A 114,942-nucleotide genomic window follows, 5' to 3' on the forward strand; every position below is an offset into this window, starting at 1 on the left:
AGTATCTCCCGGCGCATTGCCGACGAACTCGGCGTACGCGAGCAACAGGTTAATGCCACCGTTGCCTTGCTGGATGAAGGGGCCACCGTTCCGTTTATTGCCCGTTACCGGAAAGAGGTAACCGGCTCGCTGGATGACAACCAGCTGCGAACCCTGGAAGAGCGTCTTCGTTACCTGCGCGAGCTGGAAGACCGCCGCGGCACCATCCTCAACAGCATTGATGAGCAGGGCAAGCTTACCGATGAGCTGCGCGCAGCCATCCAGGAGGCAGACACCAAGAACCGCCTGGAAGATCTGTATCTGCCCTACAAGCCCAAGCGCCGCACCAAGGCCCAGATTGCCCGTGAAGCCGGGCTGGAGCCCTTGGCTGACGCCCTGTTTGGCGACCCTACGCTGGACCCGGAAGCCACCGCCGCCGGTTACCTGAACCCGGAAGCTGGCGTGGAAGACACCAAAGCCGCGCTGGAAGGCGCCCGCCACATTCTTATGGAGCGGTTTGCCGAAGACGCCGAGTTGCTGGGTTCGCTGCGTGACTTCATCTGGCAGGAAGGTCAGTTGAAAGTCACCGTAGTGGACGGCAAGGAGAACGAAGGCGCCAAGTTCCGGGATTATTTCGATCACGTGGAACCCCTGAAAAAGGTACCGTCACACCGGGCTCTGGCCATTCTGCGCGGACGTAACGAAGGCATACTGACTTACTCGCTGGTGGTGGGGGATGTCGAAGATGATCGCCGCCAGCCCCATCCTGCCGAGCAGAGGATAGCCGCGCGCTGGGGTATTCGGGATAACGGCCGGGCCGCCGACAAATGGCTGTCGGAAGTGGTGCGCTGGACCTGGCGGGTGAAGCTCTCTACCCAGATTGAAACCGACCTGATGTCTCAGGTAAGAGAAGCTGCTGAGGCCGAAGCCATCAACGTGTTTGCCGCCAACCTCAAAGACCTGTTGTTGCTGGCCCCGGCCGGCCCCCGGCCAACCCTGGGCCTGGACCCCGGCTTGCGTACCGGCGTGAAAGTCGCGGTGATCGATGGCACCGGCCAGGTGGTGGACCACGGGGCCATCTTCCCCCATGCGCCCCAGAACAAATGGGAGCCCTCCATTGCTCAACTGGCGGCCTGGTGCCAGAAATACCAGATTGAGCTGGTCGCCATCGGCAACGGCACCGCGTCCCGGGAAACCGAGAAGCTGGTGGGCGACCTGTGCAAACGCTATCCGGAGCTGAAGCTGGCCCGTATTGTGGTGAACGAATCCGGTGCGTCCATCTACTCCGCCTCGGAATTTGCCTCAAAGGAGCTGCCGGACCTGGACGTTACCATCCGTGGTGCGGTGTCCATCGCCCGCCGCCTGCAGGACCCGCTGGCGGAACTGGTAAAGATCGAACCCAAGTCCATTGGGGTTGGCCAGTACCAGCATGACGTTTCCCAGGTGCAGCTGTCCCGTAGCCTGGATGCGGTGGTTGAAGACTGTGTAAACGGCGTTGGTGTCGACCTGAATACGGCTTCCGTGCCTCTGCTTACCCGGGTATCCGGCCTGAACCCGAGCATTGCCCAGAATATCGTCGATTTCCGCAACCAGAACGGCAAGTTTGTCAGTCGCAAGCAGCTGTTGAAGGTCTCCCGCCTGGGTGAGCGCACCTTTGAGCAGGCGGCTGGCTTCCTGCGTATTGCTGGCGGCGACAACCCACTGGACCGTTCCTCGGTGCACCCGGAAGCCTACGGTGTGGTTGAGGCCATCGCGAAGGGTAATGGTCGCAAGGTGGAAGACATCATTGGCGACTCGGCGTTTCTGCGCAGCCTGAACCCTCAGGACTATGTTACTGAACAGTTTGGCCTGCCAACCATCAAAGACATCATCTCCGAACTGGAAAAGCCGGGCCGCGACCCGCGCCCCGAGTTCCGCTTTGCCAACTTCGAGGAAGGGGTGGAAACCCTGAATGACCTGAAACCAGGCATGGTGCTGGAAGGTTCGGTAACCAACGTCACCAATTTCGGCGCTTTTGTTGACATCGGCGTGCATCAGGACGGCCTGGTACACATCTCCGCCCTGTCTCATACTTTCGTAAAAGACCCGCGCGAAGTGGTCAAGGCCGGTGATATTGTTAAGGTCAAAGTAATGGAAGTGGACATTCCCCGTAAACGCATCGGGCTGTCCATGCGTATGGATGACCAGCCCGGTGCCGAGACCCAGGCCAAGCCAGCCCGGGGCGCCGACCGCAACGCAGGTCGCTCCGGTGGTCGCAAACCCCAGGGTGGTCAGGGCCAGGCGCAGGGCGCCATGGCGGGTGCGTTGGCGCAGGCGCTGGCCTCTGCCCGCAAGAACGGTCGTTAAATCACCTTATCGATTCAACGCGATTGCTCCTCACGAGGGGGCAATCGCGCCAACAGGAGCTCACCATGGCTGAATCCCGCCACTCCCTGTTTCACCAGTTTGCGGCCAGCGATTGGGACGGTTTTCTCAAAGGGGTCGAAAAAGAAGGCCTTCGCGTGGATGCCAATGGTTTCATTGCCCAGACACCGCACCCGGAGGCGCTGGGCTCGGCCCTGACCCATCCACGGATCACCACCGATTATTCCGAAGCCTTGCTGGAGCTGATCACCCCGGTTTTCAGCTCCACTGAGGCCATGCTGGCATCGCTGCGAGACACCCACCGGTTTGTTCAGCAGAATCTCGGTGACGAAGTGTTCTGGGCGGCCAGCATGCCCTGTGAGATTGATGGCGATCAGAGCATTCCCATCGCTGAATATGGCCGCTCCAACATTGGTCAGCTCAAGCATGTCTATCGGCAGGGGTTGGCTGTGCGTTACGGTCGCATCATGCAGAGTATTGCCGGGGCCCACTACAACCTGTCGTTACCCGACAGTTTCTGGAATAAATGGCAGCAACTGACCGGTAATCAGGATGCCCTGAAGGATTTCAAATCCGACCAGTATTTCTGGTTGATCCGCAATTTCCGCCGCCGAAGCTGGCTGTTAATGCTGTTGTTCGGTGCATCCCCAGCCCTGGACGCCAGTTTCGTTGCCGGCGTGAAGCATGACCTAAGCCGGTTTGACGAGAGAACCTGGTATGGCAAACACGCTACGTCGCTGAGGATGGGTGATCTGGGTTACCACAACAATGCCCAGGCCTCTCTCAACATCTGTTTCAACGAGCTGGACACTTACACCCGTACCCTGGATCAGGCTATCCATACCAATTGGCCGGCCTATGAAGCCATTGGCACCCGTCGTAACGACGAGTTTATTCAGATCAACACCAGCGTGTTGCAGATTGAGAACGAGTATTACAGCGCCGTTCGTCCCAAACGCACCACCGAGCGTGCTGAGAAGCCTATCCAGGCGCTGGATGCCCGTGGAGTGGAATACATCGAGGTACGTTGCCTGGATCTGGACCCATTCTCGCCGGTAGGGGTCAACCGGGCGCAGATCGATTTTCTGGATCTGTTCCTGCTTGACTGCCTGCTGACCGATTCTCCCCGAATCGGAGATGACGAATGTCAGCGGCTGGATGACAACTACAAAGATGTGGTGGCATCAGGCCGCTGGCAGGAGCTGGGGGTGTGCCAGGGTGGCCAGCGGGTGCCGGTGGGTAATGCTGCCCGTGAGTTGCTGAATCGCTTGCAGCCGCTGGCGGAGTTGCTGGACAGCTGGGGTCAGGACGAGACCTACCGTTCAGCCCTGGCTGCCCAGCGTGAAAAGTTGCAGGGGCAGGAATGGTCTGTGCCATCGGCCCGCGTACTGGCGTCGATGGAAGCCTCCGGGCTGGGTCACCGGGACTGGGTGCTGGCGTTGTCCCGGCAGCACCAGGAAACCCTCAGAAACGAAGCACTGGCTCCGGACGTGCTGGCGGATTACCAGCGCATGTCACGGGAATCCCTGGCCGAACAGGAAGCCCAGGAACAGTCGGATAACCTTCCGTTTGCCACCTTCCTGGAACAGTATCTGCGCTCGTGAGCCGTGGTTGAGTCACAACCCGAAAGGGACGTGACGCACAGAAACCACAGAAGGGTTTGCCGGCTTCGTTACCTGCTGTTACTTTTGTTTACAACAGGTAAGGAGACGGCGCCATGGCAAGAGATATCAAGCTCGGATGGGATGTGGAAGCCCTCAACAAGGCGTATCGCCAGGGGTACATGGCGGGCTCCATGGGCATGGACAAAAACCGCTGCCCGTATCGGGGTGAGGTGATCATCGCCGCCTGGGAAGCGGGTTGGGATGATGCCGGCCAGGTGGCTGCGGAGCAGCCCTCCAGCGACGACCTGTTCTCCCGAATCGCCTGACCTACCGTTGCACCACGAATTCCGTAAACAACACGCCGGTGATGCGCTCACCGGTTTTCTGTTCTTCCAGGGCGGTATTGATCCGCTGTGCGGCTTCCCCTCTTAACGCTTGCTGGCCCTGCTGAGTAGTGAGCTGGTCAACGTCCGTCTGCTCACCGAACAGCATCACCAGTTCGTGCCGCAATCGCGGCATATGGGCCTGTACGGCGGCTCTTGTTGTCTCCTGCGAGGCACGAAGGGTTACCGATGCCTTCAGGTAAATGACCTTGTTGCCGGGTTCGCCCACATGGGTCACAAATGCCGGCTCCATGGCGATGTAGTCGGTTACCCCCCGTTCCTCTGTCTCCTCCTCGGCCATGGCCGGCCAGGCGATCAGGGAAGCGATAGCGAGTAACAGCGTTAGGACGTATTTTCGGTGAAAGGTCATAGGCGCAATGTTCTTCATGGGTTAGGATTGGCAGCATCAGCTTACATGATGATTCCGGGGTGTTGATTTGACAAGCAGATGGGTGTTCGGCGTCGTTTTTCTTCTGTGCGCAGCTCTGTTGGCCGTGGCCTTTTACATGGAGCACGTCATGGGCCTGGAGCCTTGCCCGTTGTGCTGGTTGCAGCGTTTTGGCTTTATGGGCGCAGGGCTGGTAGCCCTGTTTGCGTTTCTCCATGGTCCTGCCGGTTTTGGTAACCGGGTGTATGGCTTTTTTCTGGTGCTGACCGCCGGCACCGGGCTGGGCATTGCTGGTCGGCAGCTGTGGCTGCAAAGCCTGCCGGAAGATCAGGTACCCGCCTGTGGGCCGTCGGTGGACTACATGCTTGAGGTGTTGCCCTGGTTTGAGGTGCTGCAGACGGCCCTGAAAGGCACCGGTGATTGCGCCGAAGTGGTCTGGCGCTTTCTCGGGTTGAGCATTCCTGGCTGGACAGCTGTGTTCTTCAGCTTGTTGGTGCTGGTTGGCCTGGTGATGATGTTCCGCCGGTATCGGCCGAAAAACTGGTTGCAGGGCTGAAACGGTTGCGGGCCACCATGGCCTTGGGGTAACTTGATTCAGTCATGACGACAATCAAGTGAACGGCCATTTATCAGGCAGACTGACTGAGGGGAGACAGACGTCATGTTGGAGAACTGCAGAAACGCCAGGGAGCGTTGGGGCGGAGTCAGCGAGCTGATCGACCGTTGGCTGAAAGAGCGCCAGGAGCTGTTGGTGCGCTACTGCGATCTGTCGACCGAGACCGATTTCTCCCAGACCGAGATGCTGCGAGACAAGTTTGTCCGCCTCTGTGAGGTGCTGGTCGACTATGTGTCTGCCGGGCACTTCGAAGTCTACGAACAGTTGATCCAGGAAGCCCGTGAGTTTAACGATGGCGGCCTGGAGTTGGCGGCAAAGGTCTATCCCCGGATTGAGCAGACGACCGGTGTGGCTCTCAATTTCAACGATCGCGTTGATGGTCGACTGCTGACCGAAGACGACGTCAGGGAGCTGTTCTCAGAGTTGTCAAAGCTGGGTGAAGTGCTGGAAAGCCGGTTCGAGATGGAAGATTTCCTGATCGAGCATTTGCATAATGCCCATGCCGGAAAAATGGCCTCTGCCTGACGCCGGCCAGACAAAAGCGCTTTTCAAAAAAAAAACGGCCTGAACTCTCAGGCCGTTTTTTATTACCCGGAGTTATTCGTTTTCCGGGTTGACTGCCAGCAGTTCCACATCAAAAATCAGGGTTTCGTTGGGCCCGATCGCCTGATTGCCACCGGGGCCATAGGCCAGATCGGCAGGAATGTAGAGCTTGTAGCGGGCACCCTCGCTCATCAGTTGCAGGCCTTCGGTCCAGCCTGGAATCACCTGGTTTAGACCAAAGGTAACCGGTTGGCCACGATCACGGGAGCTGTCGAACACATCGCCGTTGATCAGCTCACCGGTGTAGTGTACCTGTACACGGTCTGAAGCTGTCGGGTTGTTGCCGTCGCCTTCCTCGATGACCTCATATTGCAGGCCGGACTCGGTGGTTTCCACGCCTTCCCGTTCAGCGTTCTGGGCCAGGAAGGCTTCCCCGGCTTCCAGGTTCTGGCTGGCCAGTTCGTTGTATTGCTGTTCCTGTTGGCTTTGAAGCTCCTCCTGGTAGGCCATCAGTGCTTCCTGAATTTGCTCCCGGGTCAGGCGCTTGGTCTCCTCGTCACCGGCGTGGCCGTGCTGGATGCCCTGCAGGAACTGATCCATTTGCAGGTCAGGCAGGTCGTTGCTCATGCGCTCACCAAGCACCAGGCCCATGCCGTAGCTGACTTTCTCCGGCGTCGTGTCCAGAGCGGGGTCCTTTGCGGAATCCTGGGCGGTAGAGCAGCCGGCAACCAGGCCGGTCATGGCGATAGCTAACAGGGTTTTCTTCATACTGGTATCCTTTGCGCGTGTAACAGGGCCTGACGGCCCACTTGGATTTGGCAAACAGGAAAGGTAACGGGTTCAGCGGCAGGATGCCACTGAAACTGTGGTAACAGTGTGATGCTGTTGGCGTCAGGTCCCGTTATCCCCGGGGGATGGGGCAAGGGAGAAGGGTGCCCGATAAGGCGAACGCCAGTCGTTGTCATTGTCGGCCCGGCGCTCGTTGCGCAGGTTCTTGCCTGGCCGCTCGATGGCCAGCGCATTCCAGGGGCCCTGGGCCGGTGGTTGGTCGGCATAATGCCAGTTACCTTCGGTATCCTGCCATTTGAAGACAATTTCCGGGCCCTCGGTGGGGATAGGGGCCGGCAGCAAACCTTCAAACGAGGGGATGGCTTCGGGCTTTTCCTCAGCCGCAGGCTCGGAGACCTTGCCCGGGTCCCCCAGGCCAAAGAAAATCAATAACAACAGCAGGCCAAGGGCCGGAAACGATAGCCGAATAAGCCATTTCATCATCATGGCTGTGGTTCTCCTGCCGCAGCAGCCAGGAGGCCTGCCAGCGTGTCCAGTGATATGGGTGCCCGGGTGTCTGCTTCCCGACGCGGTGCTGCAGCCAATAGGTTTTGCTGGATGGCGGCTTTGCGATTGTGCATGTTGCCAGTCTCCGGGTACCTGGGTGTCAGTGTGTGCCAGGCCAGGGCAAGTTCGGTTTGCTCGGCCTGTAGTTCGGCCCGGGCCAGCGCTTCCCGGAGATCACGACAACCAATATGATGCCGGGGAATGGATTTTCTGGCCGAACGAATGCTGCCGGTTACACGGGATCGCCACTCTGTTACCTTAGCGTCCTCAACGCCAGTGAACAGGTGCCCGTTCACCCCCAGCCAGCCGGCACAGAGAATTCGGGTAACGCTCCAGTCACAGGCCTGCAACGTCAGGCAGGCCTCGGCCAGCTCCGGGTTTTGCCAGCAGGCCAGTGCATAACGCCACAGGGGATTATCCGGTTCCATTGTTGCGGGCAGATTCAATGATTCTGTCTGCGGAACGGTCATGGCAGGGCGCTTCCCTGGCTGAAATCCATGGATAAAGACAGTCTATGTTAACGATAACCGATCTCAGTTTACAACGAGGCGGCGTCTGGTTGCTAGAAAACGTCAGCCTGACGGTGCAGCCCGGCCAGAGGGTAGCGATTGTTGGCGCTAATGGTGCCGGAAAATCCAGCCTGTTCCAGCTCTTACTGGGCCATCTGGCGCCGGAGCAGGGCAGTGTGTCGTTGCCAGGGGGCTGCCGTATTGCCCACATGGCGCAGGAGGTTGAGGCCAGCCAGCGATCTGCCCGGGACTTTGTCCTGGATGGCGACTTTGAATTGCGCCGTATGGAGCGTGAGCTGGCCGATGCGGAAGCCCGGGATGATCATCACGCCATTGCCCGCCTGCACGGCGAGCTGGATGTGCACGAAGCCTGGTCTGCGCCGAGAAGAGCCGACTCGTTGCTGCGCGGGTTGGGGTTTGCCGACAGCGATGTCGGCCGGCCAGTATCGGCGTTTTCAGGGGGCTGGCGTATTCGTCTGAATCTGGCCCAGGCCCTGATGAGGCCATCGGACCTCCTGTTGCTGGATGAGCCCACCAACCACCTGGACCTGGACGCCTGTCTGTGGCTTGAGAACTGGCTTCGTCGATATCCTGGCACCCTGCTATTTATCTCCCATGATCGGGATTTCATGGATCGGGTGGCCACACACATGGTGCACTTTGATAACAAAAAGCTGGAACTCTACACCGGCAACTACTCGGCGTTTGAAGTGCAGCGCAGCGAGCGCCTGGCCCAGCAACAATCCAATTACGAGCGCCAGCAGGCCCGTATTGCCGAGATTCAGCGATTCATTGACCGCTTCAAGGCCAAGGCTACCAAGGCCCGCCAGGCCCAGAGCCGGGTCAAGGCCCTGGAGCGCATGGAACGAATCGCGCCAGCCCATGTGGATTCGCCCTTCAGCTTTGAATTTCCGATGGCGGACAAGGTGTCCAACCCGTTGTTGTCCATTCGCAACGGTGTGGCCGGCCATGGCCAGACGGCTATCCTGAATAATATCAACGTCACCTTATTGCCCGGCTCGCGCATTGGTTTGCTCGGCCCCAACGGTGCGGGCAAATCAACCTTTATGGATGCCCTGCGGGGCACCGGTACCCTTCTGTCGGGTGAGCGTACCTGTGGCGAGCACCTGGCCATCGGGTATTTTGCCCAGCACCAGCTGGAAGCCCTGGATCTGGATGCCAGCCCGTTCCTGCATTTGCAGCGGTTGTCGCCCCGTGCGTCCGAGCAATCGGTGCGGAACTTTCTGGGCGGCTTTGATTTCCATGGCGATGAGGCCCTGAGCCCAATTCGCTCGTTCTCCGGGGGTGAGAAAGCCCGGGTCGCCCTGGCGGTGATCGCCTGGCAGAAACCCAACCTGCTGTTGCTGGATGAGCCCACCAACCACCTGGACCTGGAGATGCGCCAGGCCCTGACCATGGCACTGCAGAATTTTGATGGTGCCATTGTGGTGGTGTCCCATGATCGGCACCTGTTACGCAATACCGTAGACGAGTTCTGGCTGGTGTCGGATGGCACAGTCCAGGAATACGACGGCGACCTGGAAGACTATGAACGCTGGCTGGCAGACCGCAGGAAGGATGAGGACGAGCCCCCCAAACGCCAGGTAGCTGAAGATTCAGAGGCTGAAAAGAAGGCGGGCAGTGCCCAGGCGTTGACGGCCGAAGAGCGCAAGGCCAGAAAACGCCAGGAGGCGGAACTTCGCCAGAAGCTGAGCCCGTGGCGGAAAAAACAGGTATCTCTGGAAGCTCGGATGGATCAGCTGCAGCAGCAATTGGCAGGCGTGGAAGCTTCTCTGGGCGACCCTGCGGTGTACGAAGACAGCGGGAAAGTACGCCTGAAGGCGCTGCTGGCGGAGCAGACCGAACTCAAACGGGCCCTGGAGGAGACCGAGGCCGAGTGGCTGGAGGTCAGTGAAACGGTGGAAAACTTGGAAGCCGAACTGGCCGGCTAGTGCCCCGTCTGGTTTACCGGGTGCCGATTTCCAGGGTGAAATCCTGTTTGGACAGGTAATCCCGCTCGTTCTCCAGGTCTGCCAGGGTCAGTGGCCGGTTATCCAGCCAGCCTTCCGGAAACTCCACCACCAGCTTGTTTTCATGGCCATGGAGGACGAATTCGGGAGGCTGCTCCAGATTCCTGGGGTGTTGAATCAATACGGCCAGCCGCAGCAAAACGCACAGGTACCGCAGGCGCGGTTTGTCTTCCGGCTCTATGCCCTCGAACACCGTGGCGGAGAATTTCCGTCGATGGCCACGCACCAGGGTGGCCAGATCTTTCTGGAACTGCTGGGTAAAACCGGGCAAGTCGGAATAACGCAGCAGATATGCGCCGTGTTTGTGGTACTGGCTGTGGGAGATGGTCAGGCCAATCTCGTGCAGCCGGCAGGCCCAGCGCAGTACATCCTCGTCTGCTGACGTATGCAGGCCCCATTGGTCGGCCACTTGCTGCCAGGCAGCGATAGCCGTTTGCTCAACGGCAGCGCCGTGAGCCTGGTCGACGTGGTAGCGCTCCTGCAGCGCGGCAATGGTGCGTTCCCGCACATCCTCGTGCTGGATACGGCCAACGATATCGTACAGCAGCCCCTCCCGGAGAGCCCCATCTGCGAAGGTCATCGCCTGAATATCCAGTGATCGGAATGCCGCCAGCAGGATGGCAAATCCGGCCGGGAAAATGCTTTGCCGATCCTGACGAACGCCCAGGTCTGCCAGTTTTTCAACCTTGCCCATGTCGACAAGCCGTTTACGCAGCTCTTCCATTGCGTCACGGGTGAGGGTGCCATCGGTGATCTTCAGATTGGCCAGCACACTGCAGATCGCCTTGATGGATCCTGAGGAACCGACGGCACTTTGCCAGCCAACCGAGCGGTAGTGCTGGCGGATGTTCAGGAGCTCCTGTTCGGCGTGAGTGATCGCTTTGTCCATCTGCCGCCGGGTAATTTTTCCGTCCGGGAAATAGCGATTGCGAAACGACACACAGCCCATATGCAGGCTTTCCAGCTCCTGGGGCTCAAATCGCTGGCCGATGATGAACTCGGTGCTGCCGCCGCCAATATCGATGACCAGTCGCCTGCCTTCGTCATCGGCCAGAGTGTGGGAAACGCCAAGGTAGATCAGACGGGCTTCTTCCCGTCCCGCGATGATCTCAACCGGGTAACCGAGGACCTCTTCTGCCCGGGCAATGAACTCGGGGGCGTTGCGGGCCACTCTCAAAGCGTTGGTACCGACAATCTGAACGCCCTCGGCAGGCATGCCCTGCAGGCGCTGGGCAAACCGGCTGAGACATTCCAGGGCCCTTTGCTGGGCTTCTTCCGTCAGCCGGTTATAGGGGTCAAGCCCCGCGCCCAGCTGGACCTTTTCGCCCATCTTTTCGACGGTACGAATTTCACCATGGACCAGGCGGGCCACGACCATATGAAAACTGTTGGAGCCCATATCAATGGCTGCCAGCATATCCGGGGAGGGTGCGGTGTTCTCGGCGGGGGATGCGGCCGTCACGTGGGTTGGCGTCCTGTATGGTGTGAACTTGTCGATACAATGGCCGTACTATAAAAGAAAGCGCGGTGCGCTGTCAGTAACGGTCTGCGGTGAATACGGATGCGGATCGTCGCCGACGGAAACAGATCTCGCTTCACATTGAGGTCGGCAATCGCGTAAAGTATTCGTCTAACGAAATCCGGGCAGGCGACATTCCGATGACGGTTTGTACAGCCTGCTACAGTCAACAGCGACTCCGACGCGGCTGCGTTACAGGCCCCGGAGCGCCTGAATCAGGAAAAGGTAATGAGCGGAAATATCGTTAATGTCACCGACGCTTCTTTCGAACAGGACGTACTGAAGTCCGACGTCCCGGTACTGGTCGACTACTGGGCTGAGTGGTGCGGCCCGTGCAAGATGATTGCCCCGGTTCTGGAAGAAATCGCCGACGAATACGACGGCAAGCTCAAGGTCTGCAAGCTCAACATCGACGAAAACGAACAGACCCCGCCCAAGTTCAACATCCGTGGTATCCCGACCCTCATGCTGTTCAAGAACGGCAACGTGGACGCCACCAAAGTTGGCGCTTTGTCCAAGTCACAGCTCGCCGCCTTCCTCGACAGCAACCTCTGATCCGCTGTTGAAGAAAAACCGCCCCTGAACATGGTTCACGGGCGGTTTTTTTGTGCCTCAATCACCCTCGCTGGCCGCCAGTCGAAAAGTGAGCTTTATTCCCAGGCCTTGGAACGGTCCAGGTCCGAGTCTTTTTGCTCTACCCAGTGTTCGGTGTCTCCGGTGATTTCCTTTTTCCAGAACGGGGCTGACGTTTTCAGGGCGTCCATGATGAATTCGCAGGCTGCAAATGCATCCCCCCGGTGAGCACTGCAAACGCCGACAAACACGATCTGATCCGACAGCGCCAGCCGCCCGACCCGATGAATCACCCTCGCCTTGCGGACATCCCAGCGCTGGGAGGCGGAGTCAATCAATCCCTGAATCACCTGTTCCGTCATGCCGGGATAATGCTCCAGGAATAACCCGGTCACCCCGGACAGGTCCCCGGAGTCCCGCACCAGCCCGGAAAAGGTCGCCACCGCACCAGTGCCGGAACCGGAGGCGCGCAGCGCCTCGTATTCTGCGCCGACATCGAAATCTTCCGTCTGGATAGAAATCATTTCAACCTCCGGTCACCGGTGGAAAGAAGGCCACTTCATCGCCCGGCGTGACCGGCGTTGACGGCTTGGCCATGGCCTGGTTGACCGCCACCATGACCGGCTGGTCACCCTGCAGTTGAGCCCAGGGGCCGCCCCGGGCGGCCAGTTGTGACAACAAACCCTCAACGGTTTGGCCCGGAGTTGCCGGCAACTCAAGGCTCTCGGTATCAAGCTCCTCCCGAAGCCGTGCGAAAAAGCGAACAGTCAGGTTCTGGTCAGTCATGATCAGCTCATCAGTTCAGGGTAAGAGTAATACATCACCGGGTCACCGATATTGATGGTGCTGTTTTCCGGCACCACCGCCAGGCCGGAGCTCCAGCAAGCGGCACTCAGCACGCCGGAGCTCTGGTTCGGGGCAGCCGACACGGAAGCGGTGGCCCCGTTGCCTGTCTTGCGGGCGCGCACAAACTCCCGTCGGATGGACGGTGAATGGGTGGTGAAGTCTGCGGGCAGGCACTCCCCGATCGGCAGCGCGTCGGGTCGCCCCTGGCGTTTGCGAACGTAGGGCATCACGATGACCATAAAGGAAATCAGCACAGAGGCCGGGTTGCCGGGCAGCCCAAGCACCGGCGTGTCGTCAATGCTGCCGAACGCCAATGGTTTGCCAGGCTTGATGGCCATCCGCCACAAAGACAGCCGGCCGGACTCCTCGAGCACCGCGCGCACGTGGTCTTCTTCACCCACCGACACGCCGCCACTGGTGATGATCAGGTCGGCTTTTCTCGCCGCCTCTTGCAGTGCCTGGCGGGTGCCGTCGCGAGTGTCCCGAACGGTCTCGCAGAGAATAGCCTCACAGCCTGCCTGCGCCAGCATCCCGAGCAGGGTATAGCGATTGCTGTTGTAAATCTGGCCGGGGGCAAGTGGCTCGCCGGGTTGCACCAGTTCGTCACCGGTACTCAGGATGGCCACCCGCAACCGGTCCAGTACTGGCACCTGTGCGATGCCCATCGAGGCCAGTAAGCCCATTTCCTGGGGGCGAATAAGGGTGCCCCGGGGCAATGCCAGCTCCCCTTGGGTCAGATCCTGGCCGCGACGACGGATGTTCTGCCCGGCGTTGACTTCGGACACGATGAGGATGTTGTCATCGGTACGTTCCACCCGCTCCTGCATCACCACCGCATTCGCGCCCTCCGGAATCTCCGAACCGGTGAAGATTCGCACCGCGGTACCGGGCGCCAGTGGTTTGGGGGCCGTGCCCGCTGGCACCCGGTCAGAGACCGCCAGTGCCCGCCCGGGGGCGACGTCTGAGTGGTGCACCGCATAGCCATCCACGGCGCTGTTGTCAGCTGGGGGAACGTCCGCTGGCACATACTGGTTTTCGGCCAGGACCCGCCCCAAACACTCGCTGAGCGGCACCGCCTGGGATTGCGTCACAGCGGTGGCGCGACTCAATATGTAGTTGAGAGCGTCGTCAACAGAGATCAGGTCAGAACCTGCCATGGTACCTCCCGGTTATTTTTCTGCGCGGTTGCCAATGACTTCCTGAAGCCGGCTGAAAGCACGCTCTGGCTTGCGCATGACCAGTCCGGAATAGTTGCAGGGGCCGTGCCGGCTGTCCAGCTGGTCTTTCAGAATGCCTTCCCAGCCAGTCCTGCAGGCACCGGTTGAACCCGGCAGGCAGAAAATGACGGTATTGTTGGCCATGCCACCGAATGACCGGGACTGAATCGTGGAAGAACGGATTTCCAGCGCCGATAACCGGCGAAATTCCTCGCCGAAACCCTCAATGACCTTGTCCAGCAGGGGTTTGACCGCTTCCGGTGTGCTGTCTCGTTCGTGAAAGCCGGTGCCGCCGGTGATGATGACCGCCTGAACGTCCTGGTCCGCAACCCATTGTGAAATAATGGCGCGTATCAGGTAAATGTCGTCCGGAAGAATCCGGCGAGACACCAGTCGGTGGCCGGCCTCAATCACGCTGTCCTCGAGGAACTGCCCGGAAGTGTCCTGCTCGAAACCCCGTGTGTCAGATACCGTCAAAATAGCAATATTCAGAGGTTTGAGTTCATTGGTAAGCTCAGTGCTCATGGCTTGGCTCCGCTCAACTGCATTCGAGATGCGTTCATCAGTAATAGTAGTATCAGTATCCGTATACGGGCCGCAGATGGGAAGGGAGTAACCCATCAGAGGGAGGTGTGCCGGTGGCGGAAGATCATGAAACTGACTTAATTTTGGGCAGAGGTCTTGACAGACGCCTTCAAGGTGGTCGATTATGCGGCTTGCCCGGCGAACGGTTGTTCCCACTCTCTGGCTTCAGCAAACAAATCCGGCTTCCATCTGCACCGGTTGCTCCATCTAGCCAGCACCATGTTTCAGCTTTTTTGATCAATGCGTTCAGGGGCACCCCTGTCATTCCAACAGTCGTTTACTTCCATTCCTGACAATCCTACAAATTATGAATCTTACTGAACTCAAGCAGAAATCTGTGCCCGAATTGCTCGATATCGCGCAAGAAATGGGCCTGGACAACCTGGCTCGCTCGCGCAAACAGGATGTTATCTTCACCATCCTGAAGAAACACGCCAAGAGCGGCGAAGACATCTACGGCGACGGCGTACTGGAAATTCTGCAGGACGGTTTCGGCTTCCTCCGCTCCGGCGACGCCTCCTACCTGGCTGGCCCGGACGATATCTATGTTTCACCCAGCCAGATTCGCCGTTTCAACCTGCGTACCGGCGATACCGTCTCTGGTAAAATCCGTCCTCCCAAGGATGGTGAGCGTTACTTCGCGCTGCTGAAAGTTAACGAGATTAACTTCGACAAGCCGGACAACGCCCGCAACAAGATTCTGTTTGAAAACCTGACCCCGTTGTTCCCCCAGGAGCGATTGACCCTGGAAGTGGGCAACGGCAGTACCGAAGACCTCTCGTCTCGGGTACTCGACCTGGTAGCCCCGATCGGTAAAGGCCAGCGTGGCCTGATCGTGTCCCCGCCCAAGGCCGGTAAAACGCTGCTGATGCAGGGCATCGCCCAGTCCATCGCCCGCAACAACCCGGAATGTCACCTGATGGTGCTGCTGATTGACGAGCGCCCGGAAGAAGTGACTGAAATGCAGCGCACCGTGCGCGGCGAGGTTGTAGCCTCCACCTTCGATGAGCCGCCGGCCCGTCACGTGCAGGTAGCGGAAATGGTGATCGAAAAGGCCAAGCGCCTGGTCGAGCACAAGAAGGATGTCATCATCCTGCTGGACTCCATCACCCGCCTGGCCCGTGCCTACAACACGGTGATTCCGTCTTCCGGCAAGGTGCTCACCGGTGGTGTTGACGCCCATGCCCTGGAAAAGCCCAAACGCTTCTTCGGTGCGGCCCGGAATGTGGAAGAGGGCGGCAGCCTGACCATCCTGGCGACCGCGCTGGTGGATACCGGTTCCAAGATGGACGAGGTTATCTACGAGGAGTTCAAGGGCACCGGTAACATGGAAGTGCACCTGGACCGCAAGATTGCCGAGAAGCGTGTCTACCCGGCCATCAACATCCGTCGTTCTGGCACCCGCCGTGAAGACCTGCTGATGAGCGAAGCAGACATCCAGCGGGTGTGGATTCTGCGCAAGCTGCTGCACTCCATGGACGACGATACCGGTGCACTGGAGTTCCTGCTGGACAAGCTGCGTGACACCAAGACCAACGACGAGTTCTTCCAGTCCATGAAGCGTCGTTGATGCCGGTTCCCCTGCTCGTTTGAACATGGGGGAGCGTTACACTCCCGAAGTTCGAAGAACGAGGCCGGGAGGAGGTGCCAAAACAATCAGGGAAACCACGTTTTCCGTTTTGGCACCTCCTCCCGGCCTCGTTCCAACTCCAGAACTACGCGTGCTCAAGGACATACCACCAAAGAGCAGTCCGGATCGGCCCCAACTCCGTAGTACCGTAGATCAGAAACGGAGCACACCATGAAATACAACGACCTCAGAGACTTCATCAGTCAGCTGGAAAAGCTGGGTGAGCTGAAACGCATCAGCGTAGAAGTCGACCCCCACCTGGAAATGACCGAAATCTGCGACCGCACACTGCGGGCCGGTGGGCCGGCGTTGTTGTTTGAAAACCCGAAAGGCTACGACATGCCCGTGCTGGCCAACCTGTTCGGCACCCCCAAGCGGGTGGCCCTGGGCATGGGCCAGGAAGACGTGGCGGCGTTGCGGGAGGTTGGCAAACTGCTGGCGTTCCTGAAAGAGCCGGATCCCCCCAAGGGCTTCAAGGATGCCATCGAAAAATTACCGATCTTCAAGCAAGTGATGCGCATGAGCCCGAAAGTGCTCCGCTCGGCACCCTGCCAGGATGTGGTGATCGAAAAGGATCAGGTCGACCTGTACCAGATTCCGGTGCAGCACTGCTGGCCCGGTGACGCCGGCCCGCTGGTAACCTGGCCGCTGGTGATCACCCGAGGGCCCAATAAAGAGCGCCAGAATCTGGGTATCTATCGGCAACAGGTGATTGGTCGCAACCGGTTAATCATGCGCTGGCTTAGCCATCGGGGCGGGGCGTTGGACTACCAGGAATTCCGCCGGGCCAACCCGGACAAACCATACCCGGTCGCGGTGGCCCTGGGCGCGGACCCGGCAACCATTCTCGGCGCCGTTACCCCGGTGCCGGATTCGTTGTCCGAGTATGCCTTCGCCGGGTTGTTACGGGGTGCCCGTACCGAGCTGGTAAAGGCTGGCCTGAGTGACCTGCAGGTGCCGGCCAGTGCCGAAATTGTGCTGGAAGGGTTTATCTACCCGGATGACATGGCTCCCGAGGGACCGTTCGGGGACCATACCGGATACTATAACGAAGTAGACCATTTTCCGGTGTTTACCGTGGAGCGAATCACGCACCGCCGAGACCCGATTTATCACAGCACCTACACCGGCCGGCCGCCCGATGAGCCGGCGGTGCTCGGGGTGGCGTTGAACGAAGTGTTTATTCCGATCCTGCAGAAGCAGTTCCCGGAGATCGTGGATTTCTACCTGCCGCCGGAAGGCTGCTCCTATCGGCTGGCCATCGTTACCATGAAAAAACAGTACCCGGGCCATGCCAAACGGGTGATGATGGGCGTATGGTCGTTCCTGCGACAGTTCATGTACACCAAGTTCGTGATTGTCACCGATGACGACGTGAACGCCCGCAGCTGGGAAGATGTGATCTGGGCCATGACCACGCGGATGGACCCGGTTCGGGACACCACGATGGTGGAGAATACACCGATCGACTATCTCGACTTCGCCTCGCCGGTGTCTGGCCTGGGTTCGAAAATGGGCCTGGATGCCACCAACAAATGGCCCGGTGAGACCGATCGGGAGTGGGGCACCGCGATCACCATGACCGATGAGGTCAAGCAGCGGGTGGATGACCTGTGGGACAGCCTCGGTATTGAAATTCCCGCTGCCCGCCCCGATTGACAGGATCAGCTGGATGCATCGGATTCGGCTTCAGCCATCCGGCCTGAGTTTTCAGGTGGCAGACGATACGGACTTGCTGCTGGCCGCTGCTGAATCCGGTATTCAGGTGCCGGCCGCCTGCAGAAATGGTGTTTGTGAAATCTGTGAGGCCCGGCTGGTGTCCGGTCAGGCCCTGAATACCCGTAATCAGAAACTAATCACGGTTGGTGAGCGTTTGATGATGTGTCGAACCTTGGCGCTGACTGACCTGAAACTGGAGATACCCGCCGTTATGGCATCAGGAAATCATCAACCCCGGCAATACCTGGCGAAAGTGGTGGACGTGCGCTCCATCAGTCACGATGTGTATCGGGTTGAATTGCAGTTGCCGAAGCGCCGCGAGGTGGCTTTTCACGCCGGCCAGTACCTGTCGGTGAATCTTCCAGGTGCCGAGCCCTGCTATTTTTCGATTGCCAGCAGTCCGTCGGCCGCCAATATCGAATTGCACATCCAGGCCTCGCCAGACTGGGTGTCTGCCCAGAAGGTGATTGATGCCCTGACCTCCGGGCGGGATGTCACCGTGGAGTTGCCCCATGGCAAGGCGTGCCTGGCCGCCGCTCCGGACAAGCCGGTGCTGATGGTGGCGGCAGGCACCGGTTTTGCACAGATGAAAAGCCTGTGTGAATTCCTGCAGGAAACCCGTTTCCAGCACCCGGTCAAATTGTACTGGGGGGTGCGCAAGCACGAGGATATGTACCTGCGGTCGCTGGCCCAGCAATGGCATGACGACTGGCCACCGTTCAGCTTCTTCCCGGTGGTCGGTGACGACGAGGACAACGACTGGGGTGGCCATCACGATCAGTTGGTGGGTGCCGTGCTGGCATCCGGGGCAGACTGGCAAAATGTGGAAGTGCATGCCAGTGGCTCGCCAGCAATGGTCTACACCTTGATGGATGCGCTGATGGCTGAAGGGTTACCAAAGCAGGCGTTCTTTTCGGATGTGTTGGAATACGCTCCTCGGGATTGAACGCCGCCGTGGTGAAACGAAAAGGCCGGATGGTAACCATCCGGCCTTTTTGGTTCCGGTGTCAGGCCCTTGGCATCGGCAGGTCTGGCAGGCTGTTATCGCTTTCCAGGCCCTGCATCAGCAGCTTGATACTGGCTTCTTCTTCACCCATGTGAGCATTCAGCCGGCTTAACTCGGCCAGGGTTTCCCGGCTACGGCGCAGGTGCAGGCTGGTCTGGAAATACTCTTTTGCCTTGCCCCAGAGCTCGTTACGGAGGCTGAGGCGGCCCAGGGCCAGCAACAGCTCCGCATTATTGGGACGGTCTTTCAGCCACTGTTCGGCAATCAGCAGTTGCTCTTCGGGCTGGTTGCCCTTTACCCGCCCATACAGGTTGATGAGCTCATCGCTCCAGTGGTTTCTCAGTACCTTGCGCAACAGGGTTTCTGCCTGGGCTTCGTCACCCAGTCTGGCCAGCAGGCTGGCGTAATCCCGGATGGTGTATTCGTCCCGGCGCACAAAGCCGGGCAGTTCGTCCCATAGCCGGGTCAGCGGTTCCAGAGACGCCTCCGGGTTGTCTTTGCGCAGCTTCTGGGTGTCTTCTGCGGCCCTCTCCAGCAGGTTGTGCCATACCTGCCGTTCAAGCTCGTCCAGCTCTTTGCCTGGCAATACATCCCGCTTGCGAAGCTCCGGTATCAACCGGGACAGCTCACGCCAGTCTTCCAGGCGCAGGTAGGTGTTCTTCAGGAGCTTCAGCACAAACGGATGATGGGGCGACTCCTTGCGAAGGCGCAGCAGGGTGGCCAGGGCCTGCTCCAACCGATTGCCCGCCAGTTGCAGCTGGGCTTGGGTCAGCCCTACCGCCATGCTGGAGCCAGGGGTGCTGTCATAGGCTTTGCGCAGCAGCTCATCCACCGCTTCGTGGTCGCCGGTTTCAAAGGCCGCCTGGGCGGCCGCAAGGTAGTTGATCAGCGGTGTGTCGGCTTTGTCTGCCGAGGTGGCCAGCAGCTTGCGGGCCCGCGGCCAGTTGCCCTCGGCCAGTGCCAGTAGACCCTGGGTGGTGCGGCGCCGGGCCCGGCGTTCGTTGCCCCGGGATACCCAGCCGGCCACCATCCCGGTGCCCTGGCGCAGGTGCCTGAAGGTATTGATCAGAGAAACCGCCAGGACCACCAGCAGAATGAACAGCCCGAGGCCCACCCAGAAATTGGTTTCAATCAGGTAATGGCCCAGGCTGATGCGAATATAGCCCAGATCATAGGTCAGCCCCAGGGATAATGCGGTGCCAACCAGCAGCGCGACCAGCAGGAGCAGCAGAAGCCGGATCATGAGTCATTGCCCCCGCGTTCGGTTTCGGGAGCGTCATCATTACTGGTCGCCAGCCGGCCGGCCAGCCGCTCTTTCAGCAAGCCGAGAGACTGGCTGATATCCGGCAGGGTTGGGTCCACATTGCGGTCCGCCAGTTCCGTCAGCGTATCGGCCAGTCCCTGGATGGCTGGGTTGGTGGCATCGTACCAGTCATTGACGGTGGTGATGGCCTTGTTCAGGGCCCGTTCATACAAAGGCTGGTTGCCCCGAAGGACGGCCATTTCCGCCTCTTCCAGCATCAACTGAAGGTTAAGGCGAGCCCAGGCGCTCTGGTCCGGCGACAACAGGGGTTTGACCGGTTCGTCCAGGCGACGGACCACGACCACCTGTTTGAGGGTATCAAGGAAACGATTCCAGCCCCGCACAAACATGTTGCGGCCATCGGCCGGGGCATTCGGGTCTTCGGTCATCTGGAAGCCGGGGGCCTGATCGTGAATCAGGGCCTGGTCGGTCAGGTCGTGAATGCTGGCAATGGCCGCTTCCAGTTTCAGGTACAGCCCGGTGCGGTCGACGCCCTGGATGCCACGCAGTGACAGAATTTCTCGGGCCAGTTGCTGGCGAACCGGGTAAACCCCGATGTCATCGGATTCCCGCAGAACCTCATCCGCAGATTCCAGGGCAGACAGGGCACCCCGGATATCTTTCTCAATCAACAGGCGCTGGTTGGCGATGCGTAGCAGGTATTCTGCCTCGGCCAGCAGCCAGTCGGTCCGGGTACGATTCCCGGCCTCAAGCAGTTCCCGGGCGTTGTGGTCAATCTGTCGCTGCTGGGTGGCGATCAGCTCGCGCTGGGCCGAAAGCTTATTCTCCAGTGACTGAAGGCGCTGGCTTTGCTCGCTGCCACGGCTGCCATAACGGTCTTCCAGTTGTGCCGTATCCTGGCGCAATTCCTGGATGACCAGCATGGTGGTTTTGTGGGTTTGCCATTGTTGCCAGTTCCAGAACGCCAGAGCCAGGGCAATAATCAGCGCCACAATGGCAATCAGCCATACTGGCCACAGGCGCACGGGGGCGGGATTGGCCGGATTAACCGGAGCGGGCAGTTGCTTTGTTGTTTCAGTCACGGGCATCCTTACTTGGTTTACCGTTGTCACCGGCCTCCTGCATCAACCAGGAAGCCACACTGGTCACCAGATCCTGATCAGCCAGGCCGTCCGGAACCAGTACGTTCCTGAAGCCGGCCTTGCGGGCCTGCTCCGAGACTCGTTCCGCTGGAACCACCAACAGCGCATTGTTCAGAGTCGCCAGGAACGCGCTGCTGGCCTCTACCAGATTGTTCAGGGTTTCACCGGAAAGCGCAATAATCACCTCCGGCCGGAACCCAGCGAAATTGTCTTCTAAGTCGTTGGCAGCATAGTACGGCCGGAAGCGTCGGTACAGCGGCAGAACCGTTACACGGGCACCACGTTGCTCCAGGGTCTGCCGGATCAGCTCGCGGCCGTCTTCTCCCCGTGCCAGTAGCACCTTTTCATGGTTTAGATTCTGCAAACCCGGCAGGGCCAGCAGGGCTTCACTGGTCCAGCCATTGTCTGGCTTGTTCGGGCTCAGACCGTGGTGGGCGAAAACCGCGGCGGTGCCGGCCCCCACGCCATACCACTGGATTCCCATGGGCACCTGAGGCCACCAGTGATCGATCTCACCAAGTAGCAAGCTGGCGGCGTAGGGGCTGACGGCAATGATGTGAGCGAAGTGGTCCAGATCCTGAAGAGTCGACCGGCGCTCTGGTGTTTCAGGTAGCGGCTCCCGGGCCATCAAGGGCATCCGGCGAACCTCGGCGCCGGCGGCCTGAAAAGCCTGTGCCAGGCGGCTTGCCTCGGGTTCTGGCCGGCAAATCAGTATGCGCCGGCCCTGCAAGGGCCGGGCCTGGCTATTCCGATCAGCTTGGGGTGTGGCCATAGATCTCAGCCAGTACCTTGTCAGCACCCATAGCCAGCAGTTGCTCAGCCAGTTCACGGCCCAGGCGTTCGCCTTCGGCGCGGGGCGCGCGGCCTTCAACCCGAAAAATCTCGGTGCCGTCGACAGCACCGACCAGTCCACGCAGCCACAATGTGTTGTCGTCTTCCAGCAGGGCATAGGCGGCAATGGGAACCTGGCAACCCCCTTCGAGGCGCCGGTTCAGGGCCCTTTCTGCTTTCACCCGGTCAGAGGTATCGTCGTGATTCAGTGGTGCCAGCAATGCCCGCAGCTCGCTGTCATCGAGGCGGCATTCAATACCCAGCGCGCCCTGGCCAACGGCCGGAAGCGAGACCGTATCCGGCATGCAGTAGCGTATCCGGTCGTGGAAGCCCAGGCGCTTGAGGCCGGAGCTGGCCAGGACAATGGCGTCGTACTCGCCGGCATCCAGCTTGGCCAGTCGGGTGTTGACGTTGCCTCGCAGCATCTTGATTTCCAGGTCAGGGCGGTTGGCCCTGAGCTGCGTTTCGCGGCGCAGACTTGAGGTGCCAACCACGGCACCCTGGGGCAGTTGGTCCAGATTCCCGTACTGATTGCTGATAAACGCATCGGTCGGGTCTTCGCGCTCACAGATAGCCACCAGGCCAAGGCCCTCCGGGAATTCCATGGGCACGTCTTTCATGGAATGCACCGCAAGGTCGGCCCGGCCGTCCAGCATGGCTTCTTCCAGCTCCTTCACAAACAGGCCCTTGCCACCAATCTTGGCCAGGGGCACGTCCAGAATCTTGTCGCCCTGGGTTTTGATCTTCACCAGCTCCACGGTGATGTGATCGTGCAGCCTTTCCAGTTCGGATTTGATGAATTCCGCCTGCCACAACGCCAGGGCGCTGCTGCGGGTTGCAATGCGAAGGGTTCGTGTTGACATGGCACTCACAGTCATAGGAAAAAATGTGCCCCAAGGTTACCTTGTGGCAGTGAAAAAGTCCCGCCGTAGACGACCGTGTACCCCGTCAGGGGGAGGGTTGGTGCTCCTGCAACCACTGCCTGACATGGCTGGCATGGCGGCGGCTGACCGGTAGCAGGGTGTCTGAGTCGTTCAGTGCCAGCATGCTCTGACCATCGCTGTTGCGCCGCAGGGCCTGGATGAAACGCACGCCGACCAGGGTATGCCGATGAATGCGTAACAGTTTTTCCGGGTACGCCTGCTCCAGTTCTTTCAGGGTGTAATCACAGACCGTTTCACCCCGGCTGTGGTGCAGGGTGACGTATTTCTGGTCCGCTTCGCAGTAGCGGATGTCTGTAAGATCAATCAGTTCTGTTCCCCGGTGGGTGCGCACGGCAACCTGTTCGGTGGTCAGGTCGCTGTTGTGGGTCAGGGCCTGGAGCTGAACCCGGTTTACCTTTCCTGCCCTTGCCAGAGCGTCTGCCAGAGCCTCCCGTCGCACCGGTTTGAGCAGGTAGGCGATGGCGCGAACCTCGAACGCCTGAATGGCATAGTGGTCGTAGGCTGTACAGAAAATAACCGCCGGCGGGTTGCTGAGCTGGCTCAGCTGGTGCGCCGCTTCCATGCCGTCCATGCCCGGCATGCGAATGTCCATCAGCAGGATATCCGGTTCCAGCTCGGCCACCTTGCGCAGGGCGTCATTGCCATCGCTCGCTTCACCGCACACCCGGTATTCCGGCAGTTCTTCCACCAGGCGCTGAATGCGCTGCCGGGCCAGGGGTTCGTCGTCTGCGATCAGAATGCGCTGCGGTTGTTGGTTCATGGTGCTCCTGCGGTCGCCTGGTCTGTTTTGTCAGCTTGCTGTCCTTGCGGGCAGCCTGAGGGTAACAGTGTAGATGTTGTGTTGATGGCTGTGTTTGAGAACCGCTGGCTCGCCGAACAAAGCCTGGAGCCTGGCCTGAATGTTAACAAGGGCCACCTGGTTGCCCTGGTGCTGGCGGTTGCTGGACTCCGGTTTCGGGTTCTGGACCATCAAGTATACAAAATGGCCTTTGCCGTACACCTCGATCCGCACTGTGCCGCCCTCGGGCCTGGGCTGAATGCCGTGGTAGATGGCGTTCTCTACCAGCGGTTGCAAGGTCAGCGGAGGAATGGCCTGATGCTCCAGGCCCGGCTGTATGTCCCAGTCCAGCGTTAACCGGTCTCCCAGGCGCAGGGCTTCAATGGCCAGATAGCGTTGGCACAGTTCCAGCTCACGGCTGAGTGGCACCAGTTGATCATCGGTGCGCAGGCTGGCCCGGAACAGTTCGGACAGATCCAGCACCGCCTCCTCTGCCTGGTCCGGATTGCTGGCAATCAGGCTGGCAATGGTGTTCATGCTGTTAAACAGGAAATGGGGCTGGATCCTGGCCTGCAGCGACGTCAGCCGGGCCTGCATTTCGGCCTCTCGCTGTTGTTGCCACTGGTGCTGCAGGTAAAAGTAGCGCAACACCATCAGCACGATCAGCAGCGCCACCAACAGTTTCTTGGCAATGCCCTGCCACAGCGCAACCCCCGGCTGCGGGTGCAACACGTTGTCGGCAAACAGGCTGAAGGCCAGCACATCCAGCAGCACAATGACCACAATGGCGAGGGTGGCGCGGGCGACGCTCATCTGCGCCAGCCATGGCCGCAGCAGGCAGATCAGTGCGGCACTGGTGAGGGTGGTCCACTGCACGAACAGTGACAGCAAGCCGAAGTAGTTCCAGTCTATCCAGCCGCGCTCGGCCTGCACGATGGACAACACCAGGACAAAAAGCTCACTGGTGACCAGCAGCAGGAACACCGCCCGCACCCGGCAAAGATCGGGCACGTAGAAGTCGGTGGAGTCCTTCTTGTTGATGCCTTTGTCGGTTGCCAGGGGAGTCTCCTTAACCGTGGTCAGAATGCTATACTGCGGCAAATTTTCACTTATCCATTGCCGGCGTGATGATGCCGGGCTGTCAGCAGGAAAGATAGACCATGACGGATCAGAAAAAGTCTGACCAGACCACATCCTCCGAAAAACCCTGGGGTGGCCGCTTCAGCGAGCCCACAGACGCCTTTGTTGAACGCTTCACGGCGTCGGTCGGTTTTGACCAGCGCCTGTATCACCATGATATTACCGGCTCCATCGCCCACGCCACCATGCTGGCGAAAGTGGGTGTGCTCACCGACGCTGAGCGAGACCAGATTATTGATGGTCTGAAAGGCGTTAAAGAAGACATCGAGGCCGGGCGCTTCGAGTGGTCTGTGAGCCTGGAAGACGTGCACATGAACATCGAAGCCCGGCTGACCGACCGCATCGGCATTACCGGTAAAAAGCTGCACACCGGCCGCAGCCGTAACGACCAGGTAGCCACTGATATCCGCCTGTACCTGCGGGACGAAATCGACGTGATTGCCGAGGAACTGGCCCGCCTGCAGGCTGGCCTGTTGGACCTGGCCGAGCGCGAAGCGGACACCATCATGCCCGGCTTCACCCACCTGCAGACCGCCCAGCCGGTCACCTTCGGCCACCACCTGCTGGCCTGGTACGAGATGCTGGTGCGCGATGCCGATCGCCTGCAGGATTGTCGCAAGCGGGTGAATGTGATGCCCCTGGGCGCTGCCGCCCTGGCCGGTACCACCTATCCGATCGACCGTAACCTGACCGCGGAACTGCTGGGCTTTGACCGGCCCACTGAAAACAGCCTGGATTCGGTGTCTGACCGGGACTTCGCCATCGAATTCTGCAGCTTTGCCGCCCTGCTGATGACCCACCTGTCCCGGTTCAGTGAAGAACTGGTGCTGTGGACTTCGGCCCAGTTTGATTTCATCGACCTGCCGGACCGCTTCTGCACCGGTTCCTCCATCATGCCCCAGAAGAAAAACCCGGACGTGCCAGAGCTGGTGCGCGGCAAGACCGGCCGCGTCAATGGCCACCTGATCAGCCTGCTGACCCTGATGAAGAGCCAGCCGCTGGCCTACAACAAGGACAATCAGGAAGATAAAGAGCCGCTGTTCGACACCGTCGATACCATCAAGGGCTGCCTGAAGGCCTACGCCGACATGATTCCGGCGATCGAAGCCAAGGCCGATAACATGCGGGTAGCGGCCAAGCGGGGCTTCTCTACCGCCACCGATCTGGCCGATTACCTGGTCAAGAAAGGCGTGCCATTCCGGGATGCCCACGAGATTGTCGGCAAATCCGTGGCTTTTGGTGTGGCCGAAGGCCGTGACCTGTCCGATATGACCCTGGAAGAACTGCAGCAGTTCTCCGACGTGATTGGTGAGGATGTGTTTGACGTGCTGACCCTGGAAGGCTCCGTGCAGGCCCGTGATCACCTGGGCGGCACCGCACCGAGCCAGGTGCGCGCGGCGGTGGCCCGCGCCCGGAAGGGGCTAAGGCTGGTGTAGTCCATGGGTGTGTCATAGACTGATCAGCGTAGAAAATTTATGACAAAACCGTGAAGTGCGGTTTTGTCATAAATACGAAATATCGGCTAGGATTGCCGATACATTTTTACCCGTCTTCTACCGTCAACAAGGAATGCTGACGATGAGCTTCATGAAACTGGTCAGGCCCTCGGAGCTGAGAGCCTGTGATCTCCCCCTCGTTGAAACCCCCTTTTTCGCCGCCGATAAGGCCAGGCGCCTGGTTGAAGAGAACGACCATGTTCGTTCAAACATGCACTCGTTATTCAGGTACGACTACCGTGACCGAGGCAATATAGCCGAGACTGTCCAACGGACTGTGAAAAACGGTGAGCTGATGTTGGTCTGTGAAGGCTGGGATGGACCCTTCTCTCCCTTGGTGACCTGGCAGCCAGACGACAGCCTGCCTGCCGGCGGCCGGTGGCGGGTAAATGACAACTGGATATACACGCCTTCGGCGATTGAGAGCGCCGTGGCGCAACTGAACGAATGCGGCGTGACCCCCGATCAGTTGCGCGAATCCGACCCCTGGGGGGTTGGGGCGCTGGAAGTGAATATGTTCTCGATGCACTACCGGCAGTGTCAGCGCCGGGAACAGTCGGCGCAGGGCAATGTGGATAACCACCGGCTGACCCTGCCCCTGGGGGCGTCTGCATCGGTGGCTCCGCTGCCTGCGGTGGCAACACCAGCAGACGAAGACACCAGGGCGGACTCAGCCCAGGCACCTTCCCCCAGAATTCACCTGGAGGTGGGCCTGTTTACCGATGGCACTATGAACAATGCCACCAATACCCGGGCCTTCGTTGAGCAGTTGGAGCAGGAGTGCCTGATTCCCTACGAGAATAACACCATCAGCCGGGAAGAGTGTGAGTGGCGGATGGGCCTGATGGTGGGAGACAGTTACGCCAACGCGGCCAGCAATGTGGCCAAGTTGTGGGATTTGTACATCGAAGAAGAAAAAGAGGTGGATGGTACCAGCACCTACCGGTTCAGTATCTATGCTCCTGGGGCGGGCACCAAGACCGGTGATGATGATGACCTGTATAGCGCAGCCACCGGCATGGGGGAGGCTGGCATTATCCCGCAGGTGGCCTATGCCTTCTCTCAACTGGCCCAGCAGGCTAAAGACACCTTACAAGACAAGCCCATCGATCGGTTAACCCTCGACCTGTTCGGCTTCAGCCGGGGGGGCTGCTGCGGCCCGCCACGCTGCGCATGAGATTAATCAGGGGGAAAGCGGTCTGCTCGCCGAGATACTGGCTCAGAACCATATTCCTTGGCCGGAGACGGTAGAAGTTCGCTTCGTGGGACTATTCGATTCCGTGGCCGCCATCGTTAACCCGGCTGCTGGTGATTTATCGGCTCATAACAACCGCAATCATCCGGTGAAGCTGTACCTGGATCCGGACAGGGTGGGCCATGCGGTGCACCTCACAGCGGCCCATGAGCACCGTAGAAACTTTGCTTTGAACAGTCTGCAAAGCCGCGACGGCAGCATGCCGGCCAACTTCCGGGAAATCGCCCTGCCAGGTGTTCATTCCGATATTGGCGGTGGTTACGGCGACAGCCAGCGCGAGGACGTGCTGTTAAGCCCCAGGCTGCAGGTACCTCGCGACCGGCTGCGCTGGCCGGACAAAACCCTGCAGTGGGACAACCTGGAGGCCAAACGGAAACAGGCAGAGGCAGAAGGCTGGATAGGCCCCTACAACCTGCCGGTACGGCAATCCGAACAGTTGCAGGCATGGCCGAAAGACCAGGGCCCTGAAGGGCCAGCCCGGCTGGAAATTGTTACCCGGCGCCAGGAGCACCCGGCGCCGGATGGGCGGGTGGAGCTGGTGTTGCGGATGTTGCGCCAGGTGCAGGGGGAGTACTCGCAGGTGGCCTTGAGGTTGATGCATCGGCTGGCCACTGATAGCGGTGCACCGCTGCAAGATGTCGATACCAGGAAAGCCAACAATACCTTGCCAGAGGAACTGAAGCCCATCCTGCAACAAGTTCTGGAACAGGTTGTACAAGGGAGCGATGCCCCCTCAGTGACCACGGAACACGAGAACCTGTTACTCCAACGCTATATCCATTACTCGGCTCACTACAACAGCATAGATACCCTGGTGGCGGGAATGCCGGCGAAGTTAGGCGGAGTGCATCCCCACGCACCAGAGCCTTCCGGGGAGCGCCAAGTATATCCACAGACAGAGGGCGAATGATGATTCAGAGAATTCTGGCCATGGGCATCGTGGCCATGGCCCTGTTGGGCAGCGGGTGTTCGGCGTGGTCGAAAGCAGACGACACACTTTGGATGATCAGGATAGCGGCGCCACAGCACTACGAAGTGTGGGTGACCGACATGTTTCTGGAGAAGTCGGGTGAGCGGAGCTGGCGCCAGCCCATTGGCACCGTGGGGTGCTGCTGGAAGGGGCCCCATGGCCCCCGTGGTAAGGGAGCCGGAGTTGACCCCTTTCCGGAACTGATTCTCGTCAATTGGTTCTCTTTTGCGGAGCAGAAGTACTACACCAAAATAATTAAGGTGCCGCCAGACCTGCTGGACCGAATGCGGGAGCCGGCAACCTACAAGACGCCGATGGGTGTGTATTCCGGCCCCCGGCACTTCATGACCATTGGCCTAGCCCCCGGCGGTACCGTGGTGGTCTGGATTTCGAACCAGATTGGCAACGAAATCGAGGTAATGCGCATGCAGGCCACGGAGGTGCCGGGTGATCCGGATGATTTTGAGGTAGGAACCAGGAATTATCTCGAGAAGCACTGCGACTACCTCAGGGAACATGGCATCCCGATGGAGGGCTGGTAGGCGGCTCCGTCGCTTAGCCACAGACAGAGGGCGAATGATGATTCAGAAGATTATGGCTATGGGACTCGTGGCCATGGCCCTGTTGGGCAGCGGGTGTTCGACGTGGTCGAAAGCAGACGACACACTTTGGATGATCAGCATAGCGGCACCACAGCACTACGAAGTGTGGGTGACCGACATGTTTCTGGAGAAGACCGGTGAGCGGAGCTGGCGCCAGCCCATAGGTACCGTGGGGTGCTGCTGGAAGGGGCCCCATGGTCCAACCGGAGCGGGGGCCGGGGTGGACCCCTTCCCGGAACTGATTCTGGTCAATTGGTTCTCCTTTGCGGAGCAGAAGTACTACACCAAGATAATCAAGGTGCCGCCAGACCTGCTGGACCGAATGCGGGAGCCGGCCACCTATGTCACCCAGGTTGATGTGCGCTCAGGCCCCCGGGATACCATGACCATTGGCCTGGCGCCCGGCGGTACCGTGGTGGTCTGGATTTCGAATCAGATTGGCAATGAGATCGAGGTAATGCGCATGCAGGCCACGGAGGTGCCGGGTGATCCTTCCCGATTCACGGAACGCACAAAAGGCTATCTCGAACGTAACGGTGACTACCTCAGGGAACATGGCATCCCGATGGAGGGCTGGTAGGCTGCCCCGTCGCTTAGCCACAGACAGAGGGCGAATAATGATTCAGAAGATTCTGGCCATGGGCATCGTGGCCATGGCCCTGTTGGGCAGCGGGTGTTCGGCGTGGTCGAAAGCAGACGACACACTTTGGATGATCAGCATAGCGGCACCACAGCACTACGAAGTGTGGGTGACCGACATGTTTCTGGAAAAGACCGGTGAGCGGAGCTGGCGCCAGCCCATAGGTACCGTGGGGTGCTGCTGGAAGGGGCCCCATGGTCCAACCGGAGCGGGGGCCGGGGTGGACCCCTTCCCGGAACTGATTCTTGTGAATTGGTTTTCCTACGCGGAGCAGAAGTACTACACCAAGATAATCAAGGTGCCGCCAGACCTGCTGGACCGAATGCGGGAGCCGGCAACCTACAAGACTCCGATGGGTGTGTATTCCGGCCCCCGGAACTTTATGACCATTGGCCTGGCCCCCGGCGGTACCGTGGTGGTCTGGATTTTGAATCAGATCGGCAATGAGATCGAGGTGATGCGCATACAGGCCACGGAGGTGCCGGGTGATCCTTCCCGATTCACGGAACGCACAAAAGGCTATCTCGAACGTAACGGTGACTACCTCAGGGAACATGGCATCCCGATGGAGGGCTGGTAGGCGGCTCCCCGCAACCGCTTACCCGCCTATCCGGCCGGTGCTGAGTTCTACCTCCGCTGGCTTGAGCTCGTCCAGTGGCCGCGGCCGTGACAACCGGTAACCCTGGCCAAAGTGAATGCCCAGGGTTCGGACTTTCCTGAGGGTTTCATCGTTCTCGATAAAGGTGGCGACGGTTTCCTTGCCGGCGGTTTCGGCAATACGGTGCAGGGCGTCCACCATGATCTGCTGCACCGGATCACGTTCCAGGTCGTTCATGATGCGCCGGTCCAGTTTGATGATATCCACCGGCAGGTTGGCGGCCAGGCTGTAACTTTCCACGGATGCCCCCGCTCCTTCCAGGGCAACCCGGCACCCCGCCCGGTGCAGGGCGTCACATAATACGGCTACCTCATCCGGATACTGGGTGGCGTGGGATTCCCGGATCTCCAGGCAGAAACAACGGGCCTGGAACGGGGTCTGGCGCACCTGTTGTTCCATGAAATCAGCAAAGGTGTCATCCAGAATGGTGGCCAGCGACAGGTTGAAGCCGCAGTACTTCAGCCTTGGCTCCAACAGTCGATGCTGGCTCAGCCACTGGAGAGTCTGCCGGATAACCTGGCGGTCCAGGCGCTTGGCCAGGTCAAACCGCTCTGCCACCGGCAGGAATTGTTCTGGCAGCAGGGGCGAGTCGTCGCCTGTACCCGGAATGCGACACAGGATTTCAATGTGGTCACCCCAGGTGACGCTGGCCACCGGCTTGAGGGATTGAAACTCCAGAATCAGCTGGCCGTTATCCAGGGCCTGATGCAGCTGTTCAAGCTGGCGGTCGGTGCCCCGATTGGCCAACTCGCCGGGCAGGGCCTGGGTGGTGTGGATACGGTTGCGCCCGGAGGTCTTGGCGGTATGGCACAGGTCGGCGGCCTGGGTCAGTAGTTGTTCAGGCTGGAGCGGAGCGTCGGTTCCGAGAATCAGCAGGCCGCCGCTGGCGGTGGTCTGTAACTGTCTGCCCTGCCATTCAAACTGGAACTGGGCAATCTGCTCCCGGATCTCCTCGGCAATCTTGCGGGCTCTGGGTTCGGGGCAGTTTTCTATGAACAGGGCAAAGGTGTCACCGGACAGCCGGGCCAGGGCGTCCCGCTGGCGCACCCGCAGCCCGAGCATGCCGGCCAGTTCACGCAGGTACCGATCGCAGGTGCCACTGCCGGCCTGTTCGTTGAACTGTTCAAAACTGTCCAGGTCGAGCAGCAGTAAGCCGTCCATCGACTGGCGTTTGCGCTTATGCTTCATGGCCCGTTCCAGATGCTCGACAAAGGAGCGCCGGTTCATCAATCCGGTTACCGGGTCATGGCGCATCCGGTAGTCGCCGCTGCCGCTGTGCTGGACACGATTGCTGATATCTTTGGCAACATGGACGGCACCGACCACCTCGCCTTGCAGGCCCTGGATATTCTGGAAATGAAATTCGTAGACCGGCAGGCCTTCGCCCTGGCGGTTCAGGGGCATCTCGGCCACGAAGTGCTCCCGGTCAAAGGCCCGTTGCCACAGGCGCTCAATCATGCGCCGTTCGTTGGTAAAGTCGGCAAGCAGGGTTTTAAGGTTGTCGCCGGGCCTTGGTTCGGCGCCAAAGGCGTTTCGGAACTGTTCTGCCCAGGGAGCGTTGAAATGCAACAGGTTCAGGCTGGTGTCGACAGCGACCACGAGGTCTGGCGTGGCGTTGGCGGTTGCTTCCAGTATCCTCTGGGCCTGCTGCCGGGCGTGGTCGTGTAGCATGGCTTCACTGTGGTTGACCATCACGCCACCGAGCTTCTGGATCCGGCCGCCGCTTTTCAGGGCGCGGCCCGACAGGATGACTCGTTGCAGACGTTGCCGGCTGGTCAATACCGACAGCTCCATACTGAACGGGCGGCCCGTGCGCATGCAACGGCGGAACAGGGCACGCACGCGGTTCTGGCCGACCTGGCAGTAGAACAAGGCCTGTTCGGGTGACAACTCCGTCCCGGGGCGCAACTCCAGCAAGCGGTACATGCCCTCGGACCAGCTAATCTCATTGGAGGTCATATCCAGTTCCCAGAGCCCGAAACCCGCGCCTTGTTCTGCCAGTCGTAACAGGCGGCCGTCCATGTCGCCGCTGTCTTTCAGGGAAATGGTGGCGTTGGCGGCCTGGTCTGAATCACGCATTTCCATGCGCAAGCCCAGAATGGCGGTAAAAAAGAAGCCATCCTTGTGGCGGAAGGTCACCAGCACCGTCTGGCCGTTGTCCAGGTGGTGTCGGTGGGCCGGGGCAAAGGGATCGTCCTGCCGGGAGGCGAGAATGCGCTGCACCGGCTGTCTGATCAACGCCCCGGCGTCGTAGCCGAACATGGCCTCGGCATGGCGGTCGACGTGGGCGATTCGGCCATCGTCGTCTACCCGCAGCAGGGTTGGCTGAATGACAGGTCCGGACAGATCCGGCCGATAACGTTGAATAATGAATTCTTTCACAGCGCAGGTGCCTCTTCAGGAGGTGCCGGTTCCGATGTTTACCGAAAACGGGTCATCCTTTTATTTTTTTACCGGTTTTGCCACGATTCATTCATCATACTGACTATCTGACCGAAAATAACCACTTGCCGGAGCCCTCTTGACTGTTCTCGCACCGCCCATCGTTCTCGACTTTGAGGACGGCATTGACCGAAAAACCCTGCGGCGGCTGCGGGACCGGTTTCTGTTGGTCAATCGTCAGCGCTGGGAACGGGCATGTTCCGCCCTGACTTACCGGCAGCAGGTGGTGCTTGAACTGTTACCGCTGGCGTTTCACCTGAATCATCCCGCTTTACCGGGCTATCTTGATGGCAGCTGCCCCCAGGGCCTGGCCGGCTATACGCCGGGTAACGATGTGCTGAATTCCGCGCGCCGTTTTGCCCGAAGTTTCAGTGTTCGCGACCAAGGGCTTCGCAAGGCCGATCTCGATAGTCTGTTCCTGATGGGCAGCCCCGGCACCCTTGGGCACTCGGTTGCCAGTGATCTGGATGCCTGGCTTTGTCATCGGGATGATCTGCCTGAACAGGGCATCCGCAGCCTGGAGCGCAAGGCCGAAAAACTCTCGCAATGGGCGGCAACGCTGGGCGTTGAGCTTCACGTGTTTGTCTTCTCGGCCGCTGACTGGCGGGCCGGCCGGCAGCGGGCCGAGGTCACCGGAGAGAACTGTGGCAGTGCCCAGCACTTTCTGTTGCTGGATGAATTCTACCGGACCAGCATCCATCTGGCTGGGCGGTATCCGCTCTGGTGGCTGATTCCGTCGGAGGCCGAGGCGGACTATGGGGAGTGCCGCCGGCGTTTGCTGGAGTGCCGGTTCATCAAGGCCAGCGAGTACATTGATTTTGGCGCCGTGCCGTCGATTCCGGATGAGGAGTTCCCCGGCGCCGGTATCTGGCAGCTCTACAAAGGCATTGATGCTCCCTGGAAGGCCATTCTCAAGTTGTTTCTGATTGAGTGTTACGCCACCGATACCGCCCAGCCGTTATTGTCCGCCAGCTTCAAACAGGCGGTGTATCAGGGGCAAACCAGTGCCGATGTACTGGACCCCTACGTCATGCTGTATCAGCGCCTGGAGCAATGGCTGTTGACCAGTGGTGCTCCGGAACGCCTGGACCTGGTGCGCCGGAGCTTGTACCTGAAGGCGGGATTGCCCCTCACGCGGGCTGGCATGGCGGGTGACCAATGGCGAATCGATCTGCTACGACAGCTGGTGCAGCAGTGGGAATGGGGCGAAGACCGCCTCAGTGCCCTGGATGATCGCCAGCGCTGGCGGGCTGAAGAGGTGACCGGTCTCAGGCGGAACATCGTGGCGGAGCTTACCCACAGTTACCGCCTGTTGTCCCGCATGGCCCGGGAACAGCAGACCCGGGCGGCCATCAGCGCCAATGACATCAACCTGCTGGGTCGCAAACTCTACGCCGCCTTTCAGCGCAAGGCAGGCAAGATCGAACTGGTTAACCCGGGCCTGGTGCCGTCGCTGGCCGAGGAAAACCTGTCGTTTCACCACCAGTCCGAGCAGGGCGGCGAAGGTGACGGTTGGTTGCTGTACCGGGATCTTGAAGATCCCTCGGATGCTTTCTGGCAACCGGTGATCCGCCGTGCAGGCAATCTGGCGGAACTGCTGGTGTGGTGTTATTGCAATGGCCTGCTGCACCGATCAACCCGGCTGAACGTGCGCGCGGGCAAGAGTGTCGCCTCGGTGGCCGAGCTGAAAGACATTGTGGAGGTGTTGTCTGGCTTTCTGCCCATGCCCATGGCTCCGGCACCCCGGGAAGCGCTGTCCCGAGGCGTGCGCCCGCTGAAAAACCTGCTGCTGATTAACGTGGCTGTGGACCCGCAAGCCCACCTGACCGAACGTGGGCTGCACAAGCTCAGTGCCCGTTCCGATTCACTGGGGTTCAGCGGCGGTCGCGATAACCTGGTGCTGACCATTGATCAGATTACCCTGAACAGCTGGCATGAGATCAGTCTGCAGCACTACGCCGCCGGCGATACCCTGATCCAGTGCCTGAAAAACGTGTTGGCTCAGGTGGCGATCAACCCGGCCGATCTGCCGGAAATTCGCGTGGCGGCCCCCAGCAGAGGGCACGGCAGCGCCATCGCACGCCGGGTACGGGAGTTGTTCGCAGATGTATTGCGCCAGTTCTTTGCCGGCGGCACCGGGCCGCACCCCTTGCGTTACATCATCGAGATGGATCATCGCTATTTCTTGCTGCAGTTCAGCGGACGGGAACCGGGGTTTGTCGCCCTGGACAGTCGTGAAGCTCTGCTGGCAGCGCTGTTGCAGCCTCAGGATCGGTATCTGCCAATAGTGCCGGACCGCCATGCCTTGCGGGAAGAGCCGGTGTTAAAGGCGGTCTGCGCGGCGGCCGAAGCAGGGAACATTCAGGTGTTCTGGTTGCTTCAGGGTGACCGTGGCCAGCTCTGGGTTGTCGATGAGCATGGCAGTTTGTGGACCCGTTCGGTCCGGGCAGGGCACCGCAACCACCTGCTTGGTCCGTTAATGCGTTTCCTGGAGAACCTGGTGGAACGGCGCCTGTTGCGCCAGGCAGATAACCTGGACCCGGCGGGCGGTATCCGTTGTTATGAAATGGTGCGCCGCGACGGCCGCTGGATGGCTGAACTCCGACCCTATCAGGGCGCCATGGTGCCACTTTCGGGCCTGGAGGTTCAGGCCGTCGGTGTTCAGCAGGGCGACAGCACACTGCGGTTCGATATCTACTGCAACGATCAGGAATTCAGTGTGCAGGAATACGGGGACCGGCTGATTCCCGCCGTCGCCCACTACATCCGTTCACTGCGCCAAAGTGGTGAGTCTTATCCGGTGTATCTCACCGACCTGCACCTGCCCCATGATCTGGACCCGCAATTGTATCAACGGGATATCCAGACCGGTCAGTCACTGTATTACCGTACCAGGCTCGAAGACGCCCTCAACAGTTATCTGCCGTAAGCCATCGGGTCCCTCGCGATCAGGGGCGGGTGTCGGGTATACTTCGGCCATTATTCACTCAGGGGTATGGGTATGCAGGTTGGACCATCTCGCCGGCCGTGGGCGCTCTCGATGCTATTGTTGCTGCTGCTTTCCGGTTGCGGCCAGAAGGGGCCACTGTACCGGGACGTGCCGCAGGCAGATCCGGCCCGGTCCGGTCAGGTCGATGAGCGCGCCGACACCGATGAGTCGCCGGAACGCTGAGCGGCCAACCCTGGCAGTAACCCATCCAGATAGTCAGGATCAACATGGATCATTTCAATTACCGCAATGGCGAACTGTACGCCGAAGATGTTCCGGTGGCGTCAATCGCTGAGCGTTTTGGCACTCCGGCTTACGTATATTCCCGGGCCACCCTCGAGCGCCACTACCGGGCTTATGACAGCGCCCTGAATGGCCGCCCGCACCTGGTGTGCTATGCCGTGAAGGCCAACAGCAACCTGGCGGTGCTCAATGTGCTGGCGCGACTTGGCGCCGGTTTTGATATTGTCTCTGCCGGTGAGCTGGAGCGGGTGCTGCGCGCCGGTGGCGATGCCGCCAGGGTGGTGTTCTCCGGCGTTGGCAAGCAGGAATGGGAAATGAAGCGGGCGCTGGAAGTGGGCGTGCGCTGTTTCAACGTTGAATCTGACACCGAGCTGGACCGCCTGAACAAAGTGGCCGGAGAGTTGGGCGTGAGGGCACCGGTATCGCTTCGGGTGAACCCGGATGTCGATGCCGGCACCCATCCCTACATTTCCACCGGACTGAAGGAAAACAAGTTTGGTATCGATATCGCCGAGGCCCCTCAGGTTTACGCCCGTGCCGCAGCGTTACCGAATCTGGATGTCCATGGGGTGGACTGTCACATTGGTTCCCAGCTGACGTCAGTCTCGCCGTTTCTGGATGCCCTGGACCGGGTGTTGGTGCTGATCGATACCCTGGCGGACCAGGGCATTCATATCCGCCATCTGGACATGGGGGGCGGCCTGGGAGTGACCTACAATCAGGAACAGCCCCCGCAGCCAGCGGATTACGTCAAGGCACTGGCCGAGCGGCTGGGTGATCGGGAGCTGGAACTGATCATGGAGCCGGGCCGCTCCATTGCCGCCAACGCCGGCATATTGCTGACCCGCGTGGAGTTTCTGAAGTGCACCGAGCATCGTAACTTCGCCATTATCGATGCCGCCATGAACGACCTGATCCGCCCGGCACTGTATAGCGCCTGGCAGGCCATCATCCCGGTACAGCCTCATCAGGATGGCGAGGAAAAAGCCTGGGATCTGGTCGGGCCGGTGTGCGAAACCGGCGATTTTCTGGGCAAGGATCGTAAACTCCGGCTGAAGGCGGGCGATTTGCTTGCGGTTCGGTCAGCCGGTGCCTACGGTTTCGTTATGGCGTCCAATTACAACACGCGTAACCGCCCGCCCGAGTTGATGGTTGACGGCGATCAGGTGCATGTGGTGCGCCGCCGGGAGACTCTGGACGATCAGCTTGGCCCTGAAAGTTGCCTGCCGGAATGAACGGGGAGCAAGAAATGAATCCGCAAAGACGGGGCCAGGGGCCGTTGCTCCGGTTTACCAAGATGCACGGGCTGGGGAACGACTTTATGGTGGTGGATGCCATCAGCCAGCCTTTCCGTCTGCGCCCGGAGTTGATCCGGGAGCTGGCGGACCGGAACTTTGGTATTGGCTTCGACCAGTTGCTGGTGGTCGAACCGCCGGGTCTGCCTGATGTGGATTTTCGCTATCGTATTTTTAATGCCGATGGTTCGGAAGTGGAGCAGTGCGGTAACGGCGCCCGCTGCTTTGCCCGGTTTGTGCGTGACCAGCGCCTGACCAACAAGCGGGTGATCCGGGTACAGACTGCCAAGGGCGTGATCGAGCTGAAAATCGGCAAGGATGGCCTGGTGATGGTCAATATGGGCGTGCCGGAACTCAATCCGCCCGCCATTCCCTTCGCCGCGGACTGTCAGAAGACCGTGTACACCGTCGATGTCGATGGCCAGAGCGTGGAATTGTCGGCGGTTTCCATGGGCAATCCCCACGGTGTACTGGTGGTGGATGACGTCGACACGGCGCCGGTGGCCACCCTTGGGCCCATGCTGGAGAAGCATCCCCGGTTCCCCGCGCGGGCCAATATCGGATTCCTGCAGATCGTCGACCGGAGCCATGCCCGCTTGCGTGTATTTGAGCGTGGTTCGGGAGAAACCCTGGCCTGTGGCAGTGGAGCCTGTGCTGCGGTGGTGGCCGGCCAGCTGCGAGGCCTGCTGGATACCCGGGTGGAGGTGGAGCTGCGGGGTGGCCGGCTGGTGATCGAATGGCAGGGGAATGGGTCCCCTGTTATGATGGAAGGTCCCGCTAAAACGGTATTTGAAGGGCAGCTTCGTCTGCCGGGCGATCCCCAGCCCCGGCGTCGCAGAAGTTCCCGAACCACTAAAACAAGGTCCTGACGGCTCAGGAGAACACGATGACAGAACAAACGGCCCGCCAGAAGGCCGGCGAACTCACCCGGGAGCAGGTGGCCGATTATCTTCGCGCCAATCCTGATTTTTTTCTTGATCAGGATGAACTGCTGCGCAGCCTGACTCTGCCCCACGACAGTGGCCGGGCCATCTCGCTGGTGGAACGCCAGGTTCATCTGTTCCGTGAGCAGCGGGATACCCTTCGCCGTGAACTGGTGGAGCTGGTATCGATCGCCCGTCATAACGACCGGCTGTTCGAGAAAAGCAAACGGTTGCTGATGCAGGTGATCGAAGCCAGGTCACTCAACGATATAGCCGCCGCCGTCGATGACAGCATCCGCGGCGATTTTGGCCTGGATGCTGCCTCGGTGCTGCTGTTCAGTGATTCGGCGCAGCCGGAGAAAGGCGAGGGCGCCCTGCACATCGTCAACTCCGTCCAGGCCCGGGAGCGTCTGGGCTCGTTGCTGGAGGGTGACCGTGCGGTGTGCGGCCAGTTCCGGGAAAGCGAGCGGGAGTTCCTGTTCCCGGACCGGGATGAACCGATTGCCTCGGTGGCCCTGGTACCGCTGCGTCATGAGGGGCTGGTTGGCGTATTTGCTGTCGGCAGCTGCGAGCAGGGTTATTTTGATCAGAGCATGGGGTCGCTGTTTCTCAGCTATATCAGCGATACCCTGAGCCGGCTGCTGCCCCCCATGCTTGATCGTTATCGCACAGATGCCCCGGTGTCTGGTCTGGCTGTGGAGAGCGGCCAGGGGTGACCGGACTGGCGACGGACACCCGACCACCCGAGGCGATGGCCGCCCCGGTGGTTGCGTTTGTCCGGCATCTCGCCACCGAAAAGCGCCATTCCCCCCGCACCTGTGATCACTATCAACGAGACCTTGATCGCCTGGTCGCCTGGCTGATCGAAGTTGACATCCCGGCCTGGTCAGAGCTGACCATTCATGACATCCGCCGCTACGTCGCCCGGCTGAGCAGAGACGGTTTAAGCGGCCGGAGCATTGCCAGGCATCTGTCCGCCATTCGGCGTTTCTATCAGTTCCTGCTTCGGGAAGGGCTTGCCCGGGATAACCCCGCTCTGGATGTCCGGGCCCCCAAGAGCGGTCGCCGGCTACCGAAGGTGGCAGACGTTGACCAGATCAGCCAGCTGCTGGACATCAATCCCGACGACCCCCTGGAAATCCGCGATCTGGCCATGTTCGAGCTGATGTACTCTTCGGGCCTCCGTTTGGCAGAACTGGCCAGCCTGAGCCTGCCCGCCCTGGACCTGAAAGGCCGGGAGGTGCGTGTTCTGGGTAAAGGTAACAAGGAGCGCATTCTGCCGGTCGGCGGCAAAGCCGTCGCGGCTCTGAATCAATGGCTGGCGCACCGAGCAGCCATGGCTAACGAGGGCGAAACTGCGGTATTCGTCAGCCAGCGGGGCGGTCGCCTGAGCCAGCGCAGTATCCAGGCCCGCCTGGCTCGCTGGGGCATGGTGCAGGGTGCCGACCAGCGCTTGCATCCGCACCTGCTGCGGCACTCCTTTGCCAGCCATATGCTGGAGTCCAGCGGCGACCTGCGTGCGGTGCAGGAACTGCTTGGTCATGCGGACATCGCCACCACACAGGTCTATACTCATCTGGACTTTCAGCATCTTGCCCGGGTGTACGATCAGAGTCATCCCCGGGCGCGTCGACGTTCGACCAACCATATCAATCGCAACGACAATGATCATACCGGTTCTTGAGGGAGTGTTTCATGGCATCTGAGGAGTCCTGGAAGGATAAGTATCTTCGGGAACTGGACGAGGCAGAGCAGCGCGAAAAACAGTGGTTAGCCGAGCGCAATGTGCTTGAGCGCATGCTGGTGCGAACCAGCCTCGCCTCGGAAGGCCAGACTCCGGAACTGGATAACCTGCTCAATCGCCTGAGATCCGACCTGCGCAAGCAAAAGTTCGATATCGATGCCTGGAAAACCCTGCAGGATCAGATTGACAAAGCCATTACCCGTCTTGATGAAGCCGAGCCAAAGGGCCCAAAGGCCGACACACCGGCCGTCGCGCCGGCGGAGCCGAGGGGAAGTGAGCATGATATCGCTGAAGAGGGGCATCGGCTCAGAATCGCCCGCCGTGTAGGCCAGTTGTTGGGGCTGTTGTTGAACCAGGTCAGCCTGGAGCCAGAGGTGGAGTCGCAGGCCAGGACGCTTCAGCAAACCCTGTTATCGAGCAACGACTGGGAGGTCCTTCGGGAAGGCCTGAATCAGGTGGCGGAGCTGGTGATCGAGGCGGTTACCCGCAGCCAGCGGGAGTTCGAGACATTCCTCAAACGGCTGGACGAGCGCCTGGAAACCCTGCGCCAGCACTTTTCGGAACAGTCCGATGCCTACGCTTCCAGGCACGATGATACCGCAACGCTGGACCGGGAAATCCGGTCGGAGTTGAGCAAAGTATCCGAGGACATTCAACATAGTCAGGACTTGCAGAGCCTCAAGCAGTCTGTGAGCCAGCGACTGGAGTTCATCGGCGGTGCTCTGGAACGATTCTGCACGCGGGATGCCGAGCGGGAGGAAATGCTGGCGCAGCAACTCAATGCCATGCAGGAGAAGGTCGCTGCCATGGAGGCTCATTCCGAGCAGATGCAGGCGCAGGTTCGCCGGGAGCGGGAACGCGCGATGACTGACCTGCTTACCCAGCTGCCCAACCGGGAAGCCTGGCAGGAGCGGCTATCGTTCGAATACAACCGCTGGCAGCGTTACCGACACCCGCTCAGTGTGTCGGTGATTGATATTGACCTGTTCAAGAAAATCAACGATTCCTTTGGCCATAAAGCCGGTGACCGGGTACTGCAATTGGTGGCACGGGAGATGAAAAGCCGCCTGCGCAGCACGGATTTCATCGCCCGGTTCGGTGGTGAGGAGTTCGTGTTGCTGTTACCAGAGACCGGGCTGGAGGCTGCCCGGGACGTGGTAGAGCAGTTTCGTGAGCATGTCGGAAAACTGCCGTTCCATTTTGGCGGCAAGCCGGTTTCAATCACCTTTTCTGCCGGCGTGTCAGAGTTCCGGGATGGTGATGCCGAAGATACCGTGTTTGATCGTGCCGACCGGGCCCTGTATCAGGCCAAAGATGCCGGCCGCAATCAGGTCATGGTGGATTGACGGCGCCGATCAGTGCCGCAGCAGGGCGTCCAGTTCATCAATAATCTCGGCCCAGTCGCTGTCTTCCTCAAGGCCCTCCTCAAGAAATTGCGACTGGCTTTCGGACCAGAAAGGGGCGTCCTGGATGGCAATTTCCGAAGGCAGTGGAGAATACCGGGCGATAAAACTCTCCATGCTTTTCTGATCTGATGGCAAACCAAGCTGCTGAAAAAGGACGCTTAGAGTGTGTTTGCTGGTGTCCATAAGACAGGCTTCTCCTGTGTGCGGTGAGGCAGTATGAAATCTTCCTCATTTGCAGGTATTGTTCCCTGAAATGTAGTGGAACCACCGAGGATATCCAGTGAAGTCTCTTCCACAGTTATTGTATGGCCTCTTGTTTGTCCTGATTCAAGGGGTCGTGTGGGCGGAACCGCCCCAGGCGTCGCCGGCGCCGGTTCTGGGCGCTGCAGATCTGGAGTGGTTGGGCCAGCAGGAAGGCTTCCGGGTGGCTGTCAGGCAGAGCCAGGTGCCGCTGGTGTTCGATACCGGTGAGGGTGCGCTGGCGGGTATCTGGATTGATTATCTCGCTCGCGTGTCAGATAAGCTTGGCGTGCCGGTTGAGCCTTTCATGGCGGTCGACCAGGGCGACGATGCCGACCTGGTTCTGACCACCCGCATTCCGGGATCGCCGGTGATCCCGGGCCTTCGGCACACCTCACCGATGATGTCGCTGACCTATGGGATCTTTGTGAATGCCGGTGATGCCGCCTACCGGACGCTGTCGGATCTGGAATCTGCCAACGTCGCGATTATTGGTGGCGATCCCAACCAGTTCCCACTGCTGGACCCGATTGATAACTTTTCTCCGGTGCCCGTCGCCAGTCTGGGGGAGGCCATCAGCCTGGTCTTGTCCGGCAAAGCCGACGCCTTCCTCGGACCGGTACCGGTGGTCTCGGATTACCTTGAATCCGCAATGATCAATGGTATCGGTCTGGCCGTTCTGCTGGACAATCGCCCGGTGGATGTTGTGTTGCAGGTACCGACCAGCCGTGACCGCCTTTTCCGGGTGTTTGACCGGGCCGTTCAGGCATTGAGTCACAACGAGCACCGGGATATTCGCCAGTCCTGGTTGCAGGCGAATATGCCAGCCCTTGAGGGACGTGGCGTGGCCCTGACCGCTTCGGAGCTTGAGTGGTTGAAGCGTCATCCCGGGCTGAAAGTGGGTATGCGTGGCGATTGGCCACCGTTTGAATTCGAGCAGGACGGCCGCCCGGCGGGCCTTGCCTCTGACCTGGTCAAACGCCTGGAGGAGAACCTGGATGTTCGCTTCAACCGGGTGATTGCGAGCTCCCGACAGTCGGCCGAGGACATGTTGAAGGCAGGTGAAGTGGATATTCTGCCGGGCATGTCGCGCACCCCCCGAACCGAACAGGAATTCCTGTTCACCCGGGCCTATGTGTCGGTACCGATTGCCCTGGCCATCCGGGATACTGGCCGGTTCATTGGTGATCTTAGGGAGCTGCGGGATGAGCGGGTCGGTGTGGTCAATCGCCAGGCCAGCCATGACTATCTGTTAATCAATCATCCAAACCTGGACCTTTACCCGCAAAGAACCGTGGAAGACGGGCTTCTGGCGCTGTCCAACGGCGACCTGGATGTGATGGTCACGCATATTCCGGCGGTGAGTTACACGGTTGCCCGACTGGGCCTGTCGAACCTGCGGATTACCAGCATCACGCCCTATCAATATGACCTGCGGCTGGCGGTCAGCAAGGACAACCCGGTTTTACACCGCATCCTCAACAAGGCCCTGAGCAGCCTGCCGGCATCGGAAACCGAGGCGGTGTATAACCGCTGGATACACCTGGATATCGAACAGGAAACCGACTACACGGTGGTCAGGCGCATCATTTTGATTGCCATTGTGGTGGTACTGATTTTCCTCTACTGGAACCGCAAGCTGTCGCTGGAAGTGGATGAACGGATTCGGTCCGAGAATGCCTTGCGTCGCAGTGAAGATGAACTGCGAGCGGCCAAGCTTGAGGCCGAACGCCTGGCCCGGGAGGCGGAAACGGCGAGCAGGGCCAAGAGTGAGTTCCTGGCCAATATGTCCCATGAGATCCGAACCCCGATGAATGCGGTCATTGGTTACAGCGATCTGCTCTACAACTCGGTGACTGATCCCCAGCAGCGCAACTATTTGAACGCCATCCGCGCTGGCAGCCGCAGCCTGTTAATGCTGATCAACGACATTCTTGACCTGTCACGGATCGAGGCTGGCAAGATGCGCCTGGACTTCGGCCCGGTTTCGGTTCGCCGGCTGCTCAGCGATGTCCGGCATATCTTTGATCTGCGAGCGACCGAGCAGGGCATTACCCTGGAGGTGAGCGTAGGCTCTGGCATGCCCTCGGCAATGATGTTGGATGAAACCCGGTTGCGCCAGGTGTTGTTCAATCTGGTGGGCAATGCCATCAAGTTCACCCATGAGGGTGGAGTGACAGTGCGGGCCGTGGCCAAAGAACTGGAGGAATCGACCGGTAAGGACGCGGATATCCGCTACTACCGGTTGAAAGTGACCGTGGCCGACACCGGCATTGGCATTGCGCCGGATCAGCAGGACCGTATTTTCGATGCCTTTGAGCAGCAGGAAGGTCAGAGCTCCCGGCGATACGGGGGCACCGGCCTGGGTCTGGCCATCAGCCGGAAGCTGGTGGAAATGATGGGCGGTGAGCTGACGGTAAAGAGTGAACCGGATGTTGGGTCCACCTTTACTCTCGTGTTGCCCCGGGTTGAGGCTACCGTAGAGCAGGCGGAAGATGACGGGACGCCGGAGGAAGCCGAGCGGCTGCTGGCCCAGACCATGAGTATGCAGGAGCGAGGCTGGCTTCGGGAGAAGCTGGCGGAGGACTTTGGTGACCAGTGGCAGGATGTTCGTGAAAGCGGCGACCCGGAACAGATGAAAGACTTTGCGCTACGAATTGTTGAATGGGGGCAGCGTCATCGTTCGCCGTCGGTGACCAGCTACGGCGAAAAACTGCTGGCGGATGTAGAGGCGTTCAATCTGGATGCGGTTAATACGGCCCTTGAAGCCTTCCCCAAATTGCTGGGCCAGCGTTGAGCTGACCAGCGGCTTAGAGGCAGTCGAACTGGGATTTGCGGTCAAACGCCACTGACACCATGTCGTACCCGGAGTCTGACAGGGAGCGAACCAGCGCCCTGTCTTTCAGCAGGGTCATGCAGACTTTGTGGACGCTGGCCTGAAGCTGCTCACTTTCCGGATTCTGCTCAGCGAGTCGGAAGTCGACGATCAGATATTTACGGTCGACGGCGGCTTGTTCCGGGATGTCTTCCCGTTCCACGCTTTCAAAACCGATGTAGGTGGCTTCCTGGTTGGAAAAAACCTGGCTCATCAAAACGTCAAGATTTTCGGCGTGTGCCTGGCTGGCTGGCATCGATAACGCAACCGCGGATGCGAAGGCGTATAGTCTGGTGCGCATAACGAGCACTCCCGAAAACGGATGAGACAACTTCTATGTTACCAAGTGTAAAGTTTGGTTACGTTTGATTATTGCAGAGAGTGTTGAAAATTTCGTCATTGATTCCCGGTATTTTTCAATTGTTTGCATTTTGGACATAATTCCGCGCTGCGGGGTGTTTGCCTGCCTGCCGCAGAGCTGGTTTTCCGCTATCATGGAGCCAGAACCATTGGGAAAGTGAGAGGGATAGTCATGTTCCAGCTTGTATTCAAGGGTGAGTGCGCGCCAGGCACTGATGTTGAGACTGCCCGTAACAACGCCCGGGCCCTGTTCAAGGCCAGCGTGGAGCAACTGGACCGCATGTTCAGTGGCCAGCCCGTTGTTATTCGTAACAAGCTGGAACAGGTTCAGGCAGAGAAGTACCAGGCGGTACTGCGCAAGCATGGCATGATTGCCCATGTACAACCGATGGTCGGGGCTGCTCAGGCTGCGGCCCCGGCACCGAAACCTGCGCCGGTTTCCCAGGCTGATAAGCAAGCCGAGACTGAAGCACCATCGGCCCCGCCGAAACCGGCCTCTGAGGGCAACGTGCCGGCGACCGAACCCGGAGATCGCCTGCCGGTGGCCGGTGACAAAGTGGATGATATCCTCGCGGGCTCGGGCCTGACCCTGGACCCGGTGGGTGTCACCCTGGTGGAACATGAAGACCCGGAAGCGCCCATGTTCGAGCACCTGGATGACTGGAGCCTGGCGCCTCCTGGCTCCGATCTGGGCGTAAAACGAGATCTGCCACCGCCGATGGTTCCGGACGTTTCCCACCTTTCCCTGGCCGACGATGACAAACACCGCGACAAGAGCTGACCGGGATTTGCCTGACCGGCGGTATTATCTGTTTCTGCTGTTCATTCTGGCGCCCCTGTTGTGGGCGCCAGTACTGGCGTCGGAACCCTCCGAACGCCCGAAAGTTGGGCTGGTGCTCAGCGGTGGCGGTGCCAAAGGCATGGCCCATGTGGGTGTTCTGAGGGTGCTGGAAGAAATGCGGGTGCCTGTGGATGTGGTGGTGGGCACCAGTGCCGGCTCCGCCGTGGCGGCACTCTACGCTTCGGGCATGTCGGTATCCGAGATTGAGCAGCGGTTTCTGGAACTGGACTGGTTGTCCAGCTTCCGCGACGATCCCGGCCGGGCGTTCAAGCCGGTCCGGCGCAAACAGGACGACTGGCGTTTGCCACTGGTGCCGGGCTTGGGGGTCAGCACGCAGGGTGTGCACCTGGGCGGCGGCCTGGTGACCGGGCAGAATCTTGGTTTCATCCTCAATGAACTCACCCGCAATGCCGCCCTGGTTGAAAATTTCGACCAGTTACCCATTCCCTACCGAGCTGTGGCCACCGACCTTGAAACCGGGGAAGAGGTGGTCATCGGAGACGGTAATCTTGCCGAAGCGATTCGGGCCAGTATGAGCATTCCGGGCGTTTACGCGCCAGTTGAGCGCAATGGTCGGCTGTTGGTGGACGGAGGTGTTGCCAACAATCTTCCAGTCAGCGTGGCTCGGGAGATGGGCGCGGATGTGGTCATTGCCGTGGATATCACCGATCCGATGATGAGCGCCGATCAATTGCGAGAGGCTTTCTCGGTGGTGGGGCAACTGACTACCCTGATAACCCGCAGGAATACCGATGCCCAACTGGCACTGCTGACCGAGCAGGACGTGCTGGTGCACCCGGACCTCGAAGGCTTTGGCTCCGCCGATTTTTACGATGCGCCGGTGCTGTTTGAACTGGGTGCCACCGCCGCCCGTGAGCATGCGGTTGCCCTGAACCGGCTGTCGGTGTCGGAGGAACAGTGGGTGGCGTACCAGTCGCGCCGTGCCGCAGGCAGTTGGGTGCCCGGGCCTGTGGTTCGGGTTGAGATCGCCCAGGGCGAGCGTCTGGCGACGGACTTCCTGAGGGAGCGGATTCGCCAGCAACCGGGGCAAGTGCTGGACGTACCGGAGCTTGAGGCAGACCTGAAGCGTATCTATGGCCTTGGCTATTACGAATCCGTGGGCTGGTCACTGGCGCCCACGGAAGCGGGGCCGGTCCTTGTGATAAGGGCGCGGGAGAAAAGCTGGGGACCGAATTACCTGTCGTTCGGGCTCAACTATGAAGATAACTTTGAGGGAAATACCCGCTTCAACCTGGCAGCCGGCCTGCGCATGACCGAGCTGAACCGGTTGGGCGCCGAATGGCTGACCGGCGTTCAGTTGGGAACCCAGCCGTGGGTCCGAAGCCAGTGGTACCAGCCGCTGACCTTCGGCTATGACCGGTTTGCCGTTGTCGGCGTGGAGTATCGCCGGGACGATTACAGCATTTACGATCAGGGGCGGCGCATCTCGGAAGTGGATGTCACCTTCCGGCAAGTGGACCTGGCACTGGGTATGGAGCTGGGAGGCAACGGTGAAGTCCGGCTGGCCTACGTCCGTGGCTACGCCACGGTAGAGGACGAAGTGGGCGTTCCGGTTGCACCTGCCGATAATGTCCACCAGGGGCATGTCAGCCTGCAGCTGGTGCACGATTCCCTGAGCGATGCCTTCTTCCCGAAATCCGGCGCCTTTGCCGGGATCCGCGGGCGGGTGGAGCGGGAAGATCTCGGTTCAGATCGGCACTTTGATGGCGTGACGGCGATGCTGCTGGGTACGGGCACCTGGGAGCGTTTTAACCTGACTGGGCTGTTGTATACCCGCCAGATTTTCAGCGGTGATGCCGGTATTGAAAACGCCGCCCGCTTGGGTGGCTTTCGCCAGCTCTCGGCCTATGCCCCGGGGGAAATTACCGGCAACGACGCCGTGTTGGCGTCTGTGTACGGTCGGCGGGAGTTTGGTGGTCCGGTCATGCCCTGGTTTGCCGGCGCCGGTTTTGAAACCGGCAATGCCTGGGACAGTATGCGTGATGCCAGCTGGGGTGACACGGTGCGGTCCTGGAGTGCTTTTGCTGGCGTGGATACCCTGCTTGGGCCAGTGCAACTGGCCGCTGCCTATAATAACGAGGATAACTGGACGGCCTACCTGAACATCGGCTTCTCGTTTACCCAGCTGTTCTACTGAACCGCCAGCCAGCGCCTGGATCAGCCCGCGTTGATGGCCGCCAGAACCTGTTCACATTGCTGGATGGCATATCGGTGCAGGATGTCGGCCAGGGCGGCTTCGTCACGGTTGCCAATGGCGCGGATGGATTCTTCCATGTGCACCAGGTTGTCTTCCAGCACCTGGGTGCCGCCCCGTCGAAAGGCCACAAACGCACAGCGTTTGGCCGAGGGCCAGAGATCGTCGATGGCGGAGACAATAAAGTAGTTGTCCGCGTACACCAGTGACGCCTTGGTGTATTCAATGCCCAGTTCCAGAAACGCCATCAGGTCGTTTTTCTGGTAGCAGTCCTTCATTTGCTGGTACAGGCTCTCAAGCCGGGCCATATCCTCGGGTTGCCATTGCCGCACCAGTTTTTGGCCGGTGTGGGTCAGGTACAGTTCGAGAATTTCATAGAGACTTCGTACAAAGTGCTCGTCCAGCGGGGTAACGAACGCCCCCTTGCGTGGCACGTTGCGGACCAGGTGCCGTTTTTCCAGCAGTAACAGCGCCTCGCGGATGGAACCATGACTGACGTCCATCTCTTTGGCCATGGAGCTTTCGTAGATGCGCTCACCGGATCTCAGCTGTTCAAAGGCAATCAGGTTTTCAATATGGCGGGCGACTTGTTCGGTCAGGGTTTCTCTGGGCTTGAATGCGTTCATGGGTTATCTGTTTACAGCAGGTGAACCGTCGGAAAGGCCATGGTCGCACAATGTTTTTGCCGGAGCCAGAATAACCGCTACAGCAACGGCGCCAGCAGTCGCACCGCGCGACAGCTGAGTCGGAAGAGGATGGATCGGTCCTGGTAGTCCCGCTCAGTCATTCTCTGGCAGTACTCAAGGTCTTCCCGGAGCATGGAGTCGACCGAGCTGACGAAGTCCTCGTTGGTGTTCACCGCCGTGATCTCGAAGTTCAGGCGCATGGAGCGATTGTCCAGGTTCGCCGTGCCCACGGCAGCATAGCGGTCATCCACCAGTACCACCTTCTGGTGCATGAAACCGGGCTGGTAGCGATAGATCCCGATGCCGGCCTGGCTGGCTTGCACCAGGTAGGAATAGGCCGCCAGGCGAATAAGCCGGCTGTCGGATTTTTCCGGAATCAGGATGCGAACGTCCACCCCCCGCAGCGCGGCGAGCTGAAGGGCGTTCATGATCTGAAAATCCGGGACAAAATAGGGCGATGCAATCCAGATTCGGGTGCGGGCACTGTTGATGCTGTTCAGGAAAAACAGGGTGCAGGTTTCCCAGGTGTCTGCAGGCCCGGTAGGCAGCACCAGAACCTGTTGATCACCGCCGGTGTCAAAGCCCGGGTGCCAGTCCAGTTCCGGGCGGATATTGCTGGCCCAGTGCCAGTCTTCCAACCACGCCAGCTGCAAACCGGTCACCGCCGGGCCCTCAATGCGACAGTGGGTATCGCGCCAGGGTTCCTGGTCCATCGCCGTGCCCAGGTATTCGTCGCCCAGGTTAATGCCGCCAACAAAGCCCACCTTGCCATCACAGACCAGTAGCTTCCGGTGGTTCCGGAAATTGATCTGGAAACGCCGGCGGCGCACGTTACCGTTGCCGAACGAAGCGATGCGCGCGCCGGCGGCTGACAGTTCGTTAAGCCAGCGCCGTGACAGCAACACACTGCCGATGTCGTCGTAAAGAAACCACACCTCGACACCCTGCGCCAGCTTGCGTTCCAGAATCGCCTTGATGCGCTGCCCCACCTTGTCTGAGCGCACGATGTAGAACTCCAGCAGAATGTATTGCCTGGCATCCTCCATGGCTTCGAACAGGGCCTCAAATGTTGCGGTTCCGTCTTTCAGCAGTGTGCACTGGTTGCCGCTGGTAAACGGTTGCCGGCTCAACTTGCACAGTACCTGAAGCTCATCGCTGAAATGTTCGTGGCCGGGGTTGGAGATCGACGTGGTCTGCTTCTCGAACTGGTCCAGCAGGGTGGTCAGAGACTGATCCCCCATCCGGCGGGCTTTGACATAACCGCCAAAGCGGCTTCGGCCGAACAGAACAAACAGTGGCACCGCGATATAGGGCAGGCCTACCAGTGCGATGATCCAGGCAATGGCCCCCTGGGCGGTGCGATAGCTGAGCAGGATCCGATAAATGCAGGCCAGGGCTGCCAGGTACAGTGCGGCAAGGGGGATGGCCAGCAATGACAGATTATCCGGAGTCATTCGTTACCTTCCTGATGGTTTGCCCGAAACTGGGCCGGTGCCATGCCGGTCCAGCGTTTGAAGGCACGGCTGAAGGCGCTGAGTTCAGAAAAACCCAGCAGGAAGGCAATTTCCCCCAGGGCATACTGGTCGTCAGCTACATACCGAAGGGCCTTGTCCTGGCGCACCTGTTCCACCAGATCATGAAAACTCAGGCCCTCTTTTTTCAGCTTGCGGTACAGGGTTTGGCGGCTCATGTGGCACTGCCGGGCCAGGGTGTCGGCATCAATGCGATCAGTGGCCATTTGCCGTGAAATCAGGCGGCGAACCTTGCGGCTGAAAGACTTCCGCGTTTGCAGGCGGGCCAGCACCGCATTGACCTGCTTCAGCACGGCGGAATAGACATACGGGTTGCGATGGGGAATCGGGTGCCCGAGGTGCTGGCTGGAGAACGCCATTCTGGTGATGCCGGTACCAAAAATAACCGGCCCGCCAAACAGTTTCCGGTACTCGCTGGCATAGCCGGGTTCCGGATGGGCCACTTCCAGCCAGTCGGCTTCAATGCCCCGGTGAATAAAGTGACGGGTTCGACACAGCGCCGCCGCCAGGGTGCGATCCATATCCTGACGACAGTAGTGATCGGGGTGGTCTGGCTGCCAGGTCAGGATGGCCTGATCCGGCGTTTGCTCAAAGCTCAGGGTTACCGATTCGTTGATCAGCCGGTGCAGGCGCACATACTGCACGACGGCCTCGCCCAGAGTGTCGCAATTGAAGAAAACATGCCCGACGAGGCCCATTCGTTCAGGGTCAACCACCTGCCCGGCGTGCAGTCCAACACCGGGGTCTCCGGTCAGCTGTTCGGCCAGATCCCAAAGTTGGTAGTGGGTGCTGGCGGGAATGCGCAAATCCGGATCTTCCAGGGCTTCCAGGCTAAGGCCGGTGAGGGTTTCAATACGGGGGCGATTCAACAGCCCGAGCGTATCCAGGTAATGCACGAGCGCCAGTGTGCTGGAGGCCGCAACCTGCGGGGTATCCGCTTGGTCCGTTTGCGCGTGCATGCCGATGGTTGGCTCCGGGTGGTTGTGTGTCAGAGTGATACAAAATGTCAAACGATTGGCACAGCCAGTCAACGGCTTGCCATAGCTTCAACGATAGCATGGTACGCATCAGGTTGAAGTAGCCAACAGGCAAAATGGAGGTGTTGTATGGAACGGGAAATCTTTGTACCCCATAACGAGGCCGAGCGTAAAAACGTTTTGGCACTGGCGGAGTATCTGGACAGCATCTTCTACTGCTGAGCTGTCCGTCGTAATGTCTGTGACCTTCTGGCCGGGTTCATCCCGGCTTTTTTGTGCCTGCGGTTTGCCTGCCTAATTTCTCCTTGCCCCCGAGTCTGGCGATGGTAGTGTATCCGGTTCATCCCCATCACCGGAGGCTGTCAGCGTATGACCGTTGAACTGAATCATCGTATTACCGGCCAGGGCGAGCCCCTGATCCTGCTGCATGGGCTGTTCGGCTCCCTTGAGAACCTTGGAGGTATCGCCCGCCGCCTGGAAGATGGTTGGCAGATTCACGCCCTCGATCAGCGCAATCATGGCAGCTCACCCCACACTGACGACATGGACTACCCGGCCATGGCGGCCGATGTGGTGGCCTACATGGACGCTCACAATCTGGACAAGGCCTGGGTGCTGGGTCATTCCATGGGTGGCAAGGTGGCGATGCAGGTCGCCTTGGTTTATCCGGAGCGGGTCAAGGGGATCATCGTCGCGGACATCGCACCGGTCACCTACAAAGCCCGGCATGATGCGGTTCTGGACGGCATGAAGAACCTGGAGCTGGTTGGCGTAACAACCCGCCAGGAAGCGGACAAGCGCCTGGCTGAATTCGTTGAAATCCCGGGCGTGCGGCAGTTCCTGCTGAAAAACCTGGAGCGGATACCGGCAGAGCAGGCCGGTGATGGTGACCAGCTGTTCCGCTGGCGTCTGAATTTACCTGTGATTGACACCTGTTATCAGAAGCTGGCCGCCGCGCCGGAGGGTGAGGGCCCGTACAATGGTCCGGTGCTGTTTATCAAAGGCGCTGATTCCGCCTATATCCAAAGCAAACATCAAGACACCATCCGGCAACTGTTCCCAGCCGCCGAACTGAAGATAATCGAGGGTACCGGGCACTGGCTGCATGCTGAAAAGCCCGATACCTTTGCGGCTTTGTGTCGTCGTTTTCTCGGATCCTGACGGCCTGTCCTGCGTTGCCAGAAACCCGGTAATGTCTGCTAAGGTTAGGGTGCTTTGATATTGCCTTCCGTCTAACAATCACCAATGGATCGGGCGCTCATGATGAAATGGTTGTTGATAGGCCTGCTGGTCATCTTTCTGCTGCTGGGCAGTTTCCTGCTCACGCCGTCGCCGGTTGACAGCAAGGCCTGGGAGGCACCATCGCCTCCGGCCATGACCGGTGTGCTGGCGCCCAATGAACGCCTGCGCCTGGCAGACTTGCTGGCCCGGGGCCAGGTCTATGGTCCGGAAGATACCACCATTGATGCAAACGGCGTGCTTTACGCCGGCACCCAGGACGGCAAAATCGTGCGGGTGTTTCCGGATGGCACCGTAGAGAACTGGCTGGAAACCGGCGGACGGCCACTGGGTATGGTATTCGATGCCCAGGGCAACCTGATTGTGGCTGATGCCTGGAAAGGCCTGTTGTCCATCACCCCAGACGGCACCCTGTCGGTACTGACCCGCGAGGCCGAAGGCACGCCGTTCCGCTTTACTGACGACGTGGACATAGCACCGGACGGCCGTATCTATTTCACTGACGCCAGCTCCCGCTTCCGCCAGCCGGACTACATTCTGGACTTGCTGGAGATGCGCCCCCACGGCCGGCTGCTTCGCTATAACCCCCGTACCCGCCGTACCGAAGTCCTGCTGGCCAATCTGCACTTTGCCAACGGTGTGGCGGTGTCGCCGGCGGGTGACTATGTGCTGGTTAACGAAACCTGGAAGTACCGCATCCTGAAATACTGGATCACCGGGCCCAGGGCCGGCCAGGCCGAAGTGTTTGCGGACAACCTGCCGGGATTTCCCGATAACCTGGCGGTGGATGATCAGGGCCGCTACTGGGTTGCGTTTCCAACCCTGCGTAATGCCCAGGTGGACAGCATGCATCGCAAACCCTGGCTGAAGAATCTGGTGGCCAAGTTGCCTGACAGTCTGAAGCCCCAGCCACAAGAGTATGGGCTGGTGGTTGCCTTCGATACCAGCGGTAAGATGATCACCAGCCTGCACGATACCCGCGGCAGCCACCTTCAGGAAATCACCTCGGTGAATCCCCATGATGGCGTTCTATACTTTGGTTCACTTCACAATGACCGTATTGGCCGGCTACCGTTGCACGCTATTCCTGGCCTTGGAGAGCAACCATGACACAGGCACTGAACTGGGACTTGCCTGACCCGTTTACCATGACCATCACCGTTCGCCCGGAGGACACCGACCGCCTGGGGCACGCCAATAACGTGGTGTATGTGCGCTGGCTGGAAGAAGTGAGTTGGCAGCACATCGACAGCCTGGGCATGACCTGGGCCCTGCACGAAGAAACCGGCAAGGCCATGGCGATTACCCGCACTGAGCTGGATTACCTGGCCTCTGCCAATGCCGGGGATGAACTGGTGCTGGGTACCTGGCTCACTGACTGGGATGGCCGTTTCCGCTCTGCCCGCCAGTTTCAGCTGATTCGCCCGGCCGATGGCAAAACCTTGCTGCGGGCGCTCTCTACCCATGCCTGTGTCGATATGAAATCCCAGCGGCCAGCCCGGGCGCCCAAGGCCTTCGCCGAGATACTTGGCAGCGCGCTGGTTGCCGGCGGGCGGGGCCTGCCCGGTTGAGGCCGGGCCGGTAAAATTCTGCTAGTCTGAGAGTTCAGGCCGGTAACGGCACCGTTCACTGCTGTCTGGAGACGCCCATGGAATCATCTGATCTGACCGAAACCGGCACCATGCGCCACGTGGTCTATGATCGCTTTGGTGAGCGTGATGTGCTGCGCGTGACAGAATCGCCCATTCCGCAACCGGGTGAGGGCGAGGTGCTGGTTCGCGTACACGGCGCTGGCCTCAATCCCATCGACTGGAAAACCCGTAAGGGCATGGGGTTCGTCGCCACCCAGATAGAAAACAGCCTGCCCTGGACACCCGGTTACGACGCGGCCGGTGAGGTGGTGGAAGTGGGCGAGGGCGTGACCACACTGGTGCCGGGCGACCGGGTGATGGGCATGATCGGCTTCCCGGTCACCGGCGGAGCCTACGCCGAGTACGCCATTGCCGACGCTGAAGATCTCGCCATTGTGCCGGAAGAGCTGGACCTGATCGCGGCGGCCGGCGTGCCCCTGGCGGCACTCACGGCCTGGCAGGCCCTGTTTGAAGTGGCGGAGCTGGAGTCTGGCCAGAAAATCCTGATTCATGCCGGGGCCGGTGGTGTTGGGCACTTTGCGGTTCAGTTTGCCCTGGAGCGGGGCGCCCACGTCATCGTGACGGCGTCCTCCCGTAACCGGGATTTTCTGGCGGAGCTGGGGGTGCATGAGGTGATCGACTACCACACCACTGACTTCACCGAAGAATGCTATGGCCTGGACGTAGTGCTGGACCTGGTAGGGGGCGAGACCGGCAAACGCTCCCTGCAAACCCTCAGTGATTCCGGCGTGCTGGTAACCATCCCGACGGTGACTGCCGATGACGTGGTCAGCGCCGCAGAAGCCATGGGCGTTCGAGCCCATGGCATGCGCTCACGGCCAGATGCCTTCCATCTGGATGAAATCGCCGAGTTGATTGAAGACGGTGATGTGAAGGTCCATGTTGAGCAGGTATTTTCCCTGGATCAGGTACAGGCAGCCCACGAACTGCTGGAAGGCGGTCATGTGCGGGGCAAGCTGGTGCTGGATTGCCGTTAATCGGCCTGATTGGCTTTGCGGGCAATCCGGTTCAGTAACCGGGAGGCGGCAAAGAAGCCAAAACTGGCGGTTACCGGGCTGGCTGCGCCGAAGCCGGAGGCGCAGTCAAGCCGCACCGGACCCTCGGTGGCTGGTTTCTGCAGGCATACCTCGCCATCGGCGGCTGGGTAGGTGAGCTGTTCCAGTGAATACACCGCCTCAATTCCAAAACGCCGCTTTGGATTCCGGGAGAACCCGTACTCCCGGCGCAGCATATTACGCACTTTTGCCAACAACGGGTCCTGGGTGGTCTTGCTCAGGTCTGCCACCTGAATCTGGGTTGGGTCCATCTGGCCGCCGGCCCCGCCGGCACAGACAATCGGAATCTTGCGCCGCTGGCAATGGGCAATCAGCGCTGCTTTCGCCTTCACGCTGTCGATGGCATCCACCACTCCGGTCATATCCTCGGTAATCAACTCCCCCACGTTTTTGGTGGTCAGAAACCCGAAATGCACGCGAATATCTGCCTGGGGATTGATGGCCTTCAGTCGCTCGGCCATGGCATCGGTCTTGGTGCGGCCATACTGGCCTTCCAGTGCGTGCAGCTGACGGTTGGTGTTGGACACGCAGATATCGTCCATATCAATCAGGGTGAGTGTGCCGATACCGCTGCGCGCCAGGGATTCCGCCGCCCAGGAGCCAACACCGCCCAGGCCGACGATGGCTATGTGGGCATTACGGAAAGCGTTCAGGGCCTTGCGGCCATAGAGGCGCTCTATGCCGCCAAAGCGGAACGGATAATCATCGGCGGTCATGCAGCCTCCGGAATGCAGGGGAGAAAACAAAGGCGCATTGTAACCGAGACAGCGGCGGGCGGGAAAACACCATAAAAAAAGCCGCGCAAGAGCGCGGCTTCAAGAAGGTACCCGGCTCGGCAAGAGGCGGGTTGGACTAGTTCAGAGACACTAATCAACGTGACTATTATCAAGTTCTGATCTGTCTTTAAGAAGGTCAGAAATTGCCAACTGTCGGTCATTTTCGGCCAGCCATTTTGGCCAGACCGGTATTGCCGTTTAAGCCACCCAGTGCTCGTCTTCAAATGCCATCAGGCTGTCTTTGCCGGTCTGGATGTCTTTCAGCAGCCAGTCCACTTCAGGCATCAGCTTCTCGAAATAGTAGCGGGCGGATACCTGCTTGCCCTCAAGCAACGGCTTATTGCCTTCTCCGAGTTGCAGCTGCTGGCCTGCGACGCCGGCCATGCGGGACCACAGATAACCGATCACGGTCAGGGCCATAATCCGCAGGTACGGGGTGGCGGCAGCGCCGGCCTGTTCCGGATCTTTGGGAGCATTCTGGGCCAGCCACATGGTGGCCTGCTCCAGACTCTTCAGCGCACCCTTGAGTTCTTCGCGGTACGGCGCCTCCGGGTTGTCCTTCAGGTATCCAGTCAGTTCTGCGAACAGGGCGCGAACCAGTTGGCCGCCCTTAAGCGACAGCTTCCGGCCCACCAGGTCCATCGCCTGGATGCCGTTGGTGCCCTCATAGATGCGGGCGATACGGCCGTCCCGAACCAGTTGCTCCAGGGGCCAATCCTGGGTGAATCCAGAGCCACCCAGAACCTGCTGGCCCCAGTTGGCGTTGTTATAGCCTTCGTCGGTCAGGAAGGCTTTAACCACAGGCGTCAGCAGCTGCACCAGGTCGTCGGCGTTTTCACGCACGCTTTCATCCGGGTGAGCCACGGAAAGATCCAGCTGGTGGCCAGTGAACAGCGCCAGCGCCCGCATACCTTCGTTCAGCACTTTCTGGCGCATCAGCATGCGGCGCACGTCCGGGTGCACAATGATCGCGTCAGCCGGGCCGTTCGGGTTCTTGGGGCCGCTCAGGGAACGGCTTTGCAGGCGTTCCCTGGCAAATGCCAGGCTTTCCTGGTAAGCCATCTCCGCCAGGCCAAGGCCCTGCATGCCCACCATCAGCCGGGCTTCGTTCATCATGGTGAACATGGCGCTCATACCCTTGTTAGGCTCGCCGACCAGCCAGCCTTTGGCGCCTTCAAAATTCATAACGCAGGTGGCGGAGCCTTTGATGCCCATCTTGTGCTCAAGGCCACCACAGAAGGCCGGGTTGCGCTCGCCGGAATCCGGCAGGAACTTGGGTACCACAAACAGGGATATGCCCTTGGTGGTGTCCGGTGCGCCCGGCAACTTGGCCAGTACCAGGTGTACAATATTGTCGACCAGGTCGTGCTCACCGCCGGTGATCCAGATTTTGGTGCCCTCGATGGCATAGCTGCCGTCGTCATTGGGTGTGGCCTTGGTGCGGATCAGGCCCAGATCGGTGCCGCACTGGGGCTCGGTCAGACACATGGTGCCGGTCCACTCGCCGGAAATCAGTTTTTCCAGATAAGTCTGCTTCAACTCCTCGGAGCCATGCGCGTACAGGGCGCTGATGGCGCCGTGGGTCAAGCCCGGGTACATGCCCAGGGACAGGTTGGTGGAGCACACCATTTCGTCCACGACAAACTTCAGAGTGTGGGGCAGGCCCTGCCCGCCGAATTCCAGTGGTGCATCCAGGGCGGTCCAGCCACCTTCCACAAACTTCCGGTAGGCCTCTTTGAAGCCGTCAGGTGTCTTGACCGATTTGGTTTCCGGATCGTAGCTGCAACCCTGGCGGTCGCCCACCTGGTTAGTAGGCTGGATGACCTCTGCCGCCAGTTTGCCGGCTTCATCGATCACCGCCGAAATTAGATCCGGAGTCGCATCGGCGTACTTTTCCAGTTCGTGCAGTTTGTCTGCGCCCAACACATCAAACAACAGAAAGCGAAGATCGTTCGCTGGTGCCTGGTATTGCATGGATACTCTCCTGTTTGGATATAGCAGTCTGAATGACTGCCGGATGTCGTTGTTTCAATCCGGAAGTGTCTCTTCATACGAGCGTTTGAATTTTTTGGTTTGCTGCCTGGTGGCCCGAAGGCATTGAATTTTCGTATCACCGGCATGGTATCCATTGATAGTGGAAGGGCGTGGGAATGACGATCGTGATTGCCGGTATATCCGGTGCAATTGGTGCGGCGTTGGCAAAACGCTATCTGGAGACTTGCCCGGAACAGGCCGTCATTGGTCTGTGCCGCGATCCTCAGCGGGCACCGGACGATCTCAGAAATCATCCCGGTGTGAGATTGCTGGCCTGGGATGCGGAAGATGAGCAGCGGCTTGATAAAGCCGAGTTGAAAACGGCATTGGACGGTTCCGGCCCGATCGTCACGGTGATTTACGCCGCTGGCCTGCTGCATGACGACCGGCTTTTTCCCGAGAAGCGATTGGAAGACGTGACGGCCGCTAACATGGCCCGCGCTTTCGCGGTCAACGCCACCGGATTTACCTTGCTGATCCAGGCCCTGCTGCCCTGGCTGCGGCATCGTGAGTTCAAGCGCGTGGCGGCCATCTCGGCCAAGGTGGGGTCGATATCCGATAACGGGTTTGGCGGCTGGTATGCTTATCGGAGTTCAAAAGCCGCCCTGAATATGCTGGTGCGGAATCTTTCCATCGAACTGCCTCGCCGGTGCAAGCCCATTGCCTGCGTGGCGCTGCATCCGGGGACCACCGAGTCGGCCCTGAGTTCACCGTTCAGCCAGTCACTGTCCAAACTGACGGTACATAAGCCCTTGCAGACGGCTGATAACCTGATCCGGGTATTGGGCGCCCTGGACGACAGCAGTAACGGTCGATTCTTCAGTTGGGATGGTTCGGAGTTACCCTGGTAGGCGGCGCCATGCGGGACACTATAGCGGCACCGCCCAGCTGAGCATGGAGTAATAAAGCCCGATGCCGACGAGCACATTGAATGGAAAGGTGACGCCCAGGGAAGCCAGCATGGCCAGGCCGATATTGGCATCGGGAACGGCGTGGCGAATCGCCACCGGTGCGGCGATGTAGGACGCACTGGCGGTGAGGGTGGCGAGGATGACGATAGAGCCGGTGTCGAGCCCGAGCAGGGTGCCCACCGTTAGCCCCGCCACCGACAGCACGGGGGGCATTGCAAGCCCGAATAGTACGATTCTCCAGTGGATCAGCTTCAGGTTGCGCAGGGTTTCGGCGGCCACCAGCCCCATCTCCAGCAGGAACAGCGACAGAATGACGGAAAAGGCGCTGGTCAGGGGCGCGGTGACGCCGGTGCCCTGTCCGGGCCCGTAAAGCGCTCCGATGACCACGCCACCCACCAGCAGGATAACGCTTCGGTTGGTCAGGGTTTCCTGCCAGAGCGGCGTGCCCTTGGCATCGCCAGTGCGTTTGCCAAAACGTCTGTAGAACCAGAGCCCGACCATGATGGCAGGTAACTCCAGAAGTACCAGATAGAGCGTGACCTGGCCGCCGGAGCTGAGGCCGCGAGTTTCAACCCACGCCAGGGCGACGGCAAAAGTGCCCGCACTGACCGAGCCATAGTGGGCGGCAAAACTGGCGGTGTCGGCGATCGACAGGCCGACGCCATAGCGCAGGATCGGGATCATCAGCAGGGGTAACGCAAAACCCAGGCCTGCTATCGCAAGCATCTCCAAAAGCAGGCCTGGTGCCAGGTTCCCGTACAGGGCCATTCCGCCCTTCAGGCCAATGGTGAGCATCAGCAGCAGGCTAAGAATGTCGTAGGCTTCTCGTGGAATGGACAGGTCAGATTTGACGGTTCCTGCTACCAGGCCGAGCAGGAAAAACATGACGATGATGTCTGGCATGTGTCAGCTGTTGCGTTTTGAATGGGGCTGGAGTTGTTACCTACTATGGATCAGTTTAGGGGGATGGGCGCCCAAGTCAATTAAACCATTACCGGATTGCGATAACGGATCTTCGATCGCCACAAAAAACGGAGGCAACCTGCCTCCGTTTTTCACTGGACTGATCAACTGAGCTTACCGAATGAACGGATTCAACATCCTGGTAAAGGTGCCCGTCAGCTTGACCGGGGCGCTCAGCACAGACAATGTAATGCAGTCTTCACACCCGACGGCAACGGGCCTGTGCTCGTCCTGCTCATTCAACACCACAAAATCCCATTGGTTGAACACGCCCTTCTGGTCGGCGAACGCACCCTGCAGCACGATCGTTGTCTCATCACCGCGGTGAGTGTGGGCCGGAGCCTTGCCGCCTGCCACCAGTTTCTGCAGTACCACCCGCTCACCCTGGCCGGGAAACTTTTCTGAAATATCCAGTACGCTGACATCGCCCAGCTGACGTTTCCAGGGAAGCTCGTTGATGTCCTCACCAAGCAACTTCTGCAGCGGGCTCAATCGCGGTGCCTGCATAACCGGTGCAGCATCCTGGGGGGCTGAGTCAATGCGCGCCATCAACTGCTCAAAACTGCTATCCGACACAGTGACCTTGGGCTGCTGTTCCATCATCACCGCGCCCAGGCTGTTCAGGGTGTCCACCCGGCTCCGACAGTGTGGGCACTGCTCAAGGTGCAGCCGGATGCAGAGAGCATGGGGCTCAGTCAGATTGCCAGCGCTGTATTCCATCAGGCTGAGACTGTCGGGGTGGTGCCGTGTCATATGTTCTGATCCTGCAAAATCACTTTTAACTTGTTCAATGCCAGGCGTACCCGGCTCTTCACGGTTCCCAGGGGGATCTGAAGTTCATCCGCCACCATCTGGTGGGATTTGTGCTCCATGTACACCTTGGCGATGACGGTGATCTGCTCTTCCGGTAACTGGCTGAGGGATTCACGAATCCGGCGCTCTGACATCAAACGGTGCAGGGACGTCACCGGCTCATCCTCGTTATCGCCAGGAATCTGCCACAGATCCTCGGTTTCCACTGCCATTTCAGCGCTGGTTCGCTGCATCTTTCGCAGCATATCAATCCGCTGGTTACGGGCAATGGTAAAAATCCAGGTAGACGCCGCAGCCTTACGCCAGTCATACAGGCAGGAGCGGCGCCAGATGGAAATAAACACTTCCTGCACCAGTTCTTCGGCGTGGCTGGCCATGCCGTTGGAAATGGCGTAGTACTTTATCTGCGGCGCAAAGTGCTCGAACAAAGCGTGGTATGCAGCTCTATCCTGGTGTTTGCCTACTTTTTCCAGCAAGACACCCCAAGGGTCCTTTCGGCCCTCGGCTTTCGCTGGTTGCTGATCCAGTGTGGTCACCGGACGCTCCTTGACAGTCGCATGAGTTGAGCTGATTACAGTCATCATTCTAGGCACTCGCCGCTGGTTTGTCAGTCTGGTTATTTACGGGAGGCTGCAAGAAGTGGATTGCCTTGAGTGAAAAAAAATCTGGCCGCATTGTCGGCGGAGTTGTGTCAGTGGAGTGATTGCCGGATCCCAGAGCAGGCGCTAGTCTGACAACCATAATAACGACTCAAAGTTCAAACCATGAACGCACTGCTTTCCGGTGGCACCCTGCCTGTTATCCGGGCCCATTACGCAGAGATTCTTTGCCAGCTGGCAGAGGAGCGGGGCGTTGCCCAGCAAGAGCTGGTCAGCGCTGCCGGTATCCGCCAGCCACAACTGGGTCACCCGGATAATTTCATTACCCTGGACCAGTTCACGGAGCTGTGTCGTCAAGCCTTTGTTCGCTGCAAGGACGACAGCCTGGGGCTGGAGTTTGGCCGGCGCCTGAAATTTACCGCCCATGGTGCGCTGTCTCAGGCCGCCATCAGCTGCGACACCCTCGAGCAGGCGCTGCGGGTGTTGATCAAATATTTTCGGATTCGTTTTGCCTACATGGCCCTGTCGTTTTTTATCGAAGGCGATGAAGCTGTCATTCAGCTCGATATCAAGCACGACACCCGGGATTTACATCGTTTCAACATCGAGGTGGTCCTGGCTTCCCTGATGGAAGTGAACAACTTGCTGTTTGGTCAGCGGTTGTTGGAGGGCGGGCGGTGCCTGGTGGACTACGAGCAACCAGCCAATGTGGGGCCTTACCAGCCGCTGTTTGGCAATGCCGTGAGTTTCTGCACCGGTGTTAACCAGCTCCGCTTCCAAAAGCAGTTTCTGAGCCTGCCGTTATCCTTGTCCAATCCTGTGGCTCGTCGCGTGGCTGAAGCTCAATGCGAGGAAGAAATGCGGCAGATGGAGGCATCCACCTCAGTAACGGAACGAGTGGTCAGGATGCTGGAATCGGTTCGTGACGGCCGCCTGCTGAGTCTGGAGGATGTGGCCGGGCAGTTACATGTGTCTGCTCGCACGCTCCGGCGCCAGCTGGCTGCAGAAGGCGCTCGTTTCCAGCTGCTACAGGAAACCGTGCGCCATCAACGTGCGCTGGATTGTCTAAGGCGACACTCACCCCTGAGTATCGACGACATTGCGGAACACCTGGGTTACAGCGACCCATCCAATTTTGGCCGAGCCTTTCGCAAATGGGAGGGGATTTCACCCTCGGCCTGGCGCAGATTGCACCAGACCGACGGTGATTGAGGGCTACTCCTCCAGGTAAGTGTAGCCCTCAAGACCGGCTTTCAGTTCGTCCAGTAATCGGTCCTGTGTGGGTTTATCCAGGTTGCTGGCGGCAAACTTATCCTGGTAGGACTTGATCAGGTTCTCCGGTTCAAAGTTGACGTAACGAAGCACCTTGGCGACGGTGTCGCCGGTAATGGGCTTGCCAATGTCATACTCGCCCCGGTTGTTCAGCCGCACATCCACCGAGTGGGTATCGCCGAACAGGTTGTGCATGTCTCCCAGGATCTCCTGATAGGCGCCGGTCATGAAGAACCCCATCAGCAGTGGCTCGCCCTCTTTCTCCTCCGGCAATGCCAGGGTAGTTTCGATGCCCTGGCCGTCCACGTACTGGTCAATCCGGCCGTCCGAATCACAGGTAATGTCCTGAATCACCGCGCGCCGGCTCAGCGGGCGGTTCAGGCCATTGATCGGCATCACCGGGAAAATCTGGTCGATGCCCCAGACATCCGGCAGGGACTGGAACAGGGAAAAGTTAACAAAGAGCTTTTCAGCGAGCTTTTCGTTGAGTTCATCGATGATTTCCCGGTGCGCCCGACTGCCACTGTCCAGCTGAACCCGAAGCAGGCGGCAGCAGGTGGTGTAGAGGGTTTCGGCCTGCGCTCGCTCGCTGAGTGACAGCAGACCATGGGCGAACTGGGCGTGGACATCGTTCATCGCATGCAGCACATCGTGGTAAATCTCGGCCAGCGACCGGGGTGAGTGATCATCCTGCAGGCTGAGAAGGTCGCGCCAAAGGTCATGCAGTGGTGCTGGAGCGTCTGCTTCAGGTTCAGTGACTTCCCGATGGTCTGGAGATTCCCGATCAATCACGTTGGTGACCAGAACCGAGTGGTGGGCTGTCAGGGCCCGGCCGGATTCACTGATCAGGTCCGGGTGGGGAATGCCCTGGCGATCGCATTCGGCTTGCAGCACATGCACCACGTTATAGGCGTATTCAAACACGCTGTAATTCATTGAGCAGCTGCTGCGGGAGCGGGTGCCCTCATAGTCCACGCCCAGGCCGCCGCCGATATCCACGGTACCGACGGGTGCGCCCAACTGGTGCAGTTCCGTGTAGAAACGGGCGCATTCCTTCAGGCCGGTCTGGATATCGCGGATGTTGGCAATTTGTGAACCCAGGTGGAAGTGCAGCAGCTGCAGGGTACCCAGAGCGCCAGCCTGTTTAAGGGTATTCACCACATCCAGAACCTGGCTGGCGGACAACCCGAACTTGGATTTTTCACCGCCGGTGTTCTGCCAGTTACCTTTGCCAATGGTGGCCAATCGTGCCCGCACGCCAATCAGGGGTAATACCTCAAGACGCTCGGCCTCTTCCAGTATCAGAGGCAGTTCCGATTGCTTCTCCACCACGATAAACACCCGGTGGCCCAGCTTCTGGCCGATCAGGGCCAGGCGGATATACTCACGGTCTTTATAGCCGTTGCAGACAATCACTGACCCCGCTTTGGGGGCAAGGGCCAATACCGCCATCAATTCCGGCTTGCTGCCGGCTTCGAGCCCGACCTGTCCGGCCGAGGCGGCGGGTTGTGCCGCCAACAGCTCTTCCACAACCCGTCGCTGCTGGTTCACTTTGATCGGGTAGACCGCGGTATAGCGGCCCTTGTAGCCCTGTTCGGCGGTCACTTTGTTGAAGGCGCCGCAAAGCTTGTTCACCCGGTCGTGCAGTATGTCGGTAAAACGGATCAGTACCGGCAGGGCAACCCCGGACTCGGCCAGAGACCGGGTCAGGTCAGGAAGGTTGATGCGGGCTGCGGTCCGCCCCCGGTCCGGGCAGATCTCGACTTCACCCCGGGGAGTCACCGCGATGTAGCCATCACTCCAGTGAGCGATGTTATAAACCTTGTGGGCAGGTAAGGCTGTGGTTTCAGGCATTGTTGCTATCCTGTCAGGAAACCGGAATGGCCCGCAGGCCGTTGTCAGGCTGCATTGTAGGACCTGACAGGCCGGATCGAAAGCATTGCCAGGCCACGAGTGGCCTGAAATGTGAAAAATACGGGGCGGCGAGGGGGAATAGTACTTTGGCTATGGCCTTGGGCCCCCTACAATACGCCCCTTTGAACAGGCCCCGACCCCGTGGTGGCGCAATGAATGGGAGGTACAGATGACGGTATTGAACGAAGGCTGGTTTACCGAGGTGTTCCAGGATCAGGGCACGGCATTTTCCCTGCAGGTCAAGCGCAAGCTGCACGAAGAGCAGACGCCGTTCCAGAAGCTGGAAATCTATGAAACGGAAACCTTTGGCAACCTGATGGTGCTGGACGGTTGCGTGATGCTGACCACCCGTGACAACTTTCTGTACCACGAGATGATGACCCACCCGGCGTTGTTCACTCACAAGAACCCGAAGAAAGTGGTGATAGTGGGCGGTGGAGACTGCGGAACCCTGAAGGAAGTGCTCAAGCACCCCGGTGTCGAGGAGGCCTGGCAGGTGGAAATCGACGAGCGGGTTACCCGCATGTCGGAAAAATACTTCCCGGAGCTGTGTGAGGCCAATAATGACCCCCGGGCAAATTTCTTTTTTGGCGACGGTATCAAGTGGATGCGGGATATTGAGCCCAACAGCATCGACCTGCTGATTATCGACAGTACCGACCCGGTGGGCCCCGCCGAAGGCTTGTTTGCCCTGGATTTCTACCGGGACGCCATGGCGGCGCTTCGGGAGGGCGGCATTATTGTGCAGCAAAGTGAATCGCCGCTGTTGCACACGGACAGCATCATCAAAGACATCCACAGCGATATGCAGAAGGCCGGCTTCGGCCACGTACAGACTTTGCCGTTCCCTCAGCCTGTCTACCCGACCGGGTGGTGGAGCTGCACCATGGGTAGCAAGGATAACCCGCTGAAGTATTTCCGTGAGGAAGACGCCAACAATCGCCCGTTCGTGACCCGCTATTACAACGCCGGCATTCACCATGGAGCCCTGGCGATGCCTCAGTTTATGGTGGATGCGCTGGAAGATGCGGTGCGCCCCGAAGAGGCCTGACAAAAATTAGACAGCTTCGCACTCTGAGCTATGCTGAAACAGTGTGGTCATTTATTGATCATCGTGCTGTGTTCGGAGTGAAAGGAGTTGTTATGGAAACGCGCAAAGGTGAACAGGATCGTCACTGGTTTCGTAGTGAGCGGTTCTCGCTGGTCAACGGACAGTGGTTTTTCCAGACTCGCGAGGGCTCGATCCAGGGGCCATTTGACAGTGTCCACGAAGCGGAAATGGAATTGATGTTGTATCTGCGGCACGCGGATGACCAATTGTTCCAGGGCGTCTGTTAGTGACGGGACGCCAGTAACAGAAACAAGAAGGGCGCCATTTGGCGCCCTTCTTGTTTTCCGCGGTTGTCAGACCGGTTTACTGCTTGCCGCTGACAAACTCTGGATAGGCTTCCATGCCACACTCGGAGTAATCCACACCTTCGTACTCGTCTTCTTCGGATACCCGGATGCCCATGACCGCCTTGAGAATGCTCCAGACAATCAGGCTGGTCACGAAGACCCAGACAAAGATGGTAATGGCACCGATGATCTGGCCGCTGAAGCTGGCGTCGCCGTTAGTAACCGGCACCAGCAGCAGGCCGAGCAGACCGCAGACGCCGTGAACGGAGATGGCACCAACTGGGTCGTCAATGCGCAGCTTGTCCAGGCTCACAATGCTCACCACCACCAGCAGACCACCAAAGGCACCGAAAATGGTTGCCAGCAGCGGAGTGGGGGTGTCCGGGCCGGCAGTGATGGTCACCAGACCAGCCAGTGCACCGTTCAGGAGCATGGTCAGGTCAGCTTTGCCAAACATCAGTCGGGCAAGGATCAGAGCCGCGAGACCGCCACCAGCCGCTGCGGCGTTGGTGTTCATGAATACGATGGCGACGTCGTTCGCGGATTCTGCAGATGCAGTCGCCAGAACCGAGCCACCGTTGAAGCCGAACCAGCCCATCCACAGGATGAAGGTGCCCAGAGTGGCGAGGGGCAGGTTGGCGCCGGGAATGGCACGGATCTCACCGTTCGGGCCGTATTTGCCTTTACGGGCACCCAGCAGGAGCACACCAGCCAGGGCCGCAGCCGCACCGGCCATGTGAACAATACCGGAGCCGGCAAAGTCACTGAAGCCAAGATCGCCCAGGTTATACATGCCGAAGACGTCAGCTTCGCCCCAGGTCCAGGCGCCTTCCATCGGGTAGATGAAACCGGTCATCACAACCGCGAAGATCAGGAATGCCCAGAGCTTCATGCGCTCGGCCACGGCACCGGATACGATGGACATGGCCGTGGCAACAAAGACCACCTGGAAGAAGAAGTCAGCGGATGGCGCGTAGGTTGCTGCAGCCTCATACTCGAAGCCTTCTTCAACGCCCATGCCAGTAATGCCGCTCAGGAAGGTACCGCCACCGTACATGATCGCGTAGCCGCAGACCATGTACATGGTGCAGGCAACGGCGTACAGGGCGACGTTCTTGGTCAGGATTTCAGTGGTGTTCTTTGAGCGCACCAGGCCGGATTCGAGCATGGCAAAGCCTGCTGCCATCCACATGACCAATGCGCCACACACGAGGAAGTAAAACGTATCTAATGCGTACTGTATTTCAAAAACAGTGCTTTCCATAGGAGGCCCTCCGCACAAGGCTCTTAGGTTATAAATTTTTTGCGTTGGCTTTTTTCAGAGTCAGTCTGCTGTCAGACCGCTTCTTCGCCAGTCTCGCCGGTTCGAATCCGGATGGCTTGCGCCAGTTCGGTCACGAAGATCTTGCCGTCGCCGATTTTGCCGGTATTGGCCGCCTTGGTGATGGCTTCGATGACCTGGTCAAGCAGGTTGTCGCCAATGGCGATTTCCACTTTGACTTTGGGCAGGAAGTCCACCACGTATTCCGCGCCACGGTAGAGCTCTGTGTGGCCTTTTTGCCGACCGAAGCCTTTGACTTCAGTGACGGTTACGCCTTGTACGCCAATCTCGGATAGTGCCTCACGGACATCATCCAATTTGAAAGGCTTGATGATCGCTGTCACAAGTTTCATTGCTTTCTCCTTGGTAAAGCCGTCCCAACAGTGAGGGCCAGCGGCCGGTTGTTGAGTTCGGGATGCTGCCACCTCGCACATCAATTGTGCGGATTGCGTACGAGAGCTTTAGCATCGGGTGTGCCAACGCAAAAAAATTGTTTTAAATCAGTTTGTTGGTTATATCCTGTTCCAGAATGGCGCAATAACGCGCACCAACCTGGTGCGATGAGCCCGCCCTTGGCTCAAAAAAGAGCATGGCCGGGTTTGCCATCCGCCACCATTATAATGCGGACAGGGCACAGTATGGCAGGGGCGGCGGTGTGATACACTCCCACCAAAGCGGATAGCGACTCAGCCACGGCTTTTGCCGCGTCGGGAAACAGAGACTCTCAGAGGTGATTTATGAAAGGGCCACAGGACTTTTTTGCTCAGTTACAGGGCCAGTTTGGCCAGTTCGTACCGGATATGGCTCGGGCCGCGAAAGACGATTTTGAGGCCCAGGCCAGAGCAACGGTGATGACGGTCATGTCGAAGCTGGAACTGGTCACCCGCGAAGAGTTCGATGCCCAGCAGGCGGTATTGATGAGAACCCGTGAAAAAGTAGAAGCGCTTGAGAAGCGGGTTGCCGAACTCGAGCAGAAACTGTCCTCATAATGACCGGTCTGGCCCGGCCTGCAGGATGCAGCGGCCGGGCCTTGTAAGAAACTGATTGCCAAGGAAGGTTGCCATGCTTGCTATTGTCCATTCCCGTGCCAGTATTGGTGTGTCTGCACCCGCCGTTACCGTTGAAGTGCATCTGTCTGGCGGGCTGCCTGCCCTGTCGATTGTTGGTTTGCCGGAAACCGGTGTGCGTGAGAGCAAAGACCGGGTTCGCAGTGCCTTGATCAACGCCGGGTTCGAATTCCCCGCCCGTCGAATCACCATTAACCTGGCCCCCGCAGACCTGCCCAAAGAGGGTGGACGCTTCGACCTGCCCATCGCCCTTGGCATCCTCGCCGCTTCCGGGCAGATTCCCGCCGAGAGTCTCAAAGACCTCGAGTTTATTGGTGAGTTGTCCCTGGATGGAGCATTACGGCCCCTGAAGGGGGTATTGCCGGCGGTACTGGCGGCCCGGGAGGCCGCTCGGGCACTGCTGCTTCCCCAAGACAATGCCGACGAGGCGGCGCTGGCCAGCAATGACGACGTGTTTGCCGCCAGCCACATCCTGACCGTCTGTGAGCATTTGTCTGGTCGCGCCCGGATATCCCCGGTAGCTCGAGCCCAGCCAGAAGCCGGGCTCCGGGACGAGGGCCTGGACCTTGCGGACGTCCGTGGTCAGCAGGTTCCCCGACGGGCCCTGGAAGTGGCGGCTGCCGGCGGGCACAATCTTCTGCTGTTTGGCCCGCCAGGCACCGGCAAAAGTATGCTGGCTAGCCGGCTGCCCGGCATACTGCCGGCCCTGGACGACTCCGCGGCCATGGAAGTGGCCAGTGTGCATTCGGTCGCCGGCCTTCCCCTCAAGCCCGGTGGTTGGCGGCAGGCTCCATTCCGTTCCCCGCACCATACCGCTTCGGCGGTGGCGCTGGTGGGAGGTGGTAGCAGCCCAAGGCCCGGAGAAATCTCCCTGGCCCATCGAGGCGTACTGTTTCTTGACGAGTTGCCAGAGTTCCAGCGCCGCGTGTTGGAGGTGTTGCGGGAACCTATGGAAACCGGCGAAATATCCATCAGTCGGGCCGCCCGGCAAGTAACATTTCCAGCCAGATTTCAGGTAGTTGCCGCCATGAATCCATGCCCGTGCGGCTACAGCGGCCACCCGACCATGGAGTGTCAGTGTACCCCGCAACAGGTCATGCGCTATCGCTCCCGGATCTCCGGGCCTTTGCTGGATCGGTTTGACCTGCACGTTGAAGTGCCGGTGCAGGCCGGGGGCGTGTTGTTGGGGGCCGGTGAAACCGGTGAGTCCAGCGCCAGCGTCCGGGAACGGGTGCTAAGGGCCAGGGCCAGGCAGTCAGAACGGGGCGTGCTCAATGCGGCCCTTGCCGGTAAGGCGTTGCACGAGGCCAGCCATCTGAACGCGGAGAGCGAGAAACTGTTGTCCGGAGCCATGGAGAAATTGGGTTTGTCTGCGCGGGCGTTGCATCGGATTCTGCGAGTGGCCCGCACCCTGGCGGACCTGGATGACCAGCCAGCGGTAACCCGAAACTATCTGATGGAAGCGCTCGGCTACCGGCAACTGGACCGTCAGCAGGGGCAAAGCTCGGTTGTCTCCGCTTGAGGCGGCCTACTCTGGTAAACTGGCGGATAACGTTCCCTAAATCAGATCCGCATTGACGGTTGAGGACCACAGATGACTGACCAGCATGAGACGCACGATGCCTCCGGCGACAACCCGATCACCACCCGCCGCGGTGTTCGCAGTTTTGTCTTGCGCCAGGGCCGGATGACCGAGGGTCAGAAAAAAGCCTATGAACGCAGCTGGCCCAAGTACGGCCTGACCCGTGACAACGGCATGATCGACCCGAGGGAAGTGTTTGGCCGGGACAACATGCTGAACCTGGAAATTGGGTTTGGCATGGGGAAATCCCTGGCGGATATGGCAGAAGCGGCCCCCGAGCAGGACTTTATCGGTGTGGAAGTGCATTTACCCGGAGTTGGAGCCTTGCTCAAAGAGGTGGAGGATCGCGGGCTTGAGAACGTGCGCGTTTACAATATCGACGCCAATGACGTCATCGACTTGTGCTTACCAGATGCCAGCCTTGACCGTGTGATGGTGTTCTTTCCGGACCCCTGGCACAAGAAAAAGCACCACAAACGTCGCCTGATCCAGCACGACTTTGTTCAGAGGATTCGTCACAAACTCCGCGTGGGTGGTATTTTGCACCTGGCGACGGACTGGGAAAACTACGCCGAGCACATGCTGGAAGTGATGAACGATTCGGAAGGGTTCGCCAATACTCAGGAGCAGGGCGGCTACTCACCGCGCCCGGATGATCGTCCGATCACCAAATTCGAAAAGCGTGGTGAGAATCTTGGACACGGAGTCTGGGATTTGTTGTTCTATCGCACCAATTGAGGCTGGATGGTGTCAGGAGTGGCTCAGCGGATGCCGGCGGGCAGCCCGGATGATGACGAGTCCGGCCACTCCGAGCAGTAGCCCGGTGAATTTGATCAACGCGAGGATAGTGGCGGTCATGCTCATGGAGTCTGTGGGCGGGCTCAGGTTGTTCAGCAGTACAATGTTCTCAGCCACGTCACTCAGCCCTGCCGTGATAAACAGCGCGCGCACCCAGCGCGCGACCTTGCGTTCCCGGATGCCGGGCCTGTCCCGGGTGAAGTGTCTGGTCAACTGCAACAGCGCGGCCAGGTAAGCCACGATAAACAGAAAGTCTACCCACAATGACGCTTTTGCCCAGATCAGGCCGTTCTCGCGCCAGCTGCGGATAATGGCGTAGGCCTGGTCCGCCGTGCCTGCCAGTTGAAAGCTGACAATGCCCTGAGGGGCAGAGCCGGTCTTCAGGGGTTGGTTGATGGCCATCAGCACCAGGAACAGCGCCACCGCCACCACGATGGATACCTTCATGGGCGGTTTCATCGGGCGAGGCCCGGATGGCACGGTGTGCTGAGCTGAATTCATCAGAGGAAGTGCTCCAGCAGGCTATTCAGGTAACGCTGTCCTTGCTCGGTCGCCTGCAGGCGATCAGGGGTCAGCAGATGTTGTTTGCGTAATTGCTCAAGTTGTACCGCAACTGACGACAAGGGTAAACCTGTACGCTCAAGATACAGTTGTTCCGATGTGCCCCGTTTCAGGCGTAACGCATTCATCATGAACTCCAGCGGCCGGTCCTCCGGTGCCAGCTCTTCGCTACCGGAGGTGCGGGAGCCGATCCTTTGCAGGTAGGCGTCTGGTTGCCGGGTTTTCCAGTACCGCAGAATCCGGCCGTCCGCCAGGCTGACTTTGCCGTGGGCGCCGGCACCCAGCGCCAGATAGTCGCCGAAGCTCCAGTAATTCAGGTTATGCCTGCTTTCCCGACCAGGCAAGCTCCAGGCCGAGATCTCGTAATCATCGAAGCCCGCTGACCGAAGGTGGGTCGCCCCCTGTTGATATATGTCCCAGAGCCGATCGTCGTCCGGCAACGCCGGTGGTCGCGAGAAGAATTCGGTGTTCGGCTCAATGGTGAGTTGATACCAGGACAGGTGGGTTGGCCGGTGGGCCAGTGCGGCGTGCAGGTCGCTGACCGCCTGTTCCGGAGTTTGCCCCGGCAGGCCGTGCATCAGATCGATGTTGAAATTGTCGAACCCGGCAGCCCGGGCGGATTCGATGGCCCGGTGAGCCATGGCCTGATCGTGGATGCGGCCCAGGGATTGCAGGTGCTCCGGGTGAAAACTCTGTACCCCGATGGACAGCCGGTTGATGCCGGCTGCACGGAAGCTTTCGAAGCGGCCCGCTTCCAGCGTGCCGGGATTGGCTTCCAGGGTAATTTCCGCATCGGTCGAAAACGCCAGGCGTTGGCGGAGCCCGTCGAACAGCTGTTCATAGAAGGCGCCGCTCATCAGGGAAGGAGTGCCGCCGCCGATAAAGACGGTTTTGATAGGGCGCCCCTGGATATAGAGCAGGTCCTGATCCAGATCTTCCAGAATGGCGTTCAGATAGGCCGTTTCCGGAATTTCCCCCTTGATGGCATGTGAATTGAAGTCACAGTAGGGGCATTTGCGCACGCACCAGGGCACGTGGATGTACAGGCTCAGTGGCGGGCAGACCGCAACCGGGGTGGCGGTCATCGGTTTACCGCTCCGCCTGGAGTTGTTCCAGCAGGCTGGCGAGGGCCCGGCCCCGATGGCTAATCTTGCCCTTCTGTGCCCGGGTCAGTTCTGCGGCGCTGCAGTTGAACTCCGGCGCCAGGAATACAGGGTCATAACCGAAACCGCCGTCACCCCGGGGCTCGGTCAGGATCTGCCCCGGCCAGCGGCCATGGCAGATGATTGGCGTGGGGTCGTCGGCATGTCGAAGATACACCAGAACACAATGGAACTGGGCAGTGCGTTGTGGGGCGGGAACGTCCTTCAAGGCATCCAGAAGTGCCGCCACGTTGTCAGCGTCGGAAGCGGCGTCGCCGGCGTACCGCGCCGAGCGCACGCCGGGCTCGCCATTGAGGGCATCCACAGCCAGGCCGCTGTCGTCTGCCAGGGCCGGCAGCCCGGTTTCCCGGGCTGCATGGCGGGCTTTGAGGATGGCGTTTTCAACGAAGGTGACCGCCGGTTCTTCGGCCTCGCTCACTCCCAGTTCGCCTTGGGCAACCGGCTGCAACCCCAGGGGGCTGAGCAGTTCTGTCAGTTCGGCAATCTTGCCTTTGTTATTGCTGGCGATGACAAATTTCTGGCTCATGGTGTCAGTCATTGAACAGGGTATGGGAGAAACGAACTGGCAGATCCCGGTTGTGGCCAGTGGGCCGGGCCGTGATGTTGAACGTCATCAGGTCGCCGGAACGGTACTGGTACTGGGCGATGAAATAGACTGCATCACCCTCCTGAATACGACGGAAGGCCAGGAAATTCACCTGCTGGATGTCATTGGTAACCTGGCCCTGCACCTGCCCGCCAACCGGCCGGATCTGGCCATGTTCGCCTTCGGTCATAATGGAAATGTTGATGATGCCAATGCCCCGGCTGCGTTGCAGGTTGTTGGCCCTGGCTACTTCCGGGTTAAGGAAGGTGCTTGGGAAAACGCTCCAGTGCACCTGATAGTCACCGAAGTCTTCCTGGCCGGCCTGCGCCTGAGCGAATAACAGCAGTCCCAGGGTCAGGGTCAGTAGGCGAGTTATTGAACGAGTCATCATCATGGGTTCTCCCGCGTGATTCGATAGATGGCAATTTCCCCCAACAGGTTCGGCCAGAGCCTGGCCAGCCAGCTGTTCTGGTGCTGACCGTCTACCACCCGGCGGCTCTTGATGCGAATGCCTTTCTGACGGCACAAGGCTTCAAAATCCTTGAAGGTGCATAGCCGTATGTTGGGGGTGTTATACCATTTATACGGTAGTGCGTCGGATTCGGGCATACGGCCACTCAGAGCCAGTCCCCAGCGCAGGCGCCAATGGGCAAAGTTGGGGAAGGTGACGATGCCCTCTCGGCCGACCCGGAGCATCTCTTCGATCACTTTGTCCGGTCGCCGAACGGCTTGCAGGGCCTGGGTCATCAGAACCACGTCGAACATGCCGTCGTCAAAATTGTCCAGCCCCTGGGTGTCCAGGTTCTGTTCGATCACACTCACCCCTTTCGCCATACAGGTGGTGATGTGGTCCGGGTTGATCTCCAGGCCGAAACCCGTGGCGCCTCGCTCCCGCTGAAGAAAGTCCAGCAGGGTGCCATTGCCGCAACCCAGGTCCAGTACGTGATGCCCTGGCTGGACCCATTGCTGGATGATTTCCAGGTCTGGTCTCATGCGCCCACCTCCCGTGCCACCCGGTCCATATAGGCGGTGAAAATATCGGTGTACCTGGGGGTTGGAATCAGGAACGCGTCATGGCCCCAGGGGGCATCGATTTCGGCGTAGCTGACCTTCTTGCGGGCAGAGATCATGGCGTTCACCATCTCTTCGGAGCGTTCGGGCGAAAAGCGCCAGTCGGTGCTGAACGACAGCACCAGGTACTCGCAGCTTGCCGGTGCCAGAGCCTTGGCCAGATCCCCGCCGGCGGCATAAGCCGGATCGAAGTAGTCCAGGGCCCGGGTCATCAGCAGGTAGGTGTTGGCATCAAAGCTTTCTGAGAAACGCTCGCCCTGGTAACGAAGGTAACTTTCTACCTGGAACTCGGCGTCGAACCCGAACTTGTAGGCCTCTTCCCGCAACTCCCGGCCGAATTTCTCACCCATGGAGGCGTCGGAAAGGTAGGTGATGTGGCCGACCATACGGGCGAGCATCAGGCCGCGGCGGGGCACCGCGCCAAAATCATAGTATCGGCCGTCGTGGAACTCCCGGTCGGAGGTAATGGCCTGGCGAGCCACTTCATTGAAGGCGATATTTTGTGCACTGAGTCGGGGCGTGGACGCAATCACCACCGAGTGACGCAACCGTTCCGGGTAATCCAGGCTCCACTGCAACGCCTGCATGCCACCCAGTGAGCCGCCGACCACCGCGGCCCATTGTTCGATGCCCAGGTGGTCAGCCAGGTAAGCCTGGCTTTTTACCCAGTCGGCAACGGTAATCACCGGGAAGTCCGGGCCATAGGGTTTGCCGGTTGCCGGGTTGGTGGAATTGGGGCCGGTGCTGCCGTGGCAGCCTCCCAGATTGTTCAGGCTGACCACAAAAAAACGATTGGTATCGATGGGCTTGCCCGGGCCGATGCAGCTGTCCCACCAGCCAGGCTTCTTGTCTTCCATGCTGTGATAGCCCGCGGCATGGTGATGGCCGCTGAGTGCATGGCAAATCAGCACCGCGTTGCTGGCGTCCGGATTCAGGGTGCCGTAGGTCTCCACCACCAGGTCGTAACTATCCAGGATCTGGCCGCACGCCAGTTCGATCGGCGTGTCAAAGTGAATGGTTTGGGGGCTTACAAGGCCCACGGAGTCCGAGGGCAGGGAATCAGGCATGGCGGTGATGAGTTCCTGGTCCGGTCCACAAGTGTCTGGCCATTGGCCTTGGAGTGTTCAGAAAAGCGCGACAGCATCGCAGTTTAAAGGCGGGTGGGGGTTGCTGCAACCGGCGCGTGGCTGCGGCGCCGTTTTCGGGGCCCGCGCGATGTTCGAGCGGGCCCCCGGTCCTTCAGATGGCGCCTGAGATATTGACCACTTTCTGCTGAATCATGGTGGGGGCCGGCTTGCGGATTTGCCGCATCATGGCGTCGGCCAGTTCCAGCTGTTTACGCAGGTCGACAATGGCATTATCCAGGCGCTGGCGCTCAGCGCGGCTGTCCCGGTCGCTGCGGACCATGTCGCGCAGGCGGCGGATCTGGTGCTCCAACAGCTGTTTCTGCTCCATGGAATACTGCATGATCGGCAGCAGGGCTTCCTGGGGCCAGCGCTCTACATCCTTACGCACCCGGCCGTGAAGGGTGCGAGCTTCACCCACCATGACATTGAAGAAGCGGCGCACCAGCAGGGACTGTTCGGTCAGCAGGTTTTTCGGGCTGATGCGGAAACGCTTGGCTTTCTTGCGCAGTTCCCGAATAGCGATCACATGGCGGCCCGCCCGCAGCGGGATGGGCTCCAGGTGCCTGGCCCGGGTGTCTTCGTTATAACGGCGGTAGATGGCTCCGACCATTTTCTCCGCCAGCCTGCCTTCGGCCAGCAGGTTGGTCAGGTCGCTTTCCAACAGTTCAAAGAAATGGTCCATGGCCCGGTTCATGCCGGCCGTCGTCCAGCTCTTGGACATCGTGTGACGAACCTTGGCGGCGTGATTTTCAAAACGATCTTCGGCGACCAGGTTCTTCAGCATCTCTCCCTGGGAATCCATGAGCCGGCGGGAGGAACGCAGGGTGATCAGCTTTTTGTAGTAGAAGTCATAGTCTTTCTGGGCGCGCTCTGCCAGCCGGCTGAGGGCGGCCTTGTCCATGGTGGCGCCGGCACAGGCCTGGCGTTCTTCTTCCAGTGATTCAAGCCGGTATTGCATGGCCGCCTGACTGTTTTGAAGCATGCCCAGAAGATCGTTGATCAGGTTCTGGGTAATCAACTGCTCCTTGTGCATCAGGATGCGCTGAATAATCAGTTGCTCGAGCTGGCCGATGTTGGAACGCCCGAACAGCTCGTTGTCTTTGCGCACCCGGGCCAGCAGTCCCTGTTTTGCCGACAGCGGAATCACATCTTGCTGGCGTATGCTCAGATGTTCCGCGGTATAGGTGCGTACCCGCTCAATGGCATCGGTGGTGTGTTGCTCGCCCTGCAGGTCGTCCCACAACACATCAATCTTGTTCAGCACGGCAAACCGGCCGGCCCGGTGGTCGGCGTGTTCGGTATCGATATGATCTTTCCAGATCGTCATATCGCTGGCGGTTACGCCGGTGTCCGCACTTAACACAAAAATGACCGCGTGGGCGCGGGGCAGCATACTGATGGTCAGCTCTGGTTCGGAGCCCAGCGCGTTGAGCCCCGGCGTGTCGAGGATGCGCAGGCCACGCTCGAACAGCGGGTGGCGAATGCTGATCTGGGCGTTGCGCCAGGCAGGCACCAGTACATTGCCGGGGTTGTTGCGATCCTGTTCCAGCATGGCTTCGTCAAAGCCCAACTGGCGTGCTTCGTCAGGGGTCACGCTTTTGATGCGGGCAACCTCGGCCAGCACTTCGCGCATGACTTCCGGGTTGCGCTCGTCCAGCTCGTGCTTTACCCAGCGCTCAGGCTGCTTGCGCAATTGCTGCAGGGAAAGCTCGCCGGTCCGGGTCTCAATGGGCAGGAGCAGAAGGTAGTTCTGGTTGGCGCTGCGATCAAAGAACAGCTCCGTGGGACACATGGTGGTGCGGCCTGCCTGGGACGGCAGCATGCGCTGACCATACTCCGAGAAAAACAGGGCATTGATCAGCTCGGTTTTGCCGCGGGAGTACTCGCCCACAAAGGCGATGGTCAGCTCATCTTCAATGAGCAGTTCAAGGCCATGGCGAATTCGGGTGCTGACGTCTTCCGAGAACAGATTGTTATCTTGCAGCCAGAGCCGGTACCGGCCAATCTGCCGTATCAGCTCTTTCTTCCAGTTGTGGTATGCCTCAACCTGCTGCGACAGAGTTCCCTGCTGATTCATTGGATAATCCTTCTGCGCGACTTCCGAGATTAAATGACGTTAATAGTAGCCTTTTTAGTCAGTTGGGTGGGGTGCGCCAGTAGGCATTTTTTGCGGTAGGTCGGGTTCTGATGCAAAAAAGGCTTCAGAATCATGTTGTTGACGCTGAAGCCTTCGGTGTTTCGAAATGGATAAAACTGTAACTGAATGTATATCTGTGAGGCAGGTTACATTCCAAGGCCGATGGAGCCGAGGCCCGCGGCGATCTTCATATGGTCAATCACCACAGAGATGACGTTCAGTATCAGGAACACAATGATTGGTGACAGATCCAGCCCGCCCATGGAAGGCATGACGCTGCGCACCGGTCGCATGACCGGTTCGGTAATCTGCGCTACCAGCTGGATAGCCGGGTGGCTGCTTTGCGGGGCAATCCAACTGACCACCACCACGGCAATCACTGACCAGAAGTAGATTTTGACAATCAGGCTGAGCACATTCAAAACGGCCCAGACGAGCAGGGTAATCGGATTGATGCCGGGAATCCCGCCGTTCAGGGCCACCAGGATCAGGAAGAAGGTAATGGCCTGGATAATGACAGCAAGTACCAGCGCTGCTCCATCAATGCCGCCCCAGCCGGGAATGAAACGGCGCAGCGGGCGCAGCGGCGGATTGGTGGCCTTCACCACAAACTGGGAAATCGGGTTATAGAAGTCGGCCCGAGCCAGCTGTAGCAGGAAGCGCAGCAGTACGATGGTCATGTAGAAGGTGGACGCGATCAGCAGGATCGTAATCACAATATCTGCCAGCATGTAGCTGTGTCTCCGTTAACGGTTACTGTTTATCTGCCAGTTCTTTGGACATTTCCCGGGAGCGATCAAACGCTGCGCCATAGGCCTTTTTCACAAGTTGCCGCAGGCCGCCGTCCTCAAAGGTATTCACTGCACGCTCGGTGGTGCCGCCGGGGGACATGACGTTGCGTTTGAGCTGCGCCGGGTCATCGTCGCTTCGGGCCGCCATTTCAGCCGCGCCAGCCATGGTCTGAATAGCGAGTGCCCGGGCGGTTTCAGGTGCAATGCCGGCTTCGGTGGCGGCGCCTTCCAGAGCTTCAAGCATCAAGAAGAAATACGCCGGGCCGCTTCCGGAAAGCGCGGTAACGCCGTGCAGCTGGTCTTCGTCGTCCACCCACAGCGCTGAGCCGATGCTTTCGAACATCGACTGTACCGATGTCTTCTGTGCGTCTTTGACCTGTGCGTTGGCAAACAGCCCGGCGGCACCCTTGCCAACCAGCGATGGTGTGTTGGGCATCACGCGAACCAGCGGCATGCCGCCGCCAAGCCAGGTGTCCAGAGTTTCAGCGGTCAGGCCTGCGGCGATGGAAACCATCAGCGGGCGGGTGTTCTGCACCACCGGGGCGATGTCGTGGCAGACATCCGCCATCACCTGGGGCTTAACAGCCAATACCACAATATCCGCCTGTTGGGCGCAGTACCGGTTGTCTGTGGTAACGCTGACACCAAAGCGCTTCCGGATGGATTGCAGGTGGCCATCGTCAGGGGCGCTTACCCAGATATTACCGGCCTGGTAGCCGTTCTCCAGCATGCCGCCGATGATGGCGCTGGCCATGTTGCCGGCACCTATAAAAGAAATCGTGGGTGATGTGCTCAAGGGTCACTCCAGGGCTTTGGTCAGTGAATTCGTTGAATGCGATGATAGCAGGAACCAGCGGTTTCAGCTCTGGCTGTGTTTGGATGGCCTTGCCCCAAATAGACCGGTACCTACGCGAACCCAGGTTGCACCCTCTGCGATGGCGATCTCGAGATCATCCGACATGCCCATAGACAGTGTGTCCATCGGGCCGGCCTCAGGAGACGCCCGTTTAAGCTCCCGCAGGGTATTGGCCAGCTTGCGAAAACTCATTCGCAGATCTGCCTCGGACTGGTCTGGATCGGGAATCGCCATTAGCCCTCGCAATTTCACGTTAGGCAAATCGCCGATCTCATCCACCAGTTCGGGCAGTTCGGACAGCGTGCAGCCGGATTTGCTGTCCTCGTCATTGATGTTGACCTGCAGGCACAGATTCAATGGCGGTAAACCGGGAGGTCGCTGCTCGCTCAGGCGGCGTGCAATCTTCAGCCGATCAACACTGTGCACCCAGGCGAACATCTCCGCAATTTGACGGGTTTTGTTGGACTGGATGGGGCCAATAAAATGCCACTCAATCTGATTGAGATCCTTCAGGGCTTCAATCTTGTCCATCGCCTCCTGAAGGTAGTTTTCACCAAAGGCAACCTGGCCGGCACTGGCAGCGACCCTGAGTTCGTCTGGCTGGCGTGTCTTGCTGACTGCCAACAGGCGCACACTGCCGGGGTCCCGGCCTGCCTTCAATGTTGCTTTTTGTATGCGTCGGGTTACGCTCCCGATGTTGTCTGCTATGCTGCTCATAGTGTGAGTTTGCCGCTTCTGGACTAAAAGAAAAAGCCCTCCGAGGAATCCTATGGATATTACTGAACTGCTTGCCTTTTCGGCGAAACAGGGCGCATCGGATTTGCACCTGTCTGCCGGTCTGCCCCCCATGATCCGTGTCGACGGCGACGTGCGCCGCATCAACCTGCCCCCGATGGAGCACAAAGAAGTGCACGGGTTGATCTACGACATCATGAACGACAAGCAGCGTAAGGATTACGAAGAGTTCCTGGAAACCGACTTCTCGTTCGAGGTGCCGGGTGTGGCCCGTTTCCGGGTAAACGCCTTCAACCAGAACCGTGGCGCCGGCGCTGTATTCCGGACCATCCCCTCGAAGGTTCTGACCATGGAAGATCTGGGCATGGGGCAGGTGTTCAAGGATATTTCGTCCGTACCCCGTGGCCTGGTGCTGGTCACCGGGCCCACCGGCTCCGGTAAGTCCACCACCCTGGCGGCGATGATGGACTACATCAACGACACCCGCTATGAGCATATCCTGACCATCGAAGACCCGATCGAATTCGTGCACGACTCGAAAAAGTGCCTGGTCAACCAGCGGGAAGTGCACCGGGATACCCTGGGCTTTAACGAAGCCCTGCGTTCCGCCTTGCGGGAAGACCCGGACATCATCCTGGTAGGTGAGCTCCGGGACCTGGAAACCATCCGACTGGCCCTGACCGCCGCAGAAACCGGCCACCTGGTGTTCGGCACCCTGCACACCACCTCCGCTGCGAAGACCATCGACCGGGTGGTTGACGTGTTCCCGGCCGAGGAGAAGTCCATGGTGCGGTCCATGTTGTCGGAATCCCTGCAGGCGGTTATCTCCCAGACCCTGATGAAGAAGATGGGCGGCGGCCGGATTGCCGCCCACGAGATCATGATCGGTACGTCTGCGATCCGTAACCTGATCCGGGAAGACAAGATTGCGCAGATGTACTCATCCATCCAGACCGGTGGCTCGCTGGGCATGCAGACCCTCGACCAGTGCCTGGAGCGCCTGCTGCAGAAGGGTCTGATTTCCCGCGAAGCAGCGCGGGCCAAGGCCAAGATGCCTGATAACTTTTAACTTTTAATTGGATTGCTCCGGGCCGTGTCGTTGGTGCCAGGAGCGGAAGGGGAGTTCACCAGACTCCCCGAATACAGTTTGACGGGTGGAGCGGGTGCAGCTTCCCAGGACTGTCTGCAGCATGGATGCTGCAGTCAAGCTTACATGGACGTATTTACAGCGTGTCCTGGGAAGCTGCACCCGCTCCACCCAGGCACCAAACAATGAAGACTGGGTACAAAAAATGGAATTCGAAAAACTGTTACGGCTGATGGTGGAAAAAGGCGGATCGGACCTGTTCATTACAGCGGGTGTACCGCCAAGCATGAAGGTGAACGGGAAAGTGCTCCCTGTGACCAAAAACGCGCTGACGCCGGAGCAGACGAGGGAGTTTGTCTACGGCGCCATGAACGACAAACAGCGCGCCGAATTCGAAGAAACCCACGAATGTAACTTCGCCATCAGCGCCCGCGGCATTGGCCGCTTCCGGGTGTCCGCGTTTTTCCAACGCAACCTGTGCGGTATGGTATTGCGACGGATTGAAGTGAAAATTCCCCAGATTGACGACCTGGCGCTGCCCGAGATTGTCAAAGACCTGGCCATGACCAAACGTGGCCTGATCATGTTTGTGGGCGCCACCGGTACCGGTAAGTCCACCTCCCTGGCCGCCATGCTCGGCCATCGGAACCGTAACAGCCGCGGCCACATCATCTCCATCGAAGATCCTATCGAATTCGTGCACCAGCACCAGGGCTGCATCGTCACCCAGCGGGAGGTGGGCATCGATACTGAAAGCTTCGAAGTGGCCCTGAAAAATACTCTGCGACAGGCGCCGGACGTTATCCTGATTGGTGAGGTGCGTACCCGCCAGACCATGGAATATTCGGTACAGTTCGCGGAAACCGGCCACCTGTGTCTGGCCACCCTGCACGCCAACAACGCCAACCAGGCCCTGGACCGGATTATCCAGTTCTTCCCGCCAGAACAGCACAACCAGATCTGGATGGACCTCTCCCTGAACCTCCGCGCCATAGTGGCTCAGCAGCTGGTGCCGACGCCGGATGGCAAAGGCCGTAAGGCCGTAATCGAAGTATTGATCAATACGCCGCTGGTGGCGGACCTGATTCGTAAAGCCGAAGTGCACAAACTCAAAGAGTTGATGGCCAAGTCCAACGAGTCCGGCATGCAGACGTTTGACCAGGCGTTGTACCGGCTGTACGCCGAAGGCTCCATCACCTATGAAGACGCTTTGGCCCACGCGGATTCCGCCAACGATCTGCGCCTGATGATCAAGCTCGGTGCCGATGCCCAGGGCGCCGACAAGCTGTCATCGTCGGTCGACAAGCTCACCATTCAGGACGATTGATCGAAACCGAACATCGATCCTCCTTCCAGGCGGCCCTGTCCGGGGCCGCCTTAATACCAAAGTCGTACTTTGTTAGTGCCTGCAACCAGTAGTTTTGGCATTTGAGGCCATTGTGTTGCCCTGCGTATACTCCGCGCGCGACTAACAAAGGAGACAGCATGCACAAGAATACCAATGCCCTCGTAAAGGCCATCCGCTTCGCTACCGTGACAGCACTCGCCGCCCCAGCCACTGTTTTGGCCGGCGGATTCGCCCTGAACGAGCAGAGCGCCAGTGCCATGGGTACTGCTAATGCCGGTGCGGCGGCTAACCCCGAGAATGCCACTATTGTATTCTTTAACCCCGCTGGCATGAGCCAGTTGTCTGGGACCAATATTTCGTTTGGTGCGGCCTACCTCGACATTGATGCAGAGGCAAAGGACGGGGCGTCTGCCACTCGGATATCCGGTAATCCTGTAACCCCGGCTGGCCGGGGCGGGGATATAGCCGATGGCGCGTGGCTGCCTAATTTCTACTTGGCCCATGAGGTGAGTGATTCAGTAGACGTCGGTTTTGGTATTCATGCTCCCTACGGGCTGGCCGGTGACTACGAGGATGATTTTGTGGGGCGGTTTTTTGCGGACAAAACCGAGTTAACCGCCATTGCGTTTACACCCTCGATCGCCGTTAATAACGGTCAGGGCCTGTCCATGGGTGCCGGGCTGAATATCATCTATGCTGAGGGCCGGCTTACCAGGAATCAGGATCTTGGGCCGAGTGCGGAGCCGCTCCCGGTTGGCGCAGAGCCCTACGCTGACATTGAAGGCGATGATATTGGTGTGACCTTTCGCGTTGGTTTCTTGTACGAACTGTCTGACAAAACCCAGTTTGGCATGACGGCGCAAACCGGCACAGAACTCAACCTAAAGGGTGATATGGAGGTGACGGGTGTTCCCGTCCCGGGTATGCCTGGAGTGACAACAACCCTGAACGAAAAGGTTGAGGTGCCCCTGGCGATTCCCGAGAGCATTACTGTGGGGGCGCGCCATAAACTGACAGACGATGTAACCCTGTTGGCGGGTGCAACATACTCTCGCTGGAGTCGCTTCGAGGAGCTGGACATCATCAGCCGTGACCCTGATGGAGAGATCGCGGGCGTTCCGGGTGCGGTGATTAGCCACACTACGGAAAAGTGGGGTAATACCTGGCAATTCAATGTTGGTGGGATATGGCAAGCTACCCCGGCCTGGGCTTTCAAGGCAGGCTATGCCTATGACGAATCACCAGTTGGTGAGTACGTTACCGCCCGTATTCCATCAACGGACCGTCACTGGCTGACACTGGGAACCCAGTGGAAAGACGTCAATAGTGGCTGGACGATTGATGCAGCAGTCGGAACCCTGATCTTCGACGGCAACGCTAAAGTCGATGAAGTGTTCTACCAGCACGAGAATCCGACTCAGCAAGATCCGAGCTTCGGTGCTTCCAACTATCAGGCGGAATACGACCTGAGCGCCTGGAGCGCCGCCATCGAGTTCAGCAAGGCCTTCTAAGCGCCTGTCCTTCTCGATAGCTGATCCGGCCTGTCCGGGTCAGCCTACCACCTGACCACGATAGATAACCTGTTTCTTCCGTGGTCGGGCTTCTTCCCCGCCTTTCTCCTCCTCTGAACCAGCAATCTCCTGCCCGCGATAAGTTTTGGCAGCTGCTGGCGCTGCCTCTATCTGCCCCAGCTCCGGCACCCTCTGTTTAAGCGCTTCCCACGTATGCACCAGATGTTTCGATCGGGTTTTGCCCGCGTATTCGGCCAGGTGCTCCGCAAGGTGGTCTTCGTTGAGGTGAAGTTTTACCCCGAATTCAGACTGAATCAGCCGGCGGCACTGTTGCACCAGTTTCAGGTGGGATGGGTCGAATAACCAGTTGCGTTCATTCGCTACGGAATTCATGGAAAAGCCTCGCATTGCTGTCACGGCATAGGGCATCAGTGAGCCCAGACTCTCTGGTCTTTGCAGATTTCGTGCCGTGACCGGAGAGGGCGCAAACGGCGCTGGAGGGGTTGAGAGAGGTGAAACGGGCGCCCTGTCATTGTGCATTTCTCGTGAAAATGAACAAAAACAGGGCGTTATCAGGGAAGAGGGAGGCTTTAGTGGGCCTGGTCCCAGTTGTCTCCGGTGCCGGCTTCCACCAGCAACGGTACGTTCAGCTTGGCGGCGGCAGACATTCGCTGCACCAGGCCTTTGCGCACGGTCTCAAGAGCTTCTTCCCGCACTTCGATGATCAGTTCATCGTGCACCTGCATGGTCATGCAGGCATCGTCGGCATGCTCTGAGCGCAGCCACTGGTCCACGTCAATCATCGCCCGCTTGATGATGTCGGCAGCGGTTCCCTGCATGGGTGCGTTGATGGCGGTGCGCTCGGCAGCCTGTTGCAGCTGTTTGTTTCGGGCGTTGATCTCCGGCAGGTACAGGCGGCGGCCGAACAGGGTTTCCACATAACCGTCGTCGTGGGCCTGTTTGCGGATGTTATCCATGTATTTGAGTACGCCCGGGTAACGCTCGAAATAGCGGTCGATGTATTCCTGGGCGGTCTTGCGGTCGACTTCCAGTTGGCGGGCCAGACCGAAGGCGGACATGCCGTAGATCAGGCCAAAGTTGATGGCTTTGGCGCTGCGGCGTTGGTCGGAGCTGACCTCAATCAGGCTTACGCCGAACACCTCGGCGGCGGTGGCTTTGTGAATGTCTTCGCCATGTTCGAAGGCCCTCAGCAGGCCCTTGTCGCCGGACAGATGCGCCATGATCCGCAGCTCGATCTGGGAATAGTCCGCCGCCAGCAGTTTGTAGCCTTCCGGCGCGATAAAGGCCTGGCGAATGCGGCGGCCTTCCGGAGTGCGGATAGGAATGTTCTGCAGGTTCGGCTCGGAGGATGACAGGCGCCCCGTGGCAGTCACCGCCTGATGGTAGGAGGTGTGTACACGGCCGGTGCGGTGATGGATCAGCTCTGGCAGGGTGTCCGTGTAGGTGGACTTCAACTTGCTCAGGCTACGGTGCTCTACAATCAGTCGCGGCAGTTCGTGCTCGTGGGCCAGTTCCTGCAATACTGGCTCGGCGGTGGAGGGCGCGCCCTTTGGAGTTTTCTTGATCACCCGCAGGCCGAACTTGTCGTACAGAATGGCCTGAAGCTGCTTGGTGGAGCCCAGGTTGAAGCTTTCGCCGGCCACCTCGTGGGCCTCTTTCTCTAGCTCCGCCATGCGCTCCGCCAGTTCCTGGCTGTGCTGGCGCAGGGTGCTGGCGCTGATCAGGGTGCCCCGCTGTTCCATGCGCGACAGCACCGGTACCAGCGGCAGGTCGATATCCCGATAAACCGATTCCAGCTTACCGGTTTCTTTCAGTTTCGGGCTCAAAGCCTGGTGCAGGCGAAGGGTAATGTCAGCGTCTTCGGCGGCGTAGGGGCCTGCTTTCTCCAGATCAATCTGGTTGAAGGTGAGCTGCTTGGCGCCCTTTCCGGCGATGGATTCGTAGGTGATGGTCTGTTCACCCAGGTATTCCCGGGCCAGGCTGTCCATGTCGTGGCGAGTGGCCACCGAGTTGAGCACATAGGACTCCACCATGGTGTCGTCGCCAATGCCTTCCAGGTGGATGCCGTGGTTCGCCAGTACGTTCTTGTCATACTTCAGGTTCTGGCCGATCTTATTCACGTCCGGGTTTTCCAGCAGCGGTTTAAGCTGGGCGAGCACATCGTCGCGGTCCAGCTGATCCGGTGCCCCCATGTAATCGTGGCCCAGTGGCACATAGGCCGCTTCCCCTGGCTCGATAGCAAAAGACACACCCACGATTTCGGCGTCCATGTAGCGCAGGCTGGTGGTTTCGGTGTCGAAGGCGAACTGGTCGGCGGCTTTCAGGCGTTGCAGCCAGGTCTCCAGCTGTCCCTGCTCGGTAATCACGGAATACTGTTTCTCTAGCGGTTTTGCGGATTCCTGCTCGGTGGAGCGCTCACGTTGGTCGCTGGCGGAACCTTCGGTGTTCTCCAACTCAGCAATCCAGCTGCGGAATTCGTATTCCTTGAACAGTTCCAGCAGGGAATTGTCGTCCTGTTCCCGCTCCTGCAGATCTTCCAGGCCGAAGTCCAGGTCGACATCCAGGCGGATGGTGGCCAGTTCCCGGCTCAGGGGCAGGGTGCCGGTGGCTTCCCGCAGGTATTCACCGATCTTGCCTTTGATCTCGTCGGCGTGTTCGATCAGGTTGTCGAGATCGTTGTAAGTCTGCAGCCATTTCACCGCGGTTTTCGGGCCACATTTGTTTACGCCCGGTATGTTATCCACCTTGTCACCCACCAGGGCCAGGTAGTCGATAATTTGTTCCGGGGTTACGCCGAATTTTTCGACCACTCCCTCCCGGTCCATGGCGGTTTCGGTCATGGTGTTGATCAGGGTCACGTGGTCACTCACCAGCTGGGCCATGTCTTTGTCGCCGGTGGAGACCACTACGTCGATACCCTTGCTGGTGGCTTCGTAGGCCAGGGTGCCAATGACGTCATCAGCCTCCACGCCCGGAACAATCAATAGGGGTAGCCCCATGGCGCGGACGATTTCGTGGATCGGTTCGATCTGAACGGCCAGATCTTCCGGCATGGGTGGCCGGTTGGCCTTGTACTCTTCATAGATGTCGTGGCGGAAGGTTTTGCCTTTGGCATCGAACACCACCACTACCTTGGAGCCGGGGAAATCCTGCTCAAGACGCCGCAGCATGCTGATAACGCCCTTGATGGCTCCGGTCGGATGATTCTTGCTGGTAGTCAGTGGCGGCAGCGCATGGTAAGCGCGAAACAGGTAGGACGATCCGTCAACAAGAACCACGGGTGGGGTCTTTTTCTCAGTCATATCAAAGCCGGTCCGGAATCTGATTGAAGCGTGGGTTGGCTTGTGCAACTCTAGCCAGAAAGATGAACGAAAGGGTACCACGAAAATGAAACGAATCGCCTGTTCCGCCATGTTGGCTGGGCTTGTGTCTTTGCCGGTGATGGCGCAGCAAGAAGGCTCACTGGATGCCACCCCGGTGGTCACGCCCCAGGAGCCTGTGGTTATCTCCGATTACCAGCCCCCGGAAGGCGGGCCGGAAATTGTGATCCGGCCGGGGGAGAATGAAGTGTTCTATGAATACCGCGTGAATGGCCAGCTTATGGAAATCAAGGTGGTGCCTAATGTTGGGCCCGAATACTACCTGGTGCCATCTGGTGGCGGCTGGATTCAGGACACTGAGTCTGACCTGCTGATCCCAAGCTGGGTGATCTTCCGCTGGTAACCTGGCACCTTTCCTTTGCGCTCAGATCAGGTTGACTTCCACCGGGTCTGAGCGTCGGCTTTCAAGCCCATCCACATCGACCGTCGTAATCGAGAACTCGTAGGCGCCAGGGGGCATGTCCTCGAGGCGGTAACGGGTTGTGCTGGCATCGTTCAGCGGAATGATATTGAAATCATTCTTGTGCTTCATCCGGTAATAGATGCGATACCCGGAGATCTGGCCAGGTGCCAGTGACGAGCCATCTTCGCGGGTCATTGGTGGATTCCAGGCCAGGGTGCGGGGGCTTTCGGTATTATCCGCAGGATACTGGCTCTCCTTCGCCGTGGGCGATTGCCCCAGTGTGGCCAGCAGGTTTGACTGTGCCTGTTTCAGCCGGGCATCTGAGACTTCCGAGGCGCGCTGTGTGTCGAGTTTGCTGGCGCGAGTGTCTTCCTGACAGCCAGTGATCATGGAGGCAAGGGCAATAATCAGCAGGCAAAGCACAGCCTGGCCGGGCAGTGGTGGCAGTAGAATTTTCATGGTCAACTCGCATACGGAGCCGTGGAGGGCTCTCTGGTTACTGATCGTATGGAGCCTGAATAAAACCGGGAGACGGGCTACCTGAAACAAGATGCGATTATGCCAGCCACTACCTTTCGATCAAGTGAACTATCTGTAAAAACCGAAAATTGGTTTTAGTATGAACATTCTAATTTTTATCCGTACCTTGGCAGGTGAAAGTTACCAAAGGCACGCAGAAGCAAGGGCTTGTGGTGCCGAAACGATCCTAATATCAAGGAGAACTACCATGGGTAAACTTAAATCCTACCAGGAACAACTGCAGGACATCGTTGAGAAGGGCATCAACGCTGCTGAAGAGCAGCAGAAGAAGCTGGCTACCAAGCCGTTTGACTACGCAGAGAAGCTGGAAGCGGAAGCCCGCGAATACAGCGTCAAGACCCTGCGCAAGCGCTACACCGGCTACTCCGAGAACCTGTTCGAGCAGCTGCGTAGTCTGAACAGCCGCTTCGGTAACTTCGCCGCCGAACTGGTTGCCAAGCTGGAGAAAGAAGCGGCTGAAGGCGCTGACGCCGTTTCCGGCGCTGCTGAAGACGTAGCGGAAGCTGCCCAGGATGCCAAGAAGTCAGTCACTGCCAAGAAGCCGGCCGCTCGTAAGCCTGCGGCTCGCAAGACGGCAGCCAAGAAGGAAACAGCTTCCGCCTGATCATAACGGCGAGCTGTAACCACAAAGGGCGCTCTGGTGAGCGCCCTTTGTCATTTCCGCCAATACAAACGTTTATTCCGGCTCGAGGGGGAGTGTCCGCTCCTGGCCAGTAACGACTTCCAATCTTTTGATATCCGCCTCAAATTCCTTTTTCATCGCACTGATGTCTTGCTGTTGGGCGGCAATTTCCCGTTCCACGTCGCGGATCTGTGACTCCAGCCGACGAATCCGTTCCAGGGTAGCTTCCGGAATATCCCTGCCGGCCCGCTCCATGTCGGCTGCCCGGCTTTGTTCGCTGTCAAGCTGGCTGGAAATTACGGAAATATTGCCTCGCTTTAACTGGATGATCCCTTCCAGTTCGCGAATCTTCCGATGCATGGCGCGAACAGCCTGGTCTGGATGGCTGAAGCGCTTCAACAGCTGGCGATCCTGCTCCTGTTGAATCTCGGCCTGACGTTGGCGCTCTTTCTCCGCTTCCCGGGCGGCGATTTCCTCGGCTGTGGGGGCCGGTGGAATGGTTTCAATCACCCGGCCATTGGTGCTGAGGATGTCGTAGCCGCGTTTGGTAGCCTCCTGCGGGATGGTGCTGCTGATCACCAGTTGACCGTTGTCATCCGTGTAACGATACATATTGGCCTGCACACTGGCGGACAGCAGCAGTCCTGCTGCGGCCAGGCTGGCAATAACCGTTGATTTGGACACACGGTGGTGCATGGTCAGACTCCGTAACGGTCCCGGTAGCTGGCCACTGTTTCCGCGTGGCCGGCAAACTCCGGATTGGACTTCAGGTAGTCCAGTACCTGCTCAAGACGAATGATGCTGACAACGGGGATGCCGAATTCCTGCTCCACTTCCTGGATGGCGGATAACTCGCCATTGCCTTTCTCCTGCCTGTCCAACGCAATCAGCACGCCGGCGGGCTCCGCGCCAGCGGCACGAATGAGGTCAATGGATTCCCGAATGGCGGTGCCGGCAGTGATGACGTCATCCACAATCAGTACCTTACCTTGTAGTGGGGCGCCGACAATATTGCCACCCTCACCATGATCTTTCTTTTCTTTGCGATTGAAGGCAAACGGTTTGCTGTTACCGTCTGTTGCAAGGGCCATAGCGGTCACTGTGGCCAACGGAATGCCCTTATAGGCGGGGCCGAAAATAATGTCATAATTCAGGCCGCTGCGTTCGATGGCTGCGGCATAGGCTTTGCTTAGCTGCAACAGGTCGTTTCCGGTATTGAATAGCCCGGCATTGAAAAAGTAGGGGCTGGTTCGGCCGGATTTGAGCGTGAACTCTCCAAAGCGCAGAACATTCCGCTCAATGGCAAACTCGATAAAATTTTGCTGATAGTCGTGCATGGCAAGGCTTCTGGCGGGGTTTGATCTTTAATTAAAGCGTAAAACCGGTATCATACACACAAACCGAATCAGGGAACATGTATGCGGGTAGTTACAATCAGCGTCAATGGTCTTGAACAGGCCGTTGAGAAGGGTTTTTTTGACTGGCTTGCAGAGCAGGACGCTGATGTCGTCTGTGTGCAGGACCACCGCATGCGTGCCTATGAAGTAGAAGACAAAAACCTGATTCCGGAAGGCTATGAGGCCTACTTTATTGATGGTGAGTTGAACGAACACGGTGGTGTGGGTATCTACACTCGCCATTTTCCGAAGGCCATCATGTACGGGTTTGCTAATGAGCAGGCAGACCGCGAAGGTCGCTTTATCCAGGCGGATTTCGACAAGGTCTCCGTGGCTTGCGTGCTGGCGCCCTGCGCCCTTGGCCGGGAAGACGAGCTGCTTGGTGAAGATGACCTGACCGTGCTCGATCACAAAGACGAGTTCATGGAAGCGTTCGGCCTGCATATGCAGAAGACCCTGCGCAAGCGCCGGCAGTTCATCTTCTGCGCCAACCTGCAGACCGCCCACCACGTGACGGACGCCAGCCCGCTGTACCACAAGACGGATTTCTCCGGTTTCCTGCCCCATGAGCGTGCATGGCTTGATCGCCTGTTTGATGAGATGGGCTGCATTGATGGTTTCCGGGAAATCAACAAACAGAGCAATCAGTTCACCTGGTGGCCGGAGCAAACCGAGGGCTCCCGTAAGAAGGCGGGTATTCGGGTGGATTACCAGTTGTTGACGCCGGGTATTCGCAAGACCATCCGTGATGGCTGGATTGATGAAGACACCCGTTTCTCTGATCACGCGCCGGTGATCATGGATTATGATATTGAAATCGGCTTTTAAGCGTTGAGATAGTCGACCGCGTGTCCGGAGTGGGAAGCCTTTCCGGGACACGCTACGAGCACATCCCTGTGCGCTCCGCTCCGGCCATCCATGGCCGGAGAGGGTCCCGGAAAGGCTTCCCCCTCCGAACCCGCTAGTTCTCAGTAGGTCGTCAGGCTTCAGCGCCCAGAGCTTCTTTCTGGATTTCAAATAGCTCGTTAATCGCCTTACGCGCAAGAACCAGCATGGAGTCCAGTTCGGTTTGCTCGAACGGCGCGCCTTCCGCAGTACCCTGAATTTCGATGAAACCGCCCTGATCGGTCATGATCACATTCATATCGGTTTCCGCTTCGGAGTCCTCCGGGTAATCCAGATCGGCTACCGGCGTACCTTTGTAAACGCCCACAGAAATGGCGGCGATCATTTGCTTGAGCGGTGATTTTTTCAGCCGCTTGGCCGCTACCAGGTGGTTCAGGGCGTCTACCAATGCCACGCAGCCACCGGTGATGGCCGCTGTGCGGGTGCCGCCGTCGGCCTGGATAACGTCGCAGTCGATGGTGATGGTGTGCTCGCCCAGGGCTTCCAGGTCAACCGCGGCGCGGAGGCTGCGGCCGATCAGGCGCTGGATTTCCACGGTGCGGCCACCCTGTTTGCCGCGGGCGGCTTCGCGGCCCATGCGGCTGCCGGTAGAACGGGGCAGCATGCCGTACTCGGCGGTGATCCAGCCTTTGCCTTCGCCGCGCAGGAACGGCGGTACCTTGTTCTCAACAGAGGCGGTACAGATGACTTTTGTATCACCAAACTCTACCAGAACCGAGCCTTCGGCATGGCGGGTGTAGTTGCGGGTGATGCGGACGTCTCTGGGTTGCTCGGGCGTTCTGCCACTTGGTCGCATAGTGTGTCCTGTTTATGAAAATACATGTCCGGGCGGTGCCGGGCGGAATCTTTGAAAGGTTGGCGAGTATAACACGTAGCATGCCCGGGGCGGTGGCCTGCAGGGTGATCTTTGGTCGGGTTCGCCGCCTGGGCAAATACCCTGTTAAACTCGATGCTTCTGTTCATCGGTTATGGAGCCAATATGATCCGCAGCATGACTGCTTTTGCCCGCAAGGATACCCAGGGTGACTGGGGTACGCTCACGTGTGAGATCCGTACCGTAAATCACCGCTACCTGGAGCCGTCTTTCCGTTTGCCGGAGGCGTTCAGGGAACTGGAGAACCGGTTTCGAGAAGAGCTGCGCAGTCAGGGGTTAAAGCGGGGCAAGGTGGATATCTCCATGCGCCTGCAGTCTGCCGAGAACGAGGTGCAGAGCTTCGAAATCAGCGATGAAATGGCCAAGGCGGTGAACGAGGCGGCCAATCACATCAACCGCATTCTCGATAACCCGGCCCATATTAATGCACTGGATATTCTGCGTTGGCCAGGCGTGATGTCTTTGCCGGAGAAAGACTACAGCGCTGCGAAAGAGGCGGCTGCCGGTCTTTTCAAAGACGCGGTCAAAGAGCTGATGTCCGTTCGCGAGCGGGAGGGCGAGCGCTTGCGGCCGTTATTTGAGGAACGTCTGGCCACCATGGGCAAGCTGGTGGCAGAAGTGCGTGAGAAAATGCCGCAGCTGCTGGCCGCCCAGGAGCAGAATCTGCGGGATCGCTTCGATAAAGCAAAAGTGGAGCTGGAGCCGGAGCGTGTGGCCCAGGAAATGGTGATGCTGGCGCAGAAGAGTGATGTGGCCGAGGAACTGGACCGGCTGGAGGCTCATATCAGTGAAGTGACCGATACCCTGAAAAACGATGATGCCATCGGCCGGAGGCTGGATTTCCTGATGCAGGAGCTGAACCGGGAAGCCAATACCCTCAGCAGTAAAAGTATTGACGCGGCGGTTACCTGTGCGGCGGTGGACCTCAAGGTTTTGATCGAGCAAATTCGGGAGCAGGTGCAAAACCTTGAATGATTGTCGCGGGCCGGAGTAGACCGGCCCGTTTCTGCCTTATTCTTTCTCGGCCGGTTTAATGGCCACGAGATCGGTTCTCAGGTGAGTCAGCACTTTCTCAGCCGTATTGCCGACAACTTTGGCCGCCAGACCGGTTTTGCCGGTGGTGCCCATGACCACCATATCAGCCTTGATTTTGTTGGCGACACTCGGGATCACTTTTTGTGCCGGGCCAGCGACAATGTGAACCTGCTCCGGGTTCAGGTGCCAGGTGTTGCGCAGGTGTTCGATTCTGGGCTTCAGTTCTTCCTCGCGCTTGCGCGCATGGGCGGCGGTATCAATGATGTCCAGATCAGCCAGCACCACCGATGTGTGGAGCGCATGCACCAGGTGTAGGTCGGTATCCATGGCCTTGGCCAGCCGCCAGGCATGATCAATAATCCGGTTGTTCAGGGCCCGTTTAACCGGCTTCTCCGAGCTCAGGTCAATGGCGGCCAGAATCGGGTGTGCTTTCTTCCATTTGTTGTCTGCCACCAGCATCACCGGCGCCGGGCACTCCCGAATCAGATGCCAGTCGGTGGGTGTGTACAGGAATGTCTCGGATCGATGCCCGGTTTTCACCACGGTGCTGATATTCTCGCGTTCGCAATGCTCGTTAATCCATTGGTGAATCTGCTTGGCCCAGACCGTGTGGGCGACCACGTTCAGGTCGTCGCAGTCTGCCAGTGCCAGCATTTTCTCCAGCCATTCCTGGCGTAACTCGATCAGTGCCGTGCGTGCATTGTTCTGAACCACCGGGTCGGAGGGGAGGGCGTCGAGATATTCATGCACGAAGGCCACGATTTCGAGGCTGGCACCGGTTGCCCGGGCCAGTTCAATACCCCGGCTCAGTGCGGTCTGGTGCTTGTGTTTCGGGTCCATGATGATCAGGAGTTTGTCCATTCCGGGCTTCCACTAATCGGCAGATTCAGGGTGAGGGGCTGATGGCCCCGGTGTCTGGGTTTAACTCGCTATATTATCAGTAGAACACGGCTCGGGATGCGCATATAAGTCAAACCCCGTATAATTCACCGTTTTCTCGCAGGCCCCTGGGACTGCGCAAACTGTATTTGGAGTCAGTAAGCCATGAGCCAGGCCGGTGAGCAGGGTACCCTGTTTGTAATTTCCGCTCCCTCGGGCGCGGGCAAAACCAGCCTTGTCGCGGAAATGCTCCGTCAGGATTCGCAGCTGGGTGTGTCGGTGTCTCACACCACCCGGCCCATGCGCACCGGCGAGCAAGACGGCGTGAATTACCACTTCGTCAGCCGTGATGAGTTCGAGGCGATGATTGCCGAGGGCGATTTCCTGGAGCATGCCGATGTTTTCGGTAATTACTACGGCACCTCACATGCGTGGGTCCGCGAGACCCTCGCGACAGGTCAGGACGTCATCCTGGAAATTGACTGGCAGGGCGCCGAGCAAGTTCGCCGCCTGGTTCCCGAGTGCATCAGTATCTTTATTGTGCCGCCCTCTGCGGAGGTGCTGCGTGAGCGCCTGATTGGCCGCGGCACCGATGCGCCGGAGGTGATTGAGCGCCGGTTGGCAGAGGCGGAAGAAGAGTGCCGACACGCTGCCGAGTTTGACTACCTGGTGGTAAACGACGATTTCGGCGTGGCATTGGCCGACCTGCTGGCCATCACCCGTGCCCAGCGGTTGAAAATGTCGGTGCAACAGTTGCGCCACGGCAAACTGCTGGCGGGTCTTGTCAGTCGGGACTGAATCTGGTTTTCCCTGTATACAAATTAAACCGGGGGCAGTAAACTACGCGGTCTGCTAAATCAGTGATTCTTTTTGTCGGGGAAGATAATGGCACGAGTTACCGTTGAAGATTGTCTGGAAAACGTTGATAACCGCTTCCAGCTGGTCATGCTGGCCACCAAGCGCGCCCGCCAGATTGCCACCAAAGGTTCAGAGCCTATGGTTGCTGAAGAGAATGACAAGCCGACGGTTATCGCCCTGCGTGAAATTGCCGAAGGTAAAGTTACTCGCGATCTGCTGACCGAAGACGACGACGAGTAAAATCGCCGGCAGGAGTGCGTACATTTACCTGCCAGCGATTGAGACCCATTGAAATCTGTCACCGCAGTTTTATAGTGTAGCTATAGAAACCTGCTGGAAGGACAAGGGAAGGCCCGGATGCATGCATTCGGGCTTTTTTGTCCCTGGCGAACAGAGAACACTGGAGGCGCGGTGTCGGAAGAGGCAACGGTTGAAGAACTGGCCAAAGAGCTCAGTTCGTATCTGGATACCAGTCGCATCAATCAGGTGCGAAGGGCTTACTATTACGCGGAGCAGGCCCATGAAGGGCAGATGCGTAAAAGTGGCGACCGTTACATTACCCACCCTCTGGCCGTAGCCCATATCCTTGCCGAGCTGAGACTGGACCATCAAAGCCTGATGGCCGCCATGCTCCACGATGTTATTGAAGACACCGGAATTCCCAAAGACGCGCTGACAGAACAGTTCGGTGAAGACGTTTCTGAGCTGGTGGACGGTGTCTCAAAACTGACCCAGATTGAATTCCGCTCCCGAGCCGAAGCCCAGGCCGAGAATTTCCAGAAAATGACCCTGGCCATGGCCAAGGATATCCGGGTAATCCTGGTCAAACTGGCAGACCGCCTGCACAACATGCGCACGTTGGGGCCGATGCCCTATGAAAAGCGCCAGCGCATTGCCACCGAAACCCTGGATATCTATGCCCCGATTGCGAACCGGCTCGGGATGCATGCCATCTCCACAGAACTGGAAGATCTTGGTTTCTCCTCGCTGTACCCAATGCGGTCCAGGTACATTTCCAAGGCGGTCGACAAGCTGCGGGGCAGCCACCGGGAGATCATTGATGAGATTCGGGGCAAGCTGCAGGAGAAACTGGAAGAACGGGGTTTGCCCGGGCGCATTCAGGGCCGGGAGAAACACCTGAACTCCATCTACAACAAGATGAAGTTCAAACAGAAATCCTTCCATGAAATCATGGATGTCTATGCGTTTCGGATCATCACAGACACGGAAGACGATTGTTACCGCATTCTGGGTGCAGTGCACAGCCTCTACAAACCGCTGCCGGGCCGCTTCAAAGACTATATTGCCATGCCCAAGGCCAACGGCTACCAGTCGTTGCACACAACACTGTTCGGCATGCACGTGAACATCGAAATCCAGATCCGCACCGAGGAAATGGAGCACATCGCCAATAACGGTATCGCCGCGCACTGGATGTACAAAACCGACGATTCCGGAGTCACCAACATCAATCAGTCCAGGGTTGATCGATGGGTGAAAGGGTTGATGGAAATGCGGGAGCGGGCGGATGACTCAATGGAGTTCATCGAGCACGTAAAGGTTGACCTGTTCCCTGACGAAATCTACGTGTTCACGCCCAAAGGGCGCATCATGGAATTGCCCAGCGGCGCCACATCGGTTGATTTTGCCTACGCCATTCACACCGATATCGGTAACGCCGCGGTTGCCTGCCGGATCAACCGCAACCTCGCCTCCCTGAGCCAGCCGCTGCAAAGTGGTCAGACCGTCGAGATCATCACCGCGCCCGGCGCCAAGCCGAACCCCGCCTGGTTGAGCTTTGTGGTCACCGGTAAGGCCCGCAGCAGCATTCGACATGTGTTGAAAACCCGCAAGCGGGCAGAGTCCATCGAGCTGGGCAGAACCCTGCTGAAGAAGTCCCTGAAAGGATTCGGTGCAAAACTGGCGGACATCAGCGATGCCCAGAAACAGGCTGTGGTGAACCACAATCAGGTCAACAGTTTTGATGACCTGATCGGCGATATCGGGCTGGGCAATCGCATGGCTTACCTGGTGGCGCGGCAGCTGGTATCTGGCAATGAAGCGCTGGATGGTCCGGCCAATCTGGAGAGTGTGGAGGTCGACAAACAGGGCGCGGTGACCATTCGCGGTACCGAAGGCATGCTGGTGCGCTTTGCCAACTGCTGCAAGCCGATTCCGGGCGACCCGGTGGTCGGCATGATGGATTCCGGCAACGGCATGGTCATTCATTCCGACACTTGCTCCCGTCTGCCGGAAGACGACGAAGGCCGTGCCCGCCTGACCCACCTGAAATGGGCCAAAGACATCACCGATGAGTTCTCAGTGGAGCTGCGCGTAGAGCTGGAGCGTCAGCGCGGTGTGATTGCGGAGATGGCCAACGCCGTGGCCATGGCCGACGGTAATATCGAACGGATTAACGTGGAAGAGCAGAATGCCAAGTTTGGTATTGTCAGTCTGGTGGTTCACGTGAATGGCCGTAAACACCTGGCACGGGTGATGCGCCGGGTGCGCAACATTCGGGCGGTGACCCACATCAGCCGGGTTCGCCACTGACCAGACCGAGGTATGGTTGACAGTGGCCACGGCGAAGGGTGACGATTGGCGTTTTGAACGAGAGGAAATTACAGGTCATGACCAACAAATCTGTCATCCAGACTGAAAACGCCCCTCAGGCGATTGGTACATATTCCCAGGCGGTGAAAGCCGGGGACACCGTGTATTTGTCTGGCCAGATTCCGCTGGACCCGGAAACCATGGAAGTGGTCGCAGGTGACTTCGCCGCCAAGACCCGCCAGGTGTTTGAAAACCTGAAGGCTGTGTGCGAGGCCGCAGGCGGTGAGCTGAAAGACATCGTCAAACTGAACATTTACATGACCGACCTGGCCAACTTTGCCACCGTGAATGAAATCATGGCGACCTATTTCCAGGAACCCTACCCGGCACGGGCTGCCGTGGGCGTGGCAGCGTTGCCGAAAGGTGTGCCTGTGGAAATGGAAGCCGTGATGGTGCTCAGCTAAGGCCGTCGATGAGTTCCCGGTATCCTGCCTTGTAATCGGGGTACCGGAACTCAAAGCCGGTGGCCAGCAGGCGCTGATTGCTGCATCGCTTGCTGCCGGCTCTGCCGCCCTTACGGGCACCCTCCACCGGATCTTTACACGGCACCTGCTGCCGAACCCACGCTACCACGTCATCCAGCCGCACCGGCTCGCAATCACTACCAATGTAGAGATCGTCCAGTGGTTCTCCCTTCATGGCATTTTCTGTCAGCCAGGCGACCGCCCGGGCCGCATCCTGCTCGTGAATCCGGTTGCTGAACGGGGCAGGGGGCTCTGGGTTCATTCGCCCTTCAAGAACCTCCTCCAGAAAGCGTTGCCGGCTGTGGCCGTAAATACCGCTGAACCGGACCACGGTGGCCGGGTGAATACTGTTCAGGGCGGTCTGTTCGCCTTCGAGAATGAGTTGCCCGGTGAAGCGGTCTGGCCTGGCCTCACTGTGTTCATCCACCCAGCTGTCGTCGTTCTGGGCGTACACGCTGGTGCTGCTGATGAACAGGAGTCTGGTTAATTTATTCGGACCCAGGGCATTGATCAGGTTCTGTAGTCCGGTGACGTAGGCATCCCGGTAACCCGGTTCGTCGTAGCTTGATGGTGTCAGGCAATAAATCACCACATCAAGATTTTCTGGCAGCTGGCCCTTCAGTGTGTCTGGCCGGGTCAGGTCGGCACCTATACCTGTAACCTCGGGCGGTACCTTGTGTGGGTTCCGGCGCAAGCCGTACACGTCAGCCGTCTTCGCCAGCAAGGAGGCGATGTCGCCACCCAGCTTGCCGCAGCCCGCCACCAGGATTCGCGTTGAATGTTTGCGATCCGTCATTGCCATAGACAATTTCAATCCTTATGCTTTCGCTGATAAAGTATGTGAAACTTCGACCTGCACCCTGTGACCGGAGCTCACCATGACACTCACCGAGTTACGATACGTCGTTACGCTTGCCCGGGAAAGGCATTTTGGCCGCGCGGCAGAGCGTTGTCACGTCAGTCAGCCCACGTTGAGTGTGGCGGTTAAAAAGCTGGAAGATGAGCTCGGCATTCCGTTGTTTGAGCGGAGCAAAAGCAGTATCCGCGTCACTGAAGTGGGCCAGCGGATTATCGAGCAGGCCCAGCGGGTTCTGGACCAGGTGGGTGTCATCAAGGACATGGCCCAGGACGGCAAGAATCAGCTCAACTCGCCGCTCAAGGTGGGTGCCATCTACACCATTGGTCCCTATCTGTTTCCGCACCTGTTGCCGGAGTTGCGCCGCGCCGCGCCGGAAATGCCGCTCTACATAGAAGAGAACTACACCGCCAACCTGCGACAGAAACTCCGTCATTCCGATCTCGATGCCATCATCATCGCCTTGCCATTTGAAGAGCCGGAGGTGGTCACGCTGCCGCTGTATGATGAACCCTTCGTGGTGTTGCTACCGGCTGACCACCCGCTGACGGCGAAAGACCAGATCACGGCGGAAGAGATGTCCAAAGAGCAGCTTCTGTTGTTAGGGCCGGGCCACTGTTTCCGGGACCAGGTGCTGGAATCCTGCCCGCCATTGGTTGATGCCATCACCAAGCGCACTGATAACGGCCAACCTGAACTGGTTACTGAAGGTAGTTCTCTGGAAACCATAAGGCACATGGTGGCTTCAGGGTTAGGGATCACCGTGTTACCCCTGTCTGCCGCCACCGCCATCAAATACCAGGAAGATATCCTGGCGGTGCGCCCGTTTGCGCCGCCGGTACCCTTCCGCACAGTCGCCCTGGCCTGGCGCGTAACCTTCCCCCGCCCGAAAGCCATTGATGTGTTGTCGCTGGCGGCCAGCCAGTGCCGCGTAATGGAGAAGGCGAAAACGGCAACGCCGGTGGTTGCTGAGCGCGCCTGAGGGCTGTTATGACGTCACTGGACGACATCTCCGTTACCCAGCTCAAGGGCGTAGGAAGCGCCCTCGCGGGAACGCTTGCCAAGCTGGGTATCCATTCCATTCAGGACCTCCTGTTTCATCTGCCTTATCGTTACGAAGACCGAACCCGCGTTGTCCCCATGGGCAGTTTGCGCATCGGCGACGTGGCGGTGGTCGAAGGCGAAGTCATGAAGGCCGACCTGGTAATGGGGCGCCGTCGATCGCTTCAGGTTACCCTGCGGGATGACAGTGGTTTTCTGGTGATGCGGTTCTTCCACTTTAACGCAGCCCAGAAAAACCAGCTGACTGAAGGCGCTCGGGTTCGTTGTTTCGGTGAGGTTCGCCCCGGCCGGGCCGGTTATGAGTTCTATCACCCCGAATACCAGGTTAATCCGCCACCCATGGCAGCTGCCGGTGAGGCGACACTGACTCCGGTCTACCCGCTGACCGAGGGCATTCAGCAGCCCCGGGTGCGAGGCCTGTGCCAGCAGGCACTGGGTTACCTGGCCCGTTTCCCGATCAAGGACTGGTTGCCGCCGTCACTGTTATCAGACTATCAACTGCCTGGTATTACTGACGCGGTCAAACTGGTGCATTCTCCTCCTGCCGATGCGGCGGTGCATTTGCTGATGGAGGGCCGGCACCCGGCCCAGCAGCGCCTGGTGATGGAGGAATTGCTGGCCCATCAACTCAGCCTGTTGCAGGTGCGTGAGCAGATTCAGGCCCGGGCGGCGCTCCCACTGTTGCCGATCGGTGACTTGCCGGAGCAGTTCCTTGACCAACTGCCGTTCAGCCTGACTGGCGCCCAGAAGCAGGTGATGAAGGAGATCCGGCAAGACCTCAGTCAGCCGGTGCCCATGCTGCGCCTGGTTCAGGGCGATGTTGGTTCCGGAAAAACCGTGGTGGCAGCTCTGGCAGCGCTACAAGCCATTGGCTCGGGCGCTCAGGTAGCCCTGATGGCACCGACGGAGATTCTGGCCGAGCAGCATTACCGGAACTTCCAGGGCTGGCTTGCCCCTTTAGGGATTGAACTCGCCTGGTTGTCTGGCAAGGTAAAGGGCAAGGCCCGGCAGGAGGCTCTGGCAGCGGTTGCTTCCGGCCAGGCGCAGGTGGCCATCGGTACCCATGCGCTGTTCCAGGACGAGGTTCAGTTCCAGCGCCTGGCCCTGGTGATTGTTGACGAGCAACACCGGTTTGGTGTGCACCAGCGCCTGGCGCTTCGCGAGAAAGGCGTCGGCGGTCAGTTGGCCCCGCATCAGTTGATCATGACCGCAACACCGATCCCCCGAACCCTGGCCATGAGTGCCTACGCCGACCTGGACACGTCGGTGATCGACGAACTGCCGCCTGGCCGGAAGCCGATAGAAACCGTTGTGCTGCCGGATTCCCGCCGTGATGATATTGTTGAACGGGTGCGCACCGCCTGCCGTCAAGGCCGCCAGGCGTATTGGGTGTGCACGCTGATTGAGGAATCCGAAGCGCTACAGTGTCAGGCTGCGGAGGTGACAGCGCAGGAGCTGGCGGAGCGATTGCCGGATCTGAAAATCGGATTGGTCCATGGTCGGCTCAAAGCCGTAGATAAGGCCAGCGTAATGGAACGCTTCAAGAGTGGCGAGCTGGACTTGCTGGTGGCCACCACCGTGATTGAGGTGGGAGTTGATGTACCCAATGCGTCGCTGATCATCATTGAGAACCCGGAGCGTCTTGGGCTGGCGCAACTGCATCAGCTGCGGGGGCGTGTGGGCCGGGGGGAACAGGCCAGTTTCTGTGTGTTGATGTATCACCCGCCTTTGTCGAATAACGGAAAAGCAAGGTTGCAGGCGCTCAGAGACAGCCAGGATGGTTTCTTTATTGCCGAAAAAGACCTTGAGATTCGTGGCCCGGGTGAAGTTCTGGGTACCCGCCAGACGGGCCTGATGCAGTTCAGGCTCGCGGATTTTGAACGGGACAAGGGCTGGATCGAACCCGTCAAAGCGATGGCGCCCGCGCTCATGCGACAGCCAGCGGTGGTGTCCGCTCTAATCAGGCGATGGCTCGGGGAGAATATTCGGTACGGCGAGGTGTGAGGCCGAGGCCATACTCTGTTGGCTCATTGTGGCCTGACCCACTTTCTGCCCAGAGTTTGCTTGAAATTAGCTGCACAATGCAGCCAAATAGGTATCAAACCTTCTTTTGGAGAAAGCTATGGAGCTCCCTGTTGCGGTTCAGCAAGCGCTTGGCGACAGCGCCGCGGGGGTGTCGCTGAGAAACGCGAACCAGATTCAGCCGCAGCACCTGTTGCGTATGGTGCTGCTGAATGACAGCGAAGGTAATCTGCAGGCTATTTGCCGGCGGGATGACTTGCTGGATCTGGAAGCGCTGAACAAACAGCTTGGCCGTGATCTGAGGATGATGCAGCGGCGCGAGCAGGTCCGGGTGCGCCAACGCTCCGGATTACAGGAATTGCCCGCCTTGCCATCGTTGACCGGTTGGCCGACCGTGATCGACCAGAGGGTGGATGAACTGGAATCCGTCGCCCTGGAATTGGCGGATCAGAAACTGGCGATCATGATGCCAGCGGAGGATTTCCGCCAATTGACCGCCAAGGCCGAACGCCATGACTTTGCGGTGGATACCGACACCATCTCTGTGAATCTCGACAATCACGGTGCTGATCGGGACCAGTTGCATTCTGCGCTGAAAAAATTTACTGGCCTGCGCATCCAGCAACGGCTGGAGGATACCCTGGAATTACCGCCACTGCCTGAGACCGCCCAGCGCATTATTCACCTTCGGGTAAACCCGAACGCGGTGATGGGTGACCTTGTGGATGTGGTAGAGAGCGATCCCAGCCTGGCAGCCCAGGTAGTAAGCTGGGCGTCGTCCTCGTTTTATGCCGCAGCGGGGCAGGTGCGCTCGGTGCACGATGCGGTGTCGCGGGTGCTGGGCTTTGATCTGGTGATGAACCTTGCTATGGGCCTGGCCCTTGGGCGGGCACTCAAACACCCGAAAGACCATCCGGATGGCTACGTGGATTACTGGCAGCAGGCCATCTGGCAGGCGCAATCGGCTGGCATTCTGGCGAGTATGATGCCCAGGGGCCGGCGCCCGATGTTTGGCCTGGCGTATCTGGCTGGCCTGTTGCACAACTTTGGCCACCTGGTGCTGGCCCAGGTGTTTCCTCCCCATTTCAAACTGGTTTGCCGCTCTCTGGAAGTGAACCCGCATATCGATTCCAGCGTGATCGAACACTACTTGTTAGGCATCACCCGTGAGCAGATCTCCGCCCAGCTGATGGAAAATTGGGGCATGCCCGACGAAGTAACCCTGGCCATCCGGTATCAAAAGAATCCCACCTACGATGGCCCCCACAGTGATTACGCGCGATTGCTTTGGTTGGGGCGTCAGTTGCTGACAGAACGAGGGGTTGCCTTGGGAGCGGGAAAGCTGGCTGACGCTTCCGTATATGAGGAGTTGGGCCTGGATCGAGAGGCTGTGGAGGAACAGTTCGATGAGCTGGTCAACAGCAAAGACAGCATTATGGCCATGGCCGGCATGATGGGCCAAGGCTCGTAAAAAAGCCGGCCTTGGAAGGCCGGCAAATTCAACCGCTTTGCAGAGTCGTCCAAACTTATCAGGAGACAACAACACAGGTTTCTGCCCCGGATGCGTGGGGGCAGCGTCCTTGTTTAAAGTTAGACAAGCTACGGGAAAAGGAAAGCACCAAACGCTGCTTCGCAATCCATGAGCGCAACGTCAGGTTTGCACGGAAAGCAAAACTATTGATTTGCTTTGCTATATTTCTCTGGGCGCCCGGCTATCCGTTACAAAAAATTACAAAATAGGCGCCGATCAATCGAAACGATGGTGCCGTATGGCGGTTGCCGCCCGGCGCACCTCGTCTGAATGGGCCTGTTCGACGGCATGGCGTTCTTTATCCATCTTCTCGACAAAGCGGGTGTCAGTGGCCTGTCGGGCCCGATGAGTCGGCATGTGCTGAATCTTGTCGTGAACCTCCTGAAACACCCGGAAAGGTGATTTTTCCAGCAGGTCCGGGGCAACGTGGTCCAGCAAGCCCTTGAGTCGCAGGCAAGCCTCGGAGTACTCCACCTGGTCTTCCTCCACCGCCATGGCAATAATCCGGATGCTCTCAATCATCTCGTCCCGGCGCTTGGCCCGAAACTCCTCCGATTTTTTCTGGCGCAACCGGTGTTCCGAGATCGCCCTGGCCTGGCGCCAGATGTAGAACAGCAGAATGCCTATGGCCACCAGGCCAATAACGATGATGACCAGTTGGAGCCCTCTGGGCATGATGTGTCTCCCTGTGGTGAATGTGTCAGGCCTGCTTGAGTTGCGCTTCAGTTTGCCAGACTTTGACACTCACTACCTGCCCATTTAACACGGATGTGCCGGAAACCGGGTCCACATCTGCGTCGTTGAGCACGTCATTGATGCTGGCGCCAGCATGGGCCGCCGCCGTGGACTGGCCGGTGCCCGGGCGATGATGACCCCAGCCATGGGGGATGGACACCACGCCGGGCATAATATCTTCGGTCACTTCCACCGGCAGGACCACTGATCGGCCGCCGGAGCCGATTTCCGCCTGCTGGCCGTCGGTCAGCCCACGGGTTTCGGCATCCACTGGGTGCATCATCAGTGTGCAGCGGCTTTTGCCCTTCACCAGTCGCTGACTGTTGTGCATCCAGGAGTTATTGCTGCGCACATGGCGCCGGCCGATCAGCTGCAAGTCATCGGCTTTGCCGGGCTCCAGCAAGGCTTTCAGCCGTTCTACATCGGCAAGATATCGGCGTGGTGCCAGCTGTATCTTGCCATCCCGGGTATACAGGCGCTCTGGCAGCGAGGGTTGCAGGGGGCCAAGATCAACGCCGCTGGGATAGTCTTTCAGCAAGGACAATGACAAACCTTTGGGTAACTCCTGCCAGCGCCGATTCAGGGGGCTGAGTTTGGCGAGGCCTTTCAGGGGGTGGCGCTTGGGCAAGCTGTCCATGGCCAGGTCCAGTGCCGGCTGGACGAGCTTGCCTGCCTTGCCCAGGTTGGCGCCGTAGGGGCCGGTGCGCAGCAGGGCGTCCAGAATCGGGTCTGGCCCCAAGGCTTTGAATGCCTTCCAGCCCAGCTCAGAGCGCAGTGGCAAACGACCGCCTTTGCGAGCTTTCTCCAGGCGATGGGCCAGTTCCAGAAGAATCTGCCAGTCGTGGCGAGCGTCTGGTACAGGTTCAAACAGGGCTTCGCTGTATTTGGCCACGTTGCGAACCGCAAACATACTGAAAATCAGATCGTAATGGCTGCGCTCAAGCGCGGCGGTGGGCGGCAGTATCACGTCGGCGTGGCGGGTGGTTTCGTTCAGGTAGTAATCCACTGACACCATAAACTCGAGACCTTCGAGGGCCTCATCCAGCCGTTGTCCATTAGGATTCGACAGAACCGGGTTCCCGGCCACGGTCACGAATGCACGAATCTGCCCATCACCGGGGGTGAGCATTTCATCAGCCATGGTGCTGGCCGGGTACTCGCCGGCAAACTCCGGCAGCCCGCGAACCCGGCTGTGCCGCTTGGCGAAGTGGCCATTCTGGCCAGACAAGGCCCCCAGTGCCACCAGGTCAACAGCGGGTTGGGTAAACAGAACACCGCCGGGAATATCCAGTTTGCCTGTCAGGATGTTGAGGCAGTAGGCCAGCCAGGTGGTGGTGGCACCGAACGCCTGGGTGCTGGTACCCATTCGGGTATACAGGGCAGCCTTGCGGGTGTTCGCCAGATCCCGGGCCAGCTGGCGAATATCGTCAGCGGCAATGCCCGTGGCTTCTGCGACCGATTCCGGGCTGAAGCCAAGCGCCGCCAACCGCAGCAGGTCCATGTCTTTCACCAGCCGCTCGGCCGCGCCGGCGTTAACCAGGTTCTCCGCAAACAGGGTATGTACCATGGCCATCAGCAGCAGGGCATCGGTGCCGGGGCGAACAAAGTGGAACTGGTCCGCGAGCTTGGCGGTTTCCGTGCGGCGGGGGTCGATCACAACCAGCTTGCCGCCACGCTGTTTCAGGGCTTTTATCCGCCCGCGTACGTCCGGCACCGTCATCAGGCTGCCATTGGAGGCCATCGGATTGCCGCCAATGCAGATGAAAAGGTCGGTATTGTCGATGTCCGGAATCGGGAACAGTATCTGATGCCCGAACATTTCCAGGCTGGCCAGCATGTGAGGTAGCTGGTCGTTGGAAGTGGCAGAGAAGCGGTTTTGGGTGCCAATGGCATGCAAGAACGGCATGGTGGTCATCAGGGTGCCGTGGTTATGTACGTTGGGGTTGCCCAGGTACACGCCAATGCTGTTGCGGCCATGGCGCTTGCGAATATCGGTCAGCCGCTCGGCCACCAGGTCAAAGGCGTCGTCCCAGGAGATCTCCTGCCAACCGTCGGCGGTTTTGCGGATCGGCTTGCGCAGGCGTTCGACATCCTCATGCAAATCCTGCAGCGCCACGGCTTTCGGGCAGATGTGGCCCTGGCTGAGCGGGTCTTGCTCGTCCCCCTTGATGGAGGCAATCTTGCCATCCTGAACCTCAATCGCGACGCCACACATGGCCTCACAAAGATGACAGGTACGGTAGTGTGTGCCGTTTTGCATGGAGCTCTCCCGGAATTGTTGTTTTAGGTTTCAAGTTGCAACCAGATTATCAGGAAATGGCTGCCAGATAAAAGAACGGATGGCAAAGGACAGCTGACCTTTGTTCATAAAAAAGGCCAGTCCGGAGACTGGCCTGAACGTCTATCGAAATGTCGGTGGAACCCTTATTGTTCGATAGGCAGTTCCTTTATAGGGTTGGAGATGAAGTTCAGGTAAATACCGCCCTCCGGAATCGTCAACGGAATCAGTACTGCCCCTGTGTCCTCGGACGACTCGTCGAGAAGGTCCTCACAGGCTGAAGTATCACCGAACAGGAGTCCCCCCAGGCAGCTGATCAGCTCGATGCCGGAATCAAGAATCGCGTTTTCGGTACTGACCAGCACGTTAATGTCAGGCGCGTTGTTGTTGCGCTGTTCTATTTGCATCCGGCCATCGTCGAAGAAAGTGATAGGGCCGTCCAGATTCAAGGTGATCGGCAGACTGTACAGGTTGTGCTGAAGGGCGCCTTCAAGCGGTACAGACAGGTTGGGCGCATCGAGTGTCAGCTCAGCCGTGGTTTTGAAAATAGGACCACCGTTGGCATCTTCTATAATGATGCCTTCAATCAGTTGGTCCCTGCGGCCTTCTGCACCCTCGCTGTAGCGCATTCTCAGAACTTGCGGCCCGGTAACCTGATCGCCGAGTCCGTCCAGAACCACGGTTGCGGACGTCGCAACGAGCATGGTCGGGTACAGCAGAACCTTAACGCCTGTTTTGTTGGTTTCCGGGTCGATGGCTGGGCCAACCACTTCAGTGTTCAAACCGTAGGTCTGGTAGATAAACTTGTCGCGGGGGCAGTCACCTTCGGTATCGGCGGAGCATCCTACAGCGGCACCTGCTGGCGCGCCCAGGACCGTTGCCTGCTTGTCTTTAACAATCAGCTTCGCAGCGTTAGCCGAAGGTAGAAAGCCGCCCATGCCGTCACTTTCCTGCTCGAATGGCTCCAGGCAGCCTTCATCACCGAGAGTAGGGCAATCAATTTCAAAGTTGGAATTGGTATCCCTGACAGGCAGATTTCTCAGCGGGGTAAATACCGACGCGATGGACTCGGCACCCCGGAAGTAGATCGTCATGTCCGGGCCGCCGACAGCCTCCGGGTTAACCAGGAGATCCGTTTTCAGCGGATAGCCCGGCCCCAAGTCGGAGCAAATAGCTTGAGCGCAATCGCCCACGGCGGTCGACGAACGCAGCGTGTAGCGGTAGAAGCCGCCTGGTTCCCACGGCTGATCCGGGAAGAACCGGATGCGCTGGTTGTTCTTTTCAATACGGCCACTGACGATTTCGCCAGCGCCGATAGCGGTTGCCGGGTCGCTGACCTTTTCAACAACCAGTGTCTCGCTGTTGATCGTGTCAACTTGCATGGACTGGGAAAACACGACAATGATCGGGCGGTCTGTTGGCATGTCTGTAATTGGCAGAACATCGCCAGCAGGGCCGCTGGGCGCTGCATCAAGACATTGGCCATGGCTCAGCGACGCGAAATCAGCGGCCGTGGTCACGCAGGGGAAACCGGGATACGTCGTCAAGGCAATCGGCGAGCGTTTCGTGACGCTGCCATCGTTGTCGCCGGTTGAGGTCATGACGAAATTGAGGTCCTGGAAGATGGCCGGATTGCCCGCCAGGTCTGAGAGCCCGCTCGGCGAGACTCGGTATGCCAGGCCATGTTTCAGTCCGCCCTCAGGATTGATGGTGAGCGTTGTGCCGTCCACTTTCACATGAAGATTTTCAACAACGGTTCCAGCTTCAAACAGAGTAACGCCATCCGGGGCCGTCGCCGGGTCCAGTGGTTCATCAAAATTCAGAATTACTGGGTCACCAGGGCGTTGCATGGCCTGGCGCGTGTCCGGAATGGCATTCTCAGGTCCTGGCATCCAGCTAACGAGTTGTGGCGATGTGGTGTCCAGTTCGCGCATCGCATCGGCGTCCAGCACAGAATCCACGTCCGTAGCCGCCTGCAAGTGGAAGGCAATGGTGGAGTCGGTAAATTCCTGCCCCAGAAGGTTGGGCTCTACCATGCCGATGGCATCAATCGTCAGAACGCCATCCTGTACCAGCGCAATCCCGCGCAGCTCCACCCCCATCAGATCCTGAGACAGCGAGGCATTGGGCTGCGCTTCCTCGGTGTTCATGGAAACATCCATAAACAGGGTAATGTGACGCGGGGCATTCTGGTTGTCCGTGTAGGGGTTCGGGCTGAGGTAACCGGAGGCATCTGACAACATGGTGACTTTAATGTTGCCAGTTGTCTGCAGCTGTCCGGTAGCGGCGTTTAGTATGGCAACCTCACCGCCTATGCGCACATCCAGGCTGGTGCTGTTCAGAACACTGCCTTTTGGTACCCGCAAAGGCAGCGCCTCATCCGCCTGGAAGGCGGGGGCAAAGGCCAGCTCGGCGTACAGATCCCCGGTTTGCTGGGAAGGACCAGCCACGCCCTGAAGCACCGAGTTCAGGGTTACCCCGTTGATAATCTGGCCGTTCAGGATAGAGCGCTGGGCGGCATCTTCTGATACTCCCTCACCAAGGCCGGAATCCACCGCCGCCTGTTGAAGCACCACGGTGGGGCCGGTATCACGGGGCTGGAAGCTGAATTCCTGGCTGAAGCGGTCGCCATCCGGGCCATTGGTCAGGCTGGCCAGGTTGTTCAGCTTGAGAGTGTAAGTCTGGCCGGCTTCGAGAACGTCTGCCTTGCTGCCGCAGTCTTCCGGTTCTGCTGTGACGCAGGGATCAACCGTAATGCGGTTGCCTTTGACCAGAACAGTGGCCGGTACCGCCTGGTTGTCTGAATCCAGCAGCTCGATGGTGCCGCCAAGTTTTTTCCAGTCCGGATGGACAGGGTGGGTCATGGCCAGGCGAAAGGTGGAGAAGTTCATGGCCTGGAAGGAGCTTCCCTGATCCGGCACCTGCCAGGCCACCCGGAAGGTTTCGTCGGTGTTGGTCAGGTTGGCGATAGCGGTAAAGTCACCCCGGGTGTCGAACTGGATACCCGGTTCGCCGACCGCATTAGGGGTAGCGACGGTGCGACCGCCCTCCGCTGCCAGCGGCTGTTCGAAGGTGACGGAATAGCGGGTCAGGATATCTAACCTGCCAGTGGGCTGGAGCTTCAGGCTTTTGCCACCGTCGATTTTTTCGACGGTAAAGTCCTGAGAAGTATCGCCAGAACTGATGCTGATTTTCTCACGTATTGTGGCTTCGTCATCGGTAATCGCATGTGAGAATCGCAGTACCAGCTCGGTTTTCGGACTCACATCGGCTTGCCCGTCCATCGGGAAGGAATACACCACAGAACCGGGCGCGGAGCGCTCACCCATGGTCTGTTCATCACTGCCGCCGCAGGCGGCGAGCAGAATTGCGGGAACGAGTGCCAGTGTCTTGTTGTATTTCATGGCCTTCCTCTCCTCAGAACTTCAGGGTGATGGAGCCGCTGACGACGTGGACGTCACCGTCTGCTGTCACATCGGTTTCATTGCCGTCAAAGTCGACCAGCGTGAAATCGCGCTTCTGCAGTTGCTGGTACTGATAGCCCAGGTCCAGTCGCACCGGGTAAGCCAATAGGCGGGTTCGGTTATAGGTGGCACTGATGCCAAGGCCAACAATGATTTTGTCGGTGTCCAGGTAGTTGAGTTCGGGATTACGCGTCGTTTTCAGCGGTGATTCTTCATAGGCAACGCCACCTCGCACCGCGAAGTTCTCGTTCAACTGATATTCGCCGCCGAGGCGGGGAATGAGGATGTCGTCAAACCGGATACGGTTGCCCGGAGCAACAGAGCCCTGGTCCTTGATCGTGTCGCTGGCGAAAATATCTTCAAGCTCCGACCAGTTCTGCTGCTCGATACTGCCGCCCACTCGCCAGCCGTCGCCGACATACTGTGTGCCAATAGCGAAGGTTTCAGGCTGGAAGGAGTCGATGGTAGTCACCGCGAGGCTCAGGCCCGGGTCTGGAATGGTCTGGGTGACGATGATGTTGGAGTCCACGGTGGTGGAGGCCGAAGACTTGGTACGATAGGTGAACGCGGTCTCCCAGCCATCCAGGAAACAGTTGTTGTCTGGGCAGAAGGTGCTGCCCAGATCGACTCGGGTACCCAGAATGGTTTTCATGGAAGGCTCGGCGCTGACGGCCAGGCGTTCACGGCTGGTTTCGCCGCCCAGGGTAGAAACCGCATCCAGGTTGGCGGTAGCTTCCAGAGTGATTCTGACCGAGGCGCCGACGGAAATACCGCGCCAAATCGGAGTGGCACCGCCGATATTGAGGAACAGAGGTTCACGGCCATACTGAAGGTACTGACCGGTTTCGCTGGTCTCGGATCCGAAGGCCAGCATTTCCTTGCCGTATTTCTCCACGCCGGCCACGAAACCCAGGTAGATCGGGTGCTTGAAGCGGGTCAGCGAGCCCAGGTTGGTTTTCATGCCGATCAACACGTGTTGGCTTGGAGAACTTGATAGCACGTCGCCATCGGCATTGGGGTTCTTCGAACGCAACTCCTGCTCTGCATGGAGAATGCCGGCGGTCAACTCGCCGCGCTGGTCACTGGTCAGTGACGCAGGATTGTAGTAGGTCGCGGACACCTGATCATTAAACATGGAGAGCGATTGAGCAGTGCCTACGTCAATGGGCATTACGCCATAGCTGGTACCCAGGTTTCCCATACTGGCGTGAGCATTGAAAGAAAGGCCGGCAGTTGTTGTGACAATGGCCACGGACAGTGCCCGCAGGGCAAAGCGGTGAGAACCTATCATGTGTAAAGCTCCTGTTATTTTTGTCATTCAGGTGTTCATGAGCCGGCAATTATCCTGGCCGTTTTTTCGTATTTACACCTCTATACTGGATATTAGCCCGCTTGTCTTTTTGGGACGTTGGCCCGGATGACGCAAATTTGCGTCGAATTGAACACAGAATTTCCCACTTACATGGTTAGACAAAAGCAGGGAGCTGTGTAGATCAATTCGGGTCAGGTTTGTTGGGGATTTGTGAGTAAATGTTTCTATGTGGTCTGCGCTCGACATCAGCACGCATGAACGCTCGGTACTGACGCTATGGCCTGGGAAGGGTGGGCGAGTACTGAAAAAGAAAAGGCCGGCGAGTGCCGGCCTTGCGTTTTACTGTTGAGTAGATGGCGATATGTAGTTCAGGTAAAGCTGCTGTTCGGGTATTGTCAGCGCCAGCGAGGTGCGGGGGCCTAAGCCGAGGATGTTGCCCAAACCGCCCAGGGTGTTCCCGTCAATCACGATATTCGGCAGGTCAACAGTTGCGGTGTTTCTCTGCACAATCTGCATGCGCCCATCGTCCAGAAAGGTGACGGGCCCCGAGAGCTTGAGGTTGTTAATCGGAAAGCTCCGCATGTTGTGGTCGAGTTCCGTCAGGGGGATTTCCGGCTTCAGGTAAGGCGCATCCATATAGAGGTCCAGCTCGGTTTCGAACGTAAGCACTCCCTCAGCATTGGTAAGCAGATAGCCACTGATCAACTCGTTCCGTTGTTCCCCTTCATAACGCATGCGCATCAGCATCGGGCCGGTCTTTATGCTGTGATGTTTGCCGACGAGCCAGGCCACCAGATCGGAAATGCTCACATTCACATCAAGTTCTGAGGTGTAGAGCACTGAGGGGTAAAGCTTCACCGGTACTCTTCCCTGATCATCCGGTTGGCCGATGACGGCAACGTCCAACATCGCGGTCATGTAAATGAACTTCTCTTGTTCACAAGTCTGACCGACACGGCATCCGATATTCGCATTGTCGACCAGCGTGCTGTCCACACTTCCGGGCTTGTATCGAACCTGCCCCGAGTTCTCGATAGCGGCGTAGGTGCCAGACTCGCTTGGCTGAACCTTCTGTTCAGGATTGGTGATCTGAAAATCACTATTGATATCGGCCGTTGGGAGGTTCCGCAGAGGGGTCAGAACGCCCGGATTCTCTGGGCCGCCCACGAAGTAATTCTCCATAGCCGGGCCGCCGAAGGTCCGAACCGGGGTGCGAATGGATTGGCTCAGTACCTGGGTCTGGAGTGGAAGATTGGCGACCGATCGGATGCCATCTTGACCAGACTCGAGGCGATACCGGTAGTGTGTGCCGGATTGCCAGCCGTCATTTGGAATTATTTTGAGTTCCTGTGGGCTGGTCTCAACGACAAAGTCAGTGAAAGCTTGCCAAGTGCCGTCTTTGAACTCGTCCATTCGCACCGTATCGTCAGCGATGATCGAGTCGCTCTTCATGATCTGCGAGAAACGCACGATGATCGGTTGCTGGCCAGGATGCGTGTGAATTGGCAGCAAATCATCTGTGCTTTTGCCGCCAGCACACCGGCCCTGGTTGCCGGCCTCCGGATTCGCCGGAACGTTAACCTTGGCGCATGGGTAACCGGGCAACGAGGTTAAAACCACGGGTGATTGGTTGCTCGGGTTGTCCTGATTGGTACGCGGACGAGTAAACATCTTTTCAGTGGGCGTCAGGGCGTTGCCCGCAATATCGGTGATGCTGCCGGAAAGTGACAACCGGTACTCCCTGCCTCCCTCAAGAGGAGAATGCGGTGCCACTGACAGTGCCGATCCGTTGAGTGTCAGCGAAGCCGGCGTTGGCTCGTTCGGATTGTCCACCGAATACAGAGTAACGGAGCTGCTTGTTACCGTGCTCGGGAGCAAAGGCTCAGAAAAGAACACCGTAAGAGGGTCGCCCGGAAGCAGTTTGTCCACGTCGGCAGCCGCAGGTGACCAACTCTTAACAAACGGAGCCTCCTGGTCCGCGAACTGTTCCTGTGTTGGAGCATCTGCCTCAAAGCGGAAGCCCTCCAGCCGGAACGAGATCAACCCTGAGGCCTTGTCCACTCCCATGACGTCGGGTTCGATAACGCCGACCGCTTCAATGGTCAAAGTGCCGTTTTCCACGATGGCGGTGCCCACCAGTTGAACGTGCAGCATTTGTTGGGCGAATGCGGCGTTGGCAGTCGGGTTTTCCGTGTTCAGGGCCATATCGATGAACAGTTCGACAAGCCGGGGAGCATCCTCTGCGTTGGTGTAGGGATTTGGCATCAGGAACCCGTTTGCGTCCGAAATAAAGCGAACGCTCACGGCATCGGACTCAAAGCCGGCAGGAACAGCGCCGGCAACGTTGACCTCCACGCTTGAGCCCGTCATCAGTGAGCCCCGGCTTATCGCCAGGGGCACACTCTTGCCTTCCCTTTCGAACTTTGGAATGTAGCCCAGCTCAGCAAATACCACGCCGCTGGCAGTGGTAGGATTCTCCTCCCCCAGGAGTTGCGATTGCAGGTTCACGGTATTGAATTCTGCTCCGGAAAGGGCAACTTCTCCGGGATTGGTGGCCGCTTTCTGGGCGGCAAACTGACGTTCGCCGTTCGGCGAACGAGTGTCCAGCGGCTGGAATGTCCAGGGGGCTTCTGCCGGCACGGTCAGTTTGGCGCCAAGTATTTCACTTTCAATGCCGTCGGTCACTTCGATGGAATAGGTTTGCGAAGGGTCCAGGTAGTCGTCCGGGTCAATCGTCAACCGGTGGCCCCGGAGGTACACTTCAGCTGGCACCAGTTCACCGCTGCTATCGCGCAGGCTGAAAGTGTCGCCATAGATCAAGGTTGAGGCTTTCACCGGTTCGGTAAACTGAACCCGAAGCACCGACAGGTCGGTTGCAGGGTATCGGTGGTCATCAAGGGGGATAAATCGAGCAATTCGGAAGTCGATATCCTCAGCCTGGCTTAGCAGTGGCCCCTTGACTGCCGGTTCGGTCTTGAAGACGATGCCATCGCTTGTGAGTGTGACAGCCTGGCCCGCCACTTCCAGTCCGTCTGCGGTGAGTGTGTAGACCTGTCGCGGGGATAGCGGTTCAAGCGGTCTCACAGCCAGTCCTTTGTCGCCGGCGGTTAACGTCGCAGCTCCTAATGGAACGGCGTTGCCCTGGCTATCCTTCAGGGACAGGGTATTGGCAAGTTCGTCCTCGGGAGTGGTGATTCGATCAGTGAATCGCAGGAAAATGGGTGCTGACACGGGTACCGTACTGGTAAAAAGCTGTTGCCCGTTCGCCATAACCGGAGTGTCGGCCGGATAGGCGAAATACAGTTCCGGGGCTGCGGCTGGCTGGTTGACGGTCTGATTGTCGCCACCGCAACCCACCAAACCGAGACCTGCCACTGACAGTGCAAGAATTGTTTTTTTCATGGTGCGCCTCTCAGAACTTCAGGGTAACTGAGCCACTGACGACGTGGATGTCGCCGTCGGCCGTGACCGCTTCTTCGTTGCCGTTGAAGTCGACGATCGTAAAATCGCGCTTCTGTAATTGTTGGTACTGGTAGCCAATGTCGAATCGAACTGGGTAGGCGAGCAGCCGGGTACGATCGTACGTGGCACTGAGCCCCAGGCCCACCACTATCTTGTCTGTGTCCAGGTAGTTCACTTCCGGATTGCGATCCGATTTGAGTGGAGACTCCTCGAAAGCAATGCCTGCTTGAAACGCAAAGTTTTCGTTAAGGTTGTACTCACCACCCAGTCTCGGAACGAGGATGTCGTCAAACCTCATCCGGCTGGCGGCTGCAACACCCTGTTGATCTTTTACACTGTCGTTGGCGAATACGCTTTCAAGCTCTGACCACTTTTGCTGCTCAACGCTACCGCCGATTCGCCAACCATCGCCCCGGTATTGGGTGCCAATACTGAGCGTTTCCGGCTGGAAGGAATCAATGGTGGAAACCGCCAAGCTCAAACCCGGGGCTGGGATGGTCTGGCTGACGATCACGTTGGACGATATG

Annotated in this window: 104 protein-coding genes (2 of these 104 running past the window's edge); 51 read left to right on the top strand and 53 right to left on the bottom strand. The window is 58.8% G+C overall.

What is annotated here, in order from left to right; translation table 11 throughout:
• The 3 genes from FIV08_RS01785 to rmf all read left to right on the top strand — a co-directional run.
• Positions 1–2,325: the 3' portion of a Tex family protein gene (locus tag FIV08_RS01785; RefSeq protein WP_152437164.1), read on the top strand. The gene continues 6 nt to the left of window position 1, outside the view; only the last 2,325 of its 2,331 coding nucleotides appear in the window; its start codon lies beyond the left edge, outside the window; its stop codon occupies positions 2,323–2,325.
• Between the two features lie 65 nt (positions 2,326–2,390).
• Positions 2,391–3,947, top strand: a complete 1,557-nt coding sequence (gene gshA / locus FIV08_RS01790) for a glutamate--cysteine ligase (protein WP_152437165.1) — start codon at positions 2,391–2,393, stop codon at positions 3,945–3,947.
• Positions 3,948–4,060: 113 nt separating this feature from the next.
• Positions 4,061–4,273, top strand: coding sequence for a ribosome modulation factor (gene rmf / locus FIV08_RS01795; protein WP_058091935.1), 213 nt, complete (start codon positions 4,061–4,063; stop codon positions 4,271–4,273).
• Position 4,274: 1 nt separating this feature from the next.
• Here the strand turns inward: rmf and FIV08_RS01800 are convergent, their stop codons facing one another.
• Positions 4,275–4,700: a flagellar basal body-associated FliL family protein gene (locus FIV08_RS01800; protein ID WP_152437166.1), complete on the bottom strand. Its 426-nt coding sequence runs from the start codon at positions 4,698–4,700 to the stop codon at positions 4,275–4,277.
• A gap of 67 nt (positions 4,701–4,767) precedes the next feature.
• Here FIV08_RS01800 and FIV08_RS01805 point away from each other — a divergent pair, with 67 nt between their 5' ends.
• The gene (locus FIV08_RS01805; RefSeq protein WP_152437167.1) at positions 4,768–5,274 is read left to right on the top strand and encodes a disulfide bond formation protein B; all 507 of its coding nucleotides are present in this window, start codon (positions 4,768–4,770) and stop codon (positions 5,272–5,274) included.
• A 105-nt stretch (positions 5,275–5,379) separates the two neighbouring features.
• The gene (locus FIV08_RS01810; RefSeq protein WP_061333460.1) at positions 5,380–5,859 is read left to right on the top strand and encodes an Rsd/AlgQ family anti-sigma factor; all 480 of its coding nucleotides are present in this window, start codon (positions 5,380–5,382) and stop codon (positions 5,857–5,859) included.
• 72 nt (positions 5,860–5,931) lie between these two features.
• Here the strand turns inward: FIV08_RS01810 and FIV08_RS01815 are convergent, their stop codons facing one another.
• The 3 genes from FIV08_RS01815 to FIV08_RS01825 form a co-directional block, all read right to left on the bottom strand.
• Entirely contained in the window at positions 5,932–6,645 is a 714-nt protein-coding gene (locus FIV08_RS01815; RefSeq protein ID WP_152437168.1) for an FKBP-type peptidyl-prolyl cis-trans isomerase, read from the bottom strand.
• A 123-nt stretch (positions 6,646–6,768) separates the two neighbouring features.
• Complete coding sequence (locus tag FIV08_RS01820) at positions 6,769–7,152, bottom strand: DUF4124 domain-containing protein (RefSeq protein ID WP_152437169.1); 384 nt, start codon at positions 7,150–7,152, stop codon at positions 6,769–6,771.
• Entirely contained in the window at positions 7,149–7,682 is a 534-nt protein-coding gene (locus FIV08_RS01825) for a DUF2390 domain-containing protein (RefSeq protein WP_152437170.1), read from the bottom strand. Before FIV08_RS01825 ends, FIV08_RS01820 begins: the two co-directional genes overlap by 4 nt.
• Positions 7,683–7,726: 44 nt before the next feature.
• Here FIV08_RS01825 and FIV08_RS01830 point away from each other — a divergent pair, with 44 nt between their 5' ends.
• The gene (locus FIV08_RS01830; protein ID WP_152437171.1) at positions 7,727–9,673 is read left to right on the top strand and encodes an ATP-binding cassette domain-containing protein; all 1,947 of its coding nucleotides are present in this window, start codon (positions 7,727–7,729) and stop codon (positions 9,671–9,673) included.
• A gap of 13 nt (positions 9,674–9,686) precedes the next feature.
• Here FIV08_RS01830 and ppx read toward each other — a convergent pair whose 3' ends face one another.
• Positions 9,687–11,213 (bottom strand): exopolyphosphatase, encoded by a 1,527-nt coding sequence (ppx, locus tag FIV08_RS01835; RefSeq protein ID WP_152437172.1) that lies wholly within the window; start codon positions 11,211–11,213, stop codon positions 9,687–9,689.
• 285 nt (positions 11,214–11,498) lie between these two features.
• On the opposite strand from ppx, the gene trxA reads away from it, so the two are divergent.
• A complete protein-coding gene (gene trxA, locus FIV08_RS01840; protein ID WP_011784020.1) occupies positions 11,499–11,825 on the top strand; it encodes a thioredoxin TrxA in 327 nt (108 codons plus the stop codon).
• Between the two features lie 95 nt (positions 11,826–11,920).
• Here the strand turns inward: trxA and FIV08_RS01845 are convergent, their stop codons facing one another.
• From FIV08_RS01845 to moaB, 4 genes are read right to left on the bottom strand one after another with little or no spacing between them, the layout of a single operon-like run.
• On the bottom strand, positions 11,921–12,367 hold the full coding sequence (locus tag FIV08_RS01845; RefSeq protein WP_072678667.1) for a molybdenum cofactor biosynthesis protein MoaE: 447 nt from the start codon (positions 12,365–12,367) through the stop codon (positions 11,921–11,923).
• Position 12,368: 1 nt separating this feature from the next.
• Positions 12,369–12,629: a molybdopterin converting factor subunit 1 gene (gene moaD, locus FIV08_RS01850; protein WP_072678666.1), complete on the bottom strand. Its 261-nt coding sequence runs from the start codon at positions 12,627–12,629 to the stop codon at positions 12,369–12,371.
• Positions 12,630–12,631: 2 nt separating this feature from the next.
• Positions 12,632–13,846: a gephyrin-like molybdotransferase Glp gene (glp, locus tag FIV08_RS01855; RefSeq protein ID WP_152437173.1), complete on the bottom strand. Its 1,215-nt coding sequence runs from the start codon at positions 13,844–13,846 to the stop codon at positions 12,632–12,634.
• 12 nt (positions 13,847–13,858) lie between these two features.
• Positions 13,859–14,431 carry a molybdenum cofactor biosynthesis protein B gene (gene moaB, locus FIV08_RS01860; RefSeq protein ID WP_152437174.1) on the bottom strand — a complete coding sequence of 191 codons (573 nt, stop codon included), beginning with the start codon at positions 14,429–14,431 and terminating at the stop codon, positions 13,859–13,861.
• A gap of 367 nt (positions 14,432–14,798) precedes the next feature.
• Here moaB and rho point away from each other — a divergent pair, with 367 nt between their 5' ends.
• The 3 genes from rho (at position 14,799) to FIV08_RS01875 (ending at position 18,786) form a co-directional block, all read left to right on the top strand.
• Positions 14,799–16,061 carry a transcription termination factor Rho gene (gene rho, locus FIV08_RS01865; RefSeq protein ID WP_058091947.1) on the top strand — a complete coding sequence of 421 codons (1,263 nt, stop codon included), beginning with the start codon at positions 14,799–14,801 and terminating at the stop codon, positions 16,059–16,061.
• Between the two features lie 231 nt (positions 16,062–16,292).
• Positions 16,293–17,780: a 4-hydroxy-3-polyprenylbenzoate decarboxylase gene (gene ubiD, locus FIV08_RS01870; RefSeq protein ID WP_152437175.1), complete on the top strand. Its 1,488-nt coding sequence runs from the start codon at positions 16,293–16,295 to the stop codon at positions 17,778–17,780.
• A gap of 13 nt (positions 17,781–17,793) precedes the next feature.
• A complete protein-coding gene (locus FIV08_RS01875) occupies positions 17,794–18,786 on the top strand; it encodes a 2Fe-2S iron-sulfur cluster-binding protein (RefSeq protein WP_152437176.1) in 993 nt (330 codons plus the stop codon).
• 61 nt (positions 18,787–18,847) lie between these two features.
• On the opposite strand, the gene FIV08_RS01880 is transcribed toward FIV08_RS01875, so the two are convergent.
• The 6 genes from FIV08_RS01880 to FIV08_RS01905 all read right to left on the bottom strand — a co-directional run bounded on the left by FIV08_RS01880 (position 18,848) and on the right by FIV08_RS01905 (position 24,906).
• Positions 18,848–20,089 carry a heme biosynthesis HemY N-terminal domain-containing protein gene (locus tag FIV08_RS01880; protein ID WP_152437177.1) on the bottom strand — a complete coding sequence of 414 codons (1,242 nt, stop codon included), beginning with the start codon at positions 20,087–20,089 and terminating at the stop codon, positions 18,848–18,850.
• Positions 20,086–21,198 (bottom strand): uroporphyrinogen-III C-methyltransferase, encoded by a 1,113-nt coding sequence (locus FIV08_RS01885; RefSeq protein ID WP_152437178.1) that lies wholly within the window; start codon positions 21,196–21,198, stop codon positions 20,086–20,088. The genes FIV08_RS01880 and FIV08_RS01885 overlap by 4 nt, the downstream gene beginning before the upstream one ends.
• On the bottom strand, positions 21,185–22,024 hold the full coding sequence (locus tag FIV08_RS01890; RefSeq protein ID WP_152437179.1) for a uroporphyrinogen-III synthase: 840 nt from the start codon (positions 22,022–22,024) through the stop codon (positions 21,185–21,187). The genes FIV08_RS01885 and FIV08_RS01890 overlap by 14 nt, the downstream gene beginning before the upstream one ends.
• Positions 22,005–22,946: a hydroxymethylbilane synthase gene (gene hemC, locus FIV08_RS01895; RefSeq protein WP_152437180.1), complete on the bottom strand. Its 942-nt coding sequence runs from the start codon at positions 22,944–22,946 to the stop codon at positions 22,005–22,007. Before hemC ends, FIV08_RS01890 begins: the two co-directional genes overlap by 20 nt.
• An 85-nt stretch (positions 22,947–23,031) precedes the next feature.
• The gene (locus FIV08_RS01900; protein ID WP_061332519.1) at positions 23,032–23,787 is read right to left on the bottom strand and encodes a LytR/AlgR family response regulator transcription factor; all 756 of its coding nucleotides are present in this window, start codon (positions 23,785–23,787) and stop codon (positions 23,032–23,034) included.
• A gap of 30 nt (positions 23,788–23,817) precedes the next feature.
• On the bottom strand, positions 23,818–24,906 hold the full coding sequence (locus FIV08_RS01905; protein WP_416376904.1) for a sensor histidine kinase: 1,089 nt from the start codon (positions 24,904–24,906) through the stop codon (positions 23,818–23,820).
• 59 nt (positions 24,907–24,965) lie between these two features.
• Between FIV08_RS01905 and argH the strand changes: the two genes are divergently transcribed.
• From argH to FIV08_RS01930, 6 genes are all read left to right on the top strand, one after another.
• Positions 24,966–26,381, top strand: a complete 1,416-nt coding sequence (gene argH / locus FIV08_RS01910; protein ID WP_152437182.1) for an argininosuccinate lyase — start codon at positions 24,966–24,968, stop codon at positions 26,379–26,381.
• Positions 26,382–26,523: 142 nt separating this feature from the next.
• Positions 26,524–27,618, top strand: a complete 1,095-nt coding sequence (locus tag FIV08_RS19785; RefSeq protein WP_228715476.1) for a hypothetical protein — start codon at positions 26,524–26,526, stop codon at positions 27,616–27,618.
• Between the two features lie 85 nt (positions 27,619–27,703).
• Positions 27,704–28,606 carry a phospholipase effector Tle1 domain-containing protein gene (locus tag FIV08_RS19790; protein WP_267313115.1) on the top strand — a complete coding sequence of 301 codons (903 nt, stop codon included), beginning with the start codon at positions 27,704–27,706 and terminating at the stop codon, positions 28,604–28,606.
• Positions 28,603–29,208 carry a DUF2931 family protein gene (locus FIV08_RS01920; RefSeq protein WP_323847459.1) on the top strand — a complete coding sequence of 202 codons (606 nt, stop codon included), beginning with the start codon at positions 28,603–28,605 and terminating at the stop codon, positions 29,206–29,208. Before FIV08_RS19790 ends, FIV08_RS01920 begins: the two co-directional genes overlap by 4 nt.
• A 34-nt stretch (positions 29,209–29,242) precedes the next feature.
• Positions 29,243–29,848: a DUF2931 family protein gene (locus FIV08_RS01925; RefSeq protein ID WP_323847460.1), complete on the top strand. Its 606-nt coding sequence runs from the start codon at positions 29,243–29,245 to the stop codon at positions 29,846–29,848.
• A 37-nt stretch (positions 29,849–29,885) separates the two neighbouring features.
• Positions 29,886–30,488, top strand: coding sequence for a DUF2931 family protein (locus tag FIV08_RS01930; protein WP_152437183.1), 603 nt, complete (start codon positions 29,886–29,888; stop codon positions 30,486–30,488).
• Positions 30,489–30,506: 18 nt separating this feature from the next.
• Here FIV08_RS01930 and FIV08_RS01935 read toward each other — a convergent pair whose 3' ends face one another.
• On the bottom strand, positions 30,507–32,948 hold the full coding sequence (locus FIV08_RS01935) for an EAL domain-containing protein (protein WP_152437184.1): 2,442 nt from the start codon (positions 32,946–32,948) through the stop codon (positions 30,507–30,509).
• Positions 32,949–33,087: 139 nt separating this feature from the next.
• Between FIV08_RS01935 and FIV08_RS01940 the strand changes: the two genes are divergently transcribed.
• From FIV08_RS01940 to FIV08_RS01970, 7 genes are all read left to right on the top strand, one after another.
• Complete coding sequence (locus tag FIV08_RS01940; RefSeq protein WP_152437185.1) at positions 33,088–35,937, top strand: class I adenylate cyclase; 2,850 nt, start codon at positions 33,088–33,090, stop codon at positions 35,935–35,937.
• Positions 35,938–36,009: 72 nt separating this feature from the next.
• Positions 36,010–36,180, top strand: a complete 171-nt coding sequence (lptM, locus tag FIV08_RS01945; RefSeq protein ID WP_228715477.1) for an LPS translocon maturation chaperone LptM — start codon at positions 36,010–36,012, stop codon at positions 36,178–36,180.
• Between the two features lie 44 nt (positions 36,181–36,224).
• On the top strand, positions 36,225–37,475 hold the full coding sequence (gene lysA / locus FIV08_RS01950; RefSeq protein ID WP_061332524.1) for a diaminopimelate decarboxylase: 1,251 nt from the start codon (positions 36,225–36,227) through the stop codon (positions 37,473–37,475).
• A gap of 14 nt (positions 37,476–37,489) precedes the next feature.
• Complete coding sequence (gene dapF / locus FIV08_RS01955; RefSeq protein WP_152437187.1) at positions 37,490–38,404, top strand: diaminopimelate epimerase; 915 nt, start codon at positions 37,490–37,492, stop codon at positions 38,402–38,404.
• A 17-nt stretch (positions 38,405–38,421) separates the two neighbouring features.
• Positions 38,422–39,174: a DUF484 family protein gene (locus tag FIV08_RS01960; RefSeq protein ID WP_061332525.1), complete on the top strand. Its 753-nt coding sequence runs from the start codon at positions 38,422–38,424 to the stop codon at positions 39,172–39,174.
• Between the two features lie 35 nt (positions 39,175–39,209).
• Positions 39,210–40,142, top strand: a complete 933-nt coding sequence (gene xerC, locus FIV08_RS01965; RefSeq protein ID WP_152439571.1) for a tyrosine recombinase XerC — start codon at positions 39,210–39,212, stop codon at positions 40,140–40,142.
• Between the two features lie 11 nt (positions 40,143–40,153).
• Complete coding sequence (locus FIV08_RS01970) at positions 40,154–41,548, top strand: GGDEF domain-containing protein (RefSeq protein WP_152437188.1); 1,395 nt, start codon at positions 40,154–40,156, stop codon at positions 41,546–41,548.
• A 9-nt stretch (positions 41,549–41,557) separates the two neighbouring features.
• Here the strand turns inward: FIV08_RS01970 and FIV08_RS01975 are convergent, their stop codons facing one another.
• A complete protein-coding gene (locus FIV08_RS01975) occupies positions 41,558–41,791 on the bottom strand; it encodes a DUF2789 domain-containing protein (protein ID WP_061332527.1) in 234 nt (77 codons plus the stop codon).
• 97 nt (positions 41,792–41,888) lie between these two features.
• Here FIV08_RS01975 and FIV08_RS01980 point away from each other — a divergent pair, with 97 nt between their 5' ends.
• Positions 41,889–44,645: an ATP-binding protein gene (locus FIV08_RS01980; protein WP_152437189.1), complete on the top strand. Its 2,757-nt coding sequence runs from the start codon at positions 41,889–41,891 to the stop codon at positions 44,643–44,645.
• A gap of 13 nt (positions 44,646–44,658) precedes the next feature.
• Here the strand turns inward: FIV08_RS01980 and FIV08_RS01985 are convergent, their stop codons facing one another.
• A complete protein-coding gene (locus tag FIV08_RS01985) occupies positions 44,659–45,024 on the bottom strand; it encodes a hypothetical protein (protein ID WP_072678634.1) in 366 nt (121 codons plus the stop codon).
• Positions 45,025–45,255: 231 nt separating this feature from the next.
• Between FIV08_RS01985 and FIV08_RS01990 the strand changes: the two genes are divergently transcribed.
• Entirely contained in the window at positions 45,256–45,864 is a 609-nt protein-coding gene (locus FIV08_RS01990; protein WP_152437190.1) for a hypothetical protein, read from the top strand.
• A gap of 7 nt (positions 45,865–45,871) precedes the next feature.
• A complete protein-coding gene (locus FIV08_RS01995; RefSeq protein ID WP_228715478.1) occupies positions 45,872–48,082 on the top strand; it encodes a patatin-like phospholipase family protein in 2,211 nt (736 codons plus the stop codon).
• Between the two features lie 20 nt (positions 48,083–48,102).
• Here FIV08_RS01995 and FIV08_RS02000 read toward each other — a convergent pair whose 3' ends face one another.
• From FIV08_RS02000 to FIV08_RS02010, 3 genes are all read right to left on the bottom strand, one after another.
• Positions 48,103–48,765, bottom strand: a complete 663-nt coding sequence (locus FIV08_RS02000) for a GntR family transcriptional regulator (RefSeq protein ID WP_152437192.1) — start codon at positions 48,763–48,765, stop codon at positions 48,103–48,105.
• 77 nt (positions 48,766–48,842) lie between these two features.
• Positions 48,843–50,279 carry a cardiolipin synthase gene (gene cls / locus FIV08_RS02005; RefSeq protein ID WP_152437193.1) on the bottom strand — a complete coding sequence of 479 codons (1,437 nt, stop codon included), beginning with the start codon at positions 50,277–50,279 and terminating at the stop codon, positions 48,843–48,845.
• Positions 50,276–51,316 carry an AraC family transcriptional regulator gene (locus tag FIV08_RS02010; RefSeq protein WP_058091334.1) on the bottom strand — a complete coding sequence of 347 codons (1,041 nt, stop codon included), beginning with the start codon at positions 51,314–51,316 and terminating at the stop codon, positions 50,276–50,278. The genes cls and FIV08_RS02010 overlap by 4 nt, the downstream gene beginning before the upstream one ends.
• Positions 51,317–51,703: 387 nt before the next feature.
• Between FIV08_RS02010 and FIV08_RS02015 the strand changes: the two genes are divergently transcribed.
• The 4 genes from FIV08_RS02015 (at position 51,704) to FIV08_RS02030 (ending at position 55,202) form a co-directional block, all read left to right on the top strand.
• Positions 51,704–52,495 (top strand): alpha/beta fold hydrolase, encoded by a 792-nt coding sequence (locus FIV08_RS02015; protein WP_152437194.1) that lies wholly within the window; start codon positions 51,704–51,706, stop codon positions 52,493–52,495.
• Between the two features lie 102 nt (positions 52,496–52,597).
• Positions 52,598–53,683 carry an SMP-30/gluconolactonase/LRE family protein gene (locus FIV08_RS02020; protein WP_152439572.1) on the top strand — a complete coding sequence of 362 codons (1,086 nt, stop codon included), beginning with the start codon at positions 52,598–52,600 and terminating at the stop codon, positions 53,681–53,683.
• Positions 53,680–54,144, top strand: coding sequence for an acyl-CoA thioesterase (locus tag FIV08_RS02025; RefSeq protein WP_058091336.1), 465 nt, complete (start codon positions 53,680–53,682; stop codon positions 54,142–54,144). The genes FIV08_RS02020 and FIV08_RS02025 overlap by 4 nt, the downstream gene beginning before the upstream one ends.
• Before the next feature lie 77 nt (positions 54,145–54,221).
• Complete coding sequence (locus FIV08_RS02030; RefSeq protein WP_152437195.1) at positions 54,222–55,202, top strand: NADP-dependent oxidoreductase; 981 nt, start codon at positions 54,222–54,224, stop codon at positions 55,200–55,202.
• Here FIV08_RS02030 and tcdA read toward each other — a convergent pair.
• Together tcdA and FIV08_RS02040 are read right to left on the bottom strand one after the other, a co-directional pair.
• Positions 55,199–55,996 carry a tRNA cyclic N6-threonylcarbamoyladenosine(37) synthase TcdA gene (tcdA, locus tag FIV08_RS02035; RefSeq protein WP_061332537.1) on the bottom strand — a complete coding sequence of 266 codons (798 nt, stop codon included), beginning with the start codon at positions 55,994–55,996 and terminating at the stop codon, positions 55,199–55,201. The genes FIV08_RS02030 and tcdA overlap by 4 nt on opposite strands.
• Before the next feature lie 258 nt (positions 55,997–56,254).
• Positions 56,255–58,030: an acyl-CoA dehydrogenase C-terminal domain-containing protein gene (locus FIV08_RS02040; RefSeq protein WP_072678623.1), complete on the bottom strand. Its 1,776-nt coding sequence runs from the start codon at positions 58,028–58,030 to the stop codon at positions 56,255–56,257.
• Between the two features lie 176 nt (positions 58,031–58,206).
• Between FIV08_RS02040 and FIV08_RS02045 the strand changes: the two genes are divergently transcribed.
• Entirely contained in the window at positions 58,207–58,941 is a 735-nt protein-coding gene (locus tag FIV08_RS02045; protein WP_152437196.1) for an SDR family oxidoreductase, read from the top strand.
• A gap of 18 nt (positions 58,942–58,959) precedes the next feature.
• Here the strand turns inward: FIV08_RS02045 and FIV08_RS02050 are convergent, their stop codons facing one another.
• From FIV08_RS02050 to FIV08_RS02060, 3 genes are all read right to left on the bottom strand, one after another.
• Positions 58,960–59,904: a sodium-dependent bicarbonate transport family permease gene (locus FIV08_RS02050; protein ID WP_072678622.1), complete on the bottom strand. Its 945-nt coding sequence runs from the start codon at positions 59,902–59,904 to the stop codon at positions 58,960–58,962.
• A 174-nt stretch (positions 59,905–60,078) separates the two neighbouring features.
• Entirely contained in the window at positions 60,079–60,717 is a 639-nt protein-coding gene (locus tag FIV08_RS02055) for a ChrR family anti-sigma-E factor (protein ID WP_152437197.1), read from the bottom strand.
• A complete protein-coding gene (locus FIV08_RS02060) occupies positions 60,714–61,313 on the bottom strand; it encodes a sigma-70 family RNA polymerase sigma factor (RefSeq protein WP_152437198.1) in 600 nt (199 codons plus the stop codon). Before FIV08_RS02060 ends, FIV08_RS02055 begins: the two co-directional genes overlap by 4 nt.
• A gap of 228 nt (positions 61,314–61,541) precedes the next feature.
• Here FIV08_RS02060 and FIV08_RS02065 point away from each other — a divergent pair, with 228 nt between their 5' ends.
• Entirely contained in the window at positions 61,542–62,588 is a 1,047-nt protein-coding gene (locus FIV08_RS02065; protein WP_152437199.1) for an AraC family transcriptional regulator, read from the top strand.
• Between the two features lie 3 nt (positions 62,589–62,591).
• On the opposite strand, the gene speA is transcribed toward FIV08_RS02065, so the two are convergent.
• Entirely contained in the window at positions 62,592–64,502 is a 1,911-nt protein-coding gene (speA, locus tag FIV08_RS02070) for a biosynthetic arginine decarboxylase (protein ID WP_152437200.1), read from the bottom strand.
• Positions 64,503–64,731: 229 nt separating this feature from the next.
• Between speA and speE the strand changes: the two genes are divergently transcribed.
• Positions 64,732–65,613, top strand: coding sequence for a polyamine aminopropyltransferase (gene speE, locus FIV08_RS02075; protein ID WP_061332546.1), 882 nt, complete (start codon positions 64,732–64,734; stop codon positions 65,611–65,613).
• Positions 65,614–65,705: 92 nt separating this feature from the next.
• Positions 65,706–65,900, top strand: coding sequence for a DUF6316 family protein (locus tag FIV08_RS02080; RefSeq protein ID WP_061332547.1), 195 nt, complete (start codon positions 65,706–65,708; stop codon positions 65,898–65,900).
• A 76-nt stretch (positions 65,901–65,976) separates the two neighbouring features.
• Here FIV08_RS02080 and FIV08_RS02085 read toward each other — a convergent pair whose 3' ends face one another.
• Positions 65,977–67,224 (bottom strand): ammonium transporter, encoded by a 1,248-nt coding sequence (locus FIV08_RS02085; RefSeq protein ID WP_152437201.1) that lies wholly within the window; start codon positions 67,222–67,224, stop codon positions 65,977–65,979.
• Between the two features lie 71 nt (positions 67,225–67,295).
• Positions 67,296–67,634: a P-II family nitrogen regulator gene (gene glnK, locus FIV08_RS02090; protein WP_058091350.1), complete on the bottom strand. Its 339-nt coding sequence runs from the start codon at positions 67,632–67,634 to the stop codon at positions 67,296–67,298.
• Positions 67,635–68,018: 384 nt separating this feature from the next.
• On the opposite strand from glnK, the gene FIV08_RS02095 reads away from it, so the two are divergent.
• From FIV08_RS02095 to trmB, 3 genes are all read left to right on the top strand, one after another.
• On the top strand, positions 68,019–68,270 hold the full coding sequence (locus FIV08_RS02095; protein WP_061332549.1) for an accessory factor UbiK family protein: 252 nt from the start codon (positions 68,019–68,021) through the stop codon (positions 68,268–68,270).
• Between the two features lie 73 nt (positions 68,271–68,343).
• A complete protein-coding gene (locus FIV08_RS02100) occupies positions 68,344–69,870 on the top strand; it encodes a YifB family Mg chelatase-like AAA ATPase (RefSeq protein WP_152437202.1) in 1,527 nt (508 codons plus the stop codon).
• A gap of 72 nt (positions 69,871–69,942) precedes the next feature.
• Entirely contained in the window at positions 69,943–70,668 is a 726-nt protein-coding gene (trmB, locus tag FIV08_RS02105; protein WP_061332551.1) for a tRNA (guanosine(46)-N7)-methyltransferase TrmB, read from the top strand.
• Between the two features lie 12 nt (positions 70,669–70,680).
• Here the strand turns inward: trmB and FIV08_RS02110 are convergent, their stop codons facing one another.
• The 10 genes from FIV08_RS02110 to FIV08_RS02155 form a co-directional block, all read right to left on the bottom strand.
• Complete coding sequence (locus FIV08_RS02110) at positions 70,681–71,229, bottom strand: hypothetical protein (RefSeq protein WP_061332552.1); 549 nt, start codon at positions 71,227–71,229, stop codon at positions 70,681–70,683.
• Entirely contained in the window at positions 71,229–72,374 is a 1,146-nt protein-coding gene (gene hemW / locus FIV08_RS02115; RefSeq protein ID WP_152437203.1) for a radical SAM family heme chaperone HemW, read from the bottom strand. The genes FIV08_RS02110 and hemW overlap by 1 nt, the downstream gene beginning before the upstream one ends.
• Before the next feature lie 4 nt (positions 72,375–72,378).
• Positions 72,379–72,978, bottom strand: coding sequence for an RdgB/HAM1 family non-canonical purine NTP pyrophosphatase (rdgB, locus tag FIV08_RS02120; RefSeq protein ID WP_061332554.1), 600 nt, complete (start codon positions 72,976–72,978; stop codon positions 72,379–72,381).
• Positions 72,979–72,982: 4 nt separating this feature from the next.
• Positions 72,983–73,429, bottom strand: a complete 447-nt coding sequence (locus tag FIV08_RS02125) for a DUF4426 domain-containing protein (RefSeq protein WP_152439573.1) — start codon at positions 73,427–73,429, stop codon at positions 72,983–72,985.
• The gene (gene metW / locus FIV08_RS02130) at positions 73,429–74,031 is read right to left on the bottom strand and encodes a methionine biosynthesis protein MetW (RefSeq protein WP_061332555.1); all 603 of its coding nucleotides are present in this window, start codon (positions 74,029–74,031) and stop codon (positions 73,429–73,431) included. Before metW ends, FIV08_RS02125 begins: the two co-directional genes overlap by 1 nt.
• A complete protein-coding gene (metX, locus tag FIV08_RS02135) occupies positions 74,028–75,176 on the bottom strand; it encodes a homoserine O-succinyltransferase MetX (protein WP_061332556.1) in 1,149 nt (382 codons plus the stop codon). Before metX ends, metW begins: the two co-directional genes overlap by 4 nt.
• Positions 75,177–75,348: 172 nt before the next feature.
• On the bottom strand, positions 75,349–77,313 hold the full coding sequence (locus tag FIV08_RS02140; protein ID WP_152437204.1) for a dynamin family protein: 1,965 nt from the start codon (positions 77,311–77,313) through the stop codon (positions 75,349–75,351).
• 206 nt (positions 77,314–77,519) lie between these two features.
• Positions 77,520–78,104, bottom strand: a complete 585-nt coding sequence (locus FIV08_RS02145; RefSeq protein WP_061332558.1) for a YggT family protein — start codon at positions 78,102–78,104, stop codon at positions 77,520–77,522.
• A 22-nt stretch (positions 78,105–78,126) separates the two neighbouring features.
• Positions 78,127–78,960: a pyrroline-5-carboxylate reductase gene (proC, locus tag FIV08_RS02150; RefSeq protein ID WP_061332559.1), complete on the bottom strand. Its 834-nt coding sequence runs from the start codon at positions 78,958–78,960 to the stop codon at positions 78,127–78,129.
• Positions 78,961–79,023: 63 nt separating this feature from the next.
• Positions 79,024–79,737 (bottom strand): YggS family pyridoxal phosphate-dependent enzyme, encoded by a 714-nt coding sequence (locus FIV08_RS02155; protein ID WP_152437205.1) that lies wholly within the window; start codon positions 79,735–79,737, stop codon positions 79,024–79,026.
• A 52-nt stretch (positions 79,738–79,789) separates the two neighbouring features.
• Here FIV08_RS02155 and FIV08_RS02160 point away from each other — a divergent pair, with 52 nt between their 5' ends.
• The 3 genes from FIV08_RS02160 (at position 79,790) to FIV08_RS02170 (ending at position 83,701) form a co-directional block, all read left to right on the top strand.
• Complete coding sequence (locus FIV08_RS02160; protein ID WP_058091364.1) at positions 79,790–80,824, top strand: type IV pilus twitching motility protein PilT; 1,035 nt, start codon at positions 79,790–79,792, stop codon at positions 80,822–80,824.
• Positions 80,825–81,047: 223 nt separating this feature from the next.
• Positions 81,048–82,169, top strand: coding sequence for a PilT/PilU family type 4a pilus ATPase (locus FIV08_RS02165; protein WP_061332594.1), 1,122 nt, complete (start codon positions 81,048–81,050; stop codon positions 82,167–82,169).
• Between the two features lie 158 nt (positions 82,170–82,327).
• A complete protein-coding gene (locus FIV08_RS02170) occupies positions 82,328–83,701 on the top strand; it encodes an OmpP1/FadL family transporter (protein WP_152437206.1) in 1,374 nt (457 codons plus the stop codon).
• Positions 83,702–83,740: 39 nt separating this feature from the next.
• On the opposite strand, the gene FIV08_RS02175 is transcribed toward FIV08_RS02170, so the two are convergent.
• Positions 83,741–84,094 (bottom strand): hypothetical protein, encoded by a 354-nt coding sequence (locus FIV08_RS02175; RefSeq protein ID WP_152437207.1) that lies wholly within the window; start codon positions 84,092–84,094, stop codon positions 83,741–83,743.
• A gap of 197 nt (positions 84,095–84,291) precedes the next feature.
• On the bottom strand, positions 84,292–87,024 hold the full coding sequence (gene polA, locus FIV08_RS02180) for a DNA polymerase I (protein ID WP_152437208.1): 2,733 nt from the start codon (positions 87,022–87,024) through the stop codon (positions 84,292–84,294).
• 85 nt (positions 87,025–87,109) lie between these two features.
• Between polA and FIV08_RS02185 the strand changes: the two genes are divergently transcribed.
• Positions 87,110–87,445, top strand: coding sequence for a DUF2782 domain-containing protein (locus FIV08_RS02185; protein ID WP_061332562.1), 336 nt, complete (start codon positions 87,110–87,112; stop codon positions 87,443–87,445).
• A gap of 21 nt (positions 87,446–87,466) precedes the next feature.
• Here the strand turns inward: FIV08_RS02185 and FIV08_RS02190 are convergent, their stop codons facing one another.
• On the bottom strand, positions 87,467–87,964 hold the full coding sequence (locus tag FIV08_RS02190; RefSeq protein ID WP_061332563.1) for a fibronectin type III domain-containing protein: 498 nt from the start codon (positions 87,962–87,964) through the stop codon (positions 87,467–87,469).
• Positions 87,965–88,232: 268 nt separating this feature from the next.
• On the opposite strand from FIV08_RS02190, the gene FIV08_RS02195 reads away from it, so the two are divergent.
• Positions 88,233–88,649, top strand: coding sequence for a hypothetical protein (locus FIV08_RS02195; RefSeq protein WP_152437209.1), 417 nt, complete (start codon positions 88,233–88,235; stop codon positions 88,647–88,649).
• A 72-nt stretch (positions 88,650–88,721) separates the two neighbouring features.
• Here FIV08_RS02195 and FIV08_RS02200 read toward each other — a convergent pair whose 3' ends face one another.
• Together FIV08_RS02200 and pyrE are read right to left on the bottom strand one after the other, a co-directional pair.
• Complete coding sequence (locus FIV08_RS02200) at positions 88,722–89,363, bottom strand: DUF4124 domain-containing protein (protein WP_152437210.1); 642 nt, start codon at positions 89,361–89,363, stop codon at positions 88,722–88,724.
• Between the two features lie 2 nt (positions 89,364–89,365).
• Positions 89,366–90,004: an orotate phosphoribosyltransferase gene (pyrE, locus tag FIV08_RS02205; protein WP_061332566.1), complete on the bottom strand. Its 639-nt coding sequence runs from the start codon at positions 90,002–90,004 to the stop codon at positions 89,366–89,368.
• 81 nt (positions 90,005–90,085) lie between these two features.
• Between pyrE and FIV08_RS02210 the strand changes: the two genes are divergently transcribed.
• Positions 90,086–90,892 (top strand): exodeoxyribonuclease III, encoded by an 807-nt coding sequence (locus FIV08_RS02210; RefSeq protein ID WP_152437211.1) that lies wholly within the window; start codon positions 90,086–90,088, stop codon positions 90,890–90,892.
• A 151-nt stretch (positions 90,893–91,043) separates the two neighbouring features.
• On the opposite strand, the gene rph is transcribed toward FIV08_RS02210, so the two are convergent.
• Positions 91,044–91,766 (bottom strand): ribonuclease PH, encoded by a 723-nt coding sequence (rph, locus tag FIV08_RS02215; protein ID WP_061332568.1) that lies wholly within the window; start codon positions 91,764–91,766, stop codon positions 91,044–91,046.
• A gap of 183 nt (positions 91,767–91,949) precedes the next feature.
• Here rph and FIV08_RS02220 point away from each other — a divergent pair, with 183 nt between their 5' ends.
• Complete coding sequence (locus FIV08_RS02220; protein WP_152437212.1) at positions 91,950–92,819, top strand: YicC/YloC family endoribonuclease; 870 nt, start codon at positions 91,950–91,952, stop codon at positions 92,817–92,819.
• 36 nt (positions 92,820–92,855) lie between these two features.
• Here the strand turns inward: FIV08_RS02220 and FIV08_RS02225 are convergent, their stop codons facing one another.
• Positions 92,856–93,740 carry a universal stress protein gene (locus FIV08_RS02225; RefSeq protein ID WP_152437213.1) on the bottom strand — a complete coding sequence of 295 codons (885 nt, stop codon included), beginning with the start codon at positions 93,738–93,740 and terminating at the stop codon, positions 92,856–92,858.
• Positions 93,741–93,923: 183 nt separating this feature from the next.
• Between FIV08_RS02225 and gmk the strand changes: the two genes are divergently transcribed.
• The 4 genes from gmk (at position 93,924) to FIV08_RS02245 (ending at position 97,633) form a co-directional block, all read left to right on the top strand.
• Positions 93,924–94,556 carry a guanylate kinase gene (gene gmk / locus FIV08_RS02230; RefSeq protein ID WP_152437214.1) on the top strand — a complete coding sequence of 211 codons (633 nt, stop codon included), beginning with the start codon at positions 93,924–93,926 and terminating at the stop codon, positions 94,554–94,556.
• A gap of 87 nt (positions 94,557–94,643) precedes the next feature.
• A complete protein-coding gene (gene rpoZ, locus FIV08_RS02235; RefSeq protein WP_058091993.1) occupies positions 94,644–94,856 on the top strand; it encodes a DNA-directed RNA polymerase subunit omega in 213 nt (70 codons plus the stop codon).
• 171 nt (positions 94,857–95,027) lie between these two features.
• Positions 95,028–97,169 carry a RelA/SpoT family protein gene (locus tag FIV08_RS02240; protein ID WP_152437215.1) on the top strand — a complete coding sequence of 714 codons (2,142 nt, stop codon included), beginning with the start codon at positions 95,028–95,030 and terminating at the stop codon, positions 97,167–97,169.
• A 77-nt stretch (positions 97,170–97,246) separates the two neighbouring features.
• The gene (locus FIV08_RS02245; RefSeq protein WP_011784170.1) at positions 97,247–97,633 is read left to right on the top strand and encodes a RidA family protein; all 387 of its coding nucleotides are present in this window, start codon (positions 97,247–97,249) and stop codon (positions 97,631–97,633) included.
• Here FIV08_RS02245 and FIV08_RS02250 read toward each other — a convergent pair.
• The gene (locus tag FIV08_RS02250; protein WP_061332572.1) at positions 97,626–98,495 is read right to left on the bottom strand and encodes an NAD-dependent epimerase/dehydratase family protein; all 870 of its coding nucleotides are present in this window, start codon (positions 98,493–98,495) and stop codon (positions 97,626–97,628) included. The genes FIV08_RS02245 and FIV08_RS02250 overlap by 8 nt on opposite strands.
• Positions 98,496–98,571: 76 nt before the next feature.
• Here FIV08_RS02250 and FIV08_RS02255 point away from each other — a divergent pair, with 76 nt between their 5' ends.
• The 3 genes from FIV08_RS02255 to FIV08_RS02265 all read left to right on the top strand — a co-directional run bounded on the left by FIV08_RS02255 (position 98,572) and on the right by FIV08_RS02265 (position 103,104).
• Positions 98,572–99,531, top strand: a complete 960-nt coding sequence (locus FIV08_RS02255; RefSeq protein ID WP_058091990.1) for a hydrogen peroxide-inducible genes activator — start codon at positions 98,572–98,574, stop codon at positions 99,529–99,531.
• An 8-nt stretch (positions 99,532–99,539) separates the two neighbouring features.
• Positions 99,540–101,615: an ATP-dependent DNA helicase RecG gene (gene recG / locus FIV08_RS02260; protein ID WP_152437216.1), complete on the top strand. Its 2,076-nt coding sequence runs from the start codon at positions 99,540–99,542 to the stop codon at positions 101,613–101,615.
• Between the two features lie 118 nt (positions 101,616–101,733).
• The gene (locus FIV08_RS02265) at positions 101,734–103,104 is read left to right on the top strand and encodes an aminoacyl-tRNA deacylase and HDOD domain-containing protein (protein ID WP_152437217.1); all 1,371 of its coding nucleotides are present in this window, start codon (positions 101,734–101,736) and stop codon (positions 103,102–103,104) included.
• A 276-nt stretch (positions 103,105–103,380) separates the two neighbouring features.
• On the opposite strand, the gene FIV08_RS02270 is transcribed toward FIV08_RS02265, so the two are convergent.
• The 6 genes from FIV08_RS02270 to aupA (FIV08_RS02295) form a co-directional block, all read right to left on the bottom strand.
• Entirely contained in the window at positions 103,381–103,839 is a 459-nt protein-coding gene (locus tag FIV08_RS02270) for a DUF2489 domain-containing protein (RefSeq protein WP_152437218.1), read from the bottom strand.
• 25 nt (positions 103,840–103,864) lie between these two features.
• Complete coding sequence (locus FIV08_RS02275) at positions 103,865–106,159, bottom strand: molybdopterin oxidoreductase family protein (RefSeq protein ID WP_152437219.1); 2,295 nt, start codon at positions 106,157–106,159, stop codon at positions 103,865–103,867.
• Between the two features lie 164 nt (positions 106,160–106,323).
• Positions 106,324–109,581 (bottom strand): Ig-like domain-containing protein, encoded by a 3,258-nt coding sequence (locus tag FIV08_RS02280; RefSeq protein WP_152437220.1) that lies wholly within the window; start codon positions 109,579–109,581, stop codon positions 106,324–106,326.
• A 13-nt stretch (positions 109,582–109,594) separates the two neighbouring features.
• Positions 109,595–110,932 (bottom strand): alkane uptake protein AupA, encoded by a 1,338-nt coding sequence (gene aupA, locus FIV08_RS02285; protein WP_152437221.1) that lies wholly within the window; start codon positions 110,930–110,932, stop codon positions 109,595–109,597.
• A 360-nt stretch (positions 110,933–111,292) separates the two neighbouring features.
• The gene (locus FIV08_RS02290; RefSeq protein ID WP_152437222.1) at positions 111,293–114,355 is read right to left on the bottom strand and encodes an Ig-like domain-containing protein; all 3,063 of its coding nucleotides are present in this window, start codon (positions 114,353–114,355) and stop codon (positions 111,293–111,295) included.
• Positions 114,356–114,365: 10 nt separating this feature from the next.
• Positions 114,366–114,942: the final stretch of an alkane uptake protein AupA gene (aupA, locus tag FIV08_RS02295; RefSeq protein WP_152437223.1), read on the bottom strand. The gene runs 761 nt beyond the window's last position; only the last 577 of its 1,338 coding nucleotides appear in the window; the start codon falls outside the window, past its right edge — the gene reads right to left on this strand; it ends in the stop codon at positions 114,366–114,368.

This window comes from Marinobacter sp. THAF197a (assembly GCF_009363275.1).
Taxonomy (GTDB): Bacteria; Pseudomonadota; Gammaproteobacteria; order Pseudomonadales; family Oleiphilaceae; genus Marinobacter.

Bases quoted from the DNA above. Each gene is read 5' to 3' on its own strand.
- gshA (WP_152437165.1), top strand. From the start codon at position 2,391: ATGGCTGAATCCCGCCACTCCCTGTTTCACCAGTTTGCGGCCAGCGAT.
- rmf (WP_058091935.1), top strand. From the start codon at position 4,061: ATGGCAAGAGATATCAAGCTCGGATGGGATGTGGAAGCCCTCAACAAG.
- FIV08_RS01800 (WP_152437166.1), bottom strand. From the start codon at position 4,700: ATGACCTTTCACCGAAAATACGTCCTAACGCTGTTACTCGCTATCGCT.
- FIV08_RS01810 (WP_061333460.1), top strand. From the start codon at position 5,380: ATGTTGGAGAACTGCAGAAACGCCAGGGAGCGTTGGGGCGGAGTCAGC.
- FIV08_RS01815 (WP_152437168.1), bottom strand. From the start codon at position 6,645: ATGAAGAAAACCCTGTTAGCTATCGCCATGACCGGCCTGGTTGCCGGC.
- FIV08_RS01820 (WP_152437169.1), bottom strand. From the start codon at position 7,152: ATGATGATGAAATGGCTTATTCGGCTATCGTTTCCGGCCCTTGGCCTG.
- FIV08_RS01825 (WP_152437170.1), bottom strand. From the start codon at position 7,682: ATGACCGTTCCGCAGACAGAATCATTGAATCTGCCCGCAACAATGGAA.
- FIV08_RS01830 (WP_152437171.1), top strand. From the start codon at position 7,727: ATGTTAACGATAACCGATCTCAGTTTACAACGAGGCGGCGTCTGGTTG.
- trxA (WP_011784020.1), top strand. From the start codon at position 11,499: ATGAGCGGAAATATCGTTAATGTCACCGACGCTTCTTTCGAACAGGAC.
- FIV08_RS01845 (WP_072678667.1), bottom strand. From the start codon at position 12,367: ATGATTTCTATCCAGACGGAAGATTTCGATGTCGGCGCAGAATACGAG.
- moaD (WP_072678666.1), bottom strand. From the start codon at position 12,629: ATGACTGACCAGAACCTGACTGTTCGCTTTTTCGCACGGCTTCGGGAG.
- glp (WP_152437173.1), bottom strand. From the start codon at position 13,846: ATGGCAGGTTCTGACCTGATCTCTGTTGACGACGCTCTCAACTACATA.
- moaB (WP_152437174.1), bottom strand. From the start codon at position 14,431: ATGAGCACTGAGCTTACCAATGAACTCAAACCTCTGAATATTGCTATT.
- rho (WP_058091947.1), top strand. From the start codon at position 14,799: ATGAATCTTACTGAACTCAAGCAGAAATCTGTGCCCGAATTGCTCGAT.
- ubiD (WP_152437175.1), top strand. From the start codon at position 16,293: ATGAAATACAACGACCTCAGAGACTTCATCAGTCAGCTGGAAAAGCTG.
- FIV08_RS01875 (WP_152437176.1), top strand. From the start codon at position 17,794: ATGCATCGGATTCGGCTTCAGCCATCCGGCCTGAGTTTTCAGGTGGCA.
- FIV08_RS01880 (WP_152437177.1), bottom strand. From the start codon at position 20,089: ATGATCCGGCTTCTGCTGCTCCTGCTGGTCGCGCTGCTGGTTGGCACC.
- FIV08_RS01885 (WP_152437178.1), bottom strand. From the start codon at position 21,198: ATGCCCGTGACTGAAACAACAAAGCAACTGCCCGCTCCGGTTAATCCG.
- FIV08_RS01890 (WP_152437179.1), bottom strand. From the start codon at position 22,024: ATGGCCACACCCCAAGCTGATCGGAATAGCCAGGCCCGGCCCTTGCAG.
- hemC (WP_152437180.1), bottom strand. From the start codon at position 22,946: ATGTCAACACGAACCCTTCGCATTGCAACCCGCAGCAGCGCCCTGGCG.
- FIV08_RS01900 (WP_061332519.1), bottom strand. From the start codon at position 23,787: ATGAACCAACAACCGCAGCGCATTCTGATCGCAGACGACGAACCCCTG.
- argH (WP_152437182.1), top strand. From the start codon at position 24,966: ATGACGGATCAGAAAAAGTCTGACCAGACCACATCCTCCGAAAAACCC.
- FIV08_RS19785 (WP_228715476.1), top strand. From the start codon at position 26,524: ATGAGCTTCATGAAACTGGTCAGGCCCTCGGAGCTGAGAGCCTGTGAT.
- FIV08_RS01920 (WP_323847459.1), top strand. From the start codon at position 28,603: ATGATGATTCAGAGAATTCTGGCCATGGGCATCGTGGCCATGGCCCTG.
- FIV08_RS01925 (WP_323847460.1), top strand. From the start codon at position 29,243: ATGATGATTCAGAAGATTATGGCTATGGGACTCGTGGCCATGGCCCTG.
- FIV08_RS01930 (WP_152437183.1), top strand. From the start codon at position 29,886: ATGATTCAGAAGATTCTGGCCATGGGCATCGTGGCCATGGCCCTGTTG.
- lptM (WP_228715477.1), top strand. From the start codon at position 36,010: ATGCAGGTTGGACCATCTCGCCGGCCGTGGGCGCTCTCGATGCTATTG.
- lysA (WP_061332524.1), top strand. From the start codon at position 36,225: ATGGATCATTTCAATTACCGCAATGGCGAACTGTACGCCGAAGATGTT.
- dapF (WP_152437187.1), top strand. From the start codon at position 37,490: ATGAATCCGCAAAGACGGGGCCAGGGGCCGTTGCTCCGGTTTACCAAG.
- FIV08_RS01960 (WP_061332525.1), top strand. From the start codon at position 38,422: ATGACAGAACAAACGGCCCGCCAGAAGGCCGGCGAACTCACCCGGGAG.
- xerC (WP_152439571.1), top strand. From the start codon at position 39,210: ATGGCCGCCCCGGTGGTTGCGTTTGTCCGGCATCTCGCCACCGAAAAG.
- FIV08_RS01970 (WP_152437188.1), top strand. From the start codon at position 40,154: ATGGCATCTGAGGAGTCCTGGAAGGATAAGTATCTTCGGGAACTGGAC.
- FIV08_RS01975 (WP_061332527.1), bottom strand. From the start codon at position 41,791: ATGGACACCAGCAAACACACTCTAAGCGTCCTTTTTCAGCAGCTTGGT.
- FIV08_RS01985 (WP_072678634.1), bottom strand. From the start codon at position 45,024: ATGCGCACCAGACTATACGCCTTCGCATCCGCGGTTGCGTTATCGATG.
- FIV08_RS01990 (WP_152437190.1), top strand. From the start codon at position 45,256: ATGTTCCAGCTTGTATTCAAGGGTGAGTGCGCGCCAGGCACTGATGTT.
- FIV08_RS02000 (WP_152437192.1), bottom strand. From the start codon at position 48,765: ATGAACGCATTCAAGCCCAGAGAAACCCTGACCGAACAAGTCGCCCGC.
- cls (WP_152437193.1), bottom strand. From the start codon at position 50,279: ATGACTCCGGATAATCTGTCATTGCTGGCCATCCCCCTTGCCGCACTG.
- FIV08_RS02010 (WP_058091334.1), bottom strand. From the start codon at position 51,316: ATGCACGCGCAAACGGACCAAGCGGATACCCCGCAGGTTGCGGCCTCC.
- FIV08_RS02015 (WP_152437194.1), top strand. From the start codon at position 51,704: ATGACCGTTGAACTGAATCATCGTATTACCGGCCAGGGCGAGCCCCTG.
- FIV08_RS02020 (WP_152439572.1), top strand. From the start codon at position 52,598: ATGAAATGGTTGTTGATAGGCCTGCTGGTCATCTTTCTGCTGCTGGGC.
- FIV08_RS02025 (WP_058091336.1), top strand. From the start codon at position 53,680: ATGACACAGGCACTGAACTGGGACTTGCCTGACCCGTTTACCATGACC.
- FIV08_RS02030 (WP_152437195.1), top strand. From the start codon at position 54,222: ATGGAATCATCTGATCTGACCGAAACCGGCACCATGCGCCACGTGGTC.
- tcdA (WP_061332537.1), bottom strand. From the start codon at position 55,996: ATGACCGCCGATGATTATCCGTTCCGCTTTGGCGGCATAGAGCGCCTC.
- FIV08_RS02040 (WP_072678623.1), bottom strand. From the start codon at position 58,030: ATGCAATACCAGGCACCAGCGAACGATCTTCGCTTTCTGTTGTTTGAT.
- FIV08_RS02045 (WP_152437196.1), top strand. From the start codon at position 58,207: ATGACGATCGTGATTGCCGGTATATCCGGTGCAATTGGTGCGGCGTTG.
- FIV08_RS02050 (WP_072678622.1), bottom strand. From the start codon at position 59,904: ATGCCAGACATCATCGTCATGTTTTTCCTGCTCGGCCTGGTAGCAGGA.
- FIV08_RS02055 (WP_152437197.1), bottom strand. From the start codon at position 60,717: ATGACACGGCACCACCCCGACAGTCTCAGCCTGATGGAATACAGCGCT.
- FIV08_RS02065 (WP_152437199.1), top strand. From the start codon at position 61,542: ATGAACGCACTGCTTTCCGGTGGCACCCTGCCTGTTATCCGGGCCCAT.
- speA (WP_152437200.1), bottom strand. From the start codon at position 64,502: ATGCCTGAAACCACAGCCTTACCTGCCCACAAGGTTTATAACATCGCT.
- speE (WP_061332546.1), top strand. From the start codon at position 64,732: ATGACGGTATTGAACGAAGGCTGGTTTACCGAGGTGTTCCAGGATCAG.
- FIV08_RS02080 (WP_061332547.1), top strand. From the start codon at position 65,706: ATGGAAACGCGCAAAGGTGAACAGGATCGTCACTGGTTTCGTAGTGAG.
- FIV08_RS02085 (WP_152437201.1), bottom strand. From the start codon at position 67,224: ATGGAAAGCACTGTTTTTGAAATACAGTACGCATTAGATACGTTTTAC.
- glnK (WP_058091350.1), bottom strand. From the start codon at position 67,634: ATGAAACTTGTGACAGCGATCATCAAGCCTTTCAAATTGGATGATGTC.
- FIV08_RS02095 (WP_061332549.1), top strand. From the start codon at position 68,019: ATGAAAGGGCCACAGGACTTTTTTGCTCAGTTACAGGGCCAGTTTGGC.
- FIV08_RS02100 (WP_152437202.1), top strand. From the start codon at position 68,344: ATGCTTGCTATTGTCCATTCCCGTGCCAGTATTGGTGTGTCTGCACCC.
- trmB (WP_061332551.1), top strand. From the start codon at position 69,943: ATGACTGACCAGCATGAGACGCACGATGCCTCCGGCGACAACCCGATC.
- FIV08_RS02110 (WP_061332552.1), bottom strand. From the start codon at position 71,229: ATGAATTCAGCTCAGCACACCGTGCCATCCGGGCCTCGCCCGATGAAA.
- hemW (WP_152437203.1), bottom strand. From the start codon at position 72,374: ATGACCGCCACCCCGGTTGCGGTCTGCCCGCCACTGAGCCTGTACATC.
- rdgB (WP_061332554.1), bottom strand. From the start codon at position 72,978: ATGAGCCAGAAATTTGTCATCGCCAGCAATAACAAAGGCAAGATTGCC.
- FIV08_RS02125 (WP_152439573.1), bottom strand. From the start codon at position 73,429: ATGATGACTCGTTCAATAACTCGCCTACTGACCCTGACCCTGGGACTG.
- metW (WP_061332555.1), bottom strand. From the start codon at position 74,031: ATGAGACCAGACCTGGAAATCATCCAGCAATGGGTCCAGCCAGGGCAT.
- metX (WP_061332556.1), bottom strand. From the start codon at position 75,176: ATGCCTGATTCCCTGCCCTCGGACTCCGTGGGCCTTGTAAGCCCCCAA.
- FIV08_RS02140 (WP_152437204.1), bottom strand. From the start codon at position 77,313: ATGAATCAGCAGGGAACTCTGTCGCAGCAGGTTGAGGCATACCACAAC.
- FIV08_RS02145 (WP_061332558.1), bottom strand. From the start codon at position 78,104: ATGCTGGCAGATATTGTGATTACGATCCTGCTGATCGCGTCCACCTTC.
- FIV08_RS02155 (WP_152437205.1), bottom strand. From the start codon at position 79,737: ATGAGCAGCATAGCAGACAACATCGGGAGCGTAACCCGACGCATACAA.
- FIV08_RS02160 (WP_058091364.1), top strand. From the start codon at position 79,790: ATGGATATTACTGAACTGCTTGCCTTTTCGGCGAAACAGGGCGCATCG.
- FIV08_RS02165 (WP_061332594.1), top strand. From the start codon at position 81,048: ATGGAATTCGAAAAACTGTTACGGCTGATGGTGGAAAAAGGCGGATCG.
- FIV08_RS02170 (WP_152437206.1), top strand. From the start codon at position 82,328: ATGCACAAGAATACCAATGCCCTCGTAAAGGCCATCCGCTTCGCTACC.
- FIV08_RS02175 (WP_152437207.1), bottom strand. From the start codon at position 84,094: ATGAATTCCGTAGCGAATGAACGCAACTGGTTATTCGACCCATCCCAC.
- polA (WP_152437208.1), bottom strand. From the start codon at position 87,024: ATGACTGAGAAAAAGACCCCACCCGTGGTTCTTGTTGACGGATCGTCC.
- FIV08_RS02185 (WP_061332562.1), top strand. From the start codon at position 87,110: ATGAAACGAATCGCCTGTTCCGCCATGTTGGCTGGGCTTGTGTCTTTG.
- FIV08_RS02190 (WP_061332563.1), bottom strand. From the start codon at position 87,964: ATGAAAATTCTACTGCCACCACTGCCCGGCCAGGCTGTGCTTTGCCTG.
- FIV08_RS02195 (WP_152437209.1), top strand. From the start codon at position 88,233: ATGGGTAAACTTAAATCCTACCAGGAACAACTGCAGGACATCGTTGAG.
- FIV08_RS02200 (WP_152437210.1), bottom strand. From the start codon at position 89,363: ATGCACCACCGTGTGTCCAAATCAACGGTTATTGCCAGCCTGGCCGCA.
- pyrE (WP_061332566.1), bottom strand. From the start codon at position 90,004: ATGCACGACTATCAGCAAAATTTTATCGAGTTTGCCATTGAGCGGAAT.
- FIV08_RS02210 (WP_152437211.1), top strand. From the start codon at position 90,086: ATGCGGGTAGTTACAATCAGCGTCAATGGTCTTGAACAGGCCGTTGAG.
- rph (WP_061332568.1), bottom strand. From the start codon at position 91,766: ATGCGACCAAGTGGCAGAACGCCCGAGCAACCCAGAGACGTCCGCATC.
- FIV08_RS02220 (WP_152437212.1), top strand. From the start codon at position 91,950: ATGATCCGCAGCATGACTGCTTTTGCCCGCAAGGATACCCAGGGTGAC.
- FIV08_RS02225 (WP_152437213.1), bottom strand. From the start codon at position 93,740: ATGGACAAACTCCTGATCATCATGGACCCGAAACACAAGCACCAGACC.
- gmk (WP_152437214.1), top strand. From the start codon at position 93,924: ATGAGCCAGGCCGGTGAGCAGGGTACCCTGTTTGTAATTTCCGCTCCC.
- rpoZ (WP_058091993.1), top strand. From the start codon at position 94,644: ATGGCACGAGTTACCGTTGAAGATTGTCTGGAAAACGTTGATAACCGC.
- FIV08_RS02245 (WP_011784170.1), top strand. From the start codon at position 97,247: ATGACCAACAAATCTGTCATCCAGACTGAAAACGCCCCTCAGGCGATT.
- FIV08_RS02250 (WP_061332572.1), bottom strand. From the start codon at position 98,495: ATGGCAATGACGGATCGCAAACATTCAACGCGAATCCTGGTGGCGGGC.
- FIV08_RS02255 (WP_058091990.1), top strand. From the start codon at position 98,572: ATGACACTCACCGAGTTACGATACGTCGTTACGCTTGCCCGGGAAAGG.
- recG (WP_152437216.1), top strand. From the start codon at position 99,540: ATGACGTCACTGGACGACATCTCCGTTACCCAGCTCAAGGGCGTAGGA.
- FIV08_RS02265 (WP_152437217.1), top strand. From the start codon at position 101,734: ATGGAGCTCCCTGTTGCGGTTCAGCAAGCGCTTGGCGACAGCGCCGCG.
- FIV08_RS02270 (WP_152437218.1), bottom strand. From the start codon at position 103,839: ATGCCCAGAGGGCTCCAACTGGTCATCATCGTTATTGGCCTGGTGGCC.
- FIV08_RS02275 (WP_152437219.1), bottom strand. From the start codon at position 106,159: ATGCAAAACGGCACACACTACCGTACCTGTCATCTTTGTGAGGCCATG.
- FIV08_RS02280 (WP_152437220.1), bottom strand. From the start codon at position 109,581: ATGAAATACAACAAGACACTGGCACTCGTTCCCGCAATTCTGCTCGCC.
- aupA (WP_152437221.1), bottom strand. From the start codon at position 110,932: ATGATAGGTTCTCACCGCTTTGCCCTGCGGGCACTGTCCGTGGCCATT.
- FIV08_RS02290 (WP_152437222.1), bottom strand. From the start codon at position 114,355: ATGAAAAAAACAATTCTTGCACTGTCAGTGGCAGGTCTCGGTTTGGTG.